Here is a 115343-nt window from a genome sequence, read left to right on the forward strand (position 1 = left end):
TGCGCCACGGTCAAATGCGGAAAAAGCAGCGCATCCTGCGCGAGCAATGACACGCCGCGCCGATGTGGCGGCACGGCAATGCCTTTCACCGTATCCGTCACCAGGTGCCCGCCCACCCAGACTTGCCCCGAATCCGGCCGCAACAGTCCGGCGACGATCTCGAGCATCGTCGACTTACCGGCACCATTGGGTCCGAGCACCGCGAGCACTTCACCGGCGGCCACCTCGATCCGCACATCGAGGTCCCGATCGGCGAGACGGACGTCCATCGCCAGCCCGTCGTCACCGGTCAGGGGCTCGCGCTGTTGGGTGCCGGTTGTGGGTGGCCACGGTAGATATCGTCGCAAAACATGCCGCGGAAACGTCATCGAGCGCTCCCGAGGTCGCGGTCCGCGTCGGTGCGACCGCGCGACGGATTCGGGCCCGGCCGACGGCCACTGCGCAATGTCGTTCCCGGCCCGGCAATCCGGCCGGGGCGACGGTAGGCGACCAGCACAATCAGCACGGCCACCACAACCAGCAGCAACGAGAGTGCCACGGCCGCATCGGGATCCGCCTCGCGCTCCAAATAGATTTCCAGTGGCAGCGTGCGGGTGCGGCCCTGCAGGCTGCCCGCGAAAGTCAGTGTCGCACCGAATTCGCCGAGCGCACGGGCGAAAGACAGCACCGCCCCGGAGATCAACGCGGGCCGCAGCAGCGGCAGTGAGACTCGTCGCCACACCGTTGTCGGACGGGCGCCGAGGGTGGCAGCGATGTCCTCGTATCGACTGCCCGCCGTGCGCATCGCGGCCTCGAGGGTGAGTACCAGGAATGGAAGCGCGACGAAGGTTTGCGCCAGCACAACCGCCGTGGTGCTGAAGGCGATATGGATACCGGCCACCTCGAGGTGCTTGCCGATCAACCCCTGCCTGCCGAAAGTGTAGAGCAGCGCGATACCGCCGACGACCGGTGGTAATACCAAGGGCAACAACACCATTGCCCGCAGCAGCGGCAGTCCGCGCCAGTGAGTCCGCGCCAGCACGGCGGCCATGGGCACGCCGAGCAGTACGCACAATAGCGTGCTCGCGGTGGCCGTGCGCAGGCTCAACCACAGCGCATCCTGCGACGCGGCAGTGCTCACCGACGTAAGAAACTTCGACCAGTCGACGCTATAGGCCAACGCCAGCAATGGAACCACGACCAGCGCGAACCCGGCCACCGCGGGCAGCAGCAGCCAGCGCGGCAGTCCGGTATTCACCAGCGCTCACCGCTCACGGCGCGCCGAATCCCGCCCCCGCCAGCGCTTCCCGTCCTTTCGGCCCGGTCACCAGGCTCTCGAACTCGTGCGCCGACTTCTCGTTCTTCGAATCCGCCAGCACCGCAATCGGATACGTATTCACTGCGGCGCTCGCTTCCGGAATCGGTACCGCCGCAACCTTTGCGGCCGCAGTGGTCGCGTCGGTTACGTACACCACCCCGGCATCGGCCTGGCCGGAGGTGACCTTCGTCAGCACGTCGGTCACTGACGCTTCCTCGCTCACCGGCGTCAGCGAAACCACGGCCGCATCGGTGATCTTCTTGGTTGCCCGCCCGCACGGCACCTGCGGTGCGCACACCACCGACTGAACTCCGGACTTCGACAAATCACTCAGTCCGGCAATATGTTTCGGATTCCCTGGTGCCGTCACGATGGTGAGCACGTTGGTCGCGAAGTTTTCCGTCGGCTCGGTGATACGGCCCGAATCCACCGCCGTCGCCATCGTCACCGGATCCGCGGCGGCAAAGACATCGGCCGGGGCGCCCTGACTGATCTGGGCGGCGAGATCCGACGAACCACCGAAGGAGAACTCCACTTTCGAACCAGGATTCGCGGCCTCGAAATCCTTGCCCAGCTGGGTGAATACCTGTTTCAGCGAGGCCGCGGCGAATACCGTGACGGTCCCGGAGTCGGCTGTGGAGCCGTCATTCCCGTCCGAGCCACAGCCGACGACAGAAAGCAGAACCGATCCCGAGACCACCCCCGCCAGCAGCGCGCGGTTCATTCGGTAGCGGTCTCGACGACCACGGTCGTCGCCTTCACGCTTGCCATTGCCACACTGCCCGGCTCCAGCCCGAGCTCGCGTACCGCTTCGCTGCTCATCAACGACACCACTGTGAACGGTCCGCATTGCATCTCCACCTGTGCCATCACCGTGTCGGTCACCACGCGGGTGACCAATCCGGGAAATCGGTTTCGTGCCGAACTGGCACTGCCGAGCCGAGTCTGTGGTGGCCGCGCCTGCTCGACAGCGAGCACCGCCAGCTCCTTGCCGTCGATCACCAGTCGGCCGGAGGAATCCTTGGTCGCGGCGAGTGTGCCGGAATCGATCCAACGCCGCACCGTGTCATCACTGACGCCGAGCAGCTCGGCGGCATCCCGTATCCGCAGAGTAGCCACGCCGTCAGCATAGTTCCGCAAACTCGGACAAACAAAGCGAATGCATCCGTATATACGGACAGAAACCCGACTGTTCAGGGCCTGTCGATCCATAGTCGCCCGCCAGGTCCGCCGCACAGCGTGGGCTTGTTCGCCGGTGCCAAGTACGCTCGTATCAATCATGGCCACGTATTTCGATCCGACGTCATGGTCACCGTTGCGAGCCATCGACCTCGGCAAGCGCTTGTTCGACCGGTCCCTGCTCGACCAATGGGTTTCCTTCACCACGACCTGGGTGGATCCGGTGGCTGACCTGGGCTCGGGCGCTGTCACGGCATTGCTGCCCGACGTCCTGATGACAGTACTCAGCGAGGGAATTCTCAGCCGCTTCGATAGCCGGAAGGTCATCGCGACCCTGCTCGGTCACAAACTGCACGCCACCCTGGATGTGCTCGAGGTCCGCCGCCGTGGCGCCCACTTCCAGACCAAAACCGTCCTGTCCGGAATGTGCTGGGACGACCATCCGATCGAGTCGGTGTCGGTGATCGCGCACGGTGTCCGGCTGATCCCCGGCGTGCCGACGAAATTGCGGACCCAACAGCTCGACCTCGACGGCACCGTCACCACCGAAGCGCTGGTCGGATGGCTCAACACCCAACCGCTGGACTGGACATTGCAGATCGACGGAAGTGGCCTGATCAAGGCCAAGCACCGACGCAGGCTGATCAGCGCGCTGGTGGACGCTCGAGTTCGCGACAACCGGCTCACCGTCGACATCCGTCGCGCGAACTGGCTCGGCATCCGAGTACCACGCAGCATGCTGCCCACCCCCGCGGCCGAGTTCAACGACCTGCCCAATCAGGCACGCATCGTGGACGCGACCCGCGAGGGCGAACTCGTCCGATTCCGGGTCGAACTTCCGGAGATCACTGGGTCGTTCGATCTGGCACAGATTCGATCGGCGATCGTGGCCGGTACCACGCTGATCGTCTGCTGACCCGCGTGGGCACCGAAACCGCTTTCAGCTCTGCGATTTCCACCATGCCAGCAATGCGGCCTCGGCCTCGTCTCTGCTGAGCGGTCCGCGATCCAGGCGCAATTCCTTCAGGAAGCGCCACGCCCTGCCGACATCCGGGCCGGCCCGCAGGCCGAGCAATTCCATGATGGCGTTGCCATCCAGATCCGGGCGGACCCGGTCCAGATCCTCCTGCTCCTGGAGCGTCGCGATGCGCGACTCCAGCTCGTCGTAGGTCGCGCGCAATGCGGCCGCCCGGCGCTTATTGCGGGTAGTGCAGTCGGCGCGGACCAGCTTGTGCAGCCGAGGCAGCAAATCGCCCGCGTCCGTGACATATCGACGCACCGCCGAATCCGTCCACTGGCCCTTGCCGTAACCGTGAAACCGCAAGTGCAGGAACACGAGCCGGGCCACATCCTCGGTGAACTGCTTGGGGTACTTCAGTGCCCGCATCCGCCTACGCACCATCTTCGCGCCAACCACCTCATGGTGGTGGAAGCTGACGCCGCCGCCGGGCTCATTGCGCTTGGTATCCGGCTTGCCGATGTCGTGCAGTAGCGCCGCCCAGCGCAGCACCAAATCGGGATCGCCCGCCTCCTGATCGATGGCCTGCTCGAGCACGGTCAGCGAATGCCAGTACACGTCCTTGTGCTGGTGATGCTCGTCGATCTCCAGCTTCATCTCCGGGACCTCCGGCAACACGCGTTGGGCCAGACCGGTCTCGCACATGATGTTGATGCCGTCGATGGGATGGGCGGACGCTACCAGTTTGTCCAATTCGGTCCGAACCCTCTCGGCGGTGATCCGATCGATCTCCGGAGCCATCGCGGTAATCGCCGCCCGCACCCTCGGATGCAGATCGAAGCCTAGTTGCGCGACGAAACGAGCCGCCCGCAGCATGCGCAGCGGGTCGTCGTGGAACGAATCCTCCGGCGCCGCAGGGGTATCCAGCATCCCCTCGAGCAGCGCGTCCATTCCGCCGAGCGGGTCGACGAACTCCATCGCCCCGTCCGCGCCGATCCGCACCGCCATCGCGTTCACCGTGAAATCCCGGCGCACCAGATCACCCTGAAGCGTGTCGCCGAAGGTCACCTCCGGATTGCGCGACACGCGGTCGTAAGCGTCACTGCGAAAGGTGGTGATCTCCAACTGCTGGTCGGCCTTGGACGCGCTGACCGTTCCGAACGCCAGCCCACCGGTATCCCACAGATGATCGGCCCACCCACGCAGCATCTCCTGCACCTGCTCCGGCCGCGCATCGGTGGTGAAATCCAGATCGGTCCCCAACCTGCCGATCACCGCATCCCGCACACTGCCCCCCACCAGGTACAGCTCGTGCCCGCCTGCCGCGAACAGCTCACCCAGCGGCGTCAGTACATCAGACAACCTCCCAAGTGTGACCGCGGCCGCGGCCAGCAATCGGGTACGTCGATCCTGCACAGCATCCTCAGACTGGGGCGAAACCACGAATGAGCAGCTTACCGAGCCCCCACAACCCCCATCCCAGCGCAACCCACCCCACCCACCAACGCACGGCCGTGGGATACGGAAACCGTCAGGTGCCGCACAAACCCACTTACGTGCCCACTCGCCACGACAACAGGTTTCGAGCGAAGCGAGATCGAGCCCTAAAGTTCGCGGCCGGCTCGCGTCCGAGGGGCAAATACGACGCGACGCAGGAGCAAGTATTTGCCCCTCGGACGTGAGCCATAGGGGCCGCGAACACGCCGCGCCAGCGGCCAAAAGCACAGCACCAACCACTAACGTTCGCAGCCCACACCGCGAACACGCGACGCCGCAGGCGTCGCAATTCAAACACAGTACGATTGCGGGGTGTCTCCGGCCGATCGCGCGAACAGTCGACGCCGCCAGCCTCGGCGCCGCGGTTCGGCCGCCAACGCGGCGAAACCGCGCATGCGTACAGTGCGGGAGACCTCGGCAGGTGGGTTGGTGGTCGACGGGCTCGATGGGCCGCGGGAAAAACGTACTGCCGCGCTGATCGGGCGTACCGACCGTCGCGGGCGGTTGCTGTGGTCGCTGCCGAAGGGACATATCGAGGAAGGTGAGACCTCCGAGCAAACCGCGATCCGTGAGGTTGCCGAGGAGACCGGGATCAACGGTGTCGTTGTCGCCGAATTGGGCAGCATCGATTATTGGTTCGTTACCGAGGGTCGCCGGGTACACAAGACCGTGCATCATTTTCTATTGCGTTCGATCGGTGGTGAACTGTCCGACGCGGACGTCGAAGTCACCCAGGTTGCGTGGGTTCCGTTGAGCGAGCTGGATTCTCGGCTCGCGTACGCCGACGAACGCCGTTTGGCCGAGGTGGCGAATCGAATGATCGACCGGATGGAGACCGGCAAGCGATGACGCGTGGACTGTTCCGGATCATCGTGGCGGTCCTGACCATTCTCGGCTCGGTGACGGTGGCTCCGATGTTGTTCGCCGAGCAGGCGGGCGCACAGCCGACCGGTTCGAGTGGTTCCACGACGCCCAAGTTTCTTAAGCTGTCGCTCGATTCGGTGACTCCGACGACGGTGACGACGATCGGCGATGCGGTGCTTACGGTGTCGGGGACGGTCACCAATATCGGTGACCGCGTCGTCGACGATGTGAGTGTGCGTATGCAGCGCGCTGATCCGGTGTCGTCGCCGAGTGTGCTGCGTTCGACGTTGCGTCTCGATCAGGCCAGCTACGACGTGAGTGGTCCGTTCGAGGATGTTGTGGACCGGTTGACTCCGGGACAGCGCAAGCAGTTCACATTGACGATCCCGCTGCGCCCAGATGGTAGTGAGTCGGCCACGTCGTTGGATATCACCGCACCGGGTGTCTATCCGTTGTTGCTGAATGTGAACGGTGAGCCTGCGTACGGCAGTCAGGCTCGGCTCGATGATGCCCGATTCCTGCTTCCGGTCCTCGGTGTGCCGCCCGCGCCGAGCGGCGACGCGGACAGCGGTCCGGCGCCCGCCGCGACGGACGCTCCGGTTGCGACGACGCTGGTGTGGCCGTTGGCGGATCGACCTCGGCTGGTCGCGGGTAATCCCGGATCGGTGAATGGGAAGGTCGAACTCACCGACGACGAGTTGGCGGCCTCGCTCGGCAAGGGCGGGCGCCTCGATCAGTTACTCGGGGCACTGGAAGCTGCAGTCGGCACCACCGTCAGCCATGATCGGGACCTGGCGACGGCCGTCTGTATTGCGGTCGATCCGGACCTGTTGATCACGGCGCAGGCGATGACAAAGGGTTATCGCGTGCTGGCCAGCCCGTCGGACCCCGACGGTGCGACCAGAGCGGGCACCGGTAACGATCAGGCACAGGCCTGGCTGGATCGGTTGCGCGCTCTCGCCAGTTCGATGTGCACAGTGGCGTTGCCCTTCGCGCAGGTGGACATAACGGCGTTGGCCGCGGTGAACGATCCGGAGCTGTCGGCGCGCGCATTGGACGCGCCTGCCGACATCGTCGATTCCATCCTGTCCACCAGGTCGGTGCGCGGGGTCAGTCTGCCCGATTCCGGCAGCATCGACGCGGGCGCGGGAATGCTGTTGCGTAACCACGGTTTCGGAACCGCCGTTGTCGCCGATACCGGCGCTGTCCCGGTCGGTACCGCTGGGCAGGGTGATCCCGCGTCCGCGACGGGCAGCACCGACCAAATGAGCCCCGACAGCGAGACCTCGCTGAACAAAACCACGTCCCTTCCGGTGATTCCCGAGCCCGCGACACCTGACGTGGTCCGGCTGCCCGAGATCAGCGTCACGCAGGCACCCACTGCCAACGCCACCACATCGACTGATACCGCTGCCCCCACCACGTCGGCAGACCCGACGAGCCAGGCTCCCAGTGGCACCTCAACGCCTACCAGCGCAACCCCGCCCGCGAGCCCGCCCACCGATCCGGCCTTGCACGCCGCGACCTTCGATATCTGGTCAGCGACCGCACTGGCGGCGGTCGGCTCGAATCCGCCGACGCCGACGTTCACGCCGGCGCAAGTGCGCTACGACGTCACCCATGACTCACGGATGGCCCGGCTGCAGGACGCGCTCGGCGCTATCTCGTGGACCGCCCTGAACCCGCAGCCGGATCGGCCGCGCTCGACGCTGCTGGTGCCACCACAGCAGTGGGGAGCCAATCGGGACGAGGCGACCGCGCTACTGCGCCAGGTAGATCTGCTGATCCACAACAATCTCGCGACACCGCGCGCACTGCACGAACTACTGGCCGAACCGCCGGACGGGCAACCGTACGAACTGGACTATTTGCCGCAAGCCTCGCAGGACGCGGTTCCTGGCCGTTTCGTACTGCCCACGCACGATCAGGGACACCGAATCACCGAACTGATGCGCGCGATGGTCGAGGTGCCCGAATCCGAGCCGACGCCACGGCAGTATCTGACCCCGTTGCGCGATGACCTGCTGCGCGTAATGACCCTGTCCGATCGCCGCAGCGGCGATGCCGCCCAACCTGATACCGCGGCACAGCGGCGGCTCGACCAGACCACACAGACACTGGACAACCTGCATCACTCGGTCACGGTGCTACCGCCGGGCGGGGTGTACACGCTCGCCTCCGAGCAGAGCCCGTTGCTGCTTGTCGCTCGTAACGAGTTGCCGGTCGCGATCCGGGTGCGATTCCGCATAGAAGCACCCGTCGAGACGAAGATCACCGATATCGGCGAACAGACGCTGCCACCCACCGGAACTCGTTCCTTCCAGATTCCGACCGAGGTGAGCGATAGCCGTAACCTGGTCATTCCCATCTCCCTTACCACGTCCGACGGAATCCCGCTCGGCAATCCCACATCGGTTTCGGTTCGTTCGAACGCTTACGGTCAGGCCCTGGCAATAATTACCGCGAGTGCCGGAGTATTGCTGTTCCTGTTGGTCGGGCGCCGGTTGTGGCGTCGGTTCCGCGAACAGCCGGATCCGGCCGACGAGGGTTTCGAGCCGGAAACCCAGCGCCGGATCAACAGGTTCCGGCGTGCGCGGAAACAGGTACTACAGCAGCGGGAGCAGCAGGAGGCGCGATGAGCGCCCGCGAGACGCAGGAGGCACGGTGAGGGTCACGCGCGACACGCGCTCGCAGCAGGCTCGCAAAATCCTCTCACCTGCATCGATTGGATGTCTCGCGGTAGGAGATGGCACAGTGGGGGACAATTGCACCGCGCTCTCATCGGTGCCGATCGGTGGGGGGCGACTGGGAGATCCGAGGAGTCATGGTGAGCGCAGTCCGCGAAATGTCACTCACCGCACCTCCGGGATACAGCTGTTCGCGCGGGTACAGGAGGCATGATGAGCGACGATGACTCACTCGCTCATCGGCATCCCAGCGATCGGCGCGACGGACCACCGGTCCGTCGCGCTCCGATGGCCCCGTGGGAAAGACAGCGGTCGGCGCAGGACCCGGAGATGAGTCCCGACGACCCCTACGGCGCCCCCGGCAGGCCCGCGCCCAGGATCAGTCATCCAGCCGCGCCGCCGCAGCCAGGTCAGCGGATGCCGCCGCCTTCCGGACCGATTCCGCGTCAGCAGGTTCCACCGCAGCGCCAGGCGCCGCGGCCGCACCCGGGTCAGCGTCAGTATCCGGCGCCGCCGCCGCAGGGTTCCGGGCAACCCCGGCCGCTCCCGCCGAACCAGACGCGTCCAGGTCCAGCACAACCCAGTCGCATGCCACCGGAGCGTTTCGCCGCGCCGCCACAGGCGCGGCCACAGCATTACCCGCCACCGCAGCGGCAGCAGCAACCGCCCGCCCAGCGTGTTGAATCGGCCAACCGCCCGACGACTCGGGAGATGGCGGCCCAATCGGCGACGGCTACCGAGGAACCGAAGCAGAGCGCGAACGCGAGGCTGCTCAAGGACTCCGGGTCGATCGCGTTCGCCACGCTGGTCAGTCGCATCACCGGATTCGGCAAGCAACTTCTTCTGCTCACGGTGCTCGGCCCCGCCATTGCCAGTTCGTTCACCTCCGCCAGCCTGATCCCGAACATGATCACCGAGTTGGTGCTCGGCGCGGTGCTCACCGCGATGGTGGTGCCGACGCTGGTCCGCGCCGAACAGGAGGATGCCGATGGCGGCACCGCCTTTGTCCGGCGCCTGGTGACGGCCGCGTTCTCGGTACTCGCCGCGGCGGCACTGTTGGCGACCGCCGCGGCGCCGATCCTGGCGACCCATGTGTTCGTGTCGTCTGACGGCAAGGTCAATACCGAGCTGACCACCGCGTTGACCTTCCTACTGCTACCCGCCATCCTCTTCTACGGCATGTCGGCGCTGTTCACCGCGATTCTGAATACACGCCAAGTGTTCAAGCCCGGCGCCTGGGCGCCGGTACTGAACAACCTTGTCGTGCTTGTCGCGCTCGGCCTCTACGCACTTACACCGGGTGAAATCACCCTGAACCCGGTGCGGATGAGCGACCCGAAGTTGCTCGTGCTCGGCTGTGGCGTCACCCTCGGCGTGATCACCCAGGCGGTGAGTCTGCTGCCCGCTATCCGCAGGGCGGGCATCGATCTGCGCCCACTGTGGGGCGTCGATGCGCGGCTCAAGCAATTCGGCACCATGGGCGGCGCCATAATTCTTTACGTGCTGATCAGCCAGGTCGGCCTCATTTTCGCCAACAACATTTCCTCGCATGCCGACGAAGCCGGGCCGGCGATCTACTCACAGGCATGGCTGCTGCTCCAGTTGCCCTACGGCATCCTCGGCGTCACCCTGTTGACCGCGATCATGCCCCGCCTGAGCCGCAACGCCGCCGCCAACGACACACCTGCGGTGGTCGACGACCTCTCCGTAGCGACCCGGTTGACGATGATCGCGTTGATCCCGGTCGTCACCTTCCTCACCCTCGCCGGACCGCAGGTCGGTGAGGGCCTGTTCGGCTACGCGCGCTTCGCCGACGATGCCGCACGCCTCGGCCACGCGGTCAGCTGGTCGGCGTTCGCCCTGATCCCGTATTCGCTGGTGCTGATCCACCTGCGGGTGTTCTACGCCCGAGAGCAGGCCTGGACACCCACCTGGATCATCCTCGGGATCACCGGCGTCAAGATACTGTTTTCCGCGCTGGCGCCAGTCGTCGCGAGTACCAGCGAGCAGGTTGTGATCGTGCTCGGCGTCGCCACCGGCCTCGGCTTCACCGCGGGCGCGGTCATCGGCGGCTACCTGCTGCACCGCAGTCTCGGCGATCTGCGCATGGCCAACGTCAGTCGCACGGTAACCCGAGTGGTGCTGGCCTCGATCGCCGGTGGCGCGGTCATGCTGATCGTGAACAAAGTACTTGGGCTGGACCGGCTCTCGGGCGGGATCAGTTCGCTCGTCGGCGTCGCGGTCTCGGCGATCGTGATGTTCGCCGTCGCGTTCGGGCTCATGCGGCTGGCTGGTATCCCGGAAATCGTCGGGATCACCGTCGCGATTTCGCGCCGCCTCGGCCTCACGCCGCCCGCACCGGATCTCGACCTCGAGGGCCCGGTCGAGGATGATTACGCAACGCAAGTCTTCCGTAGGCCGGACCCCTACGCATACCCTCAGTTCGACCCGTACATGGATGCCCAGACCATGGTGCTCCCCGTGATCAGAGCCGATGCCGTTGACCTCACCGGCATGGGTGAGTTCCCGTACCCTGTTCGGCAGAGAAGCACAAGTGGCGAATTCGCCGGAACCTCGACACATCAGGGCGAAGGAGGACCGAGGGTGAGCGACGACGCGGCGGTGGGCGGCGGCGCCCCAGCCGCCGATTCTTCTGCGGCCACGGCGGGCGGGCTCTCTACCGACTCCCCGCTCGCGGCCTCGGATGCGTCGGATCCTGCGTACACGAATCAGGGGGCCGATACCGGCCCACCGGATCGGGACGCGGGTCCGGGAGCCGGCGAGGGGCAGCCCCATGTGCCCGAGCGTGATCCGATGTACGACACCGGAATGATTCCGATTCCGCCACAGCTACCGCCTGCTGAGCGTGACGCGGGCGGTCGACGAACTCCGCGCGGCCCCAAGCTGATTCCCGGCGCCTCGGTGGCGGGCGGACGTTACCGGCTGCTTGCCGGTCACGGCGGCGCCCGCGGCCTCGAGTTCTGGCAGGCCCTCGATATCAAGCTCGACCGTGAGGTCGCGCTGACCTTCGTCGACGCCGATCAGAAGTCCAGTGAGAACTCCGGCCATGATGGCCCGCAGGCGATCCTGTCGCGCACGCTGCGCCTCGGCCGAATCAACTCACCGGGTCTGGCACGCGTGCTCGACGTGGTTCGCGGCAGCTCCGGCGGCATCGTCGTCGCCGAGTGGACCCCGGGCCGATCACTGCGTGAAATGGCCGAGACGGTGCCCTCACCGATCGGTGCGGCCCGCGCGGTCCGTGCCCTCGCCTCGGCCGCCGAACTGGCCCACCGTGGCGGCGGATCGCTCTCGATCGATCACCCGGACCGGATTCGGATCAGCGCGTCCGGCGACGCGGTCCTCGCCTTCCCGGGCACCCTCGCCGATTCCGACGCGCAATCGGATGTCCGTGGTCTCGGTGCGATGCTGTACGCGCTGATCACCGCGCGCTGGCCGATCCGCACCGGCGGGGTCACCGGCACCGAGACGATAGGCGGACTCCGGCTGGCTGATTTCGGCCCGGACGGTACGCCGGTCGAGCCGCGGCAGATTCGCCCGGAGGTACCGTTCGAAATCTCCGCCGTCGCGGTGCGATCGCTGGAATCGAACAAGGGCGTCCGCACGGCCGCGACCGTTCAGCACGTGCTCGAACAGGCGTCGGTGGTTGATCAGAAGACCGATTTCATTCCCGTGTTGCGCCTCGGTCAGCGCCAGTCGGCACACGTCGACGAGTCGCTGGCAGATCCGGAGTTGCTTGCGGCGGAACGAGAACGCTCGCAGCGGATGATGTGGATCATGGTCGGGCTAGGCATTCTGGCCGCCCTTGTGGTCGGCATCGTGATCTGGTGGATGGTCAGCGTCTTCGCGCCGGGCGCGTCCGACGCGCCACTCAATGAGCAACGCAATATCGGCCTTACTACCAATAGCGCGCCCCCAGCGGCATCCGGTCCAGCGGCAACCCCCAACACGCCCGCGGGCGGCGTACCGCTCACGGTCGCCCAGGTGTCGGTGTTCTCGCCGGAGGGCACGCCCGACGGCGTCGGCAAGGTCGGGGCGGTGCTCGACCACGATCCGGGCACCCGGTGGCACACCGACCAGTACTTCCAGCAGTTCCCGGCCCTCAAGAAGGGGGTCGGGCTGCTGGCGACACTACCGAGCCCGGCGAAGTTGACGAACGTATCGATCAACTCGCCGAGCGCGGGTACCACGGTGGAAATCCGGACCTCACCGACCGCATCGCCGACGCTCGACCAGACCCAGCTGATCGGTTCCGCGCGACTAAGTGACGGGGTCACCGACATTCCGGTTCGCACCGATCAGTCCGCTCGCTATGTGCTCGTCTGGATCACCGGATTGGGGAATTCCGGCGGTCAGTTCCAAACGGCAATCGCCGATCTTCAACTCGACGCCGCGCCTTAACCAACGCGTCCGCCGCCGCACGTGGTCGCACCGTGCCGCCGCAGGAAACGCCGCCCGGCTCAGTTAGCCATGTGTTCGCGAAATCAGCTGCCGCGTAATCACAATTCGGTGTGAGCACACTGTTGTTGCTGCCGAATCGTTACTGGCGATATGATCTAATCCGCGCTCTCAGCAGGGGAGCTTCCCGGGTTCTGGTGTTTCGATCCTGGATGCTGCGAAATCTTCGGTGACGGTCAGTCATGCCCGTTCGCCGCCGTGTGCGCTGTCCAAGGGGTTGGCTTTTGTCCGAACTGAACGAGGATTCCCGTGGAGGGACATCGCGGCCGTTGCGCGATCGCTCGTTCATGCCCGACGAGCTGACCGACACCGAGCTACTCCGGGCTCATGTGGCCGGCCAGCGGCACGCTTTCGGCGAATTGTTGCGCAGGCATAACGATCATCTCTGGCAAACCGCCCTTCGAACGTCCTACACCCGCGAGGATGCGGCGGATTCGCTACAGGACGCGCTGCTGTCCGCACACCGTACAGCTGCCTCGTTCCGTGCCGAGGCCGAGGTGCGCAGTTGGTTGCACGCGATCGTGGTGAACGCCTGCCTGGACCGGATCCGGCGCAACAAGACCCGACGCGCGATCTCGCTGTCGCCCGAAACGATGCCCGAACCACGCGACGAGCGGGACGCGATGGCGGAACTGGAGATGTCGCTTGTCATCGACCGCGCCCTTTTCTCGCTACCGCCGGACCAGCGGACGGCACTGGTCGCGGTAGATCTGGAGGGGTATAGCGTGGCGGAAGCGTCCGCGATGCTCGGCGTTCCGGCGGGCACGATCAAGAGCCGATGTGCACGCGCCCGGCAGCGTCTACAAGAACGTTTGGAATTTCTGCGCGATCCGGGGAACCGGAAGTAGACGAGGTGCGTCATTAATAGTGACGAACCACTAGAAGATCTACCGGTATCCCTCCGCTCGGCGGCGGGACTCACGACAAATGGTTTACAAGAATGTTCCGTATGACGTCCACATGACGTCGGACACGATGAACCGGAGGTGCGATGGCGACCCGATCCGTTCCGCAGCCTCCGTTCTCACCCGAACTGCTCGCCGACCTGCATGCCGACAACATCGCACCCGACCTCGGCGCACAGCTGTGGCCCGAGGTTCAGCGCGACGCCGACGCATTGCGGTTTCTGCACTCCCTCGACGAGGTCAGCGCACGACTGCGCACCTTGGGCCGCGAGGACCACATCATTCACTCGATGCCCGGCGAGGTTTCCGCCCGGCTCGAGCAATTCGTCGACGGACTCGACGCGGCCGAGGAGCCCACTGAACAGGTCGCCACCGTCCATCATCTGCCGTTCACCACAGCGGCGCCCGAAACTTCCGTCACCCCAACGGTTTCGACACTCGAACAGCCCGCGATCGAACGCGAAGAACCACCTCTTGCCGTGCCGATCGAGCTCGCGGACCGGCGCCAACGCAGGCTCTTGCGCTGGCTCGCAGCAGCAGCGGCGGCGGTCGCGGTCATCGCCTGTGCCGCGGTCGCGGTGGAATCCCTGCGCGACCGTCAGGTCGCCCCCACCGCCCAGCCGACGCACGGCAACGTCGAGCTCGGTGACAACCTCAATGCCACCGCGGCCCTCACCGCCCTCGGCCGCAACGACGTCACCGGCTCGCTGGGCAGCCCGACCTCGCTGAACCGATGCGTACACGCCAATGGTCTCGACCGCACAGTTCTCGGCTCGACCAACACCTCCTTCAAGGGCACCGAAGCGGTCCTGATCCTGCTCACCGGCCCCCGACCACACAAGATCACCGCCCTGGTCGTCGGAATCGGTTGCACCACCGACGATCCGCAGCAGCTGGCCATGACCGACATCGGCTGACCGTCGGGGAGGTGGCCGAGACCTCCCCCCGGGAACAACAACGTTTAGGCTGTTGTTGACCGACACGTCCAGATTTCTCCGCTCTGAAGGGCCCAAATGAGCACGCCAGTTCGCGACTTGATCATCGTCGGCTCCGGCCCCGCCGGCTACACCGCCGCCGTCTACGCGGCCCGCGCCGAGCTCCAGCCACTACTGTTCGAGGGCACCCAATTCGGTGGCGCGTTGATGACGACCACCGAGGTGGAGAACTTCCCCGGCTTCCGCGACGGCATCATGGGCCCAGACCTCATGGAGGAAATGCGCGAACAGGCCAAGCGGTTCGGTGCCGATATCCGCACCGAGGACGTCGACGCGATCGATCTGAATGGCCCGGTCAAGACCGTCACGGTCGGTGGCGAGACCTACCAGGCGTACGCGGTGATTCTCGCCATGGGCTCGGCGGCACGCTATCTCAACGTTCCCGGTGAGCAGCAGCTGCTCGGGCGCGGCGTCAGCGCCTGCGCGACCTGCGATGGCTTCTTCTTCAAGGGCCAGGACATCGTCGTGGTCGGCGGCGGCGACTCCGCGATGGAGGAGGCCACCTTCCTGACCAAGTTCGCCGCCAGCGTGACCATCGTGCACCGCCGTGAGGAGTTCCGTGCCTCGCGCATCATGCTCGAGCGTGCGAAGGCGAACGAGAAGATCAAGTTCGCGCTCAACGCGGAAATCGCCGCCGTCAACGGCGAAACCAGTGTGACGAGCCTGACACTGCGCGACACTCGCACCGGCGAAACCTCGGAGCTCGCCGCGACCGGCCTGTTCGTCGCGATCGGCCACGACCCCCGCAGCGAACTCGTGCGCGGCCAGGTGAATCTCGATGACGAGGGCTACGTGCAGGTCCTGCACCCCTCGACCGCCACCGAGGTCGCCGGAGTTTTCGCCGCGGGCGATCTCGTCGACCACACCTACCGGCAGGCGATCACCGCCGCGGGCACCGGCTGCCGCGCGGCCATCGACGCCGAGCGCTGGCTGTCCGAGCAGGGCGATATCGCCGCCAACACGCTGGACCACGCCAGCAACCCGGTTGCCGTGCCCGCCAACTGATTTCGTCGGTTATACCGCGGCGTGCAGCGTCACGCCCGGAGGCGGAAGCTCGCGCGACCACGAAGGGCCCGCGAACCCCGCCGATCAAAACTAGGAGAGAACCATGTCCAAGAGTGCTAACACTGTCACCGTTACCGACGCGTCCTTCGCCGATGACGTGCTGCTCAGCGAAAAGCCCGTGCTCGTGGACTTCTGGGCCGACTGGTGCGGTCCGTGCAAAATGGTCGCCCCAGTGCTCGAAGAGATCGCCGGCACCCATGCGGACAAACTGACCGTCGCTAAGCTGGACGTGGACGCCAACCCGAGCACAGCACGCGATTATCAGGTCCTCTCGCTGCCGACTATGATGCTGTTTTCGGGCGGCAAGCCGGTTAAGCAGATCGTCGGCGCAAAGGGCAAGGCCGCCCTCCTGCGTGAACTCGACGGCGTCATCTGACCGCACCGGCCCGAACGGGCCAAAGGACGCCGCGTTCCAACGACGCGCCGTAGGATGCCTGGCGCCGGGAATTGCTGAATTCCCGTCCGGGTCTGAGACAATCGACCGATCTCCGGTCGTGCGAGGGTGTTTCCGTCGCATGAGTTGGTACCCGGGTTGACGGAAGGGAAGGGCTCTCACGCATGCACCGACTTCGTCACGGCGATGCCGGTCCAGCCGTCGCCGAGGTTCGGAGCACCCTGGCAAGTCTTGGGTTTCTGCACGCTCACGCTGTCGGCACCGATCACGCCGATGCACGCGAGTATTGGAAAGACACCGCGGCCGCCTTCGATCATCAGCTCGATTCGGCAGTGCGCGCATTCCAGCAGCACCGCGGGCTGTTGGTCGACGGGGTCGTCGGCCCGGCCACCTATCGAGCGCTGAAGGAAGCATCCTATCGGCTCGGTGCCCGCACGCTGATCTATCAGCTGTCCGCGCCGCTCTATGGCGACGATGTCGCGACTCTGCAGCGCAGGCTGCAGGACCTCGGTTTCTATGTACATCGTGTCGACGGATACTTCGGTCCGCACACCCATGAGGGCCTGACGGGGTTCCAGCGGGAAATCGGGCTGTCAGCCGACGGCATCTGCGGCCCCGACACGCTGCGATCGCTCGAACTGCTCGGCGCGCGCGTCACCGGCGGCAATCCGCACCGCATCGCCGAGGAGGAAGTGGTGCACCGGGCAGGCCCACAACTCACCGGCAAGCGGATCGTCATCGATCCTGGCCTCGGCGGACCGGATAAAGGATATGCAGTCCCCACCGAATACGGCGACGTCTACGAATCGGAGATCCTCTGGGATCTGGCGAGTCGGCTGGAGGGCCGAATGGCCGCCACCGGTATGGAGACCTTCCTTTCGCGACCGTGGGGGGCCAACCCGAGCGACGCCGAACGGGCCGAAACCTCCAATGCGTTCGACGCCGATCTGATGATCTCGCTGCGCTGCGCGACCAACCCGAGCCCTTCGGCGAACGGCGTCGCCGGCTTCCACTTCGGTAACTCACACGGCTCGGTATCGATGATCGGCCAGGTGCTGGCCGGGTTCATCCAGCGCGAGGTCGTCGCGCGAACATCGTTGCAGGACTGCCGGACTCACTCCCGAACGTGGGATCTGCTGCGGCTGACCAAAATGCCGACCGTGCAGGTCGACATCGGTTATCTCACCAACGAATACGACGCCACGGTGCTCACCAATCCGAGAATGCGTGACGTGATCGCCGAAGCCATCCTTATTTCGGTGAAACGGCTGTACCTGCTGGGCCAGGACGACCAGCCCACTGGCACATACACTTTCGCGGAACTGCTCGCCGAGGAACTGGCTGCGGCCGACCGGCTGTAAACCGAAGCCCGAACATCCTCGGGCTCAATCAAATACGGCGACCACTGCCAAAAGATATCTGAGTGTGCCCCTGCCGACTTCGGTCAGCAGGGGCACCTTTGCGTCCATCACAGATCAGGGGGCTCCGACCCGGAAGGGGACGGTCAGCGACGCTGCCGCCAGCAACTGATCGAGGGCGTGCTCCACATCTTCCTTCCAGCCGTGATCGGAGTTCAACTCCAGCCGTAGTCGCGGGAATCGGTGATGCGGCGCAACCACCTCGAAGCCGACATCCTCCAAGAAATCCGCGTCGATCATGCAGGTTTCCGGCGAGCACTTGGTGGCGGACGAAGCCGATGCGGTGTCCCGAACGGGCGAACCGATGCGCTCCATCAGGGTCATCGATCCCAGTGCTCGATCGGACAATGCTTTCGTTGGTGGATCGGTACGAATACCGAAGGCTTCCAGCGCACGCACACCACGACGCACCAGATCGGCCACGACAGCTGATATAAGCCGGTGGGCAACATCCGCGTCCCGATAGGGAAATTCGGCGCTCAGCGTGGTCAGCAGGACCGCATCCGAGCTTACCGGCGAGGTAGGGAAGAGGGCAGCGCGTGGAACCTCGCTGGGTGGCGAGTAGAGCGCGCATCCCGCCACATTCCCATTGACGTTCGCGACCTGCCCACACGAACCCCACTCGAGCATGACCGTCGAGAGCCATGCCTCCTTCTCGAAGACCGGATCGCTGAATTCCCGGGTGTTCTCGGCCACGGCCGGGTCGATCTCCCAGAACACACAGCGCCGTGCGTGCGTGGGGAGTTTGTCGAGCCCACCGAGGGTGAGCGCCGTGACGCTGGTCGACACCGCTCTACTCAGCCTCCAGCTATCCGATTCATCCACGCTCACGCCGCGTCCATACTTGCTCGCCAGCAAGAATAAGCGTTCAACGAGATCCTGCCTCATTCCACGTCGCTGTGCTGTTGGTCAAGCGCCTTACGCCGGTTCGCCGAAGGCTCTTTTCTGGTCGCCGTCACTGTGACGTTTCGGCGCCAGGCCCGTACCTATCGAAAATACGGACCCATTTTCGCCACATTTGTCACTTGCCGAGCTGCTGTTGCTCCATCATGCCGACAATGCGCTCGAGATCTTCGACCGAGCCGAACTCGACAACGATCTTGCCTTTGCGCTTGCCGAGACTCACGGTGACCCGAGTATCGAAAGATTCCGACAGCCGCTCGGCGACATCGTGTAGACCCGGCATATGAATCGGCTTGCGCCGAGGTGTCGGGGGAGTGGCCTCGTCCGGATTCCGGTTGGCGAGGGTGACGGCTTCCTCAGTCGCACGGACCGACAGCCCCTCAGCGACAATGCGCGCGGCGAGTACCTCCTGCGCATCCGCACCGGCCTCCAGTCCGAGCAACGCGCGAGCATGGCCCGCCGACAGGACACTGGCTGCTACCCGCCGCTGCACCGGAATCGGCAGCTTCAGCAGGCGGATCATATTCGTCACCACCGGCCGTGACCGTCCGATCCGCGAAGCGAGTTCCTCGTGGGTGACATCGAATTCCTCGAGCAGCTGCTGATACGCTGCCGCCTCTTCGAGCGGATTCAGCTGCACCCGATGGATATTCTCCAGCAGGGCGTCGCGCAACATCGTCTCGTCCGCGGTCTCACGGACGATCGCCGGAATGGTCGCCAGGCCGGCCTCCTGACACGCCCGCCAGCGCCGCTCACCCATGACGATCTGATACCGGTCGACGCCGGGCTCGACCCGGCGCACCACGATCGGTTGCATCAGCCCGAATTCACGAATGGAGTGGACCAGTTCGGCCAGCGCCTCTTCCTCGAATACCTGACGCGGCTGCTTCGGGTTCGGCTCAATCTGATCCGGTGAGATTTCGCGATAGACCGCGCCGCCCGTCGAGGTGAGTTCCTCGTCCTCTTCGGTAGCCGAACTTGGATCAGGGACGCGATGCAGGAACGCCGAGGCCGGCTGTGGGCCGATCGGATCGAGACCGATCACCACATTCGCCGCAGCACTGCCGAGACCCGGTGCGGCCTCCGGCCCCGTCGGGATCAACGCGGCAAGTCCGCGTCCCAGCCCACCTTTCTTAGCCTGAGTCATCGGTCTACCGATCCCTTCCTTGTTCGCCACCACACCAAAGTCCATACACACCGAGCCGAGCTCATTACGAGCGTTCCGCAGCACCACTCCGCAGTACCGAACGTGCCGCCATCTCACGACCCGCATCGAGATAACTCATCGCACCCCGGGAGCCTGGATCATAATCGAGCACCGTCATTCCGTAGCCCGGAGCTTCGGAGACCTTCACACTTCGGGGGATTACCGAACGCAGCACCACATCACCGAAGTGCCCACGAACCTCCTCGGCAACCTGGTCGGCCAGCTTGGTCCGGCCGTCATACATCGTTAGCACGACGGTCGAAACATGCAATTCGGGATTCAGGTGGGACTGCACGAGTCCGATATTGCGGAGCAACTGCCCCACGCCCTCCAGCGCGTAGTACTCACACTGGATCGGAATCAGCACCTCCTTGGCTGCGACAAGCGCATTGACGGTCAGCAGCCCCAGCGACGGCGGGCAGTCGATCATCACGTAGTCGATGTCATACCCGGCGATGTTGGCCTCCTGAATGGCAGTCTTGAGCCGGCCTTCCCTCGCCACCATCGACACCAATTCGATCTCCGCACCCGCCAGATCGATCGTCGCCGGAATGCACAACAGGCGCTCATTGTGCGGGCTCCGCTGAATCGCATCCTTGACCGAGATCTCGCCGATGAGCAGTTCGTAGCTCGACGGGATACCGGAGTGATGCTCCACGCCGAGTGCAGTACTCGCGTTGCCCTGCGGGTCCAGATCAATCACGAGAACCGTCATCCCCTGATGCGCCAGGGCGGCCGCGAGGTTGACCGTCGTCGTCGTCTTACCGACGCCACCCTTCTGATTGGCGATGGTGATGATGCGTTGCTCGTGCGGTTTCGGCACTGTCACCTTTCCTGGATGCAATATTTGGCTGGCGCGTTGGGCTTCGGCCGCGATCGGGGTCTCACTGGCGGAGATGTGCCCGAACGGTGTGCTTCCGAATGCCTCCGCGTCGAGGCTGCTGGAGTCCAGCATCCCCGGCACACGCGACGTCGTTTCCCGTGAAACATTCGCCGGACCGCTCGACATAGACAGCTCCTAACCCGAGAACTTCAGATCACGTGCCACCGACGAACGTCGGCGCCGTGTCATCAACAGCTGTGTCGGATCGAACATGATGCTCAATCGGGGCCGTGGCGCCCGATCGACCGAGCGGAGCTCCCGCCGCTGTGACAACCACATCCATCCGTGGCACCAACGCTCACGCCCGACGGTGACTAGCTTGCCAGCACTCAGCGGGATAAGAAAGCTGAATCGCGACGACGCGCACAGGACACGCGAATCTGCGGCGATTCTCGCTGTCGCGCGCGAAGTTTCGGGCACCCGACGCGATGTTTCACATGAAACGTGACCCCCAACCTCACCCAGAAGCGAGACACTCGATCGACCACGCGGTTCAGCGGTTCAGCGGTTCAGCGGTTCAGCGGTTCAGCGGTTCAGCGGTTCAGCGGTACAGCGGTACAGCGGTACAGCGGTACAGCGGTACAGCGGTACAGCGGTACAGCGGTACAGCGGTACAGCGGTACAGCGGTACAGCGGTACAGCGGTACAGCGGTACAGCGGTACAGCGGGGGAGGCCTACGGCCACTCGCTCGCCTATCTATCAATATGTGTGGCTGGTTCGACCCGTCGCGACTAACACGCGATCCGTTCCGATACGTCGAACCGCTCACGATGATCGAGGATGCGATGAACCGGATCTACGTGGCAAGTAGACGCCCGGCGTGAGCGCTGCACCGTCCTGCGCTCCTGGCGCGTACTCGTCGCATCAATTGATTGTTTCCCGCGGACAGCGCCGGACGCCAAGCGTCCCGCGGCAGCGATCACAGCACAGCGGGGGATCCAGAGATCCGCCGAATCCGGTTGGGGCATCGCCGGCGCAGCAACACAACTGTCGAGGGTGGGACCGCCGTGTCCGTCAGCCTGTCGGCCATCACATTCCCGGCTTGTCACATTCTCGGCTTGTCGCGGTCTCGGCTTGTCGCGGTCTCGGCTCGTCGTAGTCTCGGCTCGTCGTAGTCTCGGCTCATCGCGCTTTGCGGTTCCCGAGTATCTGCCACCGGGACCGCGAAATGATCACGGCATAACTGTGACGATTCCCGCCCCTGGGCCCGACAAAACCTGCCGAGGTTTCATGTGAAACATCGGCCGAGAGTTCGATACCGCTACTTCGCCTTACGGGCCTGCTTGGCCGCGCGTCTCGGTGAACGTTCGGAACGCGGCAGACGCTCGGCGCTGATCACGAGGGTGGGTGGTGAGACAATCCCCGCTCCGCATTCGAGCACAGCTGCCTTGCCCGCTCCAGCGCGAGCCAAGGCTTCGCCGTCACGCTCGAGCTCCTCGGCCGCACTGATTCCCTTGAGGGCGAGCATCCGACCGTGATCGCGCAGGAGGGGAAGCGACCACTGCGCCAGCTTCGCCAGCGGAGCTACCGCACGAGAGGTCACCACATCGGCGCCGCCCGCTTCCTTCAATACGCCCGACTGCTCGGCTCGGCCACGCACAACCGTCACGTCCAGTCCGGCCGACTCGATGAACTCGCTCAGGAAAATGGTCCGACGCAGTAGTGGTTCGACCAAGGTGATCCGAAGATCGGGACGCGCGATGGCCAACGGGATCCCGGGGAGCCCGGCACCGCTGCCGACGTCTACCACCGAGGAACCCTCGGCAATTAATTCACCGAGCACAGCACAATTGAGAATGTGCCGGTCCCACAGCCGAGGCACCTCCCGAGGTCCGATCAGACCTCGTTCAACCCCCGCAGTCGCGAGCGCGGCGCAATAGCGGCGCGCAAGATCGAGACGGTCGCCGAACACCACGGCGGCGGACGCGGGCGGCTCCGGCTCAGCCGGCAGCGCGGTGGTTCCACCAAGATCTCGTTCCACGTGAAACATCCTTCCGAGCTCGACTCGATCACTAGCGGGGGATCAGTCGGGCGGCTCGTGGGTCACCGGACACAAATAAGGCCCCCGGTCCGAAGACCAGAGGCCCTATCCAACCACTGTTCATCCGGTCGCCAATCATGGCGTCCCGGACGGTCGTTCACGAAGGCACTACGACCACATGCCGGTTCGGCTCCACGCCTTCGCTCTCGCTGCTCACTCCATCGACGGCGGCAACCGCGTCGTGCACGATCTTCCGCTCGAACGGCGTCATCGACGCAAGCGGCTCCGGCGCGCCCGACTCGAGCACCCGCTGCGCCGCGGCGGTACCCAGCTCGCTCAACTCCGCACGACGCTTGGCCCGCCAGCCCGCGACATCGAGCATCAGTCGGCTGCGCACACCTGTGGTCTGCTGCACGGCCAGCCGCGTCAACTCCTGCAACGCGTCGAGCACCTCGCCGCCACGACCGACCAACTTCGATAGATCCCGACCGCCGTCGATACTCACGATGGCGCGATCGCCCTCCACATCGAGGTCGATGTCGCCATCGAAGTCGAGCACATCGAGCAATTGCTCCAAGTAGTCGCCCGCGATCTCCCCCTCTTCGATGAGAGCTTCCTCGGCATCGCTTACAGCATCGCCGGTCTCCGGTTCGGCAACCGTCGCATCCACCATCGTCGTCGCCACTGTGGCGTCCCCTCCGTCGGTCTCAACAGTCATTTGATTTTCCTTCATCTGCTTATCGCGCGGGCCCGGCGTAGGCCGCCGAGCAGGGTTCGCGATCGGGGTTGCTCAATGCCGTCAGCGGCGTCGCGGTCAGCGGCGTCGCTTCTGATTCGCTCGACCTCGATTGCCCGGTCGCTTCTGACCGCCCGAACGGCGCTGACCCGATGTCTTGCCCGCAGACTTCGCGGTGCCGTTCACCGACGGCGCGGCGCCTGTCGACCCGCTATCGCTCGCGTCGGCGTCGACCGCCTCGGCATCAACAGGTCCGGCATCGACCGGCGGCTGTTTCTTCTTCGTATTCACCGGCTTGGCGCCTGGCTTCGGCGCGTTCTGCGCGCGCTGCTCCAGCTTCGCCTGCTTCTTCTCTTCTTCTTCCTTGGCCATCCGGCCGAAGACAAGATGCTGCTGCCCGTAGGTCCAGATGTTGTTGGACACCCAGTAGAGCAAGATGGCGATCGGGAGGAAGGGACCACCAACCAGCACGCCGAGTGGGAAGACCCACAGCGCAAGCTTGTTCATCATCGCGGCCTGCGGGTTGGCAGCCGCCTCGGGAGTCTGGCGAGCCACGGAAGCGCGAGCGTTGAAGTGCGTTGCCAGGCCGGCGATGACCATCAGCGGAATCGACACGAGAGCGATACTCAGCTTGGAAGGAATCCCGCCGTAGTCCGCGAATGCCTCCAGCTGACTGGGCGGGCTCGTGATGTAGGCCGAAATGGGGGCACCGAAGATTCGGGCACTCAGGAATGACTGAACGTCGACGGCGCTGAAGACGTAGTTCGCAGTGTGCGCGTTGTCGTAGGTCGACATACCCAGCTGACCGATGCCAGTACCGGTCCGGTTGAACGAGCGCAGCACATGGAACAAACCAAGAAACACCGGCACCTGGGCAAGGACCGGCAGGCAGCCCATCACCGGATTGAAGCCGTGGTCCTTTTGCAGCTTCTGCATCTCGGTCGCCATCTTCTGGCGATCGTTCTTGTACTTCTTTTGCAGTTCCTTGATCTGCGGCTGCAGTTCCTGCATTTGCCGAGTCGTGCGAACTTGCTTCACGAATGGCTTGTAGAGCACCAGGCGCAACGTGAACACCAGGAACACCACAGCTAGTGCCCAGGTGAGTCCGTTGTCCGCGCCGAATGCGAACCCGAAGACTCGATGCCAGAACCATAGGATCCAGGACACCGGGTAATAAATGAAGTCGAGCACGGCTCTATGCACTCCCGTCGTTCGTGTCGCCGATCACCGCGCGCGGTGATCCTTTACAAGCGTCTGACGCCGGCGTCTCAGTGGCGACGGCTGCCTCGTTCCGACGGCGCTGGGCGCGCTCGGGAACGGGGTCCCACCCACCAGGGTGCCAGGGCGCACATTTGGCCAATCGCACGACCGTCAATACGAGGCCGACGAACAGTCCACGAGTGCGAAGCGCGGTGACGGCGTACTCACTACAGGTCGGGGTGAAACGGCACACCGGCATGCGAGTGGGGGAGACGTAGGTCCGATACAGCTCGATCACGAAGATCAGCGTGTTGGATGGCAGTCGAGTAACCGTCGCGGCGAAACTCACGACGAGCCACCCGATTTCGCGCCATGCGCGACGACCGGTACACCAGCGCTGCCGAGCTTGCGCAGTGCACCGCGCAACTGGCGAAGCAGTTCCTCCGAGTCGGCGTCCGCGGCACCGGGCAGTGCCCGGATCACGATGTCGGTTTCTGCGGGGAGGTCTTGGGTCACCCGGGCACACATATGACGCAGGCGGCGGGCCACGCGGTGTCGAACCACCGCGGAACCCACCGCCTTGCTGACAATCAATCCAAAGCGCGGTCCGCCAACGCGAACCATCGATCCGGCTGTTGCCGGATCGATGAGTTGTCCACTCGCGCCCACTACTCCGTCATACCCGCGCACGAGCGCGTGTACGACCAGATCTCGCCTCCCGATTCGCTGGCCGCGGCGCACCGTCCGGGAGAAGTCGGCACGATGATGCAACCGATACGGCTCAGGCAGCACCCGAGCGTCCGAGAGTGAGGATCAAGCGGTGAGGGTTTTGCGACCCTTGCCGCGACGCGCGGACACGATGGCGCGACCGGCGCGGGTCCGCATCCGGAGACGGAAGCCGTGGACACGCGCCCGACGACGGTTGTTCGGCTGGAACGTCCGCTTGCCCTTGGCCACGGTCAACACTCCTCGAGTAGGTGGGCGTCAGTCGACACCCGAAGCTTGGGTAATTCGTATTGCGATGAATCGCAGTCTGGTCATCATCGGCGCGCGTCGGTCCTGGCGCACAGGTCTGGCTCGACCGAACACGGTCAGCACAGGACCGCCACCGCACCAAGGGGTGACTGTACGAGGGTACTGATCGGCCAGGAGTGGGTCAAACTCGGCCCACCCGCACCGGACCAGAGCCCACGTCGGGCACCCTGTGCACTACCGCGTCACGCAAACATGCGAGATGGTGAATTCGTCCACAACCCAGCCGCGGACCGCCACCGCACCTAGTCGGTGTAGCCGGAAGATTGCCATATAACTGCAGGTCCCGCCCTTGCCGCGGACGTATGCGGGCACGTTTCACATTTCCCCAGAGTTCTCCACATCTGTGGATAATTGTGTGGAAAGACTCTTGGAGTGGCATATTCGTAGGGCCGACGGTGCCACGATGCCGCTCGGGATGGGGATCCGGGCAGCGTCCGACCGGTAACGGTTGTACGCAGGACTATCGAAATCTACCTTGCCGGTAGCCGCCCGCGTACCCGGCCGTCTGCTCCTATCGCCTACTCCCGGGGAGGAAACTGCATGGACGACGAGCAGAACGTGTTGGCCACGGTGTGGCCCGAGGTGGTCGCCGAGCTCACCACCGGCTCGCCCGATGGTGCTATCCCGCCGGTCACAAGGGCGCAGCAGGCCTGGCTGAAACTGGTCAAGCCGCTGACCGTGGCCCAGGGATTCGCCCTGCTCTCGGTGCCCTCGTCGCTGGCCCAGGAAGCCATCGAACGCGATCTACGCGAGCCCATCCTGCGCTCGTTGGCACGCCGCCTCGGCCCCCAGGTCGAGGGACTCGGCGTTCGAATCGCCGCACCGACCAACCAGCCGACCGAACGCCCGGGAAACTCGGCACGGCACGCGAGGATGACAAGCAGGCCGGAACGCAGCCGGGATAACGGACGCGGACCGGCCGGGTATCAGTCGTCGGACTACCCGGGCCGCGCCGATTACCAGGCTCCCCGCTACGGGCAACAGAACGACTATCAGACCGGGCCCAGCGACTACACCCCCGCCAACGACTACGGGTCCACAAATGACTACGGGTCAGGAAGCAACGAGTACGCCCCGGCGCAAAACGAGTACGCCCCCGCCGCGAATTACCCCGCCACCGGCGACTACGAACCCGAATACGTGCCGACGCAGGAGTACGTACCCACGTCCGAATACGCGCCGACAGGCGACTTCCCGACCATCGACTACCCGGCCCGTGGCGACTATCCGCGCCAAGGGATCCGTCCCGAAGCGCCCGTTACCCCGGCGTCCGACGTGGCCGCGCCGGTCCGGCGCGAATCCGGTATGCCGCCGCGCCGTGATTCCGTGCCGCCCGGGCAGGAATCGTTGTTCACCCCCGAACCGGGCCCCGCGCCCATGCGTGCCCCATCGCGCGCACCGATTCGCGAGCCCGGCCCGAGCGAGGACGACGGGATGGCCGCTACACACGAGTCGGGCCGCGAGCCCATGCCACGTCAACAGATGCCACGCGAGCAAATGCCCGACAACTCGCGACCCGAACGCGGCGACGACGAGCCCGTCGTCAATGCTCGCAACTCCTGGCCTACCTATTTCACCAAGTCCCAGGAGACCCCGCCACCGTCCAATGGTTCGGCGAGCCTCAACGCGAAGTACACCTTCGAGACGTTCGTGATCGGCGCGTCCAATCGGTTCGCACACGCCGCGGCCGTCGCGATCGCGGAGGCGCCTGCGCGCGCGTATAACCCGCTATTCGTCTGGGGCGCTTCGGGTTTGGGCAAAACGCATCTTCTGCACGCGGCCGGCCATTACGCCCAGCGGCTGTTCCCCGGTATGCGGGTGAAGTACGTCTCCACCGAAGAGTTCACCAATGACTTCATCAACAGCCTGCGTGACGACCGGAAGGTGGCCTTCAAGCGCCGCTACCGTGAGACCGACATCCTGCTGGTCGACGACATCCAGTTCATCGAGGGCAAGGAAGGCATCCAGGAGGAGTTCTTCCACACCTTCAATACCCTGCACAACGCCAACAAGCAGATCGTCGTCTCCTCCGACCGCCCACCCAAACAGCTGGCCACGCTGGAGGAACGCCTGCGGACCAGGTTCGAATGGGGCCTGATCACCGATGTGCAGCCCCCCGAGCTGGAGACACGCATCGCGATCCTGCGCAAGAAGGCACGGATGGATCGCCTCGACGTGCCGCACGACGTGCTGGAGTTGATCGCGGGCCGGGTCGAGCGCAATATCCGCGAGCTCGAAGGCGCGCTGATCCGGGTGACCGCGTTCGCCTCGCTGAACGGTCAACCACTGAACCTGCCATTGGCAGAGGTAGTGCTGCGCGATCTGATGCCCGACACCGCAACCCTCGAGATCAACGCGGCGACGATCATGGCCGTTACCGCCGAGTACTTCAACACCACGCTCGAGGAGCTGACCGGGCCGGGCAAGGCGCGACCGCTTGCCCAGGCCAGGCAGATCGCGATGTACCTATGCCGCGAACTCACCGACCTGTCGCTCCCGAAGATCGGGCAGGCGTTCGGGCGCGACCACACAACGGTCATGTACGCGGACAAAAAGGTGCGCAAGGAGATGACCGAGCGGCGCCGGGTCTACGACCAGGTGCAAGAACTAACAGCCCGGATTAAACAGCGCTCGCGCTGACATTCACTAACAACCCTGCACCACCCCTGAACTGGGGTGGTGCATTTTTGTGGGTTGTGGATTCCTCGAGGAATCCCTGTGGAGTCCTCGAGGAAACTCCCAGTTATGCACCGGTTAGTGCACAGGCTCGAGGACCGGGCCCGACGCCGCGACTAACAGGTGCGGAATCAACAGTCTCCACAACCGATTCCGTACACACGCGCTGACCAGCACGAGGCTCGGTCGAGAGGGTGTTGACTACTCGAGGATTCCTTGTTGAGTCCTCGAGGATTCCTCGAGTAGTCCACGGATTCGTGCACACGTGTGAACAACTGGGTGAATCTGGTGGAACAACTCGAGGAGCACTCGAGGATGGATCGTGAACAACTTCGGAACTTCCACAGCCGCCTCCCGTTCATCCTCGAGTCACCCCACAGTCATCCCCATGGCACCACGCCCTCCAACCTGCGGATTTCGCCTGATTCCACAGATTCCACAGCGCCTACTACTACTTCAGTTCTTCTTCTTAGAGATCTCTCTTTGAAAACAGGTGTGTGGAAAGTCGATCGGTGAGCGCCACCGCCGAACACGCTTCGTCCACACCCGCAAGGAGAACGTCGGGTCGATCCGATCCGCACCCCCGGCGCGGGCTCGGTGATCCGGCACTCGAACTCCCGGCGACAGGCGGTCAGGTGCGTAGCCGAGCACCGGCAGGCGAATCTCGCGCCACTTACCGGTATGGCCTGAATACGCGCAGCGACCTGATGAGCTACGGTTTGATGTCGGTCGTCTGTGCCACACTTCGAGGACGGCTGGTTCAGCACCCCTTTCGAGGACTGACAAGCCGAGATAGATCACGAAACCGGGAGAGGACAGATCGGGCGATGGAGCTTGCAGGCATGAAGTTTCGGGTCGCTCGAGAAGACTTTGCCGAATCCGTTGCGTGGGTGGCTCGTAGCCTCCCGTCCCGGCCTCCCGTCCCGGTGCTCGGCGGTGTGCTGCTGGTCGCCGACGAGGGCGGCCTCACGGTCTCCGGCTTCGACTACGAGGTGTCTGCGCAGATGCGGGTCGCCGCAGAGGTCGCCGGTCCTGGCCAGGTGCTCGTCTCCGGCCGACTGCTCGCGGATATCACCAAGGCGCTGTCCAACAAGCCGGTCGATGTCTCTGTCGATGGCACGCGTGTGCTGATCGCGTGCGGGAGTGCGAAGTTCTCCCTGCCGACTATGCCGGTCGAGGACTATCCCCAGCTTCCCGAGGTGCCGCAGCAGACCGGGGAGCTGAGTGTGGATGTTTTCGCGGGCGCGGTCGGCCAGGTCGCCGTCGCAGCGGGCCGTGACGACACGCTCCCCATGCTCACCGGTATCCGAGTCGAGATCGAGGGCTCCAAGGTCGTACTCGCCGCCACCGACCGGTTCCGGCTCGCCGTCCGGCATATCGAATGGCAGCCCGCTCGACCCGATATCGAGACTGCGGTGCTCATCCCGGCCCGGACGCTGTCAGAGGCCGCCAAGACGCTCGGTGCCTCGGACGCACCGGTTCAGCTGTCGCTCGGTAGCGGTTCGGGCTCCGATGGTCTGCTCGGCATCGTGAATGCCGGTCGGCGGACAACTACCAGGCTGCTGGACGCCGAATTCCCCAAGTTCCGTCAGCTGCTTCCGAAAGAACACACATCGATCGCCACGTTGCAGGTGGCCACGCTCACCGAGGCCATCAAACGTGTCGCACTCGTCGCCGAGCGCGGTGCCCAGGTGCGGCTGGAGTTCTCCAACGAGGGCCTGCTGCTATCGGCGGGTGGTGACGATGCCGGACGCGCGGAGGAATGGCTGGAATCCGACTTCCGTGGTGAATCCCTCACCATCGCTTTCAATCCTGGCTATCTCATCGACGGGCTGTCCGCACTGCACGCCGAGCGGGTTACCTTCGGCTTCACCACACCGAGTCGTCCCGCCGTGCTGCTGCCTGCCGGTGACGAGGAGCCCGAGGTGCTCGATTCGGGCGCGTTCGCCGCATTGGCCAGCGAGTACACCTATCTGTTGATGCCGGTCCGGCTTCCGGGCTGAGCGTCTGTGCATGATCGGGTGCCGACCGTGCTGGGTGGTTCGAACCACATAGGGGCACAGTGCTATTCGATGCCGCGGAATACCACTATCGCGCGTTCTATCCACAGTTCATCCACAGCATGTGATTGGGCACCAAGGTTTTTGGCGCTTCCGCCGTCTCGGTCGGTCTCGACGTTCCTACCAGCGACAATGAAGACCGAGGTGGGGTAAACGGATGTTTATCCGGGCACTGTCGTTGCGCGATTTCCGTTCCTGGGAGCATGCGGAAGTCGAATTATCCCCAGGCCGAACGGTTTTTTTGGGATCGAATGGCAATGGCAAGACGAATCTATTGGAGGCGATCGGGTATCTGGCCACCCTCGGTTCGCATCGGGTCGCCACTGACGCACCGCTGATCCGGCTCGGCACCGAGCGGGCCAGAATCGGTGCGACCGTGGTGAACGCGGGCCGGGAGCTACGGATCGACCTGGAATTGCACCAGGGCGCGGCGAATCGGGCGCAGATCAACCGCTCTCCGGTGCGCAGGCCACGGGAAATCCTGGGCATTCTGCAGACGGTTTTGTTCGCGCCGGAAGATCTCGCACTCGTGCGTGGTGATCCCGGTGAACGGCGTCGGTTCATGGATGAACTGTGCACAGCTCGGCTGCCGCGCCTGGCCGCCGTTCGCGCCGACTACGACCGGACCCTCCGGCAACGGTCGGCGTTGCTGAAAACTGCCGGGCGGCAAGGACGGTCGCGCGGCGGCCGGTCCGGCGGCGAACTCAGCACGCTCGATGTCTGGGACGGGCATCTGGCAACCCACGCGGCGGTGCTGCTTGCCGCGCGTTTGCGGCTGGTACACGAGCTGCACCCCCATCTTGCCCAGTCATATGCCTCGATCGCTCCCGAATCACGCCCGGCCGCGATCGGTTACCGCAGTGCCAGCCTCCCGCCCGAACTACTGGACCCCGCGCGGGAGCCGCTGCCCGAGGATGTCGAGGCATTGGAGGCGATCATGCTTCGGGAATTGGCGGCCGCGCGTCCGAAGGAATTGGAGCGAGGGGTGTGCTTGGTCGGGCCGCATCGCGACGAACTGGAGCTGATGCTCGGTGACGCGCCGGCCAAGGGATTCGCCAGTCACGGTGAATCATGGTCGTACGCACTGGCTTTGCGCCTGGCCGCGTTCGAGCTGCTGCGTGCCACCGGAGCCGAGCCGGTGCTGATGCTCGACGATGTTTTCGCCGAATTGGACCGTCGCAGGCGTGCGGCACTCGCCGAGGTCGCGGCAGGGGCGGAGCAGGTATTGATCACAGCCGCGGTCCCCGAGGATGTGCCCGCCGAACTGGCTGCGGTGCCGCTGCGAGTGGAGACAACCGGCGGTAAGGATGGGCGGACGTCTCGGCTGGTTGATCTCGCGGGACCGACACGTGAGTCGGAATCGCCGATCGCGGCCGCCACCGATACCACTGGTGTTGTGAACAACTCCAGTAATGGGCCCGCATCGGGCTGATTACTGGCGCGACGTCTGGGCGCCAGGATCGAGGCTCGACGACGTCCTCGGAATACGCGACGCCCGGAGAGTACCGAGGGGACAGCAATTCAGGCAGGCAGCGGCGTGCTGCCGCGGTGGCGGATACATACGCTCGCGGTAGTGCGTATGACCGGCTGATGTGCGCGATAACTGTCGGTGGGCTCCCGTACAGTGACGGTGCGTCGAGTGGTTGATAACGCGCTTCGCGTCCGGAGTTCCCACACCTGTGGATAATTCGGGGCGGTCTCCGGATTCGCGGATCGGAGTGACCGGTACTCAGCGACACACACGGAAGGCCCGGAACAGCGAAAATGCCTGAACTGGGCGTGGAATGTAGGGACCGGGTCCCTCGCTAGGGTCGTCCGGTCACGAGTTAGGTGCCGCGCGGGACCCGATCGGGCAGCTGGGGAAAGACTGAACAAAGCTGGGGACAAAGTAAGTGCATGCGAACGGAGCGGATCGATGAGCGATCAGCCGCAACAGCCTGGCGCTTCCGCGTCGCAGCCCGGTCCGGAAGCGGAGCTGCGTGGCATTGATTTGGCGCGGCGAGCCCTCGAGGAGGCCCGCGCGGCCGCGAAGGCGAGCGGTAAATCGGTGGGGCAGGGCCGCGCCTCGCCGCGTCGTAGCCTGCGTGCGGGTACCAGGCGGCGTACCGGCTGGTCGGGTGCGCGCCCGGACGACCGCGATCCGCAGCTGCTGTCGCGGCTCACCGGGTCGATTGCGAAGAATCGTGGCTGGTCGACCAAGGTCGCCGAGGGAATGGTCTTCGGTCGGTGGTCCGGTGTCGTCGGCGAGGACATCGCGTCACATGCCACCCCGATGACCTTGAAAGACGGCGTCCTCAGTATTGCTGCCGAATCGACCGCCTGGGCCACCCAGCTACGCATGTTGCAGGGGCAGATCCTGGCGAAGATCAATGCCGCCGTCGGTCAGGGCGTGGTCACCTCGTTGCGGATCGCGGGTCCGGCGGCACCGAGCTGGCGCAAGGGCGAACGTCATATCAAAGGTCGCGGACCTCGGGACACCTACGGATAGCGAGGACCGTTCCCGAGCGCGGCGTGAGAACGTGAGTGCCGAAGGTGTGTCGGGACGCGGTTGGTTATGAAGGACCGGGAACTGGGGCGGGTGACCTGGCTGTGGGCGGCTTGGCGGCGGCGATACCCTGCCGTTCCACGTGAAACCACGACTCCGCAAACAGTCACCGATACCGCCGACGCGCCAATGGATTTCGCCAGAGACAGCTATTCCTATGGCGCGACCGACGCTCTGTCGCCGACCGTGGCGCGAGGCACGTGCCAGCGCTGGGAAGCGGCGGAATGCGAGGCAGGATATATGAGCCGCAACACCGCCGGAGGAGCCTCCGTGATGGATCGAAACCCGCGGAAGGCGGAACGGACCCGTCGCTATTCGATTTCTCGCATCCACGGAGCCGTCAGGGGTGTCGTAGGTGCACTGTGGCTTGGGCCTACCAGTAGGATGGTGACGTAACTAGCGGCGATACCTTCGGCGCGTTCGGCACAGCCAGCGCGTGGACCCGTAATTCTCGAGATCAAGACCCGGGCTCCACGTGTGCTATCCGACCGCTGTGCCGGGGATCAGCAAGTAAGGAGAGCTACCGACCAGTGGCTGCCATGGACTCCAACACAGACGGCTCGAACAAGCCCAAGTCAAGCAATTACGGCGCCAGCTCCATCACCGTCCTCGAGGGACTCGAAGCCGTCCGCAAACGGCCCGGCATGTACATCGGCTCCACCGGTGAGCGCGGCTTGCACCACCTCATCTGGGAGGTCGTCGACAACTCGGTCGACGAGGCGATGGCCGGTTACGCCACGCGGGTCGATGTGACCCTGCTGGCCGACGGCGGTATCGAAGTGATCGACGACGGCCGCGGTATCCCGGTAGCCATGCACGCGCAGGGTGTGCCCACCATTGAGGTGGTCATGACCCAGTTGCACGCGGGTGGCAAGTTCGACTCCGACTCGTACGCGGTGTCCGGTGGTCTGCACGGCGTCGGCATCTCGGTGGTGAACGCGTTGTCCACACGCCTGCAGGCGGATGTGGATGTCGACGGTTACCACTGGACGCAGGAGTACAAAGACTCCAAGCCCGGCAAGCTGGTACAGGGTGATCCGACCAAGCACACCGGTACCACCATCCGCTTCTGGGCCGATCCGAACATCTTCGAGACCACCACCTACAACTTCGAGACGGTGGCTCGCCGCCTGCAGGAGATGGCGTTCCTGAACAAGGGACTCACCATCACTCTCACCGACGAGCGGGTGGCCGAGAACGATGTGATCGACGAGGTGGTGAGCGATACCGCCGAGGCGCCCAAGCATGTGGACGAGGCCGCGCCGGCCGCCGCGCCGAAGGTGAAGACCCGCACGTACCACTACCCGGGTGGGCTCGAGGATTACGTCAAGCACATCAACCGCACCAAGACGTCGATCCACAATTCGATCGTGTCGTTCAGCGGTAAGGGCGCCGGGCACGAGCTCGAGGTCGCGATGCAGTGGAACTCGGGTTACTCCGAGTCCGTACACACCTTCGCCAACACCATCAACACGCACGAGGGCGGCACCCACGAGGAGGGCTTCCGCGCCGCGCTCACCACGGTGGTGAACAAGTACGCGAAGGACAAGAAGCTCCTCAAGGAGAAGGACGGCAACCTCACCGGTGACGACATCCGTGAGGGCCTGGCCGCCATCGTCAGCGTGAAGGTCTCCGAGCCGCAGTTCGAGGGCCAGACCAAGACCAAGCTCGGCAATACCGATGTGAAGGGTTTCGTGCAGCGCGCCTGCAACGAGCACCTGACGCACTGGTTCGAGGCCAATCCGGCCGATGCGAAGACCATCATGCAGAAGGCGGTGTCGTCGGCGCAGGCCCGGATGGCCGCCCGTAAGGCGCGAGAACTGGTGCGCCGCAAGTCCGCCACTGATCTGGGTGGCCTGCCGGGCAAGCTGGCCGACTGCCGGTCCAAGGATCCGAGCAAGTCCGAGATCTACATCGTGGAGGGCGACTCCGCCGGTGGTTCGGCCAAGTCCGGCCGCGACTCGATGTACCAGGCGATCCTGCCGCTGCGCGGCAAGATCATCAATGTCGAGAAGGCGCGCATCGACCGCGTGCTGAAGAACAATGAAGTCCAGTCGATCATCACGGCCTTCGGCACCGGTATCCACGACGAGTTCGATATCGCCAAGCTCCGCTATCACAAGATCGTGCTGATGGCCGACGCTGACGTGGACGGCCAGCACATCTCGACGCTGCTGCTTACGCTGCTGTTCCGTTTCATGCGCCCACTGGTCGAGCACGGTCACGTGTTTCTCGCGCAGCCACCGTTGTACAAGCTGAAGTGGCAGCGGTCGGATCCGGAGTTCGCATACTCCGACAAGGAGCGCGACGGTTTGCTAGAGGCGGGGCTCGCGGCCGGCAAGAAGATCAACAAGGAAGACGGCGTCCAGCGCTACAAGGGTCTCGGCGAAATGAATGCCAAGGAGCTGTGGGAGACCACCATGGATCCGAGCGTGCGCGTGCTGAAGCTGGTGACGTTGGACGATGCGGCGGCGGCTGATGAATTGTTCAGCGTGCTGATGGGCGAAGACGTGGAAGCCCGGCGCAGTTTCATCACCCGCAACGCCAAAGACGTTCGCTTCCTTGACGTTTAAGCAGACGTTCAAGCAGACGTTCAAGCGACCGTTCGAGCCTGACGCAGCGACCTCGGGCTCGGCCTGCTTCGATGGCGATTGCCTCGTCGGCCGAGCCGCGAACTCCATAAGGAGCCATCATGACTGACACCACATTGCCGCCGGTGGGCGGGGCAGGCGACCGGATCGATCCGGTCGACATCCAGCAGGAGATGCAAAACAGCTACATCGATTACGCGATGAGCGTGATCGTCGGCCGCGCGCTGCCGGAGGTGCGCGACGGTCTCAAGCCGGTGCACCGGCGCGTGCTGTATGCGATGTACGACAACGGGTATCGGCCCGACCGCGGCTATGTGAAGTCCGCGCGCCCGGTCGCCGAGACCATGGGTAACTACCACCCGCACGGTGACGCCTCGATCTACGACACTCTCGTCCGGATGGCGCAGCCGTGGTCGCTGCGTTACCCGCTGGTCGACGGCCAGGGCAACTTCGGTTCGCGCGGCAACGACGGCGCGGCCGCTATGCGATACACCGAATGCCGCCTGACGCCGCTGGCGATGGAGCTGCTGCGTGAAATCGACCACGAGACGGTCGATTTCACGCCGAACTATGACGGTCGCTCGCAGGAACCGACGGTGCTGCCGAGCCGGGTGCCGAACCTGCTGATGAACGGCAGCAACGGCATCGCGGTCGGTATGGCGACCAACATTCCGCCACACAATCTCAACGAGCTCGCCGAGGCGATCTACTGGGCGCTGGACAACTTCGACGCCGACGAGGAGGCCACCCTCGCCGCCTGTATGGAACGGGTGAAGGGCCCGGATTTCCCGACCTACGGGCTCATCGTCGGTGGTCAGGGTATTCACGATGCCTACACCACCGGACGCGGCTCCATCCGGATGCGCGGTGTGGTCGAGATCGAGGAAGACAACCGTGGCCGTACCACGATTGTCATCACCGAGCTGCCCTACCAGGTCAACACCGACAACTTCATCAATGCGATCGCGGAGCAGGTGAAGGACGGCAAGATCGCCGGCATCTCCGATATCCACGACGAGTCGTCCGACCGTGCCGGGATGCGGATCGTCGTCACGATCAAGCGTGACGCTGTGGCCAAGGTCGTGCTGAACAACCTCTACAAGCACACCCAGCTGCAAACCAGTTTCGGCGCGAACATGCTGTCCATTGTCGACGGCGTGCCGCGCACACTCCGCCTGGACCAGATGATCCGGCTCTACGTCAATCACCAGTTGGACGTCATCGTCCGGCGCACCCGCTACCTGCTGCGCAAGGCCGAGGAACGCGCCCACATCCTGCGCGGTCTGGTCAAGGCGCTCGACGCGCTCGACGAGGTCATCGCGTTGATCCGGCGTTCGGCCAATACCGACACCGCGCGCACCGGCCTGATGCAGTTGCTCGACATCGACGAAATCCAGGCCACCGCCATCCTCGACATGCAGCTGCGCAGGCTGTCTGCCCTGGAACGGCAGAAGATCGTTGACGAGTTGGCCAAAATCGAGGCCGAGATCGCCGACCTCAAGGACATTCTCGAAAAGCCGGAGCGCCAGCGCGCCATCGTGCGTGCCGAGCTGGCCGAGATCGTCGACAAGTACGGCGACGAGCGGCGCACCAAGATCGTCGCCAACGACGGGGACATGGCCGATGAGGATCTCATCGCCCGCGAGGACGTGGTTGTCACCGTCACCGAGACCGGTTATGCCAAGCGCACCAAGACCGATCTGTATCGCAGCCAGAAGCGCGGCGGCAAGGGCGTGCAGGGCGCGGGGCTCAAGCAGGACGACATCGTCAAGCACTTCTTCGTCAGCTCGACACACGATTGGCTGCTGTTCTTCACAAATAAGGGCCGGGTCTACCGGGCAAAGGCGTACGAATTGCCGGAGGCGAGCCGGACCGCGCGCGGTCAGCACGTGGCGAACCTGCTCGCGTTCCAGCCGGACGAGAAGATCGCCCAGATCATTCAGATCAAGGGCTACGAGGACGCCCCCTACCTGGTGCTTGCCACCAGGAACGGCCTTGTGAAAAAGTCCCGACTGTCCGACTTCGACTCCAATCGCAGTGGCGGCATCGTCGCGGTGAACCTGCGTGACTCCGACGAGTTGGTCGGCGCGGTACTGTGCTCGGCCGACGACGATCTGCTGCTGGTATCGGCGCAGGGCCAATCGATTCGGTTCTCGGCCACCGACGAGGCGTTGCGTCCGATGGGCCGCGCCACCTCAGGTGTACAGGGCATGCGGTTCAACGCGGAAGATGAACTGTTGTCGCTCAATGTGGTTCGCGAAGGCACCTATCTGCTGGTTGCCACGTCCGGCGGTTACGCCAAGCGCACCGCGATCGAGGAGTACACCGCGCAGGGACGCGGCGGTAAAGGTGTGCTGACTATCCAGTACGACATCAAGCGTGGCACCCTGGTCGGTGCACTCATCGTCGATGACGAGGATGAGTTGTATGCGATCACGTCCGGGGGTGGCGTCATCCGGACGGCGGCCAAGCAGGTTCGTAAGGCTGGACGACAGACCAAGGGCGTGCGATTGATGAACCTCGGCGATGGGGATACCTTGCTTGCTATCGCGCGCAATGCCGACGAGCCCGAATTGGTCGACGGCGACGACACCACCAGTTCTCCTGAGCAGTAATCCATAGCGGCGGCAACGAACGGATCTAAGGATTCCCATTGACCACTCCGAATCAGCCGAATGACGAGCGGCACCAGACGAACGGCGTGACTGAGCGGATCGCACCGTCACCGATTCCGCCGCGGCCGATCCCACGAGCGGCGGCCGCTTCGGCCGAGGACGGGCCGCAGGGTGGCCCGTCCGGTGGTGCTCAGCCGCACGAAAACTCCGGCCAGCAAGGAGATTTCGCACCGAAGCAGGCGCCCGAAAAGGGCTCCGAGCGGCCCGCTGCGTTTGATCAGAAGACGGCGCGGGCAACTAACGCCGAGTCGAAAACGTCCGGCGACCAAGGCAACGGCAACGGCCAATCGCAGTATCAGGACGGGTGGGCGCAGCTTCCGCAGCGGGAGCCTCAGTCCAACCTGCACCGTCCGGGGCAGTCGCCGGTGACCGGTCGCCCGACCGCCGGCACGGGCGGGCTCGGCGGCGGGGCGACCAATGCCCGTACCACCGCCGACCTTGCGGCCAAAGCGGCTCGCAAGGAAGCTGCGATGGTGAAGTCGGTCGGCATCGACGGTCCGACGCGCAGCATCGCGCGGCCGGAACTGATCAAGGACATGCCGGATCTCTCCGAGATTCGGCACCCGCTGCCGCAGACGGAGGCCACCGGCGCGCAATCGCACATTTCGCCGACGGTTCCGGTTGCGGTGGCCGCGGCGGTCACCACTGGTGAACCGCTGCGGGCGACCGTGCAGATTCGCCGCATCGATCCGTGGTCCACTCTGAAGATCTCGCTGGTGATCAGCGTGGCGATGTTCTTCGTGTGGATGCTCGCGGTCGGTCTGCTCTACATCGTGCTCGAGGGCATGGGCGTGTGGGAGCGACTGAACAACACCTTCACCGACATGGTGTCCCAGGACAGCGGATCGGTGGGGCTGATCGACGTCGGCACGGTCTTCGGCTACGCGGGCGTCATCGGCCTGATCAACGTGGTGCTGTTCACCGCGCTCGGCACCGTGGCAACCTTCATCTACAACCAGTGCTGCGACCTCGTCGGCGGCATCCAGGTGACGCTGGCAGACCCCGACTAGAGACCAGGTTTCCACGCGGCCGGTACCGCCCCTCGTAGGGTCGGTACCGGCCGTTTTGGTCATCAGCGCGACCGTAGGGTAATCTCGTGCCTCGGTTCGGTTAACAGCTTCGGCAGGGATCCGGACACGAATTAAGGGCCTATAGCTCAGGCGGTTAGAGCGCTTCGCTGATAACGAAGAGGTCGGAGGTTCAAGTCCTCCTAGGCCCACTCCCTTTATACCAACCAGGCACTATTTCGCGTGCCGCCCGTTAGCGGGTGCCTGGGGCCAATGGCGGTTATCTTTATTCATTGAGTAGCCGCCATGTGGTGAGTGCGAGTCCGGCCCGTAGCAGCCCGGTGGGCTCGGTGAGTTCGATGCCGAGCGATTCGGTTACGACGCCGATCACGAGGTGCTGCGCGGGATCGAACTGGTGCTCGAGCCGGGGACGGTCACCGCGATCGTCGGGACGTCGGGAAGCGGAAAGTCCACGCTGGTTCAGCTGTTGCCGCGGTTCTTCGACCCGACCCACGGTTCGGTCGCCCTGGGCGGTGTCGATCTGCGCGAGCTCGGCAACCGGGAGCTATACCGGATGGTCTCCTTCGTCTTCCAGGATGCGCGCGTCGGTCGCGGACAATATCGCGCTGGCGGTACCGCATGCCGACCTCGACGACGTGATTCGCGCTGCCCTGCAGGCGAATATTCATGATCGAATTCTCGAACTGCCGCGCGGGTACGAAACGGTGATCAATGAAGAGGCCGGACTCTCGGGTGGCGAGGCACAGCGGATCGCGATCGCACGCGCACTGCTCGCCGATACGCCCGTTCTGGTGCTCGACGAGGCGACCGCCTTCGCCGACCCGCAGACCGAACAGGCTGTGCGACAGTCCCTTTCGATGCTGGCAAGCGAACGAACGATTCTGGTCATCGCCCACCGACTGGAGACGATCGCCGACGCCGACATCGTCGCGGTACTCGAGAACGGATCGATCGTCGAGCGCGGCAGGCCCGCTGATCGCGTTCGGGGCAACGGTCGCGGCCTACGCGGTGTTGCGCTACCGCAGCGACCCGTCCGGCTTCCGCGTCGGCACCACGCTGCTACAGGGCATGTATCACCGGCTCGGCGATCATCTGGCCCGGCTGCCCCTCGGCTGGTACAGCGCCGGTCGCATCGGCGAGGTGTCGGTCCTGGCCAGTCGCGGTGTCCTGCAAGCGATGAGCGCGATCGCGCACCTGTTGTCGCCATACATTTCGGCCTGCGTGACTCCGCTGACAATCGTGGCCGTGATGCTCGCCTTCAACTGGCAGCTGGGAGTGGCCGCGCTGGCCGCCGTACCGATCGTGGCCGCGGTCCAGATCCAGGCGGGACGTTCGACGGCCGTCGCCGACGAGGAACGCCACGACCGCGAACACGAGGCGGCTGCCCGAGTCATCGAATATCTCCAGGCCCAACCGGTGCTGCGGGCCGGCGGCCGGACCGTCGAACGCTTCCGGTTGCTCGACGACTCGCTGCGGGACCTCCAGCGCACATCCCACCGCTCCACACTGCGGGCGTTCCCCACCGCGTTGGGCCTGACGCTCACGGTGCAGACGGTGTTCACCGCACTGCTGGCCCTGGGTGCCTACCTTGCGCTAGACGGAAATATCGGCGCGGCAGAGGTTTTGGCTATCCTGGTGCTCGCCGCCCGCTGTGCCGATCCTTTGCTGTCGCTGTCCGATCTCGGCGGCAAACTGCGCGCCACCAGGTCCGTGCTGGCGCGACTCGACGGGCAGCCGTCCACGGCCAGCGTCGAGCGCCTCATGGCAGGCCGCACCGTGGTGATGGTGGCGCATCGGCTGCGCACCGTCCAACGTGCCGACCGAATCGTCTTCCTGGACGGCGGCCGGATCGTGGAACAAGGAACCCACGACCAGTTGATGCTCCACGGAGGTCGCTACGCCGCCTTCTGGGATATTTCCATGACACCGCAGTCGTCAGAACGGGAAGACCCCACTACCGCAAGAGGATTCGACTTCATACCTTGACGCCGATCCACCGAGCAGACGCATCGAGGCTGCTCACCCGGCGGCGCATGGTGGCTTGCCACATCGCTGCCGCAGCAGCAACGCATCGACCTGCCCGGCTGAACACGATCTGCCACTACTCGCCGACGGTATCGAGGTCCACCTCGGGTCCGTCCCTGTTCATCAACTGTGACGGCGGTTGCTCACGAATCTTGACGGGCGCGTTGCGGAGCCACGGATTTTAGGCAGCACCTGCGGTTATAGTGTAATTATTGGTTGCGGCGCGAGGGGTGCCGATGTCTGAAATGTCGAAAGTCGAGCTGTACGCGGCTATCCGCCAGGATCTTCGTGCCGGCCTGTCCATGCGTGCGATCGAGCGCAAGCACAGGGTCGGGTGGCGTACGGTGGCCAGCGCGACGGAGTCGGTGTGGCCCGAGCCGCGTAAGGAGTATCCGCCGCGACCACAGAAGCTGGATCCCTACAAGCCGTTCATCGACGATGTTCTGCGCGCCGATCTGGATGTGCCTCGTAGACAACGTCACACGGCGACCCGGATCTATCACCGTTTGCTCGAGGAGCACGGTATGAGGAACGTGTCATATCAGCGCGTCAGTGCCTATGTCCGCGAACGCAAACCACAGCTACAGGCGCAGCAGCTGACAGCCCGTCGCCGCTCCGAACGGCTCATCGAGGCCGCCGGGTTCCCTCGCTCTAAAACGTTGCGTGACTTCGATTTCGGTGCCAACCCCAGTGTCGACCCTGCCATGATCCGCACTCTCGCTGAATCCGACTGGGTCAAGGAAGGGCTGCCGTTGTGCTTGATCGGTGACTCCGGCACCGGGAAATCCCATCTGCTCATCGCTTTGGGCACCGAGGCAGCGAAAGCCGGATACCGCGTCAGATACACCCTGGCTGCCAGGCTGGTCAACAGACTGATCGAAGCTGTCGATGGCAAACGGCTCACCAAGACCATCGCCCACTACAGCGGCGTCGACCTGCTCTGCATCGACGAACTCGGCTACACAGAACTGGACAGACGCGGCGCCGAATTGCTGTTCCAGGTATTAACCGAACGCGAGGAGAGGACGTCGGTCGCGATCGTCTCCAACCGTAGCTTCGCCGGCTGGTCCAAAATCTTCACCGACGCTGCGCTCTGCGCCGCCATCATCGACCGACTTACCTTCGGCGGCAACATCATCGAGACCGGCACCCAAAGCTATCGCTGGGCCCATGCCAAGGCAACCGAACCCACCGACAAAACCCGCTGACCGGTCCGAGCCCTGATGCGTCTGCTCAACAACGACTCGTCGGCATCCCCGCTTCGGATCCATCGGATGGCTCGGACCCTATGTGAGAAACATGCGTTCCAAATTTATGAACGGTACGCGTCGCCGACGCCTTCGGAACTCGTTGATAACTCGACCTGAAACGCTGTCGAAGTTCATGGTAAAACGCCGTCGAAATTCGCGATAAAACGCCGTCCGCATTCATGGTAAAACGCCGTCGGGATTCGCGATAATTCCACGGAAACTGCCGCTGACCGGCCAGGTCTCGCAGCTTGCTTCCTGGATAAACTATTGCGCTCCGATTTCTGTAGACGTATGTTTGTGGGTGGGTTTATGTCCAGTTGAAGTTCTGTGAGAAATATATGTAGGCAATTCTAAATTATGAAGGAAGGGGCAGCGCGAACCTGGCGATGCCTCCTGCTCGAAATGCAATTCCGTCACCGGCAACAGCGCGCCGCATTACTGACCGCGGGCAACGTCATCGGCGATACCGCTTCGGCAGCTGTCAGGCTCTCGTGCCCTGCCCCGTAGGCCGACTCTCACCATCACCACAACCTGCACCGGCCCACTGCCCCCAGGGCGGACCAGGGCTCTGATCGACTCACGAAGGAAGATACTCATGCCGACCATCACCTCCCTCTCTCCGACCTCGGGACCCGCCTCGGGGAATACCAGTGTCACGATTACCGGCACCGGGTTCGTCCCTATCGTCCTCGACGTGACGTTCGGCGGGGTGGCGACCACTTTCACGGTGGACTCCTCCACACAGATCACGGCCATCGCGCCTCCCGGGTCGGGCACGGTACAGGTCACCGTCAGCACATCCTCGGGTGGTCCCAGTAACGGCGTTCCCTACACTTATCTCCCGGTTCCTTCCCTGACCAGCGTGAGTCCCACGCAGGGGCCTTTCGCCGGCGGGAACACGGTCACCCTCACCGGCACCAATCTGACAGGTGTCACCGCGGTCCGCTTCGGTGGTACGGCGGCAACCTCCTTCGTAGTCGTCTCGGACACGCAGATCACGGCTGTCGCTCCTGCCGGATCCGGCATTGTCCAGATCACTGTCACCGCCCCGGGCGGAACCAGCAACGGGGAGACTTACATCTATGGCTGACCAGGCGTCCGGGCGCTGACGCCCGCGCACTGGATGACGCCGAACCGTGCTCTGGGCTGGCTACGCGTTCCGGCCCGGGGTGCTGGTTCGGAAGTGCTCACTACCAGGTCGAGGAGGCGAGGCAGTGAAACTGGTGGACTTCTCTGCTGATCTGATCGACCCGCAAGCCATCAAGGATGCGGGATACGTCGGCGTCATCGGCTACTTCTCGGACTCCCGGCCCGGCGCGAACTTCGGTGCGAAGCCGTTGCGGCGCGATTACTGCGATCGCCTGCGCGCGTTGGGGTTGGAGATCGTCTCGAACTACCAGTACGGCAAGGGCGCTACTTCGGATTGGCGCGGCGGATTCGATGGCGGAGTCCGGCACGCCGAGATCGCCTTGAAATACCACACCGAGGCGGGCGGGCATGGCAACCGGCCGATCTACGCGCCCGTTGACTCGAACCCTTCCCTCGAAGAGTGGAATTCGCGGATCGCACCGTTCCTGCGTGGCTGGGCGTCGGTGGTCGGCCGGGAGTGGACCGGTATGTACGGCAACGCGCGCTGCATCGACTGGGCGCTCGAGGACGGCGTCGCCACCTGGTTCTGGCAGCACAACTGGTCCGGCGATCCATCGATTAACGGCGACCATCCCGCCGCTCACATTCACCAGGTCGAAATCGACAAACGTACGGTCGGCGGTGTCGGGGTGGACGTGAACATCACCCTCGAAGACGACTACGGGCAGTGGTCCGCGGTGGCGACAGGTGGAGGTAGCGCCGCGGGGCATCCGCTCGGGGTCGATCTCGTTCCATATCGCGAGCAAATGAATGGGCTGTGGAACGACGCCGACAACACCAAACAGTTGATCGTTGAGCACACCACCGAGAGCGAGAGCGGGAACACCGCGGTCATCGGCTACCTGGAGCGAACCGGCAACGGCTCCTACCAGACGATGATCGACTTCGACGGCGAAGAAGTGCGGATGGTGCCCGACAACAAGCAGGCGTGGGCAGCGATGATGCAAGGCAACCGCCGCGGCCTGCATGTATGCGCGATGGGCCGAGCCGAGTGGGCGCGTGACCGGTGGCAGCAAGAGGGAAAGCTGCTCGAGCGCACCGCGATGCGGTACGCGGAATGGAGTCGCCGATACGGCATCCCACTCGTGAAGATCAGCGCCGCTGATGCGGCCAACGGAGTGCGGGGAATCGTCGGCCACATCGATATCACCGCTGCGTTCCACGAGTCCGACCACGGGGACCCCGGCCGCAACTTCCCCTACGACATCGTGATCGCGCGGGCATTCGAGATCAACAACGGCACAACGATATCGGAGGAGTTCATGTCCCTGGCAGATGACGAACTCGGCAAGCGGTTTGGATCGCGGTCGAAATACCGTGCTGACGATGACCTGGTCGATACGCTCGCCGGATTTGTTCTCAACATCGACGCTCGAATCCACGAGGAGCACGTCGAACGCGAAGCCCTGAAAGGTGTCGGTTGGGCCGTCGACCTCGTGAAGCGAGAAGCCGCACGGGGTGATGCGGGCGCGCAGGCGGTACTGGCGGAGATCGAAGGTTCCGAATGAAACGCATACCTGAACCAGCACTCATCCGGTCGATCTTGGTTGCCATCACTGGCGTCATCGCGTTGCTCGGCGGCAAGCATATCGATACGAGTTGGATCGAGACCGCGGTGACCGTCTATGCCGCGATCAGCCCGATCATCGCGGGCGTGTTGATCCGACAAGCGGTCACACCTGCTCGGGCGGGAACGCCCGAACCCGACGAGACGAAGTAGCGGCTCCTTTCGAATTTGTGCCCGGCCGCAACCGCTCCCGGGTGGCTGGCGTGAATATAGGCTGGGCGATCGACATTTCGCCGCGCCCGCGGTGCCACATACAGACCGGCAGCCGGCGTATGTGCTGATTGTCGTTGCTGCGCTGAGTCAGGCGAGCACCGTGTACGCCGCCGCAATTCGGCGATTTAATAGTGTGTCGTCGCTGATATCGATCGCGTTGCCGTAGATTTGAAAGCGTGAATTTCTCGGATATTTGTCTAAAACACTATCCAGAGTTCCTTATTCGGATGGCGTGTGCCGCTGCCGTGTTATTGCCTGGCCCTTGCTGATAGCGGCTGAGCGGGTCCGCGAGTGCGACGAAGCCGCCGAAGCGGTCGGCGGCGGCGACCTTTGGGCTGCGCCCGATCTGCCGTCGGTTCCGACCCCGAGCCGGGGGATGCCCCTGCGCGTCAGCGCTGTGTTCGATTCACGTAGTGTGTGCCGATTCGCTTCGACAGCAGGTGATTTTGCGGACGTGATCTGCGTCGATGTGACAGTATCGAGCGCGCTCGTCGCGACTGCTTCCCTCGGGCCGAGATCGAAAGATAACTGATCGTCCTGCATCCGGGCGTTCAGTTGCATGTTCAAAAGCGCTGCATTTCAGATCTTGACATGTTGAGAAACATCGGCCAATCGGAGATTGGTAGTCGCCGTAGGGGCCGGTCAGCGCACGGTTTGGATTCCGGGCGCGGACAGAGCGAGCCACAGCTGCACATGATCGGTGCGTTCGAGAGCAGGGGTACGCGCCGCTTCGACCTAGATGAAGTGCAAATAACGGCAAATGCCGGACACGGGCAGAGCGGCGTAGTTCTGCACTGTTTCAGTACCTCCGAGTTGAGTGAGGGGTCAAGGATGAATCTCGAGTCAGCAGGAACTGCCGATGGCGATCTGGGTCTGATTCCGCTCTCCAGGGCGCAGTACGGTATGTGGTTCGCGGACAGCATGCCCGGCGGCCCGCCTGTCAACATCGCGCAGTACGTCGAGATCGAAGGCCCGATAGACGCGGATGTGTTCGCTCAGGCGGTGAACAGCGCCGCGCTGGACACCGAGTCTCTGGTGGTACGGGTGATCGAGTCCGACGGTCGCCCATATCAATTCGTCGACCGCAGCATCATCTACGACGAGCCCGTGCTGGATGTCAGTGATGAGGATGATCCGTTCGCCGCGGCGATGGAATGGATGCGCCGCGACTACAACATCAAGGCTGTCGACATGAGCCGTGACCGGCTCACCGCGACGCGGCTCATCCGACTCGGCGAAGACCGGTATCTCTGGTACGGGCGCGCTCATCATCTCGTGATCGACGGTTACGGCGCGTTCAACGTCATCACCCGAATCGCCGAGCACTACAACGCCATCCTCGAAAACCGGCCGCCCGCACGGTTGGTGGCGGCCAAGTTGCACGACATCGTCGAGGCGGAGCGCGCTTATCGCGCCAGCTCGCGGTTCGAGACCGACAAGGCGTACTGGCTCGACAAGGTTGCCGATCTTCCGGCGCCGTCGAGTCTGTCCGGTCGCACCGCGCGGTGGAGCGAAAACGACCGCGTAGCCGGCCGGCAGCTTCCGTCGCGGTTGTCCGACATGCTCGATCGCTTCGCCGACAACCTGGGAGCCTCGCCCGCGCAGGTGGTGATCGCCGCATTCGCCGCGTTCCTCGCCCGGATGACACGCACCGACAGTGTGGTGTTGTCGATGCCGGTCAGCGGGCGAGTGACAGTGCGGCTGCGCAATGCCGCCGCGATGTTGGCGAACATGGTGCCGATTCGATTCGCCGTCGACGCGACGACCACCGTGGAAGAGTTGGTCGGCGCGTCGGTGTCCGAACTCGTCTCGGCGATGCGGCACCAGCTCTACAGATTCGAGGATCTGCGCCGCGACTCGAACGCGCTGGACGCGGCCGCGAACTCGTTCGGCCCGATCGTCAACATCCTGTTTTTCGACTCCGAGATTCGCCTCGGGTCAGCCGTTGGCCGATACCGCGCGCTGACCTCGGGAGTGCTCGACGACCTGCAGCTCAACTTGTACCGTTCCGGGACCAATGCGCCGCTGCTCATCGAACTGCACGGCAACGCGAACCTGTATGACCAGGATGAAGTCGAATCGCACACCCACCGGTTCGTCGAGTTCCTGCATCGGCTGATTGATTCGCCTCCCGGCACCCCTGTTGTCGACATCCCGCTCGTCGACCCCGCCGAGGAGCTGCGAATCGTCGGGGAACTCGCGGGCCGCGACGGCGAATCGCCCTGCGCGACACTGGTGGATCTGCTGGCGCGACAGGCTGCTGCGACGCCGTCCGCGGTGGCCGTCACGTCGGGCGAGACCACCCTCACGTACCGCGAGCTCGACGAGCTGTCCAACTGGTTCGCGCGCAGGCTTATCGCCCTCGGTGCGGGGCCGGAATCACTGGTGGCCATCGCGATGCCACGGGATGCCGATCTGATCGTCGTTCTGCTGGCCGTGCTGAAGTCGGGCGCCGGGTATCTGCCGTTGGACGTAGCCCACCCGACCGAGCGGCTCGAATACGTACTGCGCGATGCCGATCCGATCGTTGTCGTGACGAACCGGAGCATGCGCGAGCAGGTGCCGGGCGATCCCGGCCGTGTCGTGCTGTTCGACGACGTTCCCCGTGCTGCCCGCGATGATGCCTCGGATCCGATCACCGATGCCGATCGGAGGGGCCCACTGTGCTCCGACCACGTCGCCTATGTCATCTACACGTCCGGATCGACCGGCAGACCGAAGGGCGTGTCGATAAGCCATCGCGCCGTCGCCACCTACTTGGTGAACGCGTGTGCCGAGATCGGAGTCCGTTCCGAGGACGTATGGACGTTCTTCCACTCGATCGCGTTCGACTACTCGGTGTGGGAAATATTCGGCGCACTGGTTACCGGTGGCCGTGTCGTCGTCGTGGACAGCCTCACCACGCGTTCGCCAGACGAAGTCGTGCGACTGGCCGCACGTGAGAAGGTGACCGTCTTCAACCAGACGCCGTCGGCGTTCTTCCAGTTCGCGGCCGAGCAACAGCGGTACGCGACCACAACTTCGCCGCACAGCGAGCTTTCCCTTCGACTGGTCATTCTCTCGGGCGAGGCTCTCCACCCGGCGGCGCTGGCGGACTGGTATGAACACAACCCGAACCTGCCCGTGCTGGTCAACAGCTACGGGATCACCGAAACCACGGTCTTCGTCACCTACCTCGGCCTGACACCGAGCATCGCGGTGCCGGGTGCGCCGAGCACGATCGGCCCGGCGTTGCCGGGTTTGCGGACGTATGTCCTCGACGAGCGGTTGCGTCCGGTTCCGCTGGGAGCGTGGGGCGAGCTCTACGTCTCCGGAGCCCAACTCGCCCGCGGCTATCTCAACCGACCTGCGTTGACCGCGGGCCGCTTCGTCGCCGATCCGTTCGGGAAGTCGGGCGAGCGCCTGTATCGCAGCGGCGACGTCGCACGATGGAATCACAAGGGCGAGTTGGAATACCGCGGCCGAGCCGACCAACAGGTGCAGTTGCGCGGGTTCCGGATCGAGCTGGACGAGATCCGCAACGCGCTGTTGACCCATAGCGCTGTCTCGGCGGCGGTCGTCGTCGTGCATCTGCCCGACACGGAAGCGGCTCGGCTCGTCGGCTACGTCGTGCTCGCCAGCGACGCCATCTGCGAGGCCGACGCCCTTCGTACACACGTCGGTGCGCTCCTGCCGGAATACATGGTCCCGGCGGGCATAGTCGTGTTGGCGGCGTTGCCGTTGACAGTCAACGGCAAAGTGGACCTCCGGGCGTTGCCAGAGCCGGTATTCGATTCGGCCGCGGCCTACGTTGCGCCCCGCACGGTTGTCGAGGAGTCGATCGCAGACGTCTTCGCCGAGGTGCTCGGCACTGAGCGGGTAGGCGTGTTGGACAGCTTCTTCGAACTCGGTGGCAATTCGCTCACCGCGACCAGCGCCGCCGTGCGCGTCGCCGAGGTGACCCGATGCGACGTGTCGGTGCGCGATCTGTTCGGTAAACCGACCGTCGCCGAACTCGCCGCGCATATCGAAGACGGGCACCGCCCCCGCCGACCGGTGCCGCGCGCGGTGCGTCGGACCGAGCCCATCCCGTTGTCGCCGGCGCAGACCAGGATGTGGCTGGTCAATCAGGCCGACCCGACGTCCGCGGCATACAACATTCCGCTGGTGGTGCGGATGACCGGACGTCTCGACGCCGTGGCACTGCGTGCGTCGCTGACCGACGTGATCGAGCGGCACGAGTCGCTGCGCACCTTCTATCCATCCGTGGATGGTGAAGGGACGCAGGTCATTCTGTCGGCAGAGCAGGTTGTTGCCGATCTCGATCTGACCCCGAGGCCAACCGAACCCAGCGACATAGTGAACCGGATTCGCGAGCTGGCGTCGATCGGGACCGACGTGCGCGAATGTCCGCCGATCCGGATCGCGCTGCTTGCGACCGCCGACCGCCGATGCCATGTACTGGTCCTTGTCCTGCACCACATCTGCTGTGACGGTTCGTCGCTTCGGCCACTCGCGGCCGATGTGGCAGACGCCTACGGGGCGAGGTCGGAAGGAAAGATTCCGGACTGGCAACCATTGACGGTGCAGTACGCCGACTACAGCATCTGGCACCGCGGGCTGCTCGGCGACGAGAATGATCCGAACTCGCTGGCCGCGCGCCAGTTGAGTTACTGGGCAGAGCAATTGGCGGGGATGGCGCCGGTGTTGGAGCTTCCCGCCGACCGTCCCCGTCCTGCCCGCCAGTCCATGCGCGGCGACGTTGTCGACACGGTGATCCCGGCTGAGAACTTTGCCAGGATCGAGCGGTTGGCTCGCGCGTCGAACGTCACGACATTCATGGTCGTCCATGCCGCGCTGGCCGTGCTGCTCGCCCGGCTGTCGGGCTCCTCGGACATCACCATCGGCACGCCGGTCGCGGGTCGGGGCGAGCGCGCGCTCGAGCCGCTCATCGGCATGTTCGTCAACACTGTGCCGCTGCGCACCGAGGTGCGTTACGACGAATCGTTCACCGCATTCCTCGGCCGAGTCAAAGACATCGATGTCGATGCCTTCGACCACAGCGACCTGCCGTACGAACGCGTCGTCGAGGAACTCGATCCGGCACGGTCGATGGCGTACGCACCGCTGTGCCAGGTCTATCTCGCCTTCGAGAACATGGACCGTGCGAGTTTGGAACTGCCCGACCTCACCGTCGAGATCCTGGATTCGGGGCCGGAACCGGCAAAGGTGGACATCATCGTCACCGTCGCCGAAAGCTCGGCCGCGGGCGGCGATGTCGCATTGCGGATCAATTACGCGACCGACCTGTTCGACCGGGGGACGATCGAGGAGCTTGCCGCGCGATTGAATCGGATCCTCGATGCGTTCGTGTCGGACCCACAGGTGCGCGTGGGTGGTGTGGAGTTGTTGTCGAAGGTCGAGCAGGTGGAGTTGGTGCCGGCCTCGGGTGGTAGTGCCGAGGTGCCGCGGGTGCTGGCGGAGTTGTTGTCTGCCGGCGTGATGGAGGATCCGGCTGCGGTGGCGGTGGTGTCGGGTGAGCGGGTGGTGTCCTACGCGCAGCTGGATGAGTGGTCGAATCGTGTTGCGCGTGAGTTGATCGGTTGGGGTGTGGGTCCGGGGGAGCAGGTCGCGTTGGTGATGGCGCGGTCGGTGGAGTTCGTGGTGGGGGTGTGGGCGGTGGCGAAGGCGGGCGCCGCGTTTGTGCCGGTCGATCCGCGGAATCCGGTCGAGCGGGTCGCGCATATGGTCGCGGATTCCGCTGTGCGGGTCGCGATTACGGTCGAGGCGTCGCGGGGCTTGCTTCCTGTTGAGGTGTGTTTGTTGGTTCTCGATGATCCGGACACCGAGATGTCGGTTATGTCGCGATCGGCTGCGGTTGTGACGGATGCGGATCGGGTGCGTACTTGTCGTGTCGCCGATACGGCGTATGTGATCTACACCTCGGGGTCGACGGGGACGCCGAAGGGTGTGGCGGTCACGCATCAAGGGTTGGCGAATTTCGCGGCCGAGCAGCGTGAACGTTACCGGGCCGATTCGCGGTCACGGGTGTTGCAGGTAGCCGCACCGGGTTTCGACGCGGTGGCGCTGGAGCTGTTGCTCGCACATGCCAATGGTGCGGTACTGGTGGTCTCGCCACCAGAGGTGTTCGCCGGCGTGGAGTTGGCGAAACTGATTCGGACACATGAGGTGTCGCACGCGTTCGTGACGCCCAGCGTGTTGGCGACGATGTCGCCTGCCGGATTGGATTCGTTGCGGGTGTTGATAGCCGGTGGCGAAGCGGTGTTACCGGAAACCGTGGCGGTGTGGGCGCCGGGCCGAGAGTTGTTCAATGGATACGGACCGACCGAGACCACGATCATGGTCGCGATCAGCGACCCGCTGCATACCGGTGATCCGGTCACAATCGGTGGCCCGATCCGTGGCGTCGAGGCCCTCGTGCTGGATGCCTGGCTGCGCCCGCTGCCGTTCGGAGTGACGGGAGAGTTGTACGTTTCGGGCGTGCAACTGGCCCGCGGATATCTCAACCGGCCTGTCGTCACCGCCGCCACATTCGTGGCCAATCCGTACGGTCCCCCGGGTACCCGCATGTACCGCACCGGTGATCTGGCGCGGTGGACGCCCGAGGCAAACCTCGAATACCTCGGACGCACCGACTTCCAAGTCAAAATCCGCGGTCAACGCATCGAACTCGGCGAAATCGAAGCCGTCCTCGCCGGACACCCCGATGTGGCGGCAGCGGTGACAGTGGGCGTAGCGATGGACGGCGGATCGAGACTGGCCGCCTACGTGACGCCGGCGAACGGCGCCATCGACAATGCGGAGCTGTTGGAATACGCCGCTCAGCGCCTGCCGTCGCACATGGTTCCGGACACGGTGATGGTGCTCGACACGCTGCCGCTGTCGTCGGTGGGCAAGGTCGATCGTGCGGCGTTGCCGAAACCGGTGTTTGCTATCACCACCACCGAGTTCGTCGCGCCGCGCGACGTGGCCGAGCAGGTTGTCGCAGAGGTCTACGCGGGTGTTCTGGGAATCGAGAGAGTCGGCGTCCTCGACAGCTTCTTCGATCTCGGCGGCAACTCGCTGTCGGCTACCCGGGTGGCAGCGCGACTGAGCGGCGCATTCGGCGTCGATGTTCCGCTGCGTGCGATATTCGAGGCGCCGACCACCGCGGCGTTGGCGAAGAGTCTTCGGACCGCCGACGCGGTAGAACGAGAACCGCTTGTGCCGCAAGAGCGCCCGGACCGGATCCCGCTGTCGCCCGCACAAGCCCGGATGTGGTTCCTCAATCAATTCGACACAAGCTCGCCGCTGTACAACGTTCCGCTGATCGTACGTATGTCCGGAAATCTCGACGTGGTCACCATGCACGCGGCGATCGCGGATGTGCTCGACCGACATGAATCACTCCGGACCGTATACCCGGACAGCGACAGCGGACCGCACCAAATGATCGTCTCGGTGGAAGCGGCCTTGCCCAGGCTGGCCCCGGTCGCCGTCGCGGACAGCGACGTCGAGGCCCGCATCGCCGCCGAAGTGGCAGTCGGATTCGACGTCACATCCGAGGTTCCGTTCCGGATCACATTACTGCGCAGCGCACCCGACGACCACACGCTGGTTCTCGTCGTCCATCACATCAGCATCGACGGGTCGTCGCTCGCACCGCTCGCCGCAGACCTGATGACCGCCTACCAGGCCAGCGCTCGGCAGCAGCCGCCGCAATGGGCGCCGTTGCCGGTGCAATACGCGGATTACGCATTGTGGCAACGAAAGTTGCTCGGCACCGAGAACGACCCGCACAGCCCGACTGTCGCTCAGACCGGGTATTGGCTGGCGGCTCTCGCCGACCTGCCCGAGGTGCTCGACTTGCCCACCGACCGTCCGCGGCCGGTGAAGCAGTCTTTCCGCGGCGCGACAGTGTCGGCGACACTGCCTGCCGATATCCATCGTGACGTGGCCGCGCTGGCCCGTCGTCACGATGCGACGGTCTTCATGGTGATGCACGCGGCATTCGTGGTGCTGCTCGCGCGGCTGTCGGGAACCGGTGACATCGCGGTCGGCACGCCGATCGCCGGTCGCGGCGAACCCGGGCTCGACGGCCTGATCGGAATGTTCGTCAACACGCTGGTCCTGAGGTCGCAGATCGAGCCCGACGCCTCCTTCATCCGCGTTCTGGACCAAGTCCGGGCCACCGATCTGGCAGCGTTCGAGAACGCCGACATTCCATTCGAGCGCCTCGTCGAGGTGCTGAATCCGCCGCGTACTACCGCACACGCACCGTTGACGCAGGTGGGATTCTCCTTCCAGAACATCGAGATTCCCACGGTGACGTTCGAGGGCCTGACGGTGTCGGCCCACCTGGCCGACCCGAGCGTGGCCAAATACGACCTGCATCTGAATCTCGTCGACGCGCTGGATACGGGCGGCGAACCGGGCGACATGGCAGTCGAATTCGGTTACGCCACAGATCTGTTCGACGAGGTGACGATCACCTCGATGTTCGACCGTTACCTGCTGCTGCTGCGCGCGGCCGTTGCCGATCCCACCCGCGCCGTCGGTGACATCGAGCTGCTGACCGCACCCGAGGCACACGAGCTGACCGTGCATTCGACGGGGCCGTCGGCGCAGGCATCGAGCTCGACGATCGCGGACTTGTTCGCAGCGCAGGCAGCGGCGACGCCCGAGCACACAGCGGTGCTCGACGCCCAGAACGGCGGTCGGCTCACTTACCGCGAGTTCGCGGCGCGGGTGAATTCGCTGGCCCGAGTGCTGATCGGGCGTGGGGTCGGCCCGGAAAGCATTGTGGCGGTAGCGATGCGGCGCTCCGTCGATCTGGTGACCACGCTGTACGCGATCCATGCGGCGGGCGCGGCCTACCTGCCCCTGGATCCGGATCATCCGGTCGACCGCGTGCGCGCCGTCCTCGATGCCGCGCAGCCGAGTGCGGTCCTCACTCGTCCGGTCGACAAGGCGAGTTTGCCCGACGGCGTGCCGGTGTGGTTGCTCGAGGAGCTCGACGCCGAGCACCCAGATCCGTCGACGGTGACGGACGCCGATCGGAGCCGGCCGCTGCATCCGGACGATCTGGCGTATGTCATCTATACCTCCGGCTCGACGGGTGTGCCGAAGGGCGTGGCGATTCCGCACGCCGCGGTGGTGAATCAACTCCGGTGGATGCGGGATCACTATCGGCTCGGCGGCGACGATGTCATGCTGCTGCGGACGCCGGTCACATTCGACCTGTCGGTCTGGGAGCTGTTCTCCGCGTTGATCTGTGGCGCATCATTGGTTGTCGCGGGTCCCGACGCACACAGTGACCCCGAGGCCGTGGTCCGGCTGATGGCAGAGCATCGGGTGACCACCGTGGATTTCGTACCGTCCTTGCTCTCGGCATTCGTCGAGGTGGCCGCCACTCGCGAACTCCTGGACCTCCGTCGTGTGCTGTGCATCGGCGAGGCGCTCCCGGCTGAAACTGTCCGCAGGTTCCGAGATCTCAGTGATGCGCGCATCGACAACCTGTACGGGCCGACCGAGGCAGCGGTCAGCGTGACCGCCCACCGGATCGACGCGGTCGACGGCGTCGCGGTGCCGATCGGTGTCCCCGAGGCGAATGTGGTTGTCCACGTGTTGGATTCGCGGCTGCACCCTGTTCCCGTCGGGGTGACGGGTGAGCTGTATCTGGGCGGTGTCCAGCTGGCCCGGGGGTACCACGAATGTCCCGGTCCGACGGCGGCGACGTTCATCGCCGACCCCTTCGGCGGTGCGGACGGTTCTCGCCTGTATCGCACCGGCGACCTGGTGCGCTGGGATAGGGACGGAGGCATCCGATATGTCGGCCGCGCCGACTCGCAGGTGAAGGTTCGCGGCCTGCGTATCGAACTCGGCGACATCGAAGCCGCGTTGCTCGCCAACGAGCAGGTGAGCGCGGCCGTCGCGCAGGTCCGCACCGACCGCGGTGAGCAGCGCTTGATCGCCTATGTGGTGGCCGGAGAAGCGCTCGATGCCAAGGAGATTCGGGGCTTTCTGCTGCAACGACTGCCCGCCTACATGGTGCCGTCACCGGTGGTCCGGATCGACTCGATCCCGCTCACTGCGAACGGCAAGGTCGACTACAGAGCGTTGCCTGTGCCGGATCCGAGCGCCTACGAGTCCGAGTACCGGGCGCCGCAGGGGCTCGTCGAGCAGACCATCGCCGGGGTTTTCGGCGAACTTTTCGGCCTGCCCGAGATCGGCGCGGACGACAACTTCTTCGACCTGGGCGGAAACTCGCTTACCGCGACTCGCGCGCTGAGCCGTATCGGCGACGTCGTCGATGTGTCCATACCGGTACGAGTGATCTTCGAGGCGCCCACTGTCGCCGACCTGGCCGAGCGCATCTCGCAGTTGCGTGCGGTGCCGAATCTTCCCGTGCCGACTCGGAAACCGCGGCCGGATCGCCTTCCGCTCTCGCAGGCACAGGCCCGGATGTGGTTCCTCAACCAGTTCGATACCGATTCGGCCGGATACGTTGTGCCGCTTGCGATTCGGCTCGAAGGTGCCCTCGATGTCGATGCGCTGGCAGCGGCAGTCGGTGATGTCTTCGAGCGGCACGAGAGCTTGCGCACCGTGTATCCGGCAGTCGACGGTACGCCCACTCAGGTCGTGCTGGACGCGGCCGATGTCGTCGCGAGGTACGATCTCACGCCGCAGCCGATCGGTGTGCGCGAGCTGTCACGCCGGTTGGCCGAATTCTCGAGCATCGGATTCGATGTGTCGAAGGGTGTGCCGCTGCGCATCGCGCTGTACCAGCAATCGGACACGATCTGGACGGTGGCGTTGGCCGTGCACCACATCAGTTGCGACGGTTATTCGGTGGCGCCGCTGGCCACCGATATCGTCACGGCCTATCAAGCGCGGTCCAGCGGGAACCCGCCGGACTGGGCGCCGCTGACAGTGCAGTTCGCCGACTACGCCATTTGGCAGCGCGAGGTCCTCGGCTCGACGGACGACCCGGACTCGTCGGTGAGCCGCGACATCGGTTACTGGCGAACCCAACTCGCGGGCATGCCCGACCTGATCGAGCTGCCGACCGATCGGCCGCGGCCACTGGTGCAGACACAACGCGGCGCGGTCATCCACGTGACGATCCCGGGTGAGCTGCAGGGCCGCGTCGAGGCGCTGGCGCGGCAAGCCGGGGCGACGACGTTCATGGTTGTGCACACGGCCCTGGCGGTATTGCTGTCGAGATTGTCCGGCAGCGACGACATCACCATCGGCGTGCCACACGCCGGCCGCGGCCACCGATCACTCGACAACCTCGTCGGGATGTTCGTCAACACCTTGGTGATGCGCACCCGGGTCACACCCGATCAGACATTCTTCAGCCTGCTGAATCAGGTGCGGCGCACCGACCTCGAGGCATTCGACCACAGCACCGTCCCGTTCGAGCAGCTGGTGGAGACACTCAATCCCGCGCGGTCCACAGCGCACACACCGCTGTTCCAGGTCATGCTCGCCTTTCAGAACATGATGCAAGCACGCGTCGAACTTCCAGGTCTCGCCGTCGAGAACGTTGACCCGGGCGACAGTGCCGCGATCTACGACCTGCTGCTCATGATGACCGAGGAACACGGCAAGCACAACGAGCCGACCGGCATGACGCTGCGCCTGACGTATGCCACGGACCTGTTCGACGAGGACTCCGTACGGCGTTTCGTCGAACAATTCACGCGCGTCCTCGACGCCGCCACGTCCGACGCCGGCTCGACCATTGACAGGATCGAGCTGCTCGACGCCACAGAGCGGCACCGGCTGCTGGAGCAATGGAACGACACCGGCGGCGCCCTCGCGACGGGCCGGACCCTTGTCGATGCCTTCGACGAACAGGTCGCACGCACCCCGGACGCTCTGGCGATCCGCCTTCCAGCGGGGAACGGTTGGACCTACCGGGATTTCGACGCCCGCGTCAACCGCCTGGCCCGATGGCTCATCGCTCGCGGTGCGGGGCCGGAAACCGTTGTGGCGGTGGCTATCCGACGGTCAGCTGAGCTCGTTACAGCGCTGTACGCGGTGGCCAAGTCGGGCGCCGCGTTCCTTCCGATCGATCCGGATCATCCGGGCGCGCGGATCGCCAGCGTGCTGAATGCGGCGCAGCCGCTGGTGGTGCTCACGACATCCGCGGACGGCGACCAACTGCCGGATGGATTCGAATCCGCGCGCGTCGATCGCGTGGATCTGGCCGGTGTGCCCGATGCCCCGATCACCGACACCGAGCGGCGCGCACCGCTGCGGCCGGACAACGTGGCCTACATCCTGTTCACCTCCGGCTCCACCGGCATGCCCAAGGGGGTGGCCCTGACCCATGCCGCGACCGTGAGCCAGTTGGCGTGGGCACAGCAGCAGTGGCCACACGACGCGTCCGACACGGTGCTGTACAAGACACCGATCACCTTCGACATCGCGGTGTGGGAGTTGTTCTGGCCGCTACAGACCGGTGCGAACATCGTCGTCGCTGAACCCGATGGGCACCGCGACACGGTGTACATGGCAGGCGCCATCGCACGTCATCAGGTCACCACGGTCCACTGCGTCCCGTCGATGCTCGATGTTCTCCTCGAATCCACGGGCGCCGCACAGCTGCCGTCGATCCGGCGGGTATTTGTCGCGGGTGAGGCGCTGGCGCAGGGCACTGTCGACGCTGCGGCGCGCGTGTTCGTGAATGCGGATCTGGTGAACTGGTACGGACCGGCGGAGGCCGAGGTCGTCACGGCTGCGCGGTGCCTGCCAGGCGTGACAACCCATGCGACGGTCCCGATCGGTACGCCGGCCTCTGGCATGGAGGTCTACGTGCTGGACTCGCGGTTGCGACCGGTGCCGATCGGTGTCGTCGGCGAACTGTACGTATCGGGCGTCCAGCTGGCGCGCGGATATCACGCGCGCGCCGACCTCACGTGCGGCCGTTTCGTCGCGCACCCTTTCGGTGCGGCGGGTCAGCGACTGTATCGCACCGGCGACCTGGTTCGATGGACGAATACCGGGGAGCTGGAGTTCTTGGGCCGCAGTGACTTCCAGGTGAAGGTGCGCGGTCAGCGGGTGGAACTGGGGGACATCCGAGCGGCGCTGCTTGCGCTTGCGCAAGTCGCGCGGGCTGTGGCCGTCGTGACGGCGGGACGAGTCGTCGGATACGTGACGCTTGTGCCGGGTGCGGTGACCGACGGCCGTGCGATTCGCGATCAGCTCACTCGCTCGCTGCCGTCGTACCTGGTTCCGGCCGGTGTCCAGGTGCTCGATTCGATGCCGCTCACCGCGAACGGCAAGCTCGACCGAGCCGCGTTGCCGCAGCCGGTGTTCGACGACGGCGAGGAATTTATCTCGCCTCGAACCGATCGCGAGGCGGCGCTTGCGAGAATTGTCGCCGACCTCACGAGCGCCGACCAGGTGAGCGTGATGGCGAACGTGTTCGAGATCGGTGTCAACTCGCTCTCGGCTGCGCAGATCGCGGCGCGGGCCGAGGCAGCCTTCGGTGTCGAGGTCGGCATCCGTGACATTTTCGACGAACCGACGATTGCCGGATTGGCCGAACGGATCGCGACGCGTACCCGTTCTACGGTGATTCCGCTCGTGCCGCGACCACGCCCCGCAGCCGTCCCGTTGGCGGCGGCTCAACGACGCATATGGTTTCTCAACCAGTTCGACACGGCCTCGGCGGCATACAACATCTGTTTCGCGGCCCGGTTGACCGGCCCATTGGATGTCGACGCGTTGCGAGCGGCGTTCCTCGACGTGTTGACCCGGCATGAGCCGTTGCGGACGGTGTATCCCGCGCTCGACGGTGAACCGTGTCAGGTCGTGCAGGATGTCGCGTCGATAGCCGCGGAGATGGTGTTGGATCCGGAGCCGGTCGTCGACGAGACAGAGCTGGCCGACCGGATCCAGCGGGCCGTCGGGACGGGTTTCGATATCGCGGAATCGGCGCCCGTCCGGGCATTGCTGGCAAATATCGGCACCGACGATCATGTGATGGTGCTCGTGTTCCATCACATTGCGGCCGACGGCTCGTCGATGGCGCCGCTCGCCCGCGATGTGTTCGCTGCCTACCGAGCGCGGGTGGATGGTCGAGCGCCGCAGTGGGAACCGCTGGAAGTCCAGTATGCCGACTACGCGATATGGCAGCAGGAGATGCTCGGCTCCGAGGACGATCCGGCGTCGGTGATCGCGCGGCAGATCGCGTACTGGAGCGAGGTCCTCGGCGATGCCCCGGAACTGCTCGACCTGCCAACTGATCGGTCTCGGCCCGCCACGATGTCGATGAACGGTGGCAACGTTCGCTTCGGCATGTCGACGCGGCTGCACGACGACATCGTGCGGCTGGCACACCGTGAGGGCGTCACCGTGTTCGTCGTGCTGCACGCGGCGTTGGCGATCCTGCTGGCTCGCACCGCGCACAGCGAGGACATCTCGATCGGAACCCCAGTCGCCGGTCGCGGCAGGCGGGCCCTGGACGATCTGGTCGGCATGTTCGTCAACACCGTGGTGTTGCGCACCCGGGTTCGCGACGACCGGTCGTTCCGGGACCTGTTGGAGGAGGTACGCGGCGTCGACCTGGAGGCGCTCGCACACGCGGATCTGCCCTATGAACGGCTGGTCGATGTCCTCGCTCGTCCTCGCTCGACGGCGTATACGCCGCTGTACCAGGTGATGTTCGGGTTGCAGAACACGCGCGCGGCGCGATTCGAGCTGCCCGGTATCGGTGTCGAACTCCTCGACCCCGGCATCGCGCAGGCCCAGACCGACCTCACAGTGCTGCTGACCGAACGCCTCGATGGCGATCGGCCTGCCGGTATCGACGGCGAGATCATCTACGCCACAGACCTGTTCGTCGAATCGACCGCCGAAGCGCTCGCCGAGAGGTTTATTCAGGTCCTCGAAGCAGTCACCTCCGATCCGACCCGGCCGGTAGGCGACATCGGGCTGCTGAGCGCTGAGGAGACAGAACACCTGCTCCCGGCACGGGGCGGCGACACCACACCCCCGTGCCTGCTGCCCGTTCTGCTGGCGTCGGCCGTGGCAGCAGACCCATCTGCGATTGCCCTGATCGGTGACAGCGAGTCCCTCACCTACGGGGAGCTCGACCGTCGGTCCAACCAGCTCGCCGGTCACCTGCTCGTCCAGGGTGTCGGACCGGGAGTGTTCATCGCTCTCGCCGTGCCACGGTCGGTCGACTATCACATCGCGATGTGGGCGATAGCGAAGACCGGCGCCACATTCGTCCCGGTGGATTTGCGGTATCCCATGGAGCGGATCGCGCACATGGTGAATGATTCCGGTGTCGAAGTCGGGATCACGCTCACGGCCGCTCGCACGTCGTTGCCGGGCGGTGTCCGATGGCTGGTGCTCGACGATCCGCGTTCGGCCGCCGAAATCGCCTCGCACCCCGGCCACGCGATCACGGACGCGGATCGCCCACGCGCCTTGCAGATTCAGGATGCGGCGTATGTGGTCTATACGTCCGGGTCGACGGGAACGCCGAAGGGGGTTGCCGTCACGCATGAGGGGTTGGCGGGCTTCGCGGCCGAGCAGCGTGATCGTTATCGGGTGGATAGCACGTCGCGGGTGCTGCAAGTGGCGGCGCCCGCCTTCGATGCGGTCCTGCTCGAGGCATTGATGGCGCACGCGGCTTGCGCGTCGTTGGTCGTGTCGCCACCGGAGGTGTTCGGCGGCCCGGATCTGGCCGCGTTGATCAGGGCGCATCAGGTGTCCCACGCGTTCCTGACACCGAGTGTGTTGGCGACGATGTCGCCTGCCGGTCTCGATTCGGTGCGGATGCTGGCGGTCGGCGGTGAGATGGTGGCTACGGATGTGGTTGCTGCCTGGGCGCCGGGCCGGCGGTTGCACAACATCTACGGTCCGACAGAGACGACGATCGTGGTCACGATAAGTGACCCGGTGCAGCCCACCGACGTGATCACGATCGGCGGTCCGATCCGTGGTGCGCAGGCCGTGGTCCTGGACGCGCGGTTGCGGCCGGTGCCGGCCGGAGTAGCGGGAGAGCTGTACCTTTCGGGTGCTCAGCTGGCACGCGGGTACCTGAATCGACCTGCGGCGACGGCGGGCGCGTTCGTGGCGAATCCATACGGTGAACCGGGTTCGCGGATGTATCGCACCGGCGATATCGTCCGCTGGACCGCGCAGGGCGCACTGGAATACATCGGCCGCATCGATTTCCAGGTCAAGATTCGTGGCCAGCGCATCGAACTCGGCGAGATCGACGCCGCGCTGCTCGCGCATCCCAGGGTGGCCTCCGCTGTGACCGTGAGTCGTAGCAGACCCGGCGGGCAACCTACGCTCGCCGCGTACATCGTGCCGGAGCTCGGAACGGTCGTCGAACCGAGCACCGTGCTCGATCATGTCGCTGCCGTATTGCCCGCGCACATGATGCCGTCGACGCTGACGGTGCTCGATCACATGCCGCTCGCCTCGACCGGCAAGGTGGATCGGAAAGCGCTGCCGGAGCCCGTCTTCGAAACCGTCGGAGATGATGCCGTCGCGGCATCGACCGACCTGGAACGCACCATCGCCGCGGTCTTCGCGGACGTACTCGGGATAACGTCGGTCGGCGCGACAACCTCGTTCTTCGCGCTCGGCGGTGATTCCATCATGTCGATCCAGTTGGCATCCCGACTGAAATCCGCGGGTGTCGTCGTGACAGCTCGGGATATTTTCGAGCGCAGGACCGTTCGCGGGTTGGCACTGGTGGCCGCGGCTTCCGAACGGGTGTCGCTCGAGGAGCTGCCCGGGGGCGGTGTGGGCGAAATCCCGTTGACGCCGATTGTGTCCTGGTTCGCCGACCGAATCGGGGTCGCTGATCGATTCGCCCAGTCGATGCTGGTGCGGTTGCCGCGTGACGCGCGAGTCGACGACGTGACCTCGACTGTGCGGGCGGTGCTCGACCGGCACGACATGTTGCGCTCGAGGCTGCGCGAACGACGGCTGGAGGTGCTGCCCGAAAGCGCGGCCGATGCCGCGGGTTCGGTGCTGACCCGCACATTCCGTGCGGACGAGGCTCCGGGCAGCGACGGTTTCACCGCCGTGGTGGAAGCGGCATTGGCCGAGGCATCCGACGGTCTGGATCCGGCCGAGGGCCGGATGCTGCAAGTCGTGTGCCTGCTTCCCGAACCGGGCGTCGATGCCGATGCCCGTGCCCTCATCGTGATCCATCACCTGGCTGTCGACGGGGTGTCGTGGCGGATCCTGGTTCCCGATTTCGTGGCTGCCTGGCAGCAGATCACGCAGGGGCAACTGGTGGAGTTGCCCGCACAGGGCACGTCCATGCGTCGGTGGGCGCACGCGTTGGCCGCCGCTGCCACGGATCGCGCTGGTGAGTTCGAGCTGTGGCATCGGATGAGTGCGGCTGCCGATCCGCTGCTCGGCCGTGCGGCATTGGATCCCGCCCTCGACATCCAGTCGACTGTGCGGCAGCTGGCGGTGTCCATCCCGGCGGAGGTCACCTCGGTGTTACTCGACGCGGTGCCCGAAGCCGTTCGCGGCGGTGTCGACGATGCGTTGCTGGCCGGTCTGGCCGTGGCGGTGGCACGCTGGCGCAGGCGGCGCGGCCTCGCTCACGAGGGCATGAAAGTCCTGCTGGAGGGCCATGGGCGTGAGGAGCAGATTGCCGCGGGAGCAGACGTCTCACGCACCGTGGGTTGGTTCACCAACGCGTATCCGGTTGCGCTCGACCTGAGCGGGATCGAGGACGCGGACCCGCGCGCGGTGGTGAAGTCTGTGAAAGACCAGCTGCGCGACATCCCGGACAAGGGAATCGGTTACGGCCTGCTGCGCTATCTGAACACCGACACGGCCGAGCGGCTCGCAGCGTCGCCGCCGCCGCAGATCAGTTTCAATAATCTCGGCCGCGTCGGCGTCGATCTCACGACATTGTCGGACGTCGCGTGGATTCCGACCGACGAGGAGTTCGATAGACGGGCCGCATTCGATCCGGACATGCCTGCGGCAGCGGCTATCACGATCGATGTGAATATCGTGGACGCCGAGGCCGGACCTCAGCTGTCGGCGCACGTCGGCTACGCCTCGCGCTTGCTCGACCACGATGACGTGGCCGAACTCGTCGACGAATGGATCGACGCCGTGACCGGGATCGCGATGGCGGCCCGCGCGAACAATGACTGGGGACTGTCCCGAGCAGACGTTCCGCTCGTCGACCTCACGCAGCCCGACCTGGACGCGTTCGCCGACCGGTACGGACCGCTGACCGACGTATGGTCGCTGGCGCCGCTCCAGGAGGGGCTGCTGTTCCACGCCGAACTCGCCGCGGGCGAACTCGACGTCTACACAGCGCAATCGGTAGTCGCCCTTGCCGGCGTTGTCGACGAGAACCGGCTCGAGCGTTCCGCGAACGCCTTGCTCGAGCGGTATCCCAACCTGCGGGCCGCATTCACCCGAACGACCGACGGCGTTCCCGCGCAGGTTGTTCCCGCCGACACCGCCGTGTACTGGCGCAGAATCGATCTGACCGACAGCACAATGGAACTGGATGAGCTGATCGCAGCCGAGCGGGCTGTCACCTTCGATCCCGCGGATCCGCCGCTGCTGCGGTTCCTGATCGTTGCCGTAGCGCCGCAAGACTTCCGGCTGGTGCTGACGGCGCACCACCTCCTGCTGGACGGCTGGTCGTTGCCGCTGCTGTGGCGTGAGCTGATCGGCTTGTACGCGGTGGGCGCACAGCCGGTCCTGTTGCCCCCCGTGGCCTTGTACCGCGACTATCTGGAATGGCTGGACCGGCGCGACCGCTCTACCAGCGTCGAGGTGTGGCGGGACGTGCTGCGGAATATTTCCGAGCCCACGCTGGTCGCCGATCCCCACGCGGCGGCGACGACGGATATCCCGGTCGATCTGCCGATCGTTCTCGATCGCGCCACGACGGCCAGGTTGGTGGAATTTGCCCGGGAACGAGGGGTGACGATGGCGACGATCATGCAGTTCGCCTGGGCGTTGGTACTGGGGAACCTGCTCGGCGTCGAACGTGTGGCCTTCGGTAGCACCGTCTCCGGCCGCCCTGCCGAACTGGCGGGCGTCGAGTCGATGATCGGCCTGTTCATCAACACGATTCCGGTCGCCGTCGATGTCCGCCGGGACCTGACCATCGAGGACGCGCTGAATCGACTGCAGGCGGACAATACTCGTCTGCTCGACCATCATTACGTCGAACTGTCGCAGATCATGTCGGCCGCTGGCGCTGCCCAGTTGTTCGATACGTTGGTCGTCTTCGAGTCGTATCCGGTCGACAGCAGCGGCCTGGGTGATGCCGACATCGACGGTATGCGGGTGGTCTCGGCAGAAGGCCGTGACGCCGCGCACTACCCGATCACCGTTCAGGCACACCACACCGACAAGTTGCACGTCAGAATCCGCTACCAGCGGGCCCGTATCGACGACGAGACGGCGGCGGGTCTCGCCGCCCGCCTCGAAACTGTGCTGTGCGCGGTCATGACCGATCCGCACGCGCGGCTCGGCGCGGTTGAGCTGTTGTCCGCGCACGAGCGGTGCGAGTTGGTGCCTGCTTCGGGTGGCAGCGCCGAGGCGCCGCGCCTGCTGTCGCAGTTGCTGTCCGCAGGCGTGGTCGTGAATCCTGATGCGGCGGCGTTGGTTTCTGGTGAGCGCACGGTGTCCTACGCCGAGTTGGATGCCTGGTCGAATCAGGTGGCGCGTGAGTTGATCGGTTGGGGTGTAAGCCCGGGTGATCAGGTCGCGTTGGCAATGGCGCGGTCGGTGGAGTTCGTGGTCGGCCTGTGGGCGGTGACCAAGGTGGGCGCGGCGTTCGTGCCGCTCGATACTCGGAATCCGGCCGAACGCGTCGCGCACATGGTGGCTGAATCCGATGTACAGGTCGCGGTCACCGTCACGGCATCGCGGGATCTGCTTCCCGACATGATGCGACTGCTGGTCCTCGATGAACCGGATACCGCGGAGTCGATCGCATCACGATCGTCGGCCGCCGTGGCCGACGCGGATCGCGCGCGCACGCCGCATATCCGTGACACGGCGTACGTGCTCTACACCTCCGGCTCGACCGGGGCACCGAAGGGTGTCGAGGTCACCCACGAGGGGATGGCGAATTTCGCGGCGGTGCAACGTATCCATTTCGGCGTGGACAGCGGGTCGCGAGTGCTGCACGCTGCCGCTCCGGGTTTCGATGTGATGGTGCTCGAGGTGCTGCTTGCTCACACGAACGGCGCCGCGCTGATAGTGTCGCCGCCGACCGTGTTCGCCGGTGAAGAGTTGGCGGAATTTATTGGGGCACAGTGTATCTCGCACGCGTTCATCACGCCGAGCGTGCTCGCCACGATGTCGCCGGTCGGCTTGGACTCGCTGCGCGTGCTGATGGCCGGTGGGGAGACGGTGACGCCCGAAACGGTCGCGACGTGGGCGCCGGGCCGGACCCTGCTGAATGGGTACGGTCCAACGGAATCCACGATCTTGGCCGGAATCAGCGATCCGCTGTATCTCGGTGGTGCGGTGACGATCGGCGGTCCGATCCGTGGTGTCGAGGCTGTCGTCTTGGATGCGTGGATGCGGCCCGTGCCGGTCGGAGTGGTGGGGGAGTTGTACCTCGCAGGCGTGCAACTGGCGCGAGGATATGTGAACCGGGCGGCGGCCACAGCGGGCGCGTTCGTGGCGAGTCCGTTCGGTAGGGCGGGTTCGCGCATGTACCGCACCGGCGACCTGGCCCGCTGGACACCCGAGCACTCCCTGGAATACATCGGACGCCGCGATTTCCAGGTCAAGATCCGAGGACAACGTATCGAACTCGGTGAGATCGAAACCGTCCTTGCCGGGCATCCCGGGATTGAACACGCGGTTGTCGTGCTGCGAAAGGACGAGCGTGACATCGACAGGTTGGTCGGCTACCTCGTTACCAACGAGGAGGTGGATCCGAACGATGTCCGGGCCGGAGCCCGGTTGCAACTGCCCGCGCACATGGTGCCCGATGCGATTACGATGCTCTCCGAACTGCCGCTCACCACGACCGGCAAGCTCGATCGCCGGGCGCTGCCGACGCCAGAATTCGGCAGTGGCCGGGAATGGGTCGCTCCAAGCACCGACGCCGAGCGGTGTATCGCGGAAGTGTTCGGCAACGTCTTGGGCGTCGACAGGGTAGGGGCCGCGGGTAGCTTCTTCGACCTCGGCGGCGATTCGCTGTCGGCGACACGGGTCACTGCGCAACTGAGTTCGGCACTCGGAGTTCGCATCGGCGTTCGAGACCTGTTCGAGGCACCCATGGTCGCCGAACTTGCCGCCCGCCTGGCTACTTTCGACCGGAATTCCCGGATACCGTTGACACCGCAGTCCCGGCTCGGGCTCGTACCGCTGTCACCGGCGCAGCAGCGGATGTGGTTCCTCAATCAGTTCGACACCACGATCGGTGCTTACAACATCCCGCTGGTGATCCGGCTGCGGGGAGAACTCGACATCGATGCGCTGCGGCACGCGTGTGAACTGGTCATCGACCGGCACGAGTCGCTGCGGACCAAGTTCCCGATGGCCAACCAACAGCCGTATCAGGTTGCGGTCGCTGTCGACGAGGTCGCACCCGCACTGACTCCGGTCAGGGTCGACGAAAAGCATTTGCTGCAACGAGCGATCGCCGTAGTCTCGACAGGTTTCGATGTGAGACAGGCACCCCCGGTGCGTATCGAATTGTTCGCTGTCGATGACCGGGACCACGTCCTGGTCGTCTGCGTGCACCACATCTGCGCCGACGGCCAGTCGATGATGCCGCTCGCGCGGGATGTGGCACTGGCGTACGAGGCGAGTAGGCAAGGGACAGAACCGATGTGGCCGGTCTTACCGGTCCAGTACGCGGACTACGCGCTGTGGCAACGGGAGGTGCTCGGCTCGGCGGACGACCCGGACTCGGTCGTATCCCGGCAGTTGCGATTCTGGAAAGACACCCTCAACGGGCTGCCTGAGCTGCTCGAGTTGCCGACCGACCTGCCCCGGCCACTGGTAGCGTCCATGCGCGGCCGCGCCGTCGATTTCGAGCTTCCCGCGCAACTGCACGCCCGGATTGTTGCCGTCGCGCGCGCCGCGAACGCGACAGTCTTCATGGTCCTGCACGCCGCGTTGACCGTCCTGCTGTCCAAGTTGGCCGGCGTCGACGACATCGCGGTCGGCACCCCAGTGGCCGGCCGCGGCGAACGTGAGCTCGATGATCTGATCGGCATGTTCGTCAATACGCTCGTGTTGCGGTCACGGGTGCGGACCCGACAGCCATTCGCCGAATTGCTCGCCGCGACTCGTGACGCGGACCTGGCGGCGTTCGCGCATGCGGATGTTCCCTTCGAGCAAGTCGTGGAAGCGATGAATCCGCCCCGGTCGACCGCGCATCTTCCGCTGTACCAGGTGACGCTCGACGTCCAGAACCTGAGCAAGGCCGCGTTGGAGCTGCCGGGGCTGCGCATCGAGCCGATGGAGAACGGCTTCGAGCAGGCGCAGGCGGACTTGAGCATGAAGCTGGTCGAGCAGTTCGGTGATCGAGGCCGTCCGGATGGCATGGCGGGGCGGCTCACCTTCGCCAGCGACATCTTCGTCGAAGAGACGATGGGTCGGTTCGCGCATGCGTACGTGCGGATTCTGGAGGAGGTGACCGCGAATCCGGGAACCGTTGTCGGCGATATCGACATTCTGGATCCTGTGCAGCGGCGCGCGTTGCTGGACGCGGCCGGGGACGACGGCGTCACGGTCGCGGATGTGACGCTCGCGGAGCTGTTCGCCGCCAGGGCGCTCGCACAGCCGGATGCGGTCGCGGTGACCGATGGTGCCTCGCAGCTGACCTACGCGGAGCTGGATCGGCGCTCCGCCCTGGTGGCCGCTCGGCTGACCGAGCACAGTGTGGGGCCGGAATCGCTGGTGGCAGTGGCGTTGTCACGGTCGATCGAACTGATTGTCGGCCTGCTCGGAGTGATCCGAGCGGGCGCGGGGTATCTGCCGCTGGATGTGGCGTATCCGCCGCAGCGATTGCGGTTCATGCTCGACGACGCAGCTCCGGCAGCCGTGTTGACGTCGGCCGACCTGGTGTCGGCGGTACCGGAGTACGCGGCGCCGGTGGTGCTCGTCGAGGATTGTGTGGACGCCGGCGCGGGCAGTTCCGGTCCGGTGGTGTCGGGCGTGCGGCCGGACAACGTCGCCTACGTGATCTATACCTCGGGCTCGACGGGACGCCCCAAGGGGGTGACCGTCAGCCATCGGGAAGTGGTCACACTGTTCACCAACGCGGCCGAACGATTCGACGTCGGTCCCGACGACGTGTGGACGATGTTCCATTCGTACGCCTTCGATTTCACGGTGTGGGAGATCTGGGGCGCATTGCTGTCCGGTGGCAGGCTGGTCGTTGTCGACTACGACACCTCGAGGTCGCCGGAGGCGTTCGTGGACATCGTGGCGCGGGAGAGCGTGACGGTGTTGAGCCAGACCCCGTCGGCGTTCTACGGGTTCGCCGATGCGGAGCGCGCGTACCGGGAATCCGGTTGTTGCGCAGGTGATCTCGCTTTGCGATATGTCGTTTTCGGCGGCGAGGCATTGGACGCGTCGCGGTTGACCGGCTGGTTTGACGCGCACCGGCCGGGATCGCCGCGATTGGTCAACATGTACGGGATCACCGAGACGACTGTGCATGTGACGTTCTCCGAGATCGATCAGGCGGGCGTGACCCAGATCGGATCGCCGCTACCGGGGTTGCGGGTGTATGTGCTCGACGACCGGCTGCACCCGGTGCCGATCGGCGTCGCCGGGGAGATCTATGTGGCCGGTGGGCAACTCGCGCGTGGCTACCTGGGAGCTCCGGCGTTGACGGCGGGCCGATTCGTGGCGAACCCGTTCGATCCGGATGGCGCCCGGTTGTATCGGTCAGGAGATGTTGGCCGGTGGCGGAAATCCGCGAGCGGGCTGGAGTTGGTGTACGTCGGCCGTGCCGACGCGCAGGTGCAGTTGCGCGGTTTCCGGATCGAGATGGGTGAGGTCGAGTCGGCGCTGCTGCGGCATCCGTGCGTGATAAGGGCCGCCGCGGCGGTGCACCGCCACGAGCGGGGCGTCGATCAGTTGATCGGTTACGTCGTGGGTATCGATGGGCAGCAGATCGATCCGGATGAGGTGCGAGAGGCCGCTGCTCAGGTGCTGACGAGCTACATGGTGCCCTCGGCGGTGATGGTATTGCCCGAACTGCCGTTGACGGTCACCGGCAAGCTCGATCGAAAGGCACTGCCTGCTCCCGATTTCGACGTATCAGCACATGAGTTCGTCGCGCCGCGGACCCATACGGAGAAGCTGATCAGCGACGTTTACGCGCAGGTCCTGGGAGTCCAGCGGGTCGGGGTGTCGGATGGGTTCTTCGATCTGGGCGGCAATTCGCTGCTGGCCACAATGGTGGTGACCGAACTGCGTGCCCGCGGTGTGACGATCGCATTGCCATGGATGTTCGACGATGCGACACCGAAGGCGCTGGCGCGCAGGGCAGATGAGGCCGAGGGCGTCTCCGGGCTGCAAGTGTTGCTTCCGTTGCGTGCGAACGGAACGAAGCCTGCGGTATTCGGTGTGCACCCCGCAGGCGGGTTGGCGTGGTTCTACGGCGGCGTGGCCGAACATCTGCACACGGATCGGCCGATCTATGGCTTGCAGGATCCTCACGTTGTGGCGGGCGAACTTCGTGCGGAATCCGTGGACGAACTGGCCGAACGCTATGTGGCCGAGATTCGCCGAGTACAGCCGGCCGGACCGTATCACCTGCTCGGATGGTCGTTGGGCGGTGCAATCGCGCATGCCATGGCGATACTGCTCCAGCGCGATGGTGAGCAGGTCGGCATGCTGGCCATGATGGACAGCGCTGCTGGCTCATCGGAGTTGCGGGTCGCCTCGACGATCACCACTGCGGACGAGGCCGCGCCGGGACAACTGATGGCAGACCTGCTCGGCGGCTGGCGGGAGCTGTTCGACCTCGGCGACGAGGTGGAAGTGGACACCCACGAGCAAGCGTGGGCCGTCATCCGTGACCAGCTGACCGGAACCGGAATGTTCACCGCCGAACAGACCGATCGGATGATGGAGAGCTTCGAGACCGCGAGCGGCATCGCCGACGCTTACCGGCCGGGAGTTTTCGACGGAGACCTGGTCTTCTTCACCGCAGGAAAAGACCGCGTCGACCACGACGCTGTCGCACAGACGTGGCAACCCCACATCACAGGCGACATTCACAATACGGTCATCGACGCACGTCACCTCGAGTTGACCCACCCGTACGCACTGGCCATGATCGGCCCGATTCTCGAAAGGTTCATGAACGAATGCTGATGACGCGGCCGGGCGGCCGAAGAATGCGCCCGGCCGCTGTCGGTGCACTGAACTGGGTTCGACCGACCGCACCGTTGTTCGGACGCTCGCACGCGAGCCGACGAACAGCGGTGCGTAGTGCCTCCTCTGCCGGTACCCATGCGGGTGCGATCACGCAGGGCCCGCACCTACGTTGTGCGGCAACATTGACACGACGGTCCTGGAGTTCGGTTCTTGTGGTGCCACCATCGCCAGTAGTGGACTGGCGGATGCCGTTGACCTGCGATGTTGACGGCGTCGCCAGCAAACCGCTACTTTGTGTCGTGAAATGACACGAGATGTCGTGAAGCGGCGATCGACCAGCAAAACGAGGTCGCTGACCAGCGGTTTCGAGTGACGTGGGTATGGGGTTCAAGTCCTCCTAGGCCCACTCCAGAGCTATCCCGAGCATCACAGTAGGGTGGGAACCATGAAGATTCTTCTCACGGTCGGTGTCGTGGTCGCGGTTCTCATCGGAGTTACCAAGCTGCGCAAGCGCGACGACGCGGACGTGTGGCACGCGGTAACTAACCGATGAGTCTGCGGTAGCCAAATCACCAGGGGCCTTAGCTCAATTGGCAGAGCACTGCCTTTGCAAGGCAGGGGTTAGGGGTTCGATTCCCCTAGGCTCCACTCGAAAAATGCCCTCTGAACTGCGGAAACGTGGTTTCGGAGGGTATTTTTTTGTACCCGTTGATGGGCGCATCCGCGCCCATTCGGCGTGCGGGTCCCTAGGTCTTCCAGGGGTTTGCGTGCTGGCGCTCTCCTGGGGATCTCCGACTCCTGGACGGACGGCCTACCGGTAGCCGGTGAGGCCGTCCGCCAGCTCCTCTTCGTCACCGTCACGCTGGGCGTAGCGGGCCTGCTGGAGGGCGAAGGTGCCGCGGATCGCTGCGATCCGCTCGGTTACTCCGTTGTCGGACCAGCCGCCCAGCGTGAGCACCCGTCCCAGCAGCTCCTCGCCGTAGCTCGCTCCGATGGCAGCCAGGTCCTCCGCTGGGTCGCCGACGGTGACCTCATCCCAGTCGACGACACCGCTGAGGCGCGGCACACCGCCCTCCCACAGGACGTTCTCACCGCCCAGGTCGCCGTGGACCACGGCGGAAGTGAGGTGCGGGAGGGCGTCGAGTGCGGCGAGTTCGCGCTCGGCGCGCTCCCGCCCGCTGTCGGACATCAACGGGAACAGCTCGGCGCGCACCCCCGCCGCGAACTCCTGCCACTCGCCTTCCGGCGCCAGCGGCAGCGCGGCGCGCACCTTCTCGTCGCTGCCCGCGGCGGCGAGCCGGGAAAGGAGGGCGGCGTACTGCGTCGCCACTGCCTCGGCCACCTCGGGGCTGATAAGCGCGTCGTTGTCCAGCGGCGCTCCGGGGATGCGGCTCAGCACCAAGTACGGCGGTTCGTCCGTACTCTGGGCAGCACTCTTGGCGAGCGGCCGCGGCGTGCCGAAGCCGAGGTCGAGTCCGGCGAGGGTGCGCAGCACGGCCGCTCGCTCGGGCAGCCGCGCCGCGGCTGCCTCGGTGCGGGCGAAGCACACCACCCAATCCGAGCCGATCACCACATGGTGGAACTGCCCTTGGTGGACGGTCAGTTCATCCGCCTTGTCATCGGGCAGCAGTCGGCTCAGCAGATCGCGGTGCGTCTCAATAATTCCCATGGTGGGTGAACTCTCCACTTCTCGAGATTTCGCAAGCTCTCAACTGATCTGCACTGACGTGCTGAATCATCTGAAGCAGGGTATGACAATGGATCCGGTTGAATACGAGATGCTGCGGCACATGTGGTTCCAGGTTGTCCGAGTCGCCGACATCGAGAACGGCGTCGCGAGCGGCAGCATTCTCGGCGAGGAACTCGTGGTGTCCGGAGACGAGCGCTCCGTCACGGTCGTGGAAGGCTTTTGCCCGGCGCCGGAGCGTTGTGCTGACCGTATCGATGCAACCGCTATCCGACTCGATTGCGGTTGATCTGCGGGTAGCGTGCAGACGTGGATTCACTGTTCGACTACCTGGTGACCGAAGCGATCGATACCCAGCCCATCGGCTCCGTCGCCGAGGCATGGGCCCGGCATCGGGTGGCGGCAGCGCGATTCGCTACGTCGGTCGACCGCGCGATCGCGGGCGGATTCGGTGCGGACCGAATGGGTTTCGCGTTTCTGTCCGGATATCAGGAGGCGGTGCGAAGCTTGCTGCCCGAGGTGCCGGACGGAGATCTGGTCGCAGTGTCGGCGACTGAGGCCGGTGGGGCACATCCCTCGGCGATCCGGACCACACTGGTCGAATCCGACGGCCGCGCAACGGTGCACGGCACGAAGACCTTCACCACTCTGGGGACGGCGGCGCAGCGGCTGCTTGTTTTCGCAGGCACGGGCAAGGCCGCCGACGGCCGTAACCGATTGCGTGCGGTGCTCGTCGATACCGAGCAGCCCGGAGTGCGCCGGACGGATCTGCCGACGGTTGCCTTCGCTCCCGAGATTCCGCACGCCACAGTGGTATTCGAGGAGGCCGTCGCACGGGTGCTGCCCGGTGACGGATACGCGGACTATCTCAAACCCTTCCGTACGGTCGAAGACGCGCATGTGCTCGCGGCGACGCTCGGCTGGCTGGTGCGGGTGGGGCGCGAATCCGATTGGCCGCGACCGGTGCTACAGCGCCTGCTGGCGGCGGTGGCTACGGTGCGGGGACTCGAGGTCGTTCGGCCGAGTTCGCCGGGCGTTCATATCGCGCTGAGCGGAGCGTTCGAACTGCTCGAACAGGTGCTGGTGGAACTGGATCCGCTGTGGGAGTGCGCGGACCCGGTCATTCGAGAACGGTGGGAGCGCGACCGTCCGTTGCTTGCTGTCGCGGGGCGGGTGCGTGCGATGCGTTTGACCGCGGCCTGGAACTCGCTGGCAAATACCGAGCGTTGGTCCGGTTCGACCTGGTCCAGAAATGGGGAGCGGGCCTCGGCGAAGGGGGGGAGTTAGCCGAGGCCCGCGTAGGGTCGGCCCGGGGGGGAGGGGCCGACGTGATTGATCCTACGCGATGATCCGTGATTCCGGGTGCGTGGGGATCGCCACTTTCCAAGATTTTTGGGGTCGGCTGACATACCTGCGGAGTGTTGGTCGTCGAGCGGGGTTTATGGAACGGTCGAGTACTCGCGACGAGATGGCTTGTTGTTAGCCAAAGTCTTTGCCGTACAGCCGGTTACGTAAGATTTAGCCGCTTCGACCTGGTCGGTGTTACGGGTGTGGAAAACATGCCGACCGGTCGCCGTGTAGTGGGGATCGCGCCTGGGTTCGCGTGCCGTCACGTCACTGCGCCGCGTGTCGCGGGATAGCCCGATTGCGTCATCGGGGTGGTCGGAGAGCCGAATGTGTCAGACCCCGATGCGAGCATGTGCGCGTGGACATCGGAGCCTGTGGGGAGCGTGGGAACCCACCCCGAGGAGACCGGAACGTGGCCGTTTTGTTTCGCGCGGCCGTTCCTCGGCGCGCACGGGCGGAAGCAAATCAGATGAAGTTGACGCCGCGCCCGGTAGTACTGAATTGGGTGTCGGTCAGTTATCGGGTCCAGCGAAACCGATCCGGTGCCGAACACCGTCGTCACCACATATTCGGCATAGAGAATTCACAAACGTCAGGAGAATTATGCTCGACGCAATAGTCGCCGAGGGTCTCGTCAAGCGGTACGGCAATCTGATCGCACTGGATGGACTCGACCTTTCCGTACCCGAGGGCACCGTCACCGCGCTGCTCGGTCCCAACGGCGCCGGTAAGACCACGACGGTCCGGGTGCTGACGACATTGCTGATTCCGGATTCCGGCCGGGCGACCGTGGCCGGAATAGATGTTCTCCGCAACCCGCAGGCGCTGCGCTCGCGCATCGGCACGTCGGGTCAATATGCCGCTGTCGATGAATATCTCACCGGTTTCGAAAACCTGGAGATGGTGGGACGGCTGTATCACATGGGCGTGCAGCGCAGTAAGGAACGCGCGCGGGAGCTGCTGGATCGATTCCGGCTCACCGATGCCGCCGATCGGCCGGTCAAGGGTTATTCCGGCGGCATGCGCCGCAGGCTCGACCTGGCCGGTGCGCTGGTCGCCAATCCGCCGGTGCTGTTCCTCGACGAACCGACCACCGGCCTCGATCCGCGGGCGCGCCTGGACCTCTGGGATGTCATCGAGGAGCTGGTCGCGGGTGGAACCACGCTGCTGCTCACCACCCAGTACATGGAGGAGGCCGACCGGCTGGCCGATGCCATCGCGGTGATCGATCACGGTAGGGTCATCGCCCGCGGCACAGCGGACGAACTCAAGACCCTGGTCGGCGGCGATCGTATCGAACTCACCGTCGACCACTCCGACAAGCTGGTAATCGCGCAGCAGGCGCTGCAGGGGCTGGCCGACGGGGAAATTCATCTGGAACCGGGGCTGCGGCGGATTACCGTCCCGGTCAGCAATGGCTCGCAGGCGTTGGTCGATGCGATCGGTCAACTGGCGAACAACAACGTGCAGATCCACGATGTCGGCCTGCGTCGCCCGTCGCTCGACGACGTCTTCCTCTCCCTGACCGGCCATGAAGCCGAAGAGCTCACCAACGGTAGCGGCCCGGCCGGTCCCGAAACCAGCAGCGACCGCTTCGAAGCGACCGAAGGACAGATCCGATGACCAGGGCGACGGCCGCGATCGGCAGACGCACGATGCCCCCGCTGGGTGAACGGTTGTCGATGGTTTTCAGCGACAGCGTGACCATCGCCAAACGCAACGTCATCAAGATCAAACGTGTACCCGATGTGCTGATCTTCTCGACGCTCTCGCCGATCATGTTCGTGCTGCTGTTCGCTTACATCTTCGGATCGGCGATCGCAGTACCCGGCATGTCCGGCGGGTATCGCGAGTTCTTGATCGCGGGCATCTTCGCGCAGAGCGTGGTATTCGGCGCGACCTTCACTGGCCTCGGCCTAGCCGAGGATATGCAGAAGGGCATCATCGACCGGTTCCGCTCGCTGCCGATGGCGCCGTCAGCCGTGCTGGTCGGTCGCACGCTCAGTGATGTGGTGATCAACGTGGTCAGCCTGATCGTGATGTCGCTGACCGGGTTGCTCGTCGGATGGCGGATTCGCGGATCGTTCCTCGACGCCGTACTGGCCTACATACTGCTGCTGCTGTTCGCATACGCGGTGTCGTGGATCATGGCGGTCGTCGGCCTGCTGGTGCGTGCGCCCGAGGTATTCAACAACGCCAGCTTCATGGTGATCTTCCCGCTGACATTCCTCGCCAATACCTTTGTGCCGTTGGAGAACCTGCCGACGGTGCTGCGGGTATTCGCCGAATGGAACCCGGTCTCCGCAGTGACTCAGGCGACCCGCGAACTATTCGGAAACACCAGCCCGATGGCACCGCAATCGGATGCCTGGTCGATGCGGCATCCGGAGGTGACGACGCTGGGCTGGGTGGTGATCATCCTGCTCGTGTTCATTCCGCTCGCGCTGCGTCAGTACAAGCGAACCGTCAGTCGCTGAGTCGGGTCGGGCAACGGGTCAGTGACCATTTTCGACAGCGGCGCCCGCCAATGGTGTCGGCGCCGAACCATTACGGGAATACCCGATGCGGGGCGGGGCAGGCGCCGGTTGCGGCGGCTGCGGACGTTTGCTGCGCACCAGCCATGCCACGCCGCCCGCCACCACGATGGTGGCTGCCGCAATGAGCCGGTTACGAGTACGTGTGGATACGTGAAGGCGCCCCGAGGTCATTCGACCACTCTGACACATAGACGCGCCCCGCGCAGTAGCTCATTTTGTGATGAAACCGACCCGCCCATCGGGTTCCCCCACCCGGTGCGGTGGTGGGTGGCCCCTCGGTCGATAGCATGGGCGCGTGACCTCACCGAATCAGACCGCCGTGGCGACGCTGCACACCAACCACGGTGACATCAGGATCTCGCTCTTCGGTAACCACGCCCCGAAGACGGTGCGGAACTTCGTCGGCCTCGCTGATGGCACGGCCGAGTACACCGCTGCGAACGCGAGCGGCGGTAACTCCGGACCGTTCTACGACGGCGCGACCTTCCATCGAGTGATGGACGGGTTCATGATCCAGGGCGGCGATCCGACCGGCACCGGACGCGGCGGGCCCGGCTACGAATTCGGCGACGAGTTCCACCCGGAACTGCGCTTCGACCGGGGCTACCTGTTGGCGATGGCTAACGCGGGCCCGGGCACCAACGGCTCGCAGTTCTTCATCACTGTCGGCCCGCAGCCGCATCTGAACCGCAAGCACACGATTTTCGGTGAGGTCGTCGACCCGGATTCCCGCAAGGTCGTCGATGCGATCGCGATTACACCGACCGATCGCAACGACCGCCCTAAGGAATCGGTCGTCATCTCGCAGATCACCATCGAGTAGCGCCGTGAACCCTCAGCCGCCCGCACCAGCGTGCGTTCGCCACCCCGATCGCCCGACGGGCCTGGCCTGCACCCGTTGCGGGCGGCCTGCGTGTCCCGAGTGCCTGCGCCCAGCCGCGGTTGGCCAGCATTGCGTCGACTGTTTGCGTCAGGAGCAGCGCGAGGCCCGTCCGGTGCGCACCGTCGCGGGTGCGCCGTCGGCCAAGACATCGACGCCGTATGTCACCTACGCGCTGATCGCGATCAACGTGCTCGTCTTCGCGATCACCGCGGCGCAGTCGCGCAGCCTCGTCGATAACTACAGTGGATCCTCGCTGTTTCAGCGCTGGGTGCTGGTTCCGAGGCTCGTTGCTGACGGCGACTGGGTGCGCGTGCTCGGGGCCGGGTTCCTGCACTACGGCCCAATTCATTTGCTGCTCAATATGTTCGCGCTGTACGTGGTCGGCCGCGACGCCGAGCTCGTTCTCGGCAGACTGCGCTATCTCGGGGTATATCTGGTCTCGCTGCTCGGTGGCTGCGCCGCCGTCATGGTCTTCGCGCAGCACAGTGCCACCGCAGGCGCGTCGGGCGCGGTCTATGGCCTGTTCGGTGCGATCACGGTGATCCTGATCCGGTTGCGACAGAACCCCAATCAGATGTTGATCCTGATCGGAATCAATATCTTCATCAGCTTGTCGTTGCCGGGTATCTCATTGTGGGGGCATCTCGGTGGCCTGACCGCGGGCACGCTGGCCACCCTTGGCGTGCTGTTCCTACCAGCCTGGTTGCGCGTGAAAACCAAGGAGAGTGCGGGCGTTGTCGGCTGGGTAGCCATCACTGTGCTCGCTGTCGTGGCGGTATCGGTGACCGGTGTCGCGGCAGCATCGCTGGTCGCGTGAGCGTGGTACGGCGCCGGCTGGGCTCACGATGTCCTTGCTTCACGTGAAACGTAGCGATGATCGGAGTGTTGCCTCAGTCGGCGGGTAGCTGTGCCAGCCCGTGGGTCAGCAGTGCCTCGAACACATCGTCGGGGCGGGTGCCGAGGTCCCAACGGCTGAAGATCAGTAGCCGCTCGTCACCGTCGTGCCGGACATCGATTTCCAGCATCGGCATCTTGCGCCCGAGCCTGCGGTAGTACACCACGCGGGCCCGCAGGATTTGGTCGCGGCTGTATGTCGCCGGGCCGGTCAGATTACGAACCACCAGTCGCGACTCGGGGCCGGGGATGATCGATAGGCGTGGTCGCTGCCGGAAGCCGAGCACCGCGAGGAACAGTAGACCGAGCGCCGCCAGCCCGACGAGCAGTCGACTCGGCCCGTCGTTGGACAGGATTGCGGCACACGCCAGGACCATGCCGCCGCCGGTCACCGCGAGCAGCGCGGAAATGGGCGTTGCCCAGGCGGTACGGGGTTCGGGGGGCTGGAACTGAGGATTCTCTGGGTTCACGTGTCGGTCTCCCCAATCGTTCCTCGAGTTGTCCACAGAGTTATCCACAGGTGTGAATGAATGACACGTCTGTAATCCGTGGATGCTCCGCGTTTGCGTGTTCGCTACCTCAGCGCCACCGCATCGTCATGATCAGACCGACGACCATCAGGCCGAAGCCGATCAGGAAGTTCCATGCGCCGAGGTCGGCCATCCAGCTGATCTTGTCGTTGGCCAGATAGTAGACGAGCAGCCACACCAGCCCGGCGAGCATGAAACCGAGCATGATGGTGACGTACCAGACCGGAGACGGCCCTGCCTTCACCTTCACCGGAGTCCGGCTGGCGGGATTGATCGTATAGTCGGTCTTCTTACGGACCTTCGACTTGGGCATGACGTCCTCGTGTTCGGCGTGCAGGTCGGTACCGGCAAGATAGCGGCAGTTGAGTTGTACCGAGCACTACTCAACCTGTCCGATCCGGGTGAACCGGGACCGGTCCGGGCGAGGCTCGGGTCCCCTCCGGTGTGGTTCTAGGCTATCTCAACTGGTAACGGATGCGGCAGCGGTGGGCAGCAGCTCTGGGACCTGGGAATAGGCACGGTGCCACGAGGCCACGTAATCTCATGTTCATGCGTGTACTCGTCGTCGACAATTACGACAGCTTCGTGTTCAACCTGGTGCAGTATCTCGGCCAGCTTGGCGTCGACGCCGTGGTCTGGCGCAATGACGATCCGCAACTGGTCGACCTGGATGGCGTGGCAGCCGAATTCGACGGCATCCTGATCAGTCCAGGCCCGGGCACTCCGGACCGCGCGGGCGTCAGTATCGAACTGGTGCACGCGTGTGCCCGCCAGCGCACCCCGTTGCTCGGCGTTTGCCTCGGGCACCAAGCGATCGGTGCGGCGTTCGGCGCCACCGTCACCCGGGCGCCGGAGCTGTTGCACGGCAAAACCAGCTCGGTATTTCACGTTGGTGCGGGCGTTTTGAGTGGGCTGCCCGACCCTTTCACCGCGACGCGGTACCACTCGCTCACCGTCGTAGCGGACACCCTGCCCGATTACATCGAGGTGCTCGGCCATACCGACAGCGGCATCGTAATGGCGATGCGGCATCGCACACTGCCGATCCACGGCGTCCAGTTCCATCCCGAATCGGTGCTGACCCAGGGTGGGCATCGGATGCTGGCGAACTGGCTCGAGGTTTGCGGCGAGCGTCCGGCTGAGGGCCTGGTGGAGTTGTTGGAGGCGGAGGTCGCGGCACTGGTGACTCAGTGACGCGTCCATATGTCCTGTTATCAGTAGCGGTCAGTGTCGACGGTTATATCGACGATGCGAGCCCTGACCGGCTGCGGCTGTCGGGTGCGGCCGACTTCGATCGGGTGGATCAGGTCCGCGCCGAGTCCGACGCGATTCTGATCGGTGCCGAGACCCTGCGCAGAGACAACCCTCGGCTGCTGGTCAACAGTGCGGACCGGCGGGCGGCTCGAGTGGCCGCGGGTAAGGCGGAGTATCCGCTGAAGATCACGGTGTCGGCCACCGGCGACCTGGACCCCGATCTGAAATTCTGGCACTACGGCGGCGACAAACTGGTCTATACGACCTCGGCCGGTGCGGCGGCGGTCGGTGACCGATTGGCTGGTGTGGCCGAGGTGGTCGATCTCGGTGACGGGATCGATCTTGGTGTGTTGCTCGATGACCTCGGCCGCCGCGGTATCGGACGACTCATGGTCGAGGGCGGTACTCGCATCCACACCGAATTCCTATCCGCCGACCTCGCCGACGAACTCCACCTGGCGCTAGCGCCGATACTTGTCGGTGACCCGGACGCGCCGCGGTTCCTGAATCCCGCCATCTTCCCTGGAAGTCCTAGTCGCAGAATGTATTTGGCCGAGGTCTCCAAGATCGGCGATATTGCGCTGCTGCGCTACCTTCCGAAGATGACCCACGAGGAAGATCACCGGTGGATGGCACGGGCGATCGAGCTGGCGAGATTGTGCCCACCGAGCGATACCGCGTTCTCGGTCGGCGCGGTGGTGGTGGCAGACGGTGTGGAGATCTCGACCGGGTTCTCCCGTGAGACCGATGCGAAGGTCCATGCCGAGGAGTCCGCGCTGAACAAACTTGCCGAGACCGATCCTCGGCTGTCGCGGGCAACAATCTACAGCACCCTCGAACCCTGTTCTCAGCGCGGAACTCCGACGCGGCTGCCGTGCACCAACCGGATTCTGGCGGCCGGTATCGCGCGGGTCGTCATCGCATGGCGCGAACCGGCGACCTTCGTGGCCAACTGTGCCGGTGTGGAGACGCTACGGCAGCACGGTGTCGAGGTGGTCGAACTGGCGGAGTTGGCCGAGGCCGCGATGTCGATGAATCGGCATCTGAACCTGTCCTAGAGGCGCCCGGATAACACCGACCGGTCTACGTTCGGCGTTATCCGGACCCTTCCCGTATCAGGGTGGTCCGAGCGCGCCAACCGTGATCGAGATGGTGCCGGTCTTGGCCAGCGATGACCCCGCCGCGGGCTGCTGACCGAGGATTCGGCCGACGCTGCCCGTATCGAAGGTGCCCTGATTGTTCTGACTGATCTGGCTCGCGCCGCCGGTCCAGCCGCTCTGCCGCAACCGGTCCAGTGCTTGCGTCGGGGTCAGTCCGATGAGGCTCGGCATGCCGATCTGGTCACCCGTGGAGACCTGCACGGTCACAGTGGAACCCTTGTCCGCGGTGGTGCCGCCGGACGGGCTGGTAGCGATCACCTCGCCCTTCGGCTTCGAGGACGGCGTGTCCTGGACGACGATCTTGAACCCGGACGAGTCGACGAGATTCGGCTGCGCGACGCTGATGTCCTGGCCGATAACGTTCGGCACCCGGATCTGCTCGGGGCCCGAGCCTACGGTGACGACAATGGCCCGGTCCACGTCGACGCGCGATCCCGCCGATGGATCGGTGGCGGTCACCTTGTCGGCCTCCTGGGCGCTGGAGGGCTTGCGCACGACGGCCGGATCCATCCGCAGACCCTCGGCATTGAGCTTCTGCTCGGCCTGCTGCTGGGTCAGCCCGTCCAGTCGCGGCACCTGTACCTGGGTCGGGCCGCTGGAAACTTGGACGGTGATGGTGCTGCCCTTGTCTATCCGCGAACCGCCGAGGGGTTGGGTGGAAATAACCATTCCGGTGGCGACCTTGCCATCGGCCTTATCGTGGATGGCCACCGTGAAGCCGAGCCGCTGCAGCGTGTCCTGCGCCTGTTGCGAGGACTTGTTCGAAAGATCTGGCACCGCAACCTGATCCGGTTTGCTCCCCGGACCGAGCAACACCCAGAACAGCGCGAACGCCACCGCGACCACAGCAGCGGCACCGAGCGCGATGTAGGTGTTGCGTCGTGGATTCGTCGGCTCGGCGGGCTCTTGTTCAGCGGTGTCGTCATTGCGTTCGACAGTGCGGTAGGTACGCGGCGCGGGGTCGTTAGCGCCGAGGATGGTGGTGCGATCCTCGTCGGTCATCACCATCGGCGCACTCGGCCGCTGGCCGCCGAGCACCCGGATGAGGTCGCCGCGCATCTCGGCGGCGGTCTGGTATCTGTTGGCCGGGTTCTTGCTCATGGCCTTGAGCACCACGGAGTCGAGTTCGCGCGGCACGCCCGAGTGCACGTGCGAGGGCAGCCTCGGGTCCTCCCGCACATGCTGGTAGGCCACCGCGACCGGTGAATCACCGGTGAAAGGCGGTTCGCCGGTGAGGATTTCGAATAGCACACAGCCGACCGAGTACACGTCGGAGCGGGCGTCGACGCTTTCACCACGGGCCTGTTCGGGCGAAAGATACTGCGCGGTACCGATTACGGCCGCGGTCTGGGTCATCGGATTGGCGGCGTCGGCGATCGCGCGAGCGATGCCGAAGTCCATCACCTTCACCGCGCCTGCCCGGTTGATCATGATGTTGGCCGGCTTCATGTCTCGGTGCACGATCCCGGCCTTGTGACTGAAATCCAATGCGGCACAGACATCGGCGACGACCTCCATCGCCCGGCGCGGCGGCATCGGCCCCTTGCCGCGCACAATATCGCGCAGCGTGTCACCGTCGACGTACTCCATGACGATGTAGGGCAGCGGACCGCCGTCTATCTCTGCCTCACCGGTGTCGTAGACCGCCACGATCGCCGGATGATTCAGCGCGGCCGCATTCTGCGCCTCTCGCTTGAAACGCAGATAGAACGTGGGGTCCCTTGCCAGGTCCGCCCGCAGCACCTTGATCGCCACATCACGGCTCAGCCGCAGGTCGCGGGCCTTGTGGACCTCGGACATTCCGCCGAACCCGATAATCTCGCCCAGCTCGTAGCGAGAGGAGAGATTCTTCGGGGTCGTCATGGCTGTCCTTGCGGAAGAGGGGCTGAGCCGGGGGCGGCCGAGGGGCCTCGGCCACCGGGACTATCCGGAAATGGCGGGTCGAACGTCGGAATTTGGACGCGAGCGGTTGTGGTCGGCGCCATCGTTCTCGTCGGCTTGGTCGTGCTCGGCGCCGTGGTGCTCGGCGGTGCCGTGGTGCTGGGCGGTGCCGTGGTGCTGGGTGCCTCAGAGGTAGTCGTCGGTGCTTCGGTGGTCGTAGGTGGTGCTTCAGTGGTCGTCAGCGGTGGCGGCGCCGGTCGCTGGGTGGTTGTCGTGGTTGGCGCCGGTGGTGGTGGCAGTGGTTGGGGCGATGGCGCCACCGTCGATGTCGGTGTCGGTGGTTTGACGGTGTCCGGGTTGGTGTCACCGCCGAATAGCAGCCACAGGGTGAGGCCACCGAGCAGCAGCGCACCGACGCCTAGACCGGCGAGCCACTTCTGCGTGCTGGTGAACCCTTTACCGTTGCCGGCGGGTGGGTTGGCGCCGGTATTGCCGGGACCAACCGTCGTGGGCGCGGCGACGGTTGCGCCGCCGCGCGTCCCAGCGGCACTGGAGTACCTGACCGTTGGACCATCGTCATAGCTGTGCTGACCGGGCAACATGACCGTCGGGCCGGGCGGTAGCACCTGGGTTGCGCCAGTGGGTAGCGGTCCGGCACCCGAGGCCATGCCACTCGGCGGCGGCGGCCTGCGTCCGGCGCGTACCGCCGCGACGGCGTCGGCGAACTCACCACCGCGCGCGTAGCGCAACTCCGGCTCCTTGGCCATCGTGATCTCGATGACCTCACGAACATTGCCGGGCAGATCCGACGGCATCGGCGGCGGCGTATCCCGGACATGTTTCATAGCGACGGTGATCGCGCCGTCGCCGGTGAAGGGCCGCTGACCGGCGAGTACCTCATAGCCGACCACGCCGAGCGAGTACACATCGCTTGCCGCCGTGGCATCCTCGCCGACGGCCTGCTCCGGCGCGATGTACTGCGCGGTGCCCATCACCATGCCGGTCTTGGTCACCGGGGACGCGTCGACGGCCTTGGCGATGCCGAAGTCGGTGATCTTCACCTGTCCGGTCGGCGTTACCAGGATGTTGCCCGGCTTCACGTCGCGGTGCACCACACCGGCCTGGTGAGCCACCTCGAGCGCGCGACCTGTCTGTTCGAGCAGGTCGAGACCCTGGACCACCGAGAGCCGGCCGAGCCGGTTCAGCACGGTATTGAGCGGCTCGCCCTGGACCAGCTCCATCACCAAATACGCGGTCTCACCGCCGCTGGGATCGAGGGTCTCGCCGTAGTCGTAGATTCCGGCGATACCAGGGTGGTTCAGCTGCGCGGTCGTCTTGGCCTCGGTACGGAACCGATGACGGAAGGTCGGGTCCGCGGAGAACTCCGACTTCAGCACCTTGACCGCGACCCGGCGGTCGAGCCGGGTGTCGAGCGCTTCCCAGACCTGCCCCATTCCGCCGGTGGCGATCAGCCTCTGTAAGCGGTATCGGTCGGCGATCATCGCGCCGTTGTTCAGCATCGGGGCCCCCGTACATTCACTCGCACGTCCATATCGTTCAGCCGCCTCGTAGCCCGGCGTCCAGTACTGCACGGGCCACCGGCGCGGCCACCGAACCGCCGGTAGCCGCCAACGCTCGGTCGCCGCCATTTTCCACGATCACCGCGATGGCGATCTTCGGATTCTGCGCGGGAGCGAACGCGGTATACCAGGCATGCGGCGGGGTATTGCGCGGGTCGCTGCCGTGCTCGGCCGTGCCGGTCTTGGATGCGATCTGGAACCGCGACTGCCCACCTCCGGCGGTGTTGTTCTCCGAGGCCACCATGAGGTTGGTCAACGATGACGCTACCTGGGCGCTGACAGCCTGACCCACTGAGACAGGCTTGGTCTTGGACAGTTCGCTCAGGTCCGGGCCCTGCCGCTGATCGACCAGGTACGGCTCCATGCGTACCCCACCGTTGGCGATGGTCGCCGCGACGACCGCGTTGTCCAGTGGCGTGAGCGCCACGTCGCGCTGGCCGATGCTGCTCTGGCCGAGCGCCGCGTTGTCCGGGATCGGCCCGACCGTGCTCTCGGCCACGGGGATCGGCGTGCTGCGATGCGAGCCGATGCCGAACGCCGCCGCCTCGTCCTTGAGATTGGCGGCGCCGACCTTGAGACCGAGGTCGACGAACGCGGTGTTGCATGACAACCGGAACGCGTCGTACAGCGATGCGGTCGCGCCGCCACCGCATGACGAGCCGTTGTAGTTCTCCAGCGTGGTGGAGGTGCCGGGCAGCGTGATGTTGGGCGCCGCGGTGAACTGGTCTTCCGGGGTAGCGGTTCCGTTCGCGAGTGCGGCGGCGGTGACCACGACCTTGAAGGTGGATCCTGGCGGATAAGTTTGCGAGACAGCACGATTGAGCATCGGCTGACGTGGGTCGGTGCTCAGCATCTCCCATTCCTTGGTGCCGCTCGCACCGTCGTGCCCGGACAACAGATTGGGATCGTAGCTGGGCGTGGACACCATCGTGAGGATCTTGCCGGTGCTCGGTTCGATTGCCACCACGGAGCCGGTGTACCCCTTACTGGTCAACTGCTCATAGGCGACCTGTTGCATGGTGGGATTGAGCGTGGTCAGCACATTGCCGCCGCGCGGGTCGCGACCGGAGATCATGTCGATCAGGCGGCGTCCGAACAGTTGGCTGTCGGATCCGTTCAACACGGGGTCCTCGGCGCGTTCCAGGCCGCTGCTGCCGTACTGCATCGAGTAGTAGCCGGTGGCAGGTGCGAACGCCTCCGGATCGGTCGGGTAGGTGCGCAAGTACTTGTAACGGTCGTCAGTGGCCACCGAACTGGCGAGCACGGTGCCGCCTGCGGAGATCTGGCCGCGCTGACGCGCGTACTCGTCGAGCAGCACCCGCGAGTTACGTGGATCGTTGCGATAGTCATCGGCCTTGATTACCTGCACGTAAGTGGCGTTGACCAGCAGCGCGACGATCATCAACATCACCGCCACCGCGACCCGCCGTAGGGGTGTGTTCATTCCTGCGGCCTCGCTTCCGATCGGCTCGCTTCCGATTTCCGCAGCAGTTCGGTCTGCGCGTCCGCAATCGGGGCAGGCTCCTTCTTCCGGATCGGGGCCGGCGCGCGCGCGGCGTCGGACACCTTGATCAGCAGCGCGAGCAGCGCGTAGTTGGCCAGCAGGGAGGAACCGCCGTAGGACATGAACGGGGTCGTCAGCCCGGTCAGCGGAATGAGTTTCGTGACACCGCCGACGACGACGAACAACTGGATCGCGATGGTGAACGACAGTCCGGCCGCGAGCAGTTTGCCGAAGCTGTCGCGCACGGCGAGGGCGGTACGCAGGCCGCGCACCACGAAGACGAGGAATAGCAGCAGCACCGCGGCCAGCCCGATCAGGCCGAGTTCCTCGCCGATCGTGGTGATGATGAAGTCGGTTTTGGCGAAGGGCACCTGTGAGGGGCGTCCGCTGCCGAGCCCGGTTCCGGCGAGTCCGCCGGTCGCGAGCCCGAACAGCGACTGCGAGATCTGGTAGCCGGTATTGCTGTAATCGGCGAAGGGATCCAGCCAGGTCTGCGTGCGCACCCGAACATGGCTGAAGTACTGGTAGGCGAAGAAGAACCCGACAGTGAGCAGACCGCCGCCGATGACGAGCCAACCAACCCGTTCAGTGGCGATATAGAGCATCACCAGGACCGTGCTGAAGATCAACAGCGAAGTGCCGAGGTCTTTTTCGAAGACCAGCACGCCGATGCAGACGATCCAGACCACCAGGATCGGGCCGAGATCGCGGGCCCGAGGGAACTCCATGCCGAGAAAATGCCGACCGGCCGCGGTGAACAGATCACGCTTGGCAACCAGTACCGAGGCGAAAAAGATGATGAGCAGGATCTTTGCGAACTCGCCCGGCTGCACGCTGAAGCCGGGCAACCTGATCCAAATCTTGGAGCCGTTGGTTTCGGAATAAGCGCTGGGCAATACTGCCGGAATCGCCAGTGCGACAAGGCCGATGAGCCCTAAGGTATAGCTATAGCGCGACAGGGTGCGGTAATCGCGCAGGACGATCAGGATCGCGATGAACACGACCATCCCCAGCGCTGTCCACATGATCTGTTGATTCGCGTCGGGGGAGGGGATGGCCTCGGAGTTGTACTCGGCGGTCTGCGCGTCGGCGAGGTCGAGCCGATGGATCAACACCAAACCGAGGCCGTTGAGTAGGGCGGCAATCGGTAGTAGTAGCGGGTCGGCGAATGGCGCGAAACGACGAACCACGAGATGGGCGAGCGCGAATAGAGCGAAGAAGGCAACGCCGTACTTGGCGATATCCCACGTGACCGACTGCTCCTGACTGGCTTCCACCAGAAACAGGGACGCGGTCGTAATCACCACGGCGAAGGCGAGTAGCAGCAGTTCCGCGTTACGTCGCGTCGATGGTGGCGGCGCGGGAGCGAATCCGCCCGGAGGACTCGGAAAGGCCCCGGCGGACGGCGGTGCCGGTGCAGACATCAGTCCGTCACCCGGCAGGTCTCCCCCGCGATCTGGGGATTCGGCGTCGGCTCCGACTTGGCCGGTGGCTTGACGTCGGTACCCCTGGTTTCACCCGGATTCGGTTCTCCCGGCGGCGGCGGGTTCTCGATGGGGGTCGGTGCGGGGGCACCGGTCGGCGTCGGCACGGCGGGGGGGACGACACCGGGCTGCGGTACCTGCGTGCGGGTCACGCAGGGCGGCAACAGCTCATCCTGCGCGAGGACCTTCATCTGGTCCTTGGCTTTGTCCAGCGAGGTCGGCGGGAGCCCTTTGTCGACCTGAGTGCGCCCGGTGGGCTTCAGATCGGTCGCCTTCAGCTCGCGACATCCGGCGGGCAGATCTCCGCCGGGCTGCTCCAGCGTCAGCTCGCCCGACGGCTCGACGCAGCCGACGAGGTCGACCTCATGGATCGAATACCCCAGCACCGAGCCGGGCAGTCCACGCAGAATCACCACCCGACCATTATCCGCGGCGACGTAGTAGTTGCTGCGAATCATCTTGTAGCCGACCAGCAGTCCGACGCAGACCGCGACCACCAGCGCGACCGCGAGCAGGATCCAGCGCAACCGGTGCGACTTGCCCTTGCCGGGTGGCTCCGGAGCGGGAGCGGCGCGCCGTGGTGCCGCGCGGGGTGGACGCATAGCCGCCGCGCGGCCTGCCGCCGTGTTCGGTGGTGGAGTGTCCTCGTCCTGACCGGAGGCCGCGCCCGCCACGATCGGATGGCTTTGCCCGTAGTCGAGATCGATGACATCGGCGACGACGACCGTCACGTTGTCCGGTCCGCCACTGCGCAGCGCGAGTTCGATGAGCCGGTCGGCGCATTCGTCTTGGCTGCCCTCGAGCATGGTGTTGGCGATCGTCTCATCGCTGACCACGTCGGACAGACCGTCCGAACAGAGTAGATAGCGGTCCCCAGCGCGAGCTTCGCGCATGATCAGCGTCGGCTCGATCTCGTTGCCGGTGAGGGCACGCATGATCAGTGAACGCTGCGGATGCGTATGCGCCTGCTCCGGGGTGATCCTGCCCTCGTCGACCAGCGACTGGACGAACGTGTCATCCCGGGTAATCTGGGCCAGCTCGCCACCGCGCAGCAGATAGGCGCGGGAGTCGCCGATATGGACCAGGCCGAGCTTCTTGCCCGCGAACAGGATCGCGGTGAGCGTGGTGCCCATGCCGTCGAGTTCCGGTTCTTCCTCGACATGATCGGCGATCGCGGCGTTGCCCTCATGGGTCGCCGCTTCCAGCTTGCCGAGTAGGTCGTCACCTGGCTCGTCGTCGTCTAGATGCGCCAGCGCGGCGATCATCAACTGGGACGCGACTTCACCGGCGGCGTGGCCGCCCATGCCGTCGGCCAGAGCGAGCAGACGTGCGCCCGCGTAGACGGAATCTTCGTTGTTGCCTCGAACAAGACCGCGGTCGCTGCGCGCCGCATAGCGGAGAACAAGTGTCACGATCGCAGCTCGATCACTGTTTTGCCGACACGGACGGGGGTGCCGAGTGGAACTCGGACTGCGGTAGTAACTTTCGCGCGGTCGAGATAAGTGCCGTTGGTCGAGCCGAGATCCTCGACGTACCAGTCGTCACCGCGCGGGGACAGCCGTGCGTGCCTGGTCGAGGCGTAATCATCGGTGAGTACCAGCGTCGAATCATCCGCACGCCCGATCAGCACCGGCTGGGTGCTGAGCGAGATGCGGGTGCCGGCGAGTGAACCGTGAGTCACCACAAGATATTTGGCGCCCTTCTGGCCTCGGCTGAAGGAAGGCAGCACCGCGGAACCGCGGGCGGCCCTGGGCTGGATTCGTATGCCGGATGCCGCGTAGATGTCGCTGCGCAAGGTCCGCAGTACCGAACCCCGCACGGGTTAATTGCAGGATCAATCCCTGCACGGCGTTCCACCTCCTGTTCGACCGTGTACGTGTTCGACCGTGTACGTCGGCGCGGTAGGTGCTGGTTCGCCCCCACCGGCTTGCTTGTCTTGCCGGCCCCGGGTTTGGTGCCGCGCGTGTGTTGGCAGCATCATAGGGCCGTCAGCCGATTTCGATCACGATACGACCACAGAATCCCTGATGGCCATGACGCGACCTGCATCGCGAGCTTACGGGATCAGACGATACGGATCAGGATCTCCGAATGCCCGGCGCGGATCACATCGCCGTCGGCGAGCTGCCAGTCCTGCACGGGAGAACCGTTGACGAGCGTGCCATTCGTGGATCCGAGATCCGACAGCATCGCGGTCTGACCATCCCAGCGGACCTCGATGTGTCTGCGCGAGACACCGGTATCCGGCAGCCGGAAATGCGCGTCCTGGCCGCGGCCGATGATGTTGCTGCCTTCCCGCAGCTGGTAAGTCCGTCCGCTGCCGTCATCGAGCTGCAGGGTTGCGGAGTAGCCGGAACCGGCCTGTGCGCCACCGCCGTAAGCGGGCGCCGCGTAGCCGGGCTGCGCGTTGTAGCCAGGCTGTTGCGAGTAGGCCTGGCCGTAGCCGCCCTGTTCATCGGGTGCGCCGTAACCCGGCTCGCTGTAACCGGGTTCCTGGTAGCCCGGCTCGCCGTACGCGGGCTGGGCGTAACTCTGCTGGCCATAGCCCTGCTGCTGGCCGTAGCCCTGGTCGGCTTGGCCGTAGCCCTGATCGGCATAGCCCTGCTGGCCGTAGTCCGATTCCTGATAGCCCGCCGGGCCCTGTCCGTAGCCCTGCTCGCCGTAGCTTTGCTGGCCGTGGCCTGGCTCCTGGTAGCCGGGCCGGCCGTAGTCCTGTTCGGCGTAGCCGCCCGGCTGGCCGTAGCCGCCGCGATCGCCGTACCCGGGCTGGCCCTGCTGGCCGTAACCGGGTTCCTGATAGCCCTGCTGGCCATACCCGGCCTGACCGCCCTGCTGGTAGTCATAACCGCTTTGGTAATCGCCGTAACCCTGCTGCGAGTCCGGCGCCTGGTAGTCGGAACCACCGGAGTACGGCGCGCCACCACGCCCGTAGTCCTCGCGATACGCACCGTTTTGCGGACCGCCCCGCCCAGCGGGCGGTGGTGCGTACCCGCGGTTGCGTGGATCGGACTCCGCGGGCTCACGGCTTGGGTCGTAGCCTGAGTTCTGCGTCATGGGGCCAGCTCCTGGTTGCGGGTTTGCAGGTCGTTGTGGCGGGGGCTCGGGGCTGTGAGCCGGTGTGGCTCGTCGACCGACGTCGGGATCAACCCGGCCGCTGGCCCTGAACTGTCCGGTGTGCAGCGTAGGGGATGCCTCGAATGCCACGTGTACATCACCGTAGGTCTGCCAGCCTTGCTCGTGGATGTAATCCTGTAGATGCTTGGCGAACGCGCGGGCGGTGAGCTCATGATCGGCGACGAGATGCTCGTGATCGGACGAGTTGACGGTAATCACAAAATTGTTGGGCGCCAGCTGGTGGCCGCTACCCAGATCCTGGATGTGATCGGCGGCTTCGCGTTGCAGCGCCGCCTCTACCTCCTGGGGGACTACGCCACCTCCGAAGGCCCTGGCGAACACGTCATCGACGACGGCATGGAGGCGACGCTCGAACCGTGAAACGATGCCCATCTCGGCCTCCTTCGGTGAGCGTCTCTCTCCTGGCTTCATAACAACGGCATGCGTAATTGGCGTGTCGCTTATCGACCACGTTCATTGCATGATATCCACGATCGTCCGCCCCGGTAACTTCTGTCGATCCCGGCGGGTTCCCATGGTTGTCCAGCATGCGTACTCTGCCCACCGAACATTCGATTTCGTGTCCCGTGTGGCTGCGTGATACTGTCTCACAGTCGCTCGGGCGAGTGGCGGAATGGCAGACGCGCTGGCTTCAGGTGCCAGTGTCCTTCGGGACGTGGGGGTTCAAGTCCCCCTTCGCCCACACACGTTGTAGCTGGTCAGAGGCAAGATCGAATCGGATCTCTGACCGGCTGTCAACATTCCGGTCAACATCACGCATCCCATGGGATGTCGGCACAGTCACCATCATCATGGAGGACTTTGTGCCCACTCCACGTTCGCGCACCAACAGTGACGGCTCTGTCACCTGGAAAGTGCCCTTCCGGCTGCCGAATCCTGGCGGCACCCCAAGCACATCGCCGAATACGAAACGTCCCCGCTCTACAGTGACGACGAGCGCGCTGCGATCAGCTACGCCGATGCGATGACCGCCACCCCGCCCACCGTCACCGACGAACAGGTCACCGACCTGAAGAAGTGTTTCGGCTCGCAATGGCTGGTCGAACTGACCTACCAAGTCGCCTGGAGAATTCCCGCGCCCGCATGTATTCAGCCCTCGGCATCACCGCCCAGGGTTTCAGCACCGATTCCTGCCGGGTGCCCTGGGCGCAGGACTGAGATCGGCAGATCCAGCTGAGCGGACGGCGCTCCTCCTGCCGACCCTGACGAACCGCTGGCTGACAGTCCGAGCCCGGCGCACGCCTGGAACGTTGCTGTTGCGTCAGCGAACGGCCATGTGCGCCAACCCGTCTGGTCCTGGCAGGATGCCGATCCTGGCAGGCGTCTGCGCTGTAGAAGACGGCTGCGAACAGGAAGAACACTGTGGTGAGGCTTTGCCGCGCGATCCCGACGGGCGCTGTCAGGTCACACCGAGGTTGGTTGGTCGGGATGCGGTTGGGTGGGTGGGATTGCCGCGCCTAGCTGCTCGAGGAATCGCCCAGCGGCGATGCTGCCGCTTTCGAACAATAGGTTCTGGGTTTGCAGTGTGATGTCGAAGTCGAGAGCGGCCGTCATGGAGGTATCGATGTAGACGGTGCGCCGGTTGACGCCTTCAGTGTCGAGTTGGTAGCGGTTGGCGTCGCTGTTGGTGGCGGTTTGCAGGCAGGCAAGTGCGAGGCCGGCGGGAGTGTGCTGGGGGTGGTCGGGGGCATCACTCGCGGGTTGCGCGGAGAGTTTGATGCCCCAGGTGGGCCAGCGTTCGGGTCGGTCGTCGGTACGGTCGAACACGGTGATCGGGAAGTTCGACAGCAGACCGCCATCGACCCAGGTGACCTGCCCGTGTGGGGTGTCGACGGTGACCGGTCGGAAGTAGAACGGCACCGACATCGACGCCCGGACGGCATCGACCACGAGCTGGGTGTCGGCGGGTTTGCCGTACTCGGCGTAGTCCCACGGCAGCCGGACCAGTACTTGCCGGGATAGGTCGCTGGCGTGCACAACGAGCCTGTAGCGCTGATAGTCGGCCAGACTGCTGCCGGGGTCGTCGGGCAGACGCAGATCGGCGAATGTCCGCACGCCGACATCGGCCAGCAGCGGGGTCAGCCATTCGGTCAAATAGTTGCCAGTGTGTGCGCCGTTGTGCAACAGCACCTCGGCGCCGTCGCCGACGCGCCCCAGGGTGCGTTGCAGGATCGAGCCGTCGTCGAACCGCTTGTAGTCCAGGCGGTGCATAACATCTACCAGGTCGTGCAGGTCGCGGCCGTCCTTCTGGTAGGCGGCCACCAGCGCGGCGACGATGGCACCAGCGCTGGTGCCGGCAATCCGCGGGAAGCGGTAGCCGGCCTCTGACAGCACCAGCACCGCGCCGAGTAGCGCGATCCCCTTCACTCCGCCGCCTTCGAGCACAAGGTCGACATTCTTGGTCTGCGATTTCACGCGATCCCCTTCGATTTCAGGTGCCGGTTTGCCGAACTGTCTGAACTTTGCGGTACGAGGTTTCGGCTTCGCCGACCTCGCCGCCCTGCCCTGCGCCCTGCGCCCAGCGCGAGAGTTCCGTACGCCGGCGCAGTCCGCGGACTCGAACCAGCGGAGGTTCCGGTAATCGCTGCAGCGACCTGTGGAATGGTTCCGAGTTAGGGGGCCGCGGTGATGATCAGCGGTACCTGGTTCTCGGGGAGCAGTGATCGATCGGTGAAGTACATGTTCTCGCCTCCGAAGCTCTCGGTCGCGCTATGTCACATTCACAGGTGATAATCGCTGTACTGCCAAGTCCCATCCTATGGTCCGGCCTCACGCATGCGGCTCGATTCGTGAGGCTTCCGGTTCAGTTCATCGGCGAGGATCGCGGCACCGATGGCATGGAACCGACCGTTTTCGGGGTGACATATCGAGCGTGATCCCCCGGCGGGGGATGTTGACCGGGTCAACACGATCGCGTTACGGTAGCGATCGTCAGCGTGCCGAAATCACTTGGAACGCAGGATATTGCACCTAAATGCACGTGCAAGCACGGGGAACCGGAAGTTCAAGTCCCCCTTCGCCCACAATATTCGCAGCAGGGCACAATCCACGGATTCATCAATCTGAGAACCGTTGACTGACAACAGATCCTGTATGTGTTCGAGTACTGCAAACGTACGCTCGTCGGCCATACAACCGCCCAGCTGCGAGTGTCGTCGGTGAGCGATGAATCCGGGACGCGACTCATGATGTGACGATGAAGATGCCGCCTACCCGGCAGCGCGCCATTCCGCTGGAAAGTGCGAGCCACCGTCACGGAAGATGGTGCCTTCCGGGTCGGATTTCACTACGTCAACTCAGACGCGGATGTCGTCCGCGTCATCGAAACGGCCGGGTCAGCAATCGTCGCGTGATCGAATCGCCCTCATGCCGGGCAGTTGTTTCCGATGACCTTGGCAGGGGCTGATGCTTCACCAGCGGCCTCCGTGCTGCTGGTTCGGCACATGACGTTCAGCGCGCCCTGCCGGGTATAGAGCGCGAATTCCTTGTCGATTTTCCCGGTTTTTGGTGCGCCGCCGACCGCGACGCAATTGCCTGCGGCCTCGAACCTGTTGCCCGAATGAGTGCCGGTGTCACAGGTGTACCCCCATTGGGCCGCGTAGGCGGTAGGTGCGAGCGCGGTGAGGCAGGCAGTCGCGGTGACTGAAGCAGCCGCGAGGGCAGCGGCTCGGGCAGGACTGATACGCATGACATTCCCCATTCTGTGAAACGGTTCCTGCCCGTCGGCCGTATTGCGCGACGGGTGCCGTGGTGTGTCCAGGGCAGCAGGGTCACGGTGGAGCTAGGCACGGTAGCCCACCCACCGTACTGGCGACGCTCGTCGACCCGCCCGATTCTATTTCGCGTGTCGGAGCGGAAAGTTCGGGGAAACAATCGCCGATGGCGCGGTTAGTTCAGGGGGTAGATGCGAATGGGGGAGGTGGTGGCGGAACCGTCGGGGGTGCGGGAGGTGGCGCCGCCTTACGGCTCCCTGACGACTACTGGAGCGCTATTAACGGGATCGACCGAAGTGCTGAGTGGTCACCCGATTGTCGGCCTCGCGAAAGCTATTGACCCGCACCGGTTTCCCGGTGGCCTTTGTCGGCGGGCAACAGCAGTAGATTCAGTAGCCCGGCCGCTACGGCCATGAGCAGCGCACCGTCGAGGTAGTGGCAGGCCATCGCACCGAGATAGGTCGGGCCGCCCCAGGCGTTGACGGTGAAATTCGGGTCGAGGCCGCCGAGTATCTGCATTCCGGACCGGTATGGGCCGTAAACCAGCATCGCCATGGGCAGGATGCCGATCAGCAGGCGCGCCACGGCGCTCGGATGGCGGCAGGCCGAACGCAGGGTGTGCGCGAGCCGTCGCGCGGCGGTGGTGCCGAGTGGGGCGAGAAGCAGGGAACCCGGGTGGATGCCGCGCCGACGCAGCACGACTATGGCTGCCACGGTCAGCGCGAACAGCACGACGTGTGGCCACCATGCGGCCGTGCCCTCGTAGTGCGGCTCGTGGTGCGGGGACCGATTGAGGTACCTGACGCCTCCGGATACGACTCCGGCCGTGAGGGAGGTGGTCGCGATGATGACCAGCGAGCGCGACAGTTTACGGCGGACGCCATCGTGACGGCCGCGGCGCGAGTCGTATCGGATGTGCTCGATGTCGTGTGGGTTCATGCCATCACTGTCGCCTCCCGGACCGAGCGTTGTCGTCAATCTCGAGCCGGGAACTCGCCGCCCACGCTGGGCGGATGTCATCGGTGCCGTCCGCCTCGCGGATGACTCGCAACCTCGACCCGGGACCGATGCGCCCGCGCCGCGAGCCGGTTAACGTCGGCGCTATGGCGATCACATCCTTTGCGGAGCAGACGGTGCCGCCGACGCCCCCACCGTGGCATCAGCGGCTTGTTACGGTCCGGCGCCGGTCCGACACCGATCGGCCGGACGGGATCGACATCGGGATCGCAGTCGGCTGTTTCCTGATGTGCACCCTGCCGATATTGGTTGGCCTGATCAGCGGAATCGGGGCGACGCCGGTTATCGCGATACTCGGTGTCGCCGTGGTGGCACCGCTGATCGTCCGGCGATGGTGGCCGGTCGCCGCGCTCGTCGGGGTGTCGGTTGTGCTATGTCTTTCCTCTTTGGCGGGGGTTCGCTTCACGCCATGGGTGAGCAATGCCGGTCCGGCTATCGCGGTTGCGGTATTCACGCTCGCCTACCGGAGACCGCGTCGCGAGTCGTTGTTCGTGACCGGAGTGGCCGTCGTAGCCACCGGGATTGCCGCGCTGGTCGGCTTCCATCAATATCCCGGTCAGGACCAGAACCTTGTACAACTGCTGCTCGCCGCGCCCGCATGGTTGGTCGGTGACACGATGCGGACCCGACGCGAATACCGGCACAGTCTTGCTGTGCAGCAACGCGATCGCGCCGAGGAACAGGAGCGCCGCATCCGGGCCGAGGAACGGTTGCGAATATCGCGCGACGTCCACGACCTGATCTCGCACACCTTGAGCATGGTCGCCGTCCGCTCCGGAGTGGCTCGGCTAGTGCTCGACGAGCAGCCGGGCGAGGCGCGGCGGGCATTGAGCGCGATCGAGACGGCCAGTCGGTCGGCGCTGGACGAACTGCGCCGCGTGCTGGCACAGATTCGCGAACCTGGGCAGCGGTACGAACCGGGGGAACCCGGTCTCGCCGAGGTCGCCGACCTCGTCGACGGGCTGCGTCATGACGGTCTGGTCGTCGAGTATCGCGTCATCGGTGCGCCCGCGACCTATCCGTCGCTGTTGCAGACCACGGTCTACCGGATCGTGCAGGAGGCACTCACCAATGTCGTCAAACACGCCAACACCGCTCATGCGCGGGTCGAGATTCGGCACACGGTAAGCGAATTGAGCGTGTCCGTCGTGGATGACGGGCCGGCCTCCCGCGACGGCCGACCGACCGCAGTCGCTGGCGGCGGCTCGGGTCTGGGGCTGATCGGGATGCGCGAACGGGTGTCGCTGTTCGGTGGCCGTCTCGAGGCACAGCCACGTCCAGAGGGTGGCTTCGCAGTTATCGCGAACTTCCCGATCGATGAGACCGACCGTGCCTGCTGATCTCCCTCATCGGTCCGTCGGCGTCCCGATCCGGGTGCTGATCGCCGACGACGAGGCCCTCGTCCGGGCCGGGCTCCGGGTTCTCGTCGATTCAGCACCGGATCTCACTGTCCTAGGTGAGGCGGGAAACGGCGGTGAAGCGGTTCGACTCACCCGCCAACTGCGACCGGATGTCGTCCTGATGGATATTCGAATGCCGCTCATGGACGGCCTCGAGGCCATGCGCCACATCGCGGCCGGCGGCGTCGTTGGTCCACATGTGTTGATAGTGACCACCTTCGACCAGGATGAACACGTCTTCGAAGCGCTGCGCAGTGGTGCGAGCGGGTTCATCCTCAAAGACTCCCCGCCCGAACAACTGCTGCACGCCATCAGAGTGGTTGCCAATGGTGACGCCTTGCTGACGCCCAGCATCACCCGGCGGATGATCAGCGCGTTCGCCCGCCAACCATCGGCGCCGTCTTCACCACCTGCCGCTTTAGCGGCGCTCACCGACCGCGAACGCGAAGTCCTCGAACACGTCGCGGCGGGGCGTTCCAATGCCGAAATTGCCGACGCGCTCTACGTCAGCGTCGCCACCGTCAAAACCCATGTCGGACGATTGCTCACCAAGCTGACCGCTCGCGATCGCGCGCAACTTGTCGTTCTCGCCTACGAAACCGGCATCGCGGTGCCGGGCAGCAGTTGAGCAACGGTGCGCGGTTCGATTGATGGCCAAGGCTTTTCGGCTCGACTGGGCACGATGACCGGGCCACTGAGGACGATGCCGCGTTGTCGGCTGGGCGTTCGGCGCTAGAGCAGCTCGGCGTACATCGCGCCGTCGAGGATGCCGAATTCGATCTGTCCGGGGAAGATCGGTGGCCAGCCTTCGGCACGATGGGTGTGGGTGGTCGCAATTACCGTGGTCGCCCAATCGTGCAATGGGTCGGGCAGCCGCAAGACCGTGTGGTTGGTGCAGCGAATGTAGGGCTGGGTGGATTCACCGGGGAGTGCGAGCGGGTTGCCTAAGCCGATGGTGGCAACGTCGAGGACGAGTCCTGTGTGTTTGGGGGAGGCTACTTTCGGTGGTTCCAACTCGATAGCGTCCATGCCCCACGACGGTAGCCGGGGGTGAACTGGTGTGGGGCTCGGATCGGCAAAATGGCGTCGGGCGGTGGGTCTGCCGGGGAAACTGCGTGACCTGGCGGTCATCCTCGCGCCGATCGCCGCCGCCGACCCGCGTATACCGCTTGGATTCCACCGATCGCGGCGCAGGCACGTCTCGCGCAAGACCGGTTCGATCGGCTAGCTCCTATCATAATTTCATGACAGATCGTAATGAAAATGGCGACGGAGGTGAACCCGCGCGGCCACGGGGGCGGGGGCGGCCTCGCAGCGAGGCAACCGACGCGGCGGTGGTGGCGGCGACGATCGCATTACTGCGTGAGTCGGGGTATGGCTCATTGAGCATCGACGCGGTGGCGGTGCGGGCGGGGACGACGCGGCCGACGCTGTACCGGCGCTGGCGCGACAAGGCGCATCTTGTGACCGACGTACTGTCGAAAACCATTGAGCCACTGTTGGATCCGGATACCGGCGATGCGCGCCGCGATCTGCTCGATATCGCGCACCAGCTGCGCGCCGCACTCGCCGCACCCGAGTTCGGGCTGGTCCTGCTCGGTGTTTATGCCGACAGCGCGGCTCGTCCGGAGCTGGCCACGGCCTTGCGTGAGCTGTATCTTCCCCGCCGAGCGGGGGTGTGGGATTCGGTATTGCGCCGTGGGGTCCAACGGCAGCAACTGCGCGCCGAAATCGACCCGGAGGACGCGCGGGACCTGCTCATCGGACCGCTGCTGTATCACTGGATCACCCGCGGCGCGCTGGCCGAGCGCGATGTGGACCGTCTCGTCGACGCGGTCTGGCCCGCGCTGGCACGACCGGTCTGAGCCGCCACCTCGGGTGGCGGCGGACCGTTCGTTTCGCAATGAAACCCGAGGGTTGTCGAGGGCCGCGTTGGCTGTTAATTTAATTACATACTGTAATGTAAACGAAGGTTGGATATGAATAAGAAGCTGGGCATCGGGCTATTCGCAGCCTGGGCCATCCATGACATCGAGGAGTGGCTGGCGATCGGATCGTGGGGGCAGGGCCACGGGGGCGATAAGAATTCGCGCGGTGGCCTCCGGCTTCCAGCACCATCCACCGAACAGGAACGCACCGCGATCGCATTGATGGCGGTGATCTTTGCCGCCGCCGCCGCGAACGGGGTGCGAACCGGAGGCAGGTCTCGGTGGTTTCAGGCCACGTTGGCCGGGTTCGGCCTGCATGGGTTCGGGCATATTGCGTTGAGTGTCGCCGCGCGCGGTTATACGCCGGGGGTGATCACGACACCTCTCGTGGTGTTCCCGTTCGCTGGATGGGCGTGGAAACAGCTGGGCAAGCGGGGGATTCGGCACTCGACGGGGCAGACGGTGCGCGATGCTGTGCCCTTGATGATCGGTGCGCTCGCAGTGGCGCACACCGGGGCGGCGTTGCTACGTCGCGCCGCCTCGGGTCGGCGGCGGCCGTCCGCGAAATTGGATGATCGCCGCTGTCGATCCCATGACAGTCAGTGGCCGTGTGTTGGCGTAAACGCGTGGCGACCCGAATAGCATTTGTGCCGAACGGTTTACGTGACGGCGGCAGGCTCGATCAATACGCAGCGGGTGCCCTGATAGATCGTCGGCATACAGCGATTGCAATGCGTGCACGGCGATACCGCTACCTCATCCGCCCCCATCTTGTTGATCAGCTGCGGGTCGTAGAGCAGTGCACGAGCCATTGCCACGAATTCGAAACCGTTCGACATGGCGGTGTCGATCGCCGCGCGTGAGGCAATACCACCGAGCAGGATGAGCGGGAGATCGAGTTCGGCGCGGAATGCCATGGCATCGTCGAGCAAGTATGCGTCGTGGTAGGGGTAGCTGCGCAGGAAATGTCGGCCGGCGAGTCGGATCCCCAGGCGCTGTGGCTGCGGGAACTGTGCGGCGAACTCCCGCAGCGGCACGTCGCCGCGAAACAGGTACATGGGATTGCGCAATGAGCTGCCGACGGTGAGTTCCAGCGCGTCGAGGTTTCCGTCCTCGGCCAACCATTGTGCGACAGCGAGGCTTTCGGCGCCGCCGAAACCACCTCGCACACCATCGTCCATATTGAACTTCGCGATAACGGCGATCTCGTCGCCGACTTCGTCGCGTACCGCGTCTGCGGTCTGCCTGGCCAGGCGGGCGCGATTGGCCAGGGTGCCGCCGTACTCGTCGGAGCGCTTGTTCAGTTTCGGGCTGAGGAAGGCGCTGATCAAGTAGTTGTGGCCGAAATGCAGTTCGACCGCGTCGAATCCGGCGCTGACGGCCAACCGGGCGGCGCGGGCGTGCGCGTCGATGATGCGCTTGATGTCGGCGGTGGCCGCGGCCTGGGTGACCCGCATGCTGATGGGGCTGAGTTGCCGGCTCGGTGCGAGTGCTGGTGCGCGGTTGGAGGCCGAGTTGGCAACCGGCCCTGCGTGTCCCAGCTGCGCCGATACCGCCGCGCCCTCGGCGTGCACCGCGTCGGTGAGTCGCGCCAGGCCGGGTACAGCATCCTCGCGCATCCAGATCTGATGTCGATCGGTGCGACCCTCCGGTGCCACGGCGCAGTAGGCCACGGTGGTCAGCGCCGCACCGCCCCGGGCGACCCGGCGGTGGAAGTCGATGAGCTCGTCGGTGACGAGTGCGTCCGGGGTGCGTCCCTCGAACGTAGCGGCCTTGAGGATGCGATTGCGCAGCTGGACCGGACCGAGGGTGGCGGGCCGGAACGCGTCGCGGGGCTCCGATGACATGGCGTAAGACTAGAACGGGTTTCAGTTATATGTAACGGAAATGCTCAGCGCGGGTGTATTGACTCCTAAAGAGAACCTGTTCTAATTTTTGGCATGCGTAGATACGAAGGCCGTCGAGTATTCGTCACTGGAGCTGGATCGGGTATCGGTCAGGGCATCGCCCTGCGGCTACTCGATGAAGGCGCGCAGCTGGTCGCTGCCGATATCGACCAGCCCGGCCTGGAGATCACCGCGGCGAAGGCCGGCGATGCCGCCGACCGGCTGCGGACGGTCCAGGTGAACATCGCCGATCCCGACTCCGTGCGCACGGCGACGTCCGAGGCCCTCGAATTCCTCGGTGGCCTCGATGTTCTGGTGAACGCGGCGGGCATCCTGCGCCCCGGGCGTACCCACGAGATGCCGCTGGAGATCTGGAATCAGACGATTACGGTCAACCTCACCGGGACCTTCCTGATGACGCAGAGCGCACTGCCCGCGCTGCTGGAGTCCGGGCATGGGGTGGTCGTCAACCTGTCGTCGACCGCGGCCTACCAGGCCGCCCCGTACCTGGCGGCATACGCCGCGTCGAAAGGTGGCGTTGCCGCGTTCACGCACTCGATCGCGCTGGAGTACGCCAAGCAGGGACTGCGCGCGGTCAACATCGTGCCGGCAGGCATCACCAGCGGCATTACCACGAAATCCATCCTCGACCAGCCCGAGGGCTTCGACCCGAGCCTGTTCGCCAGGTTGACGGGCTGGCTCAACGGCGGCGCCCTGGGAACTCCGGACGATATCGCTGGTGTGGTCGCCATGGTCGCCTCCGACGACGGCCGCTACATGACCGGGACGGAAATCCGGATCGACGGCGGCGCGCTGATGTAGCCGAATGGCTACGCGGGCCGGGCGACGAGCAGGTGATGCGGGATCGGCGGATTGGGCAGCTGTTCGTGGTCCACAGCGCACCCGGTGCGTTCGAGTGCGGCGATGACCTCGGCGACAGGCCACAGTGTGAATCCACATCGGCACCGGGCTCGAGCGCCGCGGCATCGATCGCGCCGAGTATGGCGCGCCGGTTGCCGCGATTGAGTACAACCGCGAAACCCTTGCCGAGCACACCATGTGGATTGCCGAGCTGACCGGCGATAGTGGACAGCAGACGGGCCCGGACACCATTCATGGCGCCATGCTAGGCCGGGGTTCGGTCCGTGCCCGCGTGTCCTTCGCCGGATCTCGCGCAGTTGTGCACAGTTTGGAGTCGGCGGTTTGCGGCGGGTCCGGACCACCGGTCCGTAGAACCGATGTCGGTCGTCCGCGCTGTGATGGCTGCTGACGCGATGCGATCAAGGCCGGGGCGCGCGATCGCCGCGAAGAGGGTTCCAATACTGTCCCGTCGGGTTCGACCGGATGCCAAATCTGCGACTCGAAAGATGATTGCGATGCGTTTACCACTGGTTCTTCTCGCCGCCTGCGCGATGGTGTTCGCGCAGGCGGGGACCTCGGACGCGGCGGGGCAGTGGGGTCCGCTCGCGTCGCCGAATCCGTATCTGGGACCGCTCGGCACCGCGACCATGCATGGTGACGCGGGCTCATCGGATGCGACACCGCTGGCCGGTCCGGGGACCGGCGATGTTTCGGTCGCCGGATACCCGCTGGCGGCGGCGTGCCCGACGTTGCTGCAGGGTTCGGACAACCTTGTAGTCGCATTGTGCACGGCGATCGTGGGTCAGGCGCCGGTCGTGCACCTGCTCGATCCCGGGGCAGGTGGGCTTGTCGGCACCTCACTCGCCTCGCTGCGGTTGGCGAAGGGCAGCGTGCTGGGTGGGGTCTACGCGTACCTGGACAATGCCGATCGGCTGGTGGTCGTGGACGGCAGTCGAATGTTGCTCCGGATCGGGCATACGCGCGACGCGGCGGGGAAATGGCAGTTGGCGGTCGAGTCGTCGACCGACCTTTCCTCGGCAATTCCGGTCGGCGACAACGTGACCGGGCTGGTGCCGGACTACTCGGGCAATGTCTGGTTCGCGACCGGTAAGGGGCTGGTCGGGTTGGTCACACCGTCGGGGGTTACGACGACTGTCGCGCTGCCCGCCGGTGAGCAGGTGGCGAATAGTATTTCGGCAGCGCCCGATGGCCGGATCGCGGTGGCGACAACGCACGCGCTCTACGAATTGCGCCCCGCTGCCGGAGGTCCCGAGGTGGCGTGGCGCGGCGCCTACGATCGCGGCCGAGCACGCAAGCCAGGGCAACTCAGCTGGGGAACCGGCTCCACTCCCACTTATTTCGGCCCGAATACCGGCGCCGAATACCTGACCATCGTCGACAACGCCGATGATCAGGTGCATGCGCTGGTATTCCGTTCCGGCAGTGGCGAATTGGTGTGCTCGCAGCCGGTGCTCACCAAGGGTGGTGCGGGCAGCGAGAATTCACCGATCGGCATCGGCCGATCGATATTCGTGGCGAGCACCTACGGCTATCCGTATCCGGGGGTTCCGGAGGACGCGGGAACCGCGGTGCCTGCCAGCGCACCATTCACTGGTGGCATGACCAGGGTCGATGTCGACGACACGGGCTGCCATACCGTCTGGGAGAACACCGTTCGCAGCTCGGCGGTTCCACATTTGTCCACAGCCGACGGAGTGATCTACACCGTTGCGCGCAAAGGGCTGGACGTCACTACGCCGCTGGACGGGTATAGCTTCACCGTGATCGACCCGAATATCGGTGCGGTTACCGCCAGCAGGCTGCTGCCCGGCACTATCGTCGACGATCCGCTGCAGACTTCTCCGCTGGTCACCCAGGGGCGCCAGATCCTGCAGGGCACGGTCACCGGTGTTTTGCGTATCGGCTGAGATGGTTCGGTCGCAGCAAATCCGGCTCGCGGATCGGTTCGGCGCGTGCGGAGTGCCGCGTCGTAGGCACCGGCGCTCTCGGCCATCGCAGCCGGAAATCTCGGGAGTGTGTGCCTGTGAATAGGTTTCGTGCCCTCAGCGCCTATGGCTATCCACAGGGCTGTGCATGTTCGTGCAACCAGTTCTGGTGATGGCAGGTCCTTGGGGATGACACGGTGCAATGCCTGTGGATAGCGCGGCTCACACTGTGAGTGCGCGACACCGATGTTCGGCCGGTGAGGGTGCACCGGGATTTATACACCCTGTGCAGTACGCGATTTCGACGCTTGGGATTGTTGAGCGCTACGCCATCTGATCGCCGGATACGTCGCCCGCCTGTGGGGCCGTGTGCGCAAGCTACTCGATGCCGGGCGCCCGCCCGCCGCGGTGTGCTCCTGGGCGTCCGGTGATCCGCGCCCTGACCCGCACACTGATCCGGCAGCTGGCCGGTGCCGGTGTTCTCGGCCTCGCCGTCGAGGAACAGCACGGTGGGATCGGTGCCGATCCGATCGATCGTGGCGAAGCTGCGGCGGAGCGCGGCGGGCTGGTGCCGGTTGCGATGCGACTGCTCGGCCGGCCGCCTGGTTCGCGCCGTAACCGCTGCGACTGGTGCACGTGCGGCTCGGTCTCATCGATGCCTGATCGACAGCGAGAATCGGTTCCGCGCAACGGGGCGGGGCCGATTATCGCGTTCGGAATTCGGCACTCCGACTCCTTGCCGGCACGCCGATTCGAGCGGGTTCGCGGGCGCTGGAGCAGCGAGTGAGGCGAAGGTCACATGGGCCTCCTTGGTTGCGGCCATGGTGCTGACCAAGGCGCCGTCGATAGCCGATGGACATGCCTTTTGCAACTGGTTAATCATGATCTTGACCGGGGATGAGTACATCAACAAGCGTTGCCACATGGCATGAGTCATGTTTATTACGGCGCAAACAAACCTAGAGTCTCTTTCTGTTAACGCCGCCCAGCTAACTCAATTACGGAGCAATAAACATGCAGGTGGGTACGGGTGTGGCGTGACCATATGGTGATCTACGGACGGGGGACAGCAAACCCATCGAAGAATATTCGATTTGTCCCGAAAGGTCCCGAGGGGGTCGATTTCTATCGCATCTCGAGGGGGTATCGGCCGCCGAGAATCCGCATTTCGAGAGCCAGCCACGAGTTAGCTGCGGGTCTGAGAAACCGTGCGTTCACATGGGTTTGCTGGCGGGCTGCTTTATACGCTCGACCTCGGCGAGGAGGGTTGCGCGGGGATAACGATTGTGTAGAGTTGACGGTAACGCTGGCCGCAGCTGAGCTGGACTCGCTGCGGCCAGCGGAACTCAAATGGGGGAGTTCAAAACCTGTTCGTGACGCGGTGTTGCTGCTGATTGCCCGGACCCACTTCACTCACCGTGTGCTCGGCGTTGTCTGCCAACGATCCGCGGGCGCGATTGCCGCAGCGGTCACGGAGTCGTTCAGCTCGGGCACGGCGTCGTTGTTGTCGAGCGGCCCGCCCTCGCGCTCCAGCACCGCACTTCGACCGGCGACGAAAACATAAGTGAGGAACAGAACTTCGGCCGCCAGCCCGATCGCGATGCGCGCTGAGGACGGCAGTGAACTCGGCGTCACAAAGCCCTCCAGGAAGCCGGACACCAGCAGCACCGCGACCAGGCCGAGCGCGATCGTGGCCGTGGTCCGGCCCTGCCGCGCCACTGCCTCCAGGCGACTGGACCGCCCCGGATCGATAAGCGTCCAGCCCAACTTCAAACCGGCGCCACCCGCGACGAAGACCGCGGTGAGCTCGAGCATGCCGTGCGGCAGGATGAAACCGAAGAACGAATCCAGCCGGCCCGCCTCGGCCATCAGCCCGGCGCTCACCCCGACGTTCAGCGCGTTCATGAAAAGCAGGTAGACCGCGGGCAGGATCAGCACGCCGGTGAACAGCGCCATCGCCGACACCCACGCGTTGTTGGTCCATACCTGGGCCGCGAACGCGCCCTGGGGATGTTCGGAGTAGTAGGTCTCGAAATCGCCGCCCGGTTTGGTGAGCGAGTCGGTGTTGTCCGGAATGCCGAGGACCTCGTGTGCCGTACCGGATCCCTGTAGCCAGATAGCCAGCCCGGTGGATACCACGACGAACACCGCCGCGACGCCCACCCACCAGGGCCACGCCCGGTATACCGCCGCGGGGAAGCGATGGGTGAAGAACCGGCCTACCTCCCGCCAGGCATCAACCCTGGTGCCCATTACCCGGCCGCGTGCGCGCGTCAGCACCGCGCTGAGTCCGGCAATGAGTTCCGGATCGGGGCTGTGGGATTGCAGCCGTGCCAACTGCTGTGAGGTTCGCCGGTACAGTGCAACCAGCTCATCGGCCTCGGCGCCGCTGAGCCTGCCCTGTCGGGCCAGCGAATCCAGTCGCTCCCACGAACGCCGGTGCGCGTAGCTGTACGCGTCTACATCCATCGGTTGCCTCCCATCCCGCCGATGGGAAGAATGCTATGCGACATGGCTGAATTCACGACCGGCGAAGCGGTCGCCCTCGAGCTGCCGATCGCGCGGATCCCCACCCGGGCCACTGCGTTCCTCATCGACCTGGTCGTTCAGGTCGTGCTCGGCATCATGCTCTTGTTCGCCATCGCCGCCGTGCTGCTGCCCTCGGGAGCCGATTCCGCCTGGATGGATGTGGCGTTGCTGGCGACGGTCGTCGGGGTACTTGTCGGCTATCCGGTCGTCAGCGAAACCATGCTGCGTGGCCGTACCCTCGGCAAGATGGCGCTCGGTCTGCGTGTCGTGCGCGCCGATGGAGGACCGACCGATTTCCGGCATGCGCTGACCCGCGGTCTGGCCGGTGCCATCGTCGATTTCTGGATGCTCGGCGGATTCGGCGCCATCGCGGTACTCACCTCGATGTGCTCGCCGAACGCTCGCCGGGTCGGCGACGTGCTGGCCGGGACGGTTGTTGTGCACGTCAAAGCGGTACTGCCGAGGCCGCTGTTGGCCGTCGCGCCGCCGTGGCTCGCGGGATGGGCCGGGCAATTGGAACTGTCCGGAATACCGGAGGATCTCGCGCTCGCGGTGCGGCAATACCTGACGCGTGTCCGGACACTCACTCCTGCGGTACAGGCGAATCTCGGCCAGGCGCTGGTGGTCGCGGTCTGCGCTCGATTGCAGGTGCCGCCGCCCGCGCCGTACCCGCCGGTGCAGATTCTCGGCGCCATCATCGCCGAACGGCAACGCCGCACGCTGGTTTCGGGCGCCGCGTTGATTGCCCCGCTCGCGCCCGCTCCTGTCTGGTAGCCGCGTCGTAGGCGTTTGCGTCATATGGCGTGGTGCCCCCGACGCTTACATCGTGCCGGACCGCTTGAGCTCGAGATATTCATCGGCCAGCGCGTCCGCGAGACGGTCCGGTGCCGCCACGACAACGGCGATTCCCCTGCGGCGCAATGATTCCTGTACTAGTGCCCGCTCGGCGATGATGGTTTCGGCGGTGGCGGCGGAGTAGAGGTCGGCGAGAGTTTCGCGTCGCGTCGCTGACGCGGCGACCTCGGGATCGGTCACCGAGACGATCAATACTCGGTGACGTTGGGCCAGTACCGGCAGCACCGGCAGCAGGTTCTCCTGCACCGCGGCGCCGTCGAGCGTGGTGAACCAGACCACCAGGCTGCGGCGACGGGTGCGCTGAATGACGGCACGAACCAGTCCCGCGCTATCGGTATCGACCAGGGCGGGGGTGATGGCGGCCATCGCGTGCATCAGCTTCAGCTGCAAGCCTTTTCCGCCGACGCCGCGTACCTCGGCGCGTACCTCCCTGTCGAAGGCGAGCAGGTCCACCGAATCGCCCGCGGCGGCGGCAAGGCCGCCGAGCAGCAAGGCCGCGTCGATGCTGACGTCCAGGCGTGTCCCGTCATCGATCTCACCCGGGCTGCCGACTCGGCCTGCGCTGATGCGGCCGGTGTCGAGCACCATCGTCATGTGTCTGTTGCGTTCGGGTCGCCAGGTGCGCACCAGCACATCGGTGGCGCGGGCGGTCGCGCGCCAGTCGATCGCCCGCACGTCATCGCCCGCGACGTACTCGCGGAACGAATCGAACTCGGTGCCCTGGCCACGCAGATTCGCGACACTGCGGCCCTCGATATGTTGCAGCCGTTTCACTTTCGACTGCAGTAGACGTTCGCTGCCGAACGCGGGCAGCGCCCGCACCCGGGCAGGCACGAGGTGACGGGTCTGCCTGCCCGCGAACCCGAGCGGGCCGATCAGACGCACCGTGACCGGGCCCGGCACGCGATCACCTCGATAGGTCGGTGTCAACGTGGTCTGGAAACGGGTCCGGGTGTTGGGAGCGAGATCCAGCCGGTGCGTGCGGGTTCCAGCGCGGGCACTATCGGGCCAGTCGTCCCACAAGGTGCCGCGCGCGTTGCGGGTTCCGGTGTTGAGCACGGTGAGCTCTACCGCTGTGCTGCGGCCGAGTCGAACGATGGTCAGCGGTTGCCGCGACAGTGTCAGGTCCCTCGCGTGCGATACCGCGCCCATATCGATCAGGACGCCTACGGCCAGCACGCCCGTCACGAGCAGTACGCCGAGCCACGAGGGCAGCACGAATACGACCAACAGTGCGAGCGCCGCCGCCGCGGCGGCCAGCCGACCGGTGACGACCACGAGTTACACCGGAACCGGGACCGAAACCAGCAGCGACGACAAGACGCCCTCGGTCGTTACCCCGTCCAGCTCGGCCTCTGGCCGCAGGTGCAGGCGGTGCCGCAGTACCGCCACCGCAACGGCTTTCACATCGTCCGGAGTGACGAACCCGCGTCCGTTGAGCCAGGCGAACGCGCGTGCGGCCGCCATCAGCGCGGTCGCGCCACGCGTGGACGCGCCGTGCTGCACGGCGGGCGAGGTGCGGGTGGCGCGGCAGATATCCACCGTGTAGGCGAGGACCTCGGGGCTGATGGTGACGTGCGCGATCGCGGCCCTCGCGGCCGCGATATGCGCGGGCCCAGCGACCGGGCGCAGACCTGCCGCCGCCAGATCGCGCGGATCGAAACCACTGGCGTGGCGCTGCAGTATACGGAATTCGTCATCGCGGCCGGGCAATCGAATATCGACCTTGAACAGGAACCTGTCGAGCTGTGCCTCCGGCAGCGGATAGGTGCCCTCCTGTTCGATCGGGTTCTGCGTGGCGACCACGACGAACGGATCGGGCAGCGGCCGGGGTTTGCCGTCGACGGATACCTGCCGTTCTTCCATCGACTCCAGCAGTGCCGATTGGGTTTTCGGCGGCGTGCGGTTGATCTCGTCGGCCAACATCAGGTTGGTGAACACCGGGCCGTGCCGGAAGGTGAACTCCGCAGAGTGCGGGTCATAGATCTGCGAGCCGGTGACGTCCCCGGGCATCAGGTCCGGGGTGAACTGGACGCGGGTGTGGTCCAGTTCGAGTGCCGTCGCCAGCGCCCGAACCAGCAGTGTCTTCGCTACGCCTGGAACACCCTCCAACAGAACATGGCCGCGGCACAGCAGCGCGAGCACCAGATACATGATCGCGGTGTCGTTGCCCACCACCGCTTTGCCGATTTCGGCTCGCAGCGCGGCGAACGCCGCGGCCGCCTGCTCGGCGGTGGGGGTGTGGTTGGTGTCCGTGCTGGTCATCCGACCTCCTGTGTCGTGCGGTGATATCCGCACCCCGTCGTTCGAATGAGTGCCGTGCCAATGTGTTTCGCGCCAATGTGTTTCGCGCCTTGGTTTCTCATCCGACCTGTGCCTCGATCCATTCCAGTTGCGCCGCGACAATCCGCAGTGTGTCCGCGTCGTCGACCGGTCCGAACAGTGCGGCGCCGACGATGGCCGGGTCGCCGCCGATACGCGCGGTGACCGCCGTGATCAGCCGGTCCGGCGGGGTATCGGCGGTCAACCCGAGCAGGGGGCGAATCCGGCGCAGTGTCGCCGCTCGCAGCTTCCCCGCGACGTAGTCGTGGTCCTTCGAGCGCCGATACAGCGCCGCCTGACCGTCGAGCAGCTCGTTCGCGGCGACCTCGACCGGTCGCGGCTCGCTGACCAACGCACCGCGCCGACGTGCCCGCCACCACACCAATAGGGCTGCGGCGATGAGGAATTGAAGCCCGCCGAAGGCCACTGGCCCGGGCAGCCTGTCGAAGATGGAGTCCTGGCCTGTTCCGACATCCGGGCGCGGAATGTCGCTGGGATCGGGGGGCGGTGGTGGCTGCATCGGTGGTGCCGGCTTCGGTGCGGTCGGGGCGCCACACGAGTTGAGCACCGCGTACAGCAATAGTGCGATCGCGATAGCGGTCGCGAGCGTGGCCCAGAACTTGGGGTTGCGCAACAGTTCCGGCAGCGCGGGCCGTCGCCCGCGGGTGCGTGGCTGCTTCTCGGTGACGGCCGTTTCGGCCGGTTCCGGCGCCGGAGCGGGCGCGGCCTCGGAAAACCGGTCGGCGTATTCGAGCCTGCGGTATTCGTCCTCGGTCGCGTGCCTGCCGCCGTAGACGACCTCGTCGAAACTGTATGCGGCAGGGTGGAGTTCGGTCGCGGATTCCAGTGGTAGCGCGGTCGTGGCGTCGTCGGCGGTTTCGCGAGCGGTGCGCGAGCGGCGCACCTCGAGTAGTCCACGCTGTTCGAGTCCGCGTAGTACCGCGCGGAAGCGTTCCCGCAGTGCGGCATCGAAATCACGATGTAGCGCGGCATATTCGGCGGCGGCGCGATGGTCGGCCGCGGGACCGAGCGTGGGCGTCGGCGGAGCGGTCGGCTCTGGCACGTTCTTGTCGAGGTTCATCGCCCCTCCGGGCCTTTACGGGATACCCGTACCCGGTCGGGGGCGATGAGCGCTACGCGAGGGTGTCTCATCGCCCCGCCGAGCTGGGAAGTCGGATGTCGAGACCCTCACGGCGGCAACGGCGGTCGGTGTAGGACACCACTCGGGTAGCCGCCTCCATGACCTCCCCGAAGCTGGCGATCAGCAGCACCGCGGCCGTGAGCAGCACGATGACCGGCCAACGGTGGGTACCGGAGAAATCCGAGAGATACCACGGGATCCCGAGTAGCGGAACGGCCAGCAGCACCATCAGACCGCGCTGGCACAGCCACAGTCCGGCGGTCGGCCATTCCGCACCGCCGACAAGGAGTTTCGAACGCGCCATGGCGGTGGCATGCGAGGCGCCCTCGCCGAACATCACCGGCACCGCGACGAACCGCTGGGCACGCAGGTAGCCGAGCCAGATCAGCGCGAACGGGAAGGTGACGATCAATAGGCTGCCGAGCGCGAGCACGCTCACCCCGATCAGTGTGAACATCACATGGAACACCAGTAGCGCAACGCCCGCGGCCCGCATCCTGGTCAGTGCCGTTCGCCAGCCGATCAGTTCACCCGAGGCACTCGCGAGCCCGAAAGCGACGGTCATGCCGCGCAGCGCGAACCGCAGCAGCCAGGCGCAGACCGCCGTCGACAGCACCGCGGCCCAGGCGGTGCCCTGATCGGAGCCGCGCGTGAGGTGTGAGACGCCCGCGGTGACCGCGACGACGACGAGCTCGGCGATCGCCAGCCCGGCCGCTATCGAGACGGCCAGGACCACGATGTTCGCCTGGATCAGCGCGAACGGCTCGTCGAGCAGTTCGCGGAAACTCAATGGACGGATCGGCACCGTCGTTCCAGGGGACCCTGGTCGTGAATGATCTCCCGCCCCGACGGCACCGGCCGACTCGGCGGCTGGTAGCACGGGCCGAGTCTAACGCTCGGTGCGCGCCGCCGACGGGGAGCGACCTCGATCAGCGTTTCAGCAGGCGGTCGACGACATCGCGGTAGCGATCGGGATCGATAGGTGGCAGCCCGAGCAGGGCGCGCAGGTAGACACCGTCGCCGACGAGTCGAATGATGTCGGCGTCGACGGGGTCGTCGACCTCGGTATCCAGTCCGTCCGACCACGAGTTCAGCATCTCGGCCAGGGCCCGCTGCACCTCGTCGATCTCCGGCCCGGAGTTGGCGTCGACGGTGCGCATGGTCGCGAGCATGGATCGGTAGAGCGCAAGTTCCAGCGCGTCGGCGGCGTTGTCGGTGTTGGGGGTCTGTAGATACCACTCGGAGACCGAGGTGCCCTTCGCGACCGCGTCGCTGAGCTGTTGTTCGGCGCGCTCGGTCAGGCGGCGTACCAGGCCCGCGAGCAGGGCGTCCTTGCTCTTGAAGTGGTAGAGCAAGCCGCCCTTGGATACGCCGGCCGCCGCGGCGACACTCTCCAATGTCACCTGGGACATGCCTTTTTCCAGCAGCAGGGTTTCGAGCGCGTCCAGGATTCGGTCGCGAGTGGTTGCCGTCACCAGCTGAACTATACCGGCTGGACGGTAATGTGAGGTACTGTACCGTCTGGACGGTAAGAAACTGACGACGGAAGTCGAGAAGGACCATGACGACACACTCGGGGACCACACGGACCATGTCCGGCACCCGAACCGATACCACGATTCCCGCTCCGCCACGTGCCCGCGCGCGCGACTGGGCGGGGCTGGCCGTGCTCGCGCTGGCCCTACTGCTGCTCGCTGTCGATGCCACTGTGCTCGACCTGGCCGTGCCCGCGATCAGCGCCGACCTCGCGCCGACGACACCACAACTGCTGTGGATCATCGACGTGTATTCGTTCGTGCTCGCGGGACTGCTCATCGTCATGGGCAACCTCGGTGACCGGATCGGCCGACGCAGGCTGCTGCTGATCGGCGCCGTCGGATTCGGTATCGCGTCGGTCATCGCGGCTTGGTCCTTCTCGCCGGAAATGCTCATCGCGGCCCGGGTGCTACAGGGCGTCGCCGGTGCGACGCTGATGCCCGCGACGCTGGGGTTGATCCGCTCGATGTTCCTCGATCCGCGCCAGCGCACCGTGGCCATCGCGGTCTGGAGTGCGATGGCGGGCGGTGGCGCGGCGGCCGGACCGCTGCTGGGCGGCTGGCTGCTCGAGCACTACTGGTGGGGCTCGGTGTTCCTGGTGAACCTGCCGGTCATGCTGGCGCTGGTTGCCTTGGGTCCGTTCCTGATTCCGGAATCGCGCGACCCGAACCCGGGCCGTTTCGACCTGCCGAGCGCCGCGTTGTCGATGCTGGCGCTGGTGCCTGTGGTGTACGCGGTGAAGGAATTCGCGGCCCATGGTTTCGGTACCGTGCCCGCGATCGTCGGTGTCGTCGGTGTGGTCGCGGGTGTGTTGTTCGTCCGTAGGCAGCGCGGCCTCGCGCATCCGATGATCGACCTGAATTTGTTCGGGCTGCCCAGGTTCCGCACTGCGGTCCTGACTAGCCTGCTATCGGTGTTCGCGCTGGCAGGCGTGCTGTTCTTCGGTTCACAGTACTTGCAGTTGGTGCTCGGCCATTCACCATTGCAGGCCGGGTTGCTGCTACTGCCCGGCCTCGCCGCGAGCATGGTCGGCTCGCTCGCCGCGGCCTGGCTGGTGCGCTACCTGCGTCCGACCATCGTGCTCGGTGCCGCGTTGACGGTTGCCGCACTTGGTTCGGCCGTGTTCCTCTGGTTGACCGGGGACGCCGCGACCAGCACCACGCCGTTCATCCTCGGCTTCCTGTTGACGGGTGCCGGTGTCGGTGTGGCACTGACCATTTCATCGGACCTGGTGGTCAGCTCCGCGCCGGTGGAGCGGTCGGGCGCGGCCGCCGCAGTGTCGGAAACGGCGTACGAGGCCGGTATCGCACTGGGTGTCGCGGTCCTCGGCAGTGCCGTTATGGCGGTATTCCGCAATGGGCTCGACCTGTCCCAGGTCCCGGCCGATCAGAAAGCCGTCGCGTCCGAATCCCTCGGTGGCGCCACGGAGTTCGCGCGCCGGCTTCCAGAGGCGGCCGGTAACGACTTCCTGATGTCGGTCCACGAGGCATTCGTGAACGGCGTACACCTTGCCGCCATCGGCACCGCGGCGGTGCTCCTCATCGCGGCCGTGGTCGCCTTCCGGCAACGCGGGGCCTGAGGAATCGTGCTTCGGGGTTGATCGGGTTCAGCGGCCCTGCGGACACTCTCAGCGCCCGGGCGGGAGTTCGCGGCGGGAGTTACCGGGTAGTTCGGGGTTGCGGCGCGCGGGCAATTCGCCGTTGTGCCGCGCGGGCAGGCTATACCCGGAGCGGGCGGATGGCAGTGCGGAGTAGCGCGGGACGTGCGGGGCGGAATAGTCGGCGTCGACGACACCGGCGGCGATATGCTGCGCCTGCCACTGGGGCACACCGGGCGGCAGCTGGTGTTCGCCGGGCACCGCGCCCATCGCGGGTGCGTGCGAGTCCTGCGAGTCGACGGTGACTTTCCGGGTGCGTCGCAGGGTGAAGGTGATCTCCTCGACCTCTTCGAATGCCTGCCGCGCCGTGCGCAGCGGATGTGTCGCCGTGTCGATCGCGTTGGCGACGAACGACGGCACCAACGGCAGGATGAAGCGGGCCGCAGTATCGCTGAACGGCACGGTGCCGATCAACGGAAGTTCGAGGCCGCCCTTCGCGGTATCGGCGGCCGGAGTCAACTGGCCGGTGCTGCTCGCGGGTGCGAGCGCACCGGCGTTCACGCCCGTGGGCAGATTCGGTGTCACGTTCGGCTCCTTGGACACGGAGCTGTACCGGCGGTCACCAGCTGACGCGGCTGGTAGTTCGCGGCGCGGCGGCTCGGTGATACCGAGTTCCAGCCCGCCGACGGCGGCAATGATGCGGGTGCGCTGGCGTTCTCGATCAACGGCGGTATCCGCCTCGATGGCCAGCCGGGCGACGGTGAGTTGCTGCTCGGCGCGCAGGGTTTCCGCCTCGGCACGCACCTCGGCGCGCTTGGCGGCGATGGCGGCGTCGGCGCTACGTTCGGCGTGATCCGCGACCATGTCGGCGGCAATCCGACGGTCGAGGAAGGTCTCACCACGCCACCACCGCAGGATCAATGGCAGCAGCGCCAGGAAGATCATCGCCACGATCGTCAGCACGCGCAGTGCTAGCGCGCCCGCATTGTGGCTGGTGTAGTCGTTCATGGCCTGCCAGCGCGCGCCGAGACCACGATCGGCATCGGTGAAGGCGGTGGATTCGGCTGCGCGGACCGCCTTTTGGTCGTCGGTGATGCGCTGGTCGAGTGCGGACGCCCGTTCCTGCGCCGCGGCCAGTTGGTTACGCGCGTCTTCGAGCATCTCGTTCGCGGTCTGTGATTCCGGTCCGCGGCCGGGCACCCCGGTGATTCTGGTCTGCGGACATCCCGGCGTCGGGTTGAATTCGCATCGGGCGGTAACCAAGGACTGGTCGATGTCGTTGCGCGCCTTCGTGATCGACTGATCCAGCGCGGCCCGGTTCGCCCGGTCGGCGTCGAGTACGCCATTGGCGGCCACCACCGCGGGGGCCGAGGCGACCGAGCGCTGGGCACTTTCGTCCACGAGCCGGTCGACGGTACCGCCGAACAACACCACCGCCGCCAACTCGGCGATCAACCCGCCGGCCAGCACCGCCACCGCGAACCGCGCGAGCATCCCGACCCGGTCGGAGCCGACGGCGGTGCGCCGGGTCGCCAGGGCGCGAGCGATCGCCCCTGCCACCAGCGCGACGATCAACGTCGCGGCGATGACAGCGAGCAATGACCAGGTACCGGCCGAGGCGAGGGCGGTGATCGCACCGGACACCACCGCGAACGACAGCACGACGGCGCCGGTGAGGGCATAGCTTGTGCGTTCGTGGCTCGCGCGTTCGTGCCCGGGAGCTGTCTCATGGGGTTCGCGTTCGAGACCGCCGCCGAGCCGGGCGAATACGCCGGTGACTGTCATCGGATCTCACATCCTCTACGTCCCGGTCAATGTGGCGAGCTTGGCGGAAACTGTCACAGATTCGTTGTCACAGAGTGACAGGCGCAGTCCCAACACACCGAGCACGCCCGCGGGGTTGTGGGCAAGCTCACAGATACTCGCAGATCGAACGCCCGCTGGTACGTGGAAGTC

The 115343-nt window shown here is 65.2% G+C and carries 77 protein-coding genes, 3 tRNA genes and 3 pseudogenes (1 of these 83 running past the window's edge); 45 read left to right on the forward strand and 38 right to left on the reverse strand.

Annotation, left to right across the window (positions count from 1 at the left end; all coding sequences use genetic code 11):
* The 4 genes and pseudogenes from LKE06_RS06860 to LKE06_RS06875 form a co-directional block, all read right to left on the reverse strand.
* A protein-coding gene (locus LKE06_RS06860; protein WP_227999309.1) for a sulfate/molybdate ABC transporter ATP-binding protein crosses the window boundary here: on the reverse strand, window positions 1-269 show its beginning. It extends 847 nt beyond the left edge of the window; 269 of the gene's 1116 nt are visible here — the first part of the coding sequence; its start codon is at window positions 267-269; its stop codon lies off the left edge, out of view.
* Window positions 270-490: 221 nt separating this feature from the next.
* Window positions 491-1240, reverse strand: a pseudogene (locus LKE06_RS06865) (ABC transporter permease); the annotation flags it as partial.
* A 10-nt stretch (window positions 1241-1250) separates the two neighbouring features.
* Window positions 1251-2021 (reverse strand): molybdate ABC transporter substrate-binding protein, encoded by a 771-nt coding sequence (gene modA, locus LKE06_RS06870; RefSeq protein ID WP_227997782.1) that lies wholly within the window; start codon window positions 2019-2021, stop codon window positions 1251-1253.
* Window positions 2018-2416 carry a TOBE domain-containing protein gene (locus tag LKE06_RS06875; protein ID WP_372477290.1) on the reverse strand — a complete coding sequence of 133 codons (399 nt, stop codon included), beginning with the start codon at window positions 2414-2416 and terminating at the stop codon, window positions 2018-2020. Before LKE06_RS06875 ends, modA begins: the two co-directional genes overlap by 4 nt.
* 160 nt (window positions 2417-2576) lie before the next feature.
* Here LKE06_RS06875 and LKE06_RS06880 point away from each other — a divergent pair, with 160 nt between their 5' ends.
* Window positions 2577-3392 carry a hypothetical protein gene (locus LKE06_RS06880; RefSeq protein WP_227997784.1) on the forward strand — a complete coding sequence of 272 codons (816 nt, stop codon included), beginning with the start codon at window positions 2577-2579 and terminating at the stop codon, window positions 3390-3392.
* 24 nt (window positions 3393-3416) lie between these two features.
* Here the strand turns inward: LKE06_RS06880 and LKE06_RS06885 are convergent, their stop codons facing one another.
* Window positions 3417-4850 carry a CCA tRNA nucleotidyltransferase gene (locus tag LKE06_RS06885; protein ID WP_227997785.1) on the reverse strand — a complete coding sequence of 478 codons (1434 nt, stop codon included), beginning with the start codon at window positions 4848-4850 and terminating at the stop codon, window positions 3417-3419.
* 393 nt (window positions 4851-5243) lie between these two features.
* Between LKE06_RS06885 and LKE06_RS06890 the strand changes: the two genes are divergently transcribed.
* From LKE06_RS06890 to LKE06_RS06925, 8 genes are all read left to right on the forward strand, one after another.
* Entirely contained in the window at window positions 5244-5780 is a 537-nt protein-coding gene (locus LKE06_RS06890) for an NUDIX hydrolase (RefSeq protein WP_227997786.1), read from the forward strand.
* Window positions 5777-8434: a DUF6049 family protein gene (locus tag LKE06_RS06895; RefSeq protein ID WP_227997787.1), complete on the forward strand. Its 2658-nt coding sequence runs from the start codon at window positions 5777-5779 to the stop codon at window positions 8432-8434. The genes LKE06_RS06890 and LKE06_RS06895 overlap by 4 nt, the downstream gene beginning before the upstream one ends.
* 759 nt (window positions 8435-9193) lie before the next feature.
* Window positions 9194-12901, forward strand: coding sequence for a murein biosynthesis integral membrane protein MurJ (locus tag LKE06_RS06900; RefSeq protein ID WP_227999311.1), 3708 nt, complete (start codon window positions 9194-9196; stop codon window positions 12899-12901).
* Between the two features lie 344 nt (window positions 12902-13245).
* Window positions 13246-13806, forward strand: a complete 561-nt coding sequence (gene sigM, locus LKE06_RS06905) for an RNA polymerase sigma factor SigM (RefSeq protein ID WP_227999312.1) — start codon at window positions 13246-13248, stop codon at window positions 13804-13806.
* A 143-nt stretch (window positions 13807-13949) separates the two neighbouring features.
* Window positions 13950-14780: an RsmA family anti-sigma factor gene (locus LKE06_RS06910; protein ID WP_227997788.1), complete on the forward strand. Its 831-nt coding sequence runs from the start codon at window positions 13950-13952 to the stop codon at window positions 14778-14780.
* Between the two features lie 96 nt (window positions 14781-14876).
* Window positions 14877-15863: a thioredoxin-disulfide reductase gene (gene trxB, locus LKE06_RS06915; RefSeq protein WP_227997789.1), complete on the forward strand. Its 987-nt coding sequence runs from the start codon at window positions 14877-14879 to the stop codon at window positions 15861-15863.
* 103 nt (window positions 15864-15966) lie between these two features.
* Window positions 15967-16299 (forward strand): thioredoxin, encoded by a 333-nt coding sequence (trxA, locus tag LKE06_RS06920; protein ID WP_227997790.1) that lies wholly within the window; start codon window positions 15967-15969, stop codon window positions 16297-16299.
* 182 nt (window positions 16300-16481) lie between these two features.
* Window positions 16482-17678 (forward strand): N-acetylmuramoyl-L-alanine amidase, encoded by a 1197-nt coding sequence (locus tag LKE06_RS06925; protein ID WP_227997791.1) that lies wholly within the window; start codon window positions 16482-16484, stop codon window positions 17676-17678.
* Window positions 17679-17792: 114 nt separating this feature from the next.
* On the opposite strand, the gene LKE06_RS06930 is transcribed toward LKE06_RS06925, so the two are convergent.
* The 9 genes from LKE06_RS06930 to rpmH all read right to left on the reverse strand — a co-directional run bounded on the left by LKE06_RS06930 (window position 17793) and on the right by rpmH (window position 25603).
* Window positions 17793-18524, reverse strand: a complete 732-nt coding sequence (locus LKE06_RS06930; protein WP_227999313.1) for a GNAT family N-acetyltransferase — start codon at window positions 18522-18524, stop codon at window positions 17793-17795.
* A 232-nt stretch (window positions 18525-18756) separates the two neighbouring features.
* On the reverse strand, window positions 18757-19785 hold the full coding sequence (locus LKE06_RS06935; RefSeq protein WP_227997792.1) for a ParB/RepB/Spo0J family partition protein: 1029 nt from the start codon (window positions 19783-19785) through the stop codon (window positions 18757-18759).
* Window positions 19786-19849: 64 nt separating this feature from the next.
* Entirely contained in the window at window positions 19850-20800 is a 951-nt protein-coding gene (locus LKE06_RS06940; RefSeq protein WP_227999314.1) for a ParA family protein, read from the reverse strand.
* 1190 nt (window positions 20801-21990) lie between these two features.
* Complete coding sequence (rsmG, locus tag LKE06_RS06945; protein WP_227997793.1) at window positions 21991-22719, reverse strand: 16S rRNA (guanine(527)-N(7))-methyltransferase RsmG; 729 nt, start codon at window positions 22717-22719, stop codon at window positions 21991-21993.
* A gap of 148 nt (window positions 22720-22867) precedes the next feature.
* Window positions 22868-23383 carry a Jag family protein gene (locus LKE06_RS06950; protein ID WP_227999315.1) on the reverse strand — a complete coding sequence of 172 codons (516 nt, stop codon included), beginning with the start codon at window positions 23381-23383 and terminating at the stop codon, window positions 22868-22870.
* A 141-nt stretch (window positions 23384-23524) separates the two neighbouring features.
* Window positions 23525-24637, reverse strand: a complete 1113-nt coding sequence (yidC, locus tag LKE06_RS06955) for a membrane protein insertase YidC (RefSeq protein WP_227997794.1) — start codon at window positions 24635-24637, stop codon at window positions 23525-23527.
* 4 nt (window positions 24638-24641) lie between these two features.
* Window positions 24642-24995: a membrane protein insertion efficiency factor YidD gene (gene yidD, locus LKE06_RS06960; protein ID WP_227997795.1), complete on the reverse strand. Its 354-nt coding sequence runs from the start codon at window positions 24993-24995 to the stop codon at window positions 24642-24644.
* A complete protein-coding gene (gene rnpA / locus LKE06_RS06965; protein ID WP_227997796.1) occupies window positions 24992-25438 on the reverse strand; it encodes a ribonuclease P protein component in 447 nt (148 codons plus the stop codon). The genes yidD and rnpA overlap by 4 nt, the downstream gene beginning before the upstream one ends.
* A 21-nt stretch (window positions 25439-25459) precedes the next feature.
* The gene (rpmH, locus tag LKE06_RS06970; RefSeq protein ID WP_209885332.1) at window positions 25460-25603 is read right to left on the reverse strand and encodes a 50S ribosomal protein L34; all 144 of its coding nucleotides are present in this window, start codon (window positions 25601-25603) and stop codon (window positions 25460-25462) included.
* A gap of 618 nt (window positions 25604-26221) precedes the next feature.
* Between rpmH and dnaA the strand changes: the two genes are divergently transcribed.
* The 8 genes from dnaA to LKE06_RS07010 all read left to right on the forward strand — a co-directional run bounded on the left by dnaA (window position 26222) and on the right by LKE06_RS07010 (window position 39447).
* Entirely contained in the window at window positions 26222-28321 is a 2100-nt protein-coding gene (gene dnaA, locus LKE06_RS06975) for a chromosomal replication initiator protein DnaA (protein ID WP_227997797.1), read from the forward strand.
* Between the two features lie 863 nt (window positions 28322-29184).
* Window positions 29185-30360: a DNA polymerase III subunit beta gene (gene dnaN, locus LKE06_RS06980; protein WP_227997798.1), complete on the forward strand. Its 1176-nt coding sequence runs from the start codon at window positions 29185-29187 to the stop codon at window positions 30358-30360.
* Window positions 30361-30574: 214 nt separating this feature from the next.
* Window positions 30575-31849, forward strand: a complete 1275-nt coding sequence (recF, locus tag LKE06_RS06985) for a DNA replication/repair protein RecF (RefSeq protein WP_227997799.1) — start codon at window positions 30575-30577, stop codon at window positions 31847-31849.
* Window positions 31850-32332: 483 nt separating this feature from the next.
* On the forward strand, window positions 32333-32905 hold the full coding sequence (locus LKE06_RS06990) for a DUF721 family protein (protein ID WP_227997800.1): 573 nt from the start codon (window positions 32333-32335) through the stop codon (window positions 32903-32905).
* A 596-nt stretch (window positions 32906-33501) separates the two neighbouring features.
* On the forward strand, window positions 33502-35535 hold the full coding sequence (gene gyrB / locus LKE06_RS06995) for a DNA topoisomerase (ATP-hydrolyzing) subunit B (RefSeq protein WP_227997801.1): 2034 nt from the start codon (window positions 33502-33504) through the stop codon (window positions 35533-35535).
* 119 nt (window positions 35536-35654) lie between these two features.
* Entirely contained in the window at window positions 35655-38168 is a 2514-nt protein-coding gene (gene gyrA / locus LKE06_RS07000) for a DNA gyrase subunit A (protein ID WP_227997802.1), read from the forward strand.
* 38 nt (window positions 38169-38206) lie between these two features.
* Window positions 38207-39238, forward strand: a complete 1032-nt coding sequence (locus LKE06_RS07005) for a DUF3566 domain-containing protein (RefSeq protein ID WP_227997803.1) — start codon at window positions 38207-38209, stop codon at window positions 39236-39238.
* Window positions 39239-39373: 135 nt separating this feature from the next.
* Window positions 39374-39447 (forward strand) — tRNA-Ile (locus tag LKE06_RS07010).
* A 74-nt stretch (window positions 39448-39521) separates the two neighbouring features.
* On the opposite strand, the gene LKE06_RS33080 is transcribed toward LKE06_RS07010, so the two are convergent.
* The gene (locus tag LKE06_RS33080; RefSeq protein ID WP_372477367.1) at window positions 39522-39749 is read right to left on the reverse strand and encodes a hypothetical protein; all 228 of its coding nucleotides are present in this window, start codon (window positions 39747-39749) and stop codon (window positions 39522-39524) included.
* On the opposite strand from LKE06_RS33080, the gene LKE06_RS33085 reads away from it, so the two are divergent.
* The 9 genes and pseudogenes from LKE06_RS33085 to LKE06_RS07050 all read left to right on the forward strand — a co-directional run bounded on the left by LKE06_RS33085 (window position 39651) and on the right by LKE06_RS07050 (window position 71428).
* The gene (locus tag LKE06_RS33085; RefSeq protein ID WP_372477351.1) at window positions 39651-39926 is read left to right on the forward strand and encodes an ATP-binding cassette domain-containing protein; all 276 of its coding nucleotides are present in this window, start codon (window positions 39651-39653) and stop codon (window positions 39924-39926) included. The genes LKE06_RS33080 and LKE06_RS33085 overlap by 99 nt on opposite strands.
* Window positions 39927-39960: 34 nt before the next feature.
* Window positions 39961-40014, forward strand: a pseudogene (locus LKE06_RS33090) (hypothetical protein); the annotation flags it as partial.
* 250 nt (window positions 40015-40264) lie between these two features.
* Complete coding sequence (locus LKE06_RS07020) at window positions 40265-41242, forward strand: ABC transporter transmembrane domain-containing protein (RefSeq protein ID WP_227997804.1); 978 nt, start codon at window positions 40265-40267, stop codon at window positions 41240-41242.
* Between the two features lie 275 nt (window positions 41243-41517).
* On the forward strand, window positions 41518-42489 hold the full coding sequence (gene istB / locus LKE06_RS32805) for an IS21-like element helper ATPase IstB (RefSeq protein ID WP_305082791.1): 972 nt from the start codon (window positions 41518-41520) through the stop codon (window positions 42487-42489).
* 637 nt (window positions 42490-43126) lie between these two features.
* Window positions 43127-43621, forward strand: a complete 495-nt coding sequence (locus LKE06_RS07030; RefSeq protein ID WP_227997805.1) for an IPT/TIG domain-containing protein — start codon at window positions 43127-43129, stop codon at window positions 43619-43621.
* A gap of 124 nt (window positions 43622-43745) precedes the next feature.
* Window positions 43746-45188, forward strand: a complete 1443-nt coding sequence (locus tag LKE06_RS07035) for a glycoside hydrolase domain-containing protein (RefSeq protein ID WP_227997806.1) — start codon at window positions 43746-43748, stop codon at window positions 45186-45188.
* A complete protein-coding gene (locus tag LKE06_RS07040; protein ID WP_227997808.1) occupies window positions 45185-45400 on the forward strand; it encodes a hypothetical protein in 216 nt (71 codons plus the stop codon). The genes LKE06_RS07035 and LKE06_RS07040 overlap by 4 nt, the downstream gene beginning before the upstream one ends.
* 891 nt (window positions 45401-46291) lie before the next feature.
* Complete coding sequence (locus LKE06_RS07045; protein WP_227997809.1) at window positions 46292-70777, forward strand: non-ribosomal peptide synthetase; 24486 nt, start codon at window positions 46292-46294, stop codon at window positions 70775-70777.
* A 578-nt stretch (window positions 70778-71355) separates the two neighbouring features.
* Window positions 71356-71428, forward strand: a tRNA-Ala gene (locus LKE06_RS07050).
* Window positions 71429-71591: 163 nt separating this feature from the next.
* Here the strand turns inward: LKE06_RS07050 and vph are convergent.
* Window positions 71592-72449, reverse strand: a complete 858-nt coding sequence (gene vph / locus LKE06_RS07055) for a viomycin phosphotransferase (protein WP_227997811.1) — start codon at window positions 72447-72449, stop codon at window positions 71592-71594.
* 1 nt (window position 72450) lies between these two features.
* Here vph and LKE06_RS07060 point away from each other — a divergent pair, with 1 nt between their 5' ends.
* The 4 genes from LKE06_RS07060 to LKE06_RS07075 all read left to right on the forward strand — a co-directional run bounded on the left by LKE06_RS07060 (window position 72451) and on the right by LKE06_RS07075 (window position 76291).
* Window positions 72451-72756 (forward strand): hypothetical protein, encoded by a 306-nt coding sequence (locus LKE06_RS07060; protein ID WP_227997813.1) that lies wholly within the window; start codon window positions 72451-72453, stop codon window positions 72754-72756.
* Between the two features lie 20 nt (window positions 72757-72776).
* Complete coding sequence (locus tag LKE06_RS07065; RefSeq protein WP_227997814.1) at window positions 72777-73754, forward strand: acyl-CoA dehydrogenase family protein; 978 nt, start codon at window positions 72777-72779, stop codon at window positions 73752-73754.
* Between the two features lie 663 nt (window positions 73755-74417).
* The gene (locus LKE06_RS07070; protein WP_227997815.1) at window positions 74418-75437 is read left to right on the forward strand and encodes an ATP-binding cassette domain-containing protein; all 1020 of its coding nucleotides are present in this window, start codon (window positions 74418-74420) and stop codon (window positions 75435-75437) included.
* A 32-nt stretch (window positions 75438-75469) separates the two neighbouring features.
* Window positions 75470-76291, forward strand: coding sequence for an ABC transporter permease (locus LKE06_RS07075; protein ID WP_227999316.1), 822 nt, complete (start codon window positions 75470-75472; stop codon window positions 76289-76291).
* An 18-nt stretch (window positions 76292-76309) separates the two neighbouring features.
* Here the strand turns inward: LKE06_RS07075 and LKE06_RS07080 are convergent, their stop codons facing one another.
* Window positions 76310-76522, reverse strand: a complete 213-nt coding sequence (locus LKE06_RS07080; RefSeq protein ID WP_227997816.1) for a hypothetical protein — start codon at window positions 76520-76522, stop codon at window positions 76310-76312.
* A 124-nt stretch (window positions 76523-76646) separates the two neighbouring features.
* Between LKE06_RS07080 and LKE06_RS07085 the strand changes: the two genes are divergently transcribed.
* On the forward strand, window positions 76647-77174 hold the full coding sequence (locus tag LKE06_RS07085) for a peptidylprolyl isomerase (RefSeq protein ID WP_227997817.1): 528 nt from the start codon (window positions 76647-76649) through the stop codon (window positions 77172-77174).
* A gap of 4 nt (window positions 77175-77178) precedes the next feature.
* Complete coding sequence (locus LKE06_RS07090) at window positions 77179-78051, forward strand: rhomboid family intramembrane serine protease (protein WP_227997818.1); 873 nt, start codon at window positions 77179-77181, stop codon at window positions 78049-78051.
* A gap of 73 nt (window positions 78052-78124) precedes the next feature.
* On the opposite strand, the gene LKE06_RS07095 is transcribed toward LKE06_RS07090, so the two are convergent.
* Window positions 78125-78598, reverse strand: coding sequence for a PH domain-containing protein (locus LKE06_RS07095; RefSeq protein WP_227997819.1), 474 nt, complete (start codon window positions 78596-78598; stop codon window positions 78125-78127).
* A gap of 109 nt (window positions 78599-78707) precedes the next feature.
* Window positions 78708-78971, reverse strand: coding sequence for a cell division protein CrgA (gene crgA, locus LKE06_RS07100; RefSeq protein ID WP_227997820.1), 264 nt, complete (start codon window positions 78969-78971; stop codon window positions 78708-78710).
* A gap of 236 nt (window positions 78972-79207) precedes the next feature.
* Between crgA and LKE06_RS07105 the strand changes: the two genes are divergently transcribed.
* Both LKE06_RS07105 and LKE06_RS07110 read left to right on the forward strand, forming a co-directional pair.
* Window positions 79208-79852, forward strand: coding sequence for an aminodeoxychorismate/anthranilate synthase component II (locus tag LKE06_RS07105; protein WP_227997821.1), 645 nt, complete (start codon window positions 79208-79210; stop codon window positions 79850-79852).
* Window positions 79849-80970, forward strand: coding sequence for a dihydrofolate reductase family protein (locus LKE06_RS07110; protein ID WP_227997822.1), 1122 nt, complete (start codon window positions 79849-79851; stop codon window positions 80968-80970). The genes LKE06_RS07105 and LKE06_RS07110 overlap by 4 nt, the downstream gene beginning before the upstream one ends.
* Window positions 80971-81027: 57 nt before the next feature.
* Here LKE06_RS07110 and pknB read toward each other — a convergent pair whose 3' ends face one another.
* From pknB to LKE06_RS07145, 7 genes are all read right to left on the reverse strand, one after another.
* Entirely contained in the window at window positions 81028-82935 is a 1908-nt protein-coding gene (gene pknB / locus LKE06_RS07115) for a Stk1 family PASTA domain-containing Ser/Thr kinase (RefSeq protein ID WP_227997823.1), read from the reverse strand.
* Window positions 82932-84473: a serine/threonine-protein kinase gene (locus LKE06_RS07120; RefSeq protein WP_227997824.1), complete on the reverse strand. Its 1542-nt coding sequence runs from the start codon at window positions 84471-84473 to the stop codon at window positions 82932-82934. The genes pknB and LKE06_RS07120 overlap by 4 nt, the downstream gene beginning before the upstream one ends.
* A 37-nt stretch (window positions 84474-84510) precedes the next feature.
* Complete coding sequence (locus LKE06_RS07125; protein WP_227997825.1) at window positions 84511-85977, reverse strand: peptidoglycan D,D-transpeptidase FtsI family protein; 1467 nt, start codon at window positions 85975-85977, stop codon at window positions 84511-84513.
* The gene (locus LKE06_RS07130) at window positions 85974-87461 is read right to left on the reverse strand and encodes an FtsW/RodA/SpoVE family cell cycle protein (RefSeq protein WP_227997826.1); all 1488 of its coding nucleotides are present in this window, start codon (window positions 87459-87461) and stop codon (window positions 85974-85976) included. Before LKE06_RS07130 ends, LKE06_RS07125 begins: the two co-directional genes overlap by 4 nt.
* A complete protein-coding gene (locus LKE06_RS07135; protein ID WP_227997827.1) occupies window positions 87461-88933 on the reverse strand; it encodes a PP2C family protein-serine/threonine phosphatase in 1473 nt (490 codons plus the stop codon). The genes LKE06_RS07130 and LKE06_RS07135 overlap by 1 nt, the downstream gene beginning before the upstream one ends.
* Window positions 88930-89340: an FHA domain-containing protein FhaB/FipA gene (locus LKE06_RS07140; RefSeq protein ID WP_372477291.1), complete on the reverse strand. Its 411-nt coding sequence runs from the start codon at window positions 89338-89340 to the stop codon at window positions 88930-88932. Before LKE06_RS07140 ends, LKE06_RS07135 begins: the two co-directional genes overlap by 4 nt.
* A gap of 245 nt (window positions 89341-89585) precedes the next feature.
* Window positions 89586-91028, reverse strand: a complete 1443-nt coding sequence (locus tag LKE06_RS07145) for an FHA domain-containing protein (RefSeq protein ID WP_227997828.1) — start codon at window positions 91026-91028, stop codon at window positions 89586-89588.
* Between the two features lie 227 nt (window positions 91029-91255).
* On the opposite strand from LKE06_RS07145, the gene LKE06_RS07150 reads away from it, so the two are divergent.
* Window positions 91256-91338: transfer RNA gene (locus LKE06_RS07150), tRNA-Leu, on the forward strand.
* A gap of 207 nt (window positions 91339-91545) precedes the next feature.
* Window positions 91546-91814, forward strand: a pseudogene (locus LKE06_RS07155) (carboxymuconolactone decarboxylase family protein); the annotation flags it as partial.
* Between the two features lie 246 nt (window positions 91815-92060).
* Here LKE06_RS07155 and LKE06_RS07160 read toward each other — a convergent pair.
* The 3 genes from LKE06_RS07160 to LKE06_RS07170 all read right to left on the reverse strand — a co-directional run bounded on the left by LKE06_RS07160 (window position 92061) and on the right by LKE06_RS07170 (window position 95308).
* The gene (locus LKE06_RS07160) at window positions 92061-93071 is read right to left on the reverse strand and encodes a patatin-like phospholipase family protein (RefSeq protein WP_227997829.1); all 1011 of its coding nucleotides are present in this window, start codon (window positions 93069-93071) and stop codon (window positions 92061-92063) included.
* 949 nt (window positions 93072-94020) lie between these two features.
* Entirely contained in the window at window positions 94021-94344 is a 324-nt protein-coding gene (locus LKE06_RS07165; RefSeq protein WP_227997830.1) for a hypothetical protein, read from the reverse strand.
* 358 nt (window positions 94345-94702) lie between these two features.
* Complete coding sequence (locus LKE06_RS07170; protein WP_227997831.1) at window positions 94703-95308, reverse strand: hypothetical protein; 606 nt, start codon at window positions 95306-95308, stop codon at window positions 94703-94705.
* A 164-nt stretch (window positions 95309-95472) separates the two neighbouring features.
* Here LKE06_RS07170 and LKE06_RS07175 point away from each other — a divergent pair, with 164 nt between their 5' ends.
* Both LKE06_RS07175 and LKE06_RS07180 read left to right on the forward strand, forming a co-directional pair.
* Window positions 95473-96726, forward strand: a complete 1254-nt coding sequence (locus LKE06_RS07175) for a sensor histidine kinase (protein ID WP_227997832.1) — start codon at window positions 95473-95475, stop codon at window positions 96724-96726.
* Window positions 96716-97414, forward strand: a complete 699-nt coding sequence (locus LKE06_RS07180) for a response regulator (protein WP_227997833.1) — start codon at window positions 96716-96718, stop codon at window positions 97412-97414. Before LKE06_RS07175 ends, LKE06_RS07180 begins: the two co-directional genes overlap by 11 nt.
* A gap of 104 nt (window positions 97415-97518) precedes the next feature.
* On the opposite strand, the gene LKE06_RS07185 is transcribed toward LKE06_RS07180, so the two are convergent.
* A complete protein-coding gene (locus LKE06_RS07185) occupies window positions 97519-97815 on the reverse strand; it encodes a hypothetical protein (protein WP_227997834.1) in 297 nt (98 codons plus the stop codon).
* 64 nt (window positions 97816-97879) lie between these two features.
* Between LKE06_RS07185 and LKE06_RS32485 the strand changes: the two genes are divergently transcribed.
* The 3 genes from LKE06_RS32485 to LKE06_RS07195 all read left to right on the forward strand — a co-directional run bounded on the left by LKE06_RS32485 (window position 97880) and on the right by LKE06_RS07195 (window position 99356).
* Window positions 97880-98014 (forward strand): hypothetical protein, encoded by a 135-nt coding sequence (locus LKE06_RS32485; RefSeq protein ID WP_255648455.1) that lies wholly within the window; start codon window positions 97880-97882, stop codon window positions 98012-98014.
* A gap of 16 nt (window positions 98015-98030) precedes the next feature.
* Complete coding sequence (locus tag LKE06_RS07190) at window positions 98031-98651, forward strand: TetR/AcrR family transcriptional regulator (protein ID WP_227997835.1); 621 nt, start codon at window positions 98031-98033, stop codon at window positions 98649-98651.
* A 114-nt stretch (window positions 98652-98765) separates the two neighbouring features.
* Window positions 98766-99356, forward strand: coding sequence for an HXXEE domain-containing protein (locus LKE06_RS07195; protein WP_227997836.1), 591 nt, complete (start codon window positions 98766-98768; stop codon window positions 99354-99356).
* Window positions 99357-99373: 17 nt separating this feature from the next.
* On the opposite strand, the gene LKE06_RS07200 is transcribed toward LKE06_RS07195, so the two are convergent.
* Window positions 99374-100561: an NADH:flavin oxidoreductase gene (locus LKE06_RS07200; RefSeq protein ID WP_227997837.1), complete on the reverse strand. Its 1188-nt coding sequence runs from the start codon at window positions 100559-100561 to the stop codon at window positions 99374-99376.
* 93 nt (window positions 100562-100654) lie between these two features.
* Between LKE06_RS07200 and LKE06_RS07205 the strand changes: the two genes are divergently transcribed.
* Together LKE06_RS07205 and LKE06_RS07210 are read left to right on the forward strand one after the other, a co-directional pair.
* On the forward strand, window positions 100655-101422 hold the full coding sequence (locus LKE06_RS07205) for an SDR family NAD(P)-dependent oxidoreductase (RefSeq protein WP_227997838.1): 768 nt from the start codon (window positions 100655-100657) through the stop codon (window positions 101420-101422).
* A gap of 554 nt (window positions 101423-101976) precedes the next feature.
* Window positions 101977-103389: an NHL repeat-containing protein gene (locus LKE06_RS07210; protein ID WP_372477292.1), complete on the forward strand. Its 1413-nt coding sequence runs from the start codon at window positions 101977-101979 to the stop codon at window positions 103387-103389.
* 1431 nt (window positions 103390-104820) lie between these two features.
* Here the strand turns inward: LKE06_RS07210 and LKE06_RS07215 are convergent.
* Complete coding sequence (locus LKE06_RS07215; RefSeq protein WP_227997839.1) at window positions 104821-105876, reverse strand: stage II sporulation protein M; 1056 nt, start codon at window positions 105874-105876, stop codon at window positions 104821-104823.
* A 42-nt stretch (window positions 105877-105918) separates the two neighbouring features.
* On the opposite strand from LKE06_RS07215, the gene LKE06_RS07220 reads away from it, so the two are divergent.
* The gene (locus LKE06_RS07220) at window positions 105919-106710 is read left to right on the forward strand and encodes an RDD family protein (protein WP_227997840.1); all 792 of its coding nucleotides are present in this window, start codon (window positions 105919-105921) and stop codon (window positions 106708-106710) included.
* Between the two features lie 45 nt (window positions 106711-106755).
* Here LKE06_RS07220 and LKE06_RS07225 read toward each other — a convergent pair whose 3' ends face one another.
* The 5 genes from LKE06_RS07225 to LKE06_RS07245 form a co-directional block, all read right to left on the reverse strand.
* A complete protein-coding gene (locus tag LKE06_RS07225; RefSeq protein WP_227997841.1) occupies window positions 106756-108069 on the reverse strand; it encodes a DUF58 domain-containing protein in 1314 nt (437 codons plus the stop codon).
* 3 nt (window positions 108070-108072) lie between these two features.
* Window positions 108073-109056: an AAA family ATPase gene (locus tag LKE06_RS07230; RefSeq protein WP_227997842.1), complete on the reverse strand. Its 984-nt coding sequence runs from the start codon at window positions 109054-109056 to the stop codon at window positions 108073-108075.
* A 97-nt stretch (window positions 109057-109153) separates the two neighbouring features.
* Complete coding sequence (locus tag LKE06_RS07235; RefSeq protein WP_227997843.1) at window positions 109154-110194, reverse strand: DUF4129 domain-containing protein; 1041 nt, start codon at window positions 110192-110194, stop codon at window positions 109154-109156.
* Between the two features lie 67 nt (window positions 110195-110261).
* Window positions 110262-111059, reverse strand: coding sequence for a hypothetical protein (locus LKE06_RS07240; RefSeq protein ID WP_227997844.1), 798 nt, complete (start codon window positions 111057-111059; stop codon window positions 110262-110264).
* A 124-nt stretch (window positions 111060-111183) separates the two neighbouring features.
* The gene (locus LKE06_RS07245; protein WP_308188312.1) at window positions 111184-111729 is read right to left on the reverse strand and encodes a TetR/AcrR family transcriptional regulator; all 546 of its coding nucleotides are present in this window, start codon (window positions 111727-111729) and stop codon (window positions 111184-111186) included.
* 116 nt (window positions 111730-111845) lie between these two features.
* Between LKE06_RS07245 and LKE06_RS07250 the strand changes: the two genes are divergently transcribed.
* Window positions 111846-113369, forward strand: a complete 1524-nt coding sequence (locus LKE06_RS07250; RefSeq protein WP_227997845.1) for an MFS transporter — start codon at window positions 111846-111848, stop codon at window positions 113367-113369.
* A 48-nt stretch (window positions 113370-113417) separates the two neighbouring features.
* Here LKE06_RS07250 and LKE06_RS07255 read toward each other — a convergent pair whose 3' ends face one another.
* Window positions 113418-115172: a DUF4407 domain-containing protein gene (locus LKE06_RS07255; protein ID WP_227997846.1), complete on the reverse strand. Its 1755-nt coding sequence runs from the start codon at window positions 115170-115172 to the stop codon at window positions 113418-113420.
* Window positions 115173-115343 lie beyond the last annotated feature (171 nt).

The organism is Nocardia australiensis, assembly GCF_020733705.1.
Classification (GTDB): Bacteria; Actinomycetota; Actinomycetes; order Mycobacteriales; family Mycobacteriaceae; genus Nocardia; species Nocardia australiensis.

Bases quoted from the DNA above. Each gene is read 5' to 3' on its own strand.
- LKE06_RS07070 (WP_227997815.1), top strand. From the start codon at position 74,418: ATGCTCGACGCAATAGTCGCCGAGGGTCTCGTCAAGCGGTACGGCAAT.
- vph (WP_227997811.1), bottom strand. From the start codon at position 72,449: ATGGGAATTATTGAGACGCACCGCGATCTGCTGAGCCGACTGCTGCCC.
- LKE06_RS07165 (WP_227997830.1), bottom strand. From the start codon at position 94,344: ATGCGTATCAGTCCTGCCCGAGCCGCTGCCCTCGCGGCTGCTTCAGTC.
- LKE06_RS06925 (WP_227997791.1), top strand. From the start codon at position 16,482: ATGCACCGACTTCGTCACGGCGATGCCGGTCCAGCCGTCGCCGAGGTT.
- gyrA (WP_227997802.1), top strand. From the start codon at position 35,655: ATGACTGACACCACATTGCCGCCGGTGGGCGGGGCAGGCGACCGGATC.
- LKE06_RS06900 (WP_227999311.1), top strand. From the start codon at position 9,194: ATGGCGGCCCAATCGGCGACGGCTACCGAGGAACCGAAGCAGAGCGCG.
- LKE06_RS07030 (WP_227997805.1), top strand. From the start codon at position 43,127: ATGCCGACCATCACCTCCCTCTCTCCGACCTCGGGACCCGCCTCGGGG.
- LKE06_RS06880 (WP_227997784.1), top strand. From the start codon at position 2,577: ATGGCCACGTATTTCGATCCGACGTCATGGTCACCGTTGCGAGCCATC.
- LKE06_RS07215 (WP_227997839.1), bottom strand. From the start codon at position 105,876: ATGGATGTAGACGCGTACAGCTACGCGCACCGGCGTTCGTGGGAGCGA.
- LKE06_RS07230 (WP_227997842.1), bottom strand. From the start codon at position 109,056: ATGACCAGCACGGACACCAACCACACCCCCACCGCCGAGCAGGCGGCC.
- LKE06_RS06895 (WP_227997787.1), top strand. From the start codon at position 5,777: ATGACGCGTGGACTGTTCCGGATCATCGTGGCGGTCCTGACCATTCTC.
- LKE06_RS07120 (WP_227997824.1), bottom strand. From the start codon at position 84,473: ATGCTGAACAACGGCGCGATGATCGCCGACCGATACCGCTTACAGAGG.
- LKE06_RS07255 (WP_227997846.1), bottom strand. From the start codon at position 115,172: ATGACAGTCACCGGCGTATTCGCCCGGCTCGGCGGCGGTCTCGAACGC.
- LKE06_RS06950 (WP_227999315.1), bottom strand. From the start codon at position 23,383: ATGGTGGATGCGACGGTTGCCGAACCGGAGACCGGCGATGCTGTAAGC.
- pknB (WP_227997823.1), bottom strand. From the start codon at position 82,935: ATGACGACCCCGAAGAATCTCTCCTCTCGCTACGAGCTGGGCGAGATT.
- dnaN (WP_227997798.1), top strand. From the start codon at position 29,185: ATGGAGCTTGCAGGCATGAAGTTTCGGGTCGCTCGAGAAGACTTTGCC.
- LKE06_RS07130 (WP_227997826.1), bottom strand. From the start codon at position 87,461: ATGTCTGCACCGGCACCGCCGTCCGCCGGGGCCTTTCCGAGTCCTCCG.
- modA (WP_227997782.1), bottom strand. From the start codon at position 2,021: ATGAACCGCGCGCTGCTGGCGGGGGTGGTCTCGGGATCGGTTCTGCTT.
- LKE06_RS07190 (WP_227997835.1), top strand. From the start codon at position 98,031: ATGACAGATCGTAATGAAAATGGCGACGGAGGTGAACCCGCGCGGCCA.
- LKE06_RS07250 (WP_227997845.1), top strand. From the start codon at position 111,846: ATGTCCGGCACCCGAACCGATACCACGATTCCCGCTCCGCCACGTGCC.
- LKE06_RS07210 (WP_372477292.1), top strand. From the start codon at position 101,977: ATGCGTTTACCACTGGTTCTTCTCGCCGCCTGCGCGATGGTGTTCGCG.
- trxB (WP_227997789.1), top strand. From the start codon at position 14,877: ATGAGCACGCCAGTTCGCGACTTGATCATCGTCGGCTCCGGCCCCGCC.
- LKE06_RS07200 (WP_227997837.1), bottom strand. From the start codon at position 100,561: ATGTCATCGGAGCCCCGCGACGCGTTCCGGCCCGCCACCCTCGGTCCG.
- LKE06_RS07040 (WP_227997808.1), top strand. From the start codon at position 45,185: ATGAAACGCATACCTGAACCAGCACTCATCCGGTCGATCTTGGTTGCC.
- trxA (WP_227997790.1), top strand. From the start codon at position 15,967: ATGTCCAAGAGTGCTAACACTGTCACCGTTACCGACGCGTCCTTCGCC.
- LKE06_RS06990 (WP_227997800.1), top strand. From the start codon at position 32,333: ATGAGCGATCAGCCGCAACAGCCTGGCGCTTCCGCGTCGCAGCCCGGT.
- LKE06_RS06940 (WP_227999314.1), bottom strand. From the start codon at position 20,800: ATGCTGGACTCCAGCAGCCTCGACGCGGAGGCATTCGGAAGCACACCG.
- crgA (WP_227997820.1), bottom strand. From the start codon at position 78,971: ATGCCCAAGTCGAAGGTCCGTAAGAAGACCGACTATACGATCAATCCC.
- rsmG (WP_227997793.1), bottom strand. From the start codon at position 22,719: ATGTTTCACGTGGAACGAGATCTTGGTGGAACCACCGCGCTGCCGGCT.
- LKE06_RS06935 (WP_227997792.1), bottom strand. From the start codon at position 19,785: ATGACTCAGGCTAAGAAAGGTGGGCTGGGACGCGGACTTGCCGCGTTG.
- LKE06_RS06910 (WP_227997788.1), top strand. From the start codon at position 13,950: ATGGCGACCCGATCCGTTCCGCAGCCTCCGTTCTCACCCGAACTGCTC.
- LKE06_RS07045 (WP_227997809.1), top strand. From the start codon at position 46,292: ATGAATCTCGAGTCAGCAGGAACTGCCGATGGCGATCTGGGTCTGATT.
- LKE06_RS07205 (WP_227997838.1), top strand. From the start codon at position 100,655: ATGCGTAGATACGAAGGCCGTCGAGTATTCGTCACTGGAGCTGGATCG.
- LKE06_RS07170 (WP_227997831.1), bottom strand. From the start codon at position 95,308: ATGAACCCACACGACATCGAGCACATCCGATACGACTCGCGCCGCGGC.
- LKE06_RS07185 (WP_227997834.1), bottom strand. From the start codon at position 97,815: ATGGACGCTATCGAGTTGGAACCACCGAAAGTAGCCTCCCCCAAACAC.
- dnaA (WP_227997797.1), top strand. From the start codon at position 26,222: ATGGACGACGAGCAGAACGTGTTGGCCACGGTGTGGCCCGAGGTGGTC.
- istB (WP_305082791.1), top strand. From the start codon at position 41,518: ATGTCTGAAATGTCGAAAGTCGAGCTGTACGCGGCTATCCGCCAGGAT.
- LKE06_RS07195 (WP_227997836.1), top strand. From the start codon at position 98,766: ATGAATAAGAAGCTGGGCATCGGGCTATTCGCAGCCTGGGCCATCCAT.
- LKE06_RS07145 (WP_227997828.1), bottom strand. From the start codon at position 91,028: ATGGGCATCGTTTCACGGTTCGAGCGTCGCCTCCATGCCGTCGTCGAT.
- gyrB (WP_227997801.1), top strand. From the start codon at position 33,502: ATGGACTCCAACACAGACGGCTCGAACAAGCCCAAGTCAAGCAATTAC.
- LKE06_RS07175 (WP_227997832.1), top strand. From the start codon at position 95,473: ATGGCGATCACATCCTTTGCGGAGCAGACGGTGCCGCCGACGCCCCCA.
- LKE06_RS07075 (WP_227999316.1), top strand. From the start codon at position 75,470: ATGCCCCCGCTGGGTGAACGGTTGTCGATGGTTTTCAGCGACAGCGTG.
- sigM (WP_227999312.1), top strand. From the start codon at position 13,246: ATGCCCGACGAGCTGACCGACACCGAGCTACTCCGGGCTCATGTGGCC.
- LKE06_RS07220 (WP_227997840.1), top strand. From the start codon at position 105,919: ATGGCTGAATTCACGACCGGCGAAGCGGTCGCCCTCGAGCTGCCGATC.
- LKE06_RS07125 (WP_227997825.1), bottom strand. From the start codon at position 85,977: ATGAACACACCCCTACGGCGGGTCGCGGTGGCGGTGATGTTGATGATC.
- LKE06_RS07080 (WP_227997816.1), bottom strand. From the start codon at position 76,522: ATGACCTCGGGGCGCCTTCACGTATCCACACGTACTCGTAACCGGCTC.
- LKE06_RS07235 (WP_227997843.1), bottom strand. From the start codon at position 110,194: ATGAACCTCGACAAGAACGTGCCAGAGCCGACCGCTCCGCCGACGCCC.
- recF (WP_227997799.1), top strand. From the start codon at position 30,575: ATGTTTATCCGGGCACTGTCGTTGCGCGATTTCCGTTCCTGGGAGCAT.
- LKE06_RS07105 (WP_227997821.1), top strand. From the start codon at position 79,208: ATGCGTGTACTCGTCGTCGACAATTACGACAGCTTCGTGTTCAACCTG.